General features: G+C 35.9%; 102 protein-coding genes, 1 tRNA gene and 1 pseudogene (1 of these 104 running past the window's edge). 39 read left to right on the top strand and 65 right to left on the bottom strand.

Annotated elements, in window-relative coordinates; genetic code table 11:
- Positions 1–924, bottom strand: partial view of a BMP family lipoprotein gene (locus tag FYJ80_RS00515; RefSeq protein WP_154424171.1) — the 5' portion only. The gene continues 171 nt to the left of window position 1, outside the view; the window shows 924 of its 1095 coding nt (coding positions 1–924); it begins with the start codon at positions 922–924; the stop codon falls past the left edge of the window.
- A 257-nt stretch (positions 925–1181) separates the two neighbouring features.
- Between FYJ80_RS00515 and FYJ80_RS00510 the strand changes: the two genes are divergently transcribed.
- On the top strand, positions 1182–3038 hold the full coding sequence (locus FYJ80_RS00510) for an AAA family ATPase (protein ID WP_154424170.1): 1857 nt from the start codon (positions 1182–1184) through the stop codon (positions 3036–3038).
- A gap of 67 nt (positions 3039–3105) precedes the next feature.
- Here the strand turns inward: FYJ80_RS00510 and FYJ80_RS00505 are convergent, their stop codons facing one another.
- Entirely contained in the window at positions 3106–3684 is a 579-nt protein-coding gene (locus FYJ80_RS00505; protein WP_154424169.1) for a PduL/EutD family phosphate acyltransferase, read from the bottom strand.
- A gap of 134 nt (positions 3685–3818) precedes the next feature.
- Here FYJ80_RS00505 and FYJ80_RS00500 point away from each other — a divergent pair, with 134 nt between their 5' ends.
- Together FYJ80_RS00500 and FYJ80_RS00495 are read left to right on the top strand one after the other, a co-directional pair.
- On the top strand, positions 3819–4265 hold the full coding sequence (locus FYJ80_RS00500; RefSeq protein WP_154424168.1) for a MarR family winged helix-turn-helix transcriptional regulator: 447 nt from the start codon (positions 3819–3821) through the stop codon (positions 4263–4265).
- Positions 4250–5578, top strand: a complete 1329-nt coding sequence (locus FYJ80_RS00495; RefSeq protein WP_154424167.1) for an MATE family efflux transporter — start codon at positions 4250–4252, stop codon at positions 5576–5578. The genes FYJ80_RS00500 and FYJ80_RS00495 overlap by 16 nt, the downstream gene beginning before the upstream one ends.
- On the opposite strand, the gene rsmA is transcribed toward FYJ80_RS00495, so the two are convergent.
- The 4 genes from rsmA to FYJ80_RS00475 all read right to left on the bottom strand — a co-directional run bounded on the left by rsmA (position 5550) and on the right by FYJ80_RS00475 (position 12153).
- Complete coding sequence (gene rsmA / locus FYJ80_RS00490; RefSeq protein WP_154424166.1) at positions 5550–6404, bottom strand: 16S rRNA (adenine(1518)-N(6)/adenine(1519)-N(6))-dimethyltransferase RsmA; 855 nt, start codon at positions 6402–6404, stop codon at positions 5550–5552. The genes FYJ80_RS00495 and rsmA overlap by 29 nt on opposite strands.
- Before the next feature lie 16 nt (positions 6405–6420).
- On the bottom strand, positions 6421–7716 hold the full coding sequence (locus tag FYJ80_RS00485; RefSeq protein ID WP_154424165.1) for a ComEC/Rec2 family competence protein: 1296 nt from the start codon (positions 7714–7716) through the stop codon (positions 6421–6423).
- A 68-nt stretch (positions 7717–7784) separates the two neighbouring features.
- Positions 7785–10736: an Ig-like domain-containing protein gene (locus tag FYJ80_RS00480; protein ID WP_154424164.1), complete on the bottom strand. Its 2952-nt coding sequence runs from the start codon at positions 10734–10736 to the stop codon at positions 7785–7787.
- Positions 10737–10881: 145 nt separating this feature from the next.
- Positions 10882–12153, bottom strand: coding sequence for a malic enzyme-like NAD(P)-binding protein (locus FYJ80_RS00475; RefSeq protein ID WP_154424163.1), 1272 nt, complete (start codon positions 12151–12153; stop codon positions 10882–10884).
- 152 nt (positions 12154–12305) lie between these two features.
- Between FYJ80_RS00475 and FYJ80_RS00470 the strand changes: the two genes are divergently transcribed.
- The 6 genes from FYJ80_RS00470 (at position 12306) to FYJ80_RS00445 (ending at position 17274) form a co-directional block, all read left to right on the top strand.
- A complete protein-coding gene (locus tag FYJ80_RS00470; protein WP_154424162.1) occupies positions 12306–13421 on the top strand; it encodes a cation diffusion facilitator family transporter in 1116 nt (371 codons plus the stop codon).
- 91 nt (positions 13422–13512) lie between these two features.
- Positions 13513–13845, top strand: a complete 333-nt coding sequence (locus FYJ80_RS00465; RefSeq protein WP_154424161.1) for a winged helix-turn-helix domain-containing protein — start codon at positions 13513–13515, stop codon at positions 13843–13845.
- Positions 13832–14812, top strand: a complete 981-nt coding sequence (locus tag FYJ80_RS00460; RefSeq protein ID WP_154424160.1) for a FecCD family ABC transporter permease — start codon at positions 13832–13834, stop codon at positions 14810–14812. Before FYJ80_RS00465 ends, FYJ80_RS00460 begins: the two co-directional genes overlap by 14 nt.
- Positions 14809–15573: an ABC transporter ATP-binding protein gene (locus FYJ80_RS00455; protein WP_154424159.1), complete on the top strand. Its 765-nt coding sequence runs from the start codon at positions 14809–14811 to the stop codon at positions 15571–15573. The genes FYJ80_RS00460 and FYJ80_RS00455 overlap by 4 nt, the downstream gene beginning before the upstream one ends.
- Complete coding sequence (locus FYJ80_RS00450) at positions 15570–16214, top strand: class I SAM-dependent methyltransferase (protein ID WP_154424158.1); 645 nt, start codon at positions 15570–15572, stop codon at positions 16212–16214. The genes FYJ80_RS00455 and FYJ80_RS00450 overlap by 4 nt, the downstream gene beginning before the upstream one ends.
- Before the next feature lie 4 nt (positions 16215–16218).
- Positions 16219–17274: an ABC transporter substrate-binding protein gene (locus FYJ80_RS00445; RefSeq protein ID WP_154424157.1), complete on the top strand. Its 1056-nt coding sequence runs from the start codon at positions 16219–16221 to the stop codon at positions 17272–17274.
- Between the two features lie 58 nt (positions 17275–17332).
- Here the strand turns inward: FYJ80_RS00445 and ygeW are convergent, their stop codons facing one another.
- The 7 genes from ygeW to yedE all read right to left on the bottom strand — a co-directional run bounded on the left by ygeW (position 17333) and on the right by yedE (position 22821).
- Positions 17333–18535, bottom strand: a complete 1203-nt coding sequence (ygeW, locus tag FYJ80_RS00440) for a knotted carbamoyltransferase YgeW (RefSeq protein WP_154424156.1) — start codon at positions 18533–18535, stop codon at positions 17333–17335.
- A 105-nt stretch (positions 18536–18640) separates the two neighbouring features.
- Entirely contained in the window at positions 18641–19900 is a 1260-nt protein-coding gene (locus FYJ80_RS00435; protein ID WP_154424155.1) for a type II toxin-antitoxin system HipA family toxin, read from the bottom strand.
- 1 nt (position 19901) lies between these two features.
- Positions 19902–20243: a helix-turn-helix domain-containing protein gene (locus tag FYJ80_RS00430; protein WP_206360883.1), complete on the bottom strand. Its 342-nt coding sequence runs from the start codon at positions 20241–20243 to the stop codon at positions 19902–19904.
- Positions 20244–20325: 82 nt separating this feature from the next.
- Positions 20326–21339: a selenide, water dikinase SelD gene (gene selD, locus FYJ80_RS00425; RefSeq protein WP_154424154.1), complete on the bottom strand. Its 1014-nt coding sequence runs from the start codon at positions 21337–21339 to the stop codon at positions 20326–20328.
- Positions 21339–21548, bottom strand: coding sequence for a DUF3343 domain-containing protein (locus FYJ80_RS00420; RefSeq protein WP_154424153.1), 210 nt, complete (start codon positions 21546–21548; stop codon positions 21339–21341). Before FYJ80_RS00420 ends, selD begins: the two co-directional genes overlap by 1 nt.
- Entirely contained in the window at positions 21545–21748 is a 204-nt protein-coding gene (locus FYJ80_RS00415) for a sulfurtransferase TusA family protein (RefSeq protein WP_154424152.1), read from the bottom strand. The genes FYJ80_RS00420 and FYJ80_RS00415 overlap by 4 nt, the downstream gene beginning before the upstream one ends.
- On the bottom strand, positions 21745–22821 hold the full coding sequence (gene yedE, locus FYJ80_RS00410) for a YedE family putative selenium transporter (RefSeq protein ID WP_154424151.1): 1077 nt from the start codon (positions 22819–22821) through the stop codon (positions 21745–21747). The genes FYJ80_RS00415 and yedE overlap by 4 nt, the downstream gene beginning before the upstream one ends.
- Positions 22822–22891: 70 nt before the next feature.
- On the opposite strand from yedE, the gene FYJ80_RS00405 reads away from it, so the two are divergent.
- Together FYJ80_RS00405 and FYJ80_RS00400 are read left to right on the top strand one after the other, a co-directional pair.
- Positions 22892–24031, top strand: a complete 1140-nt coding sequence (locus FYJ80_RS00405) for an aminotransferase class V-fold PLP-dependent enzyme (RefSeq protein ID WP_154424150.1) — start codon at positions 22892–22894, stop codon at positions 24029–24031.
- Positions 24012–24917 carry an XdhC family protein gene (locus tag FYJ80_RS00400; protein ID WP_154424149.1) on the top strand — a complete coding sequence of 302 codons (906 nt, stop codon included), beginning with the start codon at positions 24012–24014 and terminating at the stop codon, positions 24915–24917. Before FYJ80_RS00405 ends, FYJ80_RS00400 begins: the two co-directional genes overlap by 20 nt.
- A gap of 80 nt (positions 24918–24997) precedes the next feature.
- Here the strand turns inward: FYJ80_RS00400 and FYJ80_RS00395 are convergent, their stop codons facing one another.
- The 9 genes from FYJ80_RS00395 to FYJ80_RS00355 all read right to left on the bottom strand — a co-directional run bounded on the left by FYJ80_RS00395 (position 24998) and on the right by FYJ80_RS00355 (position 36469).
- Positions 24998–27724: an autotransporter outer membrane beta-barrel domain-containing protein gene (locus FYJ80_RS00395; RefSeq protein WP_154424148.1), complete on the bottom strand. Its 2727-nt coding sequence runs from the start codon at positions 27722–27724 to the stop codon at positions 24998–25000.
- A 240-nt stretch (positions 27725–27964) separates the two neighbouring features.
- Positions 27965–28720, bottom strand: coding sequence for a hypothetical protein (locus tag FYJ80_RS00390; protein ID WP_154424147.1), 756 nt, complete (start codon positions 28718–28720; stop codon positions 27965–27967).
- The gene (locus tag FYJ80_RS00385; RefSeq protein WP_235899555.1) at positions 28710–30428 is read right to left on the bottom strand and encodes a phospho-sugar mutase; all 1719 of its coding nucleotides are present in this window, start codon (positions 30426–30428) and stop codon (positions 28710–28712) included. Before FYJ80_RS00385 ends, FYJ80_RS00390 begins: the two co-directional genes overlap by 11 nt.
- Complete coding sequence (locus FYJ80_RS00380; RefSeq protein WP_154424146.1) at positions 30415–31080, bottom strand: HAD family hydrolase; 666 nt, start codon at positions 31078–31080, stop codon at positions 30415–30417. The genes FYJ80_RS00385 and FYJ80_RS00380 overlap by 14 nt, the downstream gene beginning before the upstream one ends.
- Positions 31081–31146: 66 nt before the next feature.
- Positions 31147–31953, bottom strand: a complete 807-nt coding sequence (locus FYJ80_RS00375) for a sugar phosphate isomerase/epimerase family protein (RefSeq protein ID WP_154424145.1) — start codon at positions 31951–31953, stop codon at positions 31147–31149.
- Complete coding sequence (locus tag FYJ80_RS00370) at positions 31953–33341, bottom strand: lactate racemase domain-containing protein (RefSeq protein WP_154424144.1); 1389 nt, start codon at positions 33339–33341, stop codon at positions 31953–31955. Before FYJ80_RS00370 ends, FYJ80_RS00375 begins: the two co-directional genes overlap by 1 nt.
- 12 nt (positions 33342–33353) lie before the next feature.
- Positions 33354–34637: an iron-containing alcohol dehydrogenase gene (locus FYJ80_RS00365; protein WP_154424143.1), complete on the bottom strand. Its 1284-nt coding sequence runs from the start codon at positions 34635–34637 to the stop codon at positions 33354–33356.
- Between the two features lie 12 nt (positions 34638–34649).
- Positions 34650–35582, bottom strand: coding sequence for a transketolase family protein (locus FYJ80_RS00360; RefSeq protein ID WP_154424142.1), 933 nt, complete (start codon positions 35580–35582; stop codon positions 34650–34652).
- Positions 35579–36469, bottom strand: a complete 891-nt coding sequence (locus FYJ80_RS00355; RefSeq protein ID WP_154424141.1) for a transketolase — start codon at positions 36467–36469, stop codon at positions 35579–35581. Before FYJ80_RS00355 ends, FYJ80_RS00360 begins: the two co-directional genes overlap by 4 nt.
- A 179-nt stretch (positions 36470–36648) precedes the next feature.
- Here FYJ80_RS00355 and FYJ80_RS00350 point away from each other — a divergent pair, with 179 nt between their 5' ends.
- Positions 36649–37266, top strand: a complete 618-nt coding sequence (locus FYJ80_RS00350) for a GntR family transcriptional regulator (protein ID WP_154424140.1) — start codon at positions 36649–36651, stop codon at positions 37264–37266.
- Here the strand turns inward: FYJ80_RS00350 and FYJ80_RS00345 are convergent.
- From FYJ80_RS00345 to FYJ80_RS00315, 7 genes are all read right to left on the bottom strand, one after another.
- Positions 37260–38165, bottom strand: a complete 906-nt coding sequence (locus FYJ80_RS00345) for a sugar phosphate isomerase/epimerase family protein (protein ID WP_154424139.1) — start codon at positions 38163–38165, stop codon at positions 37260–37262. The genes FYJ80_RS00350 and FYJ80_RS00345 overlap by 7 nt on opposite strands.
- A complete protein-coding gene (locus tag FYJ80_RS00340; RefSeq protein WP_206360882.1) occupies positions 38162–38815 on the bottom strand; it encodes an aspartate/glutamate racemase family protein in 654 nt (217 codons plus the stop codon). The genes FYJ80_RS00345 and FYJ80_RS00340 overlap by 4 nt, the downstream gene beginning before the upstream one ends.
- A 51-nt stretch (positions 38816–38866) precedes the next feature.
- The gene (locus FYJ80_RS00335) at positions 38867–39847 is read right to left on the bottom strand and encodes a Bug family tripartite tricarboxylate transporter substrate binding protein (protein WP_154424137.1); all 981 of its coding nucleotides are present in this window, start codon (positions 39845–39847) and stop codon (positions 38867–38869) included.
- 18 nt (positions 39848–39865) lie between these two features.
- Positions 39866–41389, bottom strand: a complete 1524-nt coding sequence (locus FYJ80_RS00330) for a tripartite tricarboxylate transporter permease (RefSeq protein WP_154424136.1) — start codon at positions 41387–41389, stop codon at positions 39866–39868.
- A 9-nt stretch (positions 41390–41398) separates the two neighbouring features.
- On the bottom strand, positions 41399–41878 hold the full coding sequence (locus tag FYJ80_RS00325) for a tripartite tricarboxylate transporter TctB family protein (protein ID WP_154424135.1): 480 nt from the start codon (positions 41876–41878) through the stop codon (positions 41399–41401).
- A gap of 8 nt (positions 41879–41886) precedes the next feature.
- Positions 41887–42888 carry a PdxA family dehydrogenase gene (locus tag FYJ80_RS00320; protein WP_154424134.1) on the bottom strand — a complete coding sequence of 334 codons (1002 nt, stop codon included), beginning with the start codon at positions 42886–42888 and terminating at the stop codon, positions 41887–41889.
- Between the two features lie 207 nt (positions 42889–43095).
- Entirely contained in the window at positions 43096–44973 is a 1878-nt protein-coding gene (locus tag FYJ80_RS00315; protein ID WP_154424133.1) for a sigma 54-interacting transcriptional regulator, read from the bottom strand.
- Positions 44974–45037: 64 nt separating this feature from the next.
- On the opposite strand from FYJ80_RS00315, the gene FYJ80_RS00310 reads away from it, so the two are divergent.
- On the top strand, positions 45038–45538 hold the full coding sequence (locus FYJ80_RS00310; RefSeq protein ID WP_154424132.1) for a hypothetical protein: 501 nt from the start codon (positions 45038–45040) through the stop codon (positions 45536–45538).
- A gap of 36 nt (positions 45539–45574) precedes the next feature.
- On the opposite strand, the gene FYJ80_RS00305 is transcribed toward FYJ80_RS00310, so the two are convergent.
- The gene (locus FYJ80_RS00305) at positions 45575–46705 is read right to left on the bottom strand and encodes a glycerate kinase family protein (RefSeq protein WP_154424131.1); all 1131 of its coding nucleotides are present in this window, start codon (positions 46703–46705) and stop codon (positions 45575–45577) included.
- Positions 46706–46860: 155 nt separating this feature from the next.
- On the opposite strand from FYJ80_RS00305, the gene FYJ80_RS00300 reads away from it, so the two are divergent.
- The gene (locus tag FYJ80_RS00300; protein ID WP_154424130.1) at positions 46861–48078 is read left to right on the top strand and encodes a class I SAM-dependent rRNA methyltransferase; all 1218 of its coding nucleotides are present in this window, start codon (positions 46861–46863) and stop codon (positions 48076–48078) included.
- On the opposite strand, the gene FYJ80_RS00295 is transcribed toward FYJ80_RS00300, so the two are convergent.
- Positions 48075–49031: a magnesium transporter CorA family protein gene (locus FYJ80_RS00295; RefSeq protein ID WP_235899554.1), complete on the bottom strand. Its 957-nt coding sequence runs from the start codon at positions 49029–49031 to the stop codon at positions 48075–48077. The two genes, FYJ80_RS00300 and FYJ80_RS00295, sit on opposite strands and share 4 nt — an antisense overlap.
- Before the next feature lie 292 nt (positions 49032–49323).
- Here FYJ80_RS00295 and FYJ80_RS00290 point away from each other — a divergent pair, with 292 nt between their 5' ends.
- Positions 49324–50457 carry an RNA-guided endonuclease InsQ/TnpB family protein gene (locus FYJ80_RS00290; protein WP_206360881.1) on the top strand — a complete coding sequence of 378 codons (1134 nt, stop codon included), beginning with the start codon at positions 49324–49326 and terminating at the stop codon, positions 50455–50457.
- 145 nt (positions 50458–50602) lie between these two features.
- On the opposite strand, the gene FYJ80_RS00285 is transcribed toward FYJ80_RS00290, so the two are convergent.
- The 5 genes from FYJ80_RS00285 to FYJ80_RS00265 all read right to left on the bottom strand — a co-directional run bounded on the left by FYJ80_RS00285 (position 50603) and on the right by FYJ80_RS00265 (position 56596).
- Positions 50603–51637, bottom strand: a complete 1035-nt coding sequence (locus tag FYJ80_RS00285) for a dihydroorotase (protein ID WP_154424127.1) — start codon at positions 51635–51637, stop codon at positions 50603–50605.
- Positions 51634–53358: a dihydroorotate dehydrogenase gene (locus FYJ80_RS00280; protein ID WP_235899553.1), complete on the bottom strand. Its 1725-nt coding sequence runs from the start codon at positions 53356–53358 to the stop codon at positions 51634–51636. The genes FYJ80_RS00285 and FYJ80_RS00280 overlap by 4 nt, the downstream gene beginning before the upstream one ends.
- On the bottom strand, positions 53355–54233 hold the full coding sequence (gene pyrF / locus FYJ80_RS00275) for an orotidine-5'-phosphate decarboxylase (protein ID WP_154424125.1): 879 nt from the start codon (positions 54231–54233) through the stop codon (positions 53355–53357). The genes FYJ80_RS00280 and pyrF overlap by 4 nt, the downstream gene beginning before the upstream one ends.
- Before the next feature lie 3 nt (positions 54234–54236).
- Positions 54237–54935 (bottom strand): orotate phosphoribosyltransferase, encoded by a 699-nt coding sequence (locus FYJ80_RS00270; RefSeq protein WP_154424124.1) that lies wholly within the window; start codon positions 54933–54935, stop codon positions 54237–54239.
- A gap of 65 nt (positions 54936–55000) precedes the next feature.
- On the bottom strand, positions 55001–56596 hold the full coding sequence (locus FYJ80_RS00265; RefSeq protein WP_154424123.1) for a bifunctional aspartate carbamoyltransferase catalytic subunit/aspartate carbamoyltransferase regulatory subunit: 1596 nt from the start codon (positions 56594–56596) through the stop codon (positions 55001–55003).
- Between the two features lie 295 nt (positions 56597–56891).
- Between FYJ80_RS00265 and fucO the strand changes: the two genes are divergently transcribed.
- Positions 56892–58037 carry a lactaldehyde reductase gene (gene fucO / locus FYJ80_RS00260; RefSeq protein ID WP_154424122.1) on the top strand — a complete coding sequence of 382 codons (1146 nt, stop codon included), beginning with the start codon at positions 56892–56894 and terminating at the stop codon, positions 58035–58037.
- 52 nt (positions 58038–58089) lie between these two features.
- Positions 58090–58563, top strand: a complete 474-nt coding sequence (gene ybaK, locus FYJ80_RS00255; RefSeq protein WP_154424121.1) for a Cys-tRNA(Pro) deacylase — start codon at positions 58090–58092, stop codon at positions 58561–58563.
- On the opposite strand, the gene FYJ80_RS11850 is transcribed toward ybaK, so the two are convergent.
- The 6 genes and pseudogenes from FYJ80_RS11850 to prs form a co-directional block, all read right to left on the bottom strand.
- Positions 58556–58942, bottom strand: coding sequence for a RidA family protein (locus tag FYJ80_RS11850; RefSeq protein WP_235899561.1), 387 nt, complete (start codon positions 58940–58942; stop codon positions 58556–58558). The two genes, ybaK and FYJ80_RS11850, sit on opposite strands and share 8 nt — an antisense overlap.
- A gap of 99 nt (positions 58943–59041) precedes the next feature.
- A pseudogene (locus tag FYJ80_RS11845) lies at positions 59042–59593 on the bottom strand (HAD family hydrolase); the annotation flags it as partial.
- On the bottom strand, positions 59590–60351 hold the full coding sequence (locus FYJ80_RS00245; RefSeq protein ID WP_154424119.1) for an inositol monophosphatase family protein: 762 nt from the start codon (positions 60349–60351) through the stop codon (positions 59590–59592). The pseudogene FYJ80_RS11845 and the gene FYJ80_RS00245, both read right to left, overlap by 4 nt.
- Positions 60348–63656: a hypothetical protein gene (locus tag FYJ80_RS00240; protein WP_154424118.1), complete on the bottom strand. Its 3309-nt coding sequence runs from the start codon at positions 63654–63656 to the stop codon at positions 60348–60350. Before FYJ80_RS00240 ends, FYJ80_RS00245 begins: the two co-directional genes overlap by 4 nt.
- A 10-nt stretch (positions 63657–63666) precedes the next feature.
- Positions 63667–64872, bottom strand: coding sequence for a pyridoxal phosphate-dependent aminotransferase (locus FYJ80_RS00235; protein ID WP_154424117.1), 1206 nt, complete (start codon positions 64870–64872; stop codon positions 63667–63669).
- 31 nt (positions 64873–64903) lie between these two features.
- A complete protein-coding gene (gene prs, locus FYJ80_RS00230; RefSeq protein ID WP_154424116.1) occupies positions 64904–66190 on the bottom strand; it encodes a ribose-phosphate diphosphokinase in 1287 nt (428 codons plus the stop codon).
- Positions 66191–66364: 174 nt separating this feature from the next.
- Here prs and FYJ80_RS00225 point away from each other — a divergent pair, with 174 nt between their 5' ends.
- Complete coding sequence (locus FYJ80_RS00225; protein ID WP_154424115.1) at positions 66365–68080, top strand: Na/Pi cotransporter family protein; 1716 nt, start codon at positions 66365–66367, stop codon at positions 68078–68080.
- On the opposite strand, the gene argH is transcribed toward FYJ80_RS00225, so the two are convergent.
- Positions 68070–69443 (bottom strand): argininosuccinate lyase, encoded by a 1374-nt coding sequence (gene argH, locus FYJ80_RS00220; protein ID WP_154424114.1) that lies wholly within the window; start codon positions 69441–69443, stop codon positions 68070–68072. The genes FYJ80_RS00225 and argH overlap by 11 nt on opposite strands.
- Before the next feature lie 44 nt (positions 69444–69487).
- On the opposite strand from argH, the gene FYJ80_RS00215 reads away from it, so the two are divergent.
- Positions 69488–70456 (top strand): hypothetical protein, encoded by a 969-nt coding sequence (locus FYJ80_RS00215; protein WP_154424113.1) that lies wholly within the window; start codon positions 69488–69490, stop codon positions 70454–70456.
- A gap of 39 nt (positions 70457–70495) precedes the next feature.
- On the opposite strand, the gene FYJ80_RS00210 is transcribed toward FYJ80_RS00215, so the two are convergent.
- Positions 70496–70933: a single-stranded DNA-binding protein gene (locus tag FYJ80_RS00210; protein ID WP_154424112.1), complete on the bottom strand. Its 438-nt coding sequence runs from the start codon at positions 70931–70933 to the stop codon at positions 70496–70498.
- 99 nt (positions 70934–71032) lie between these two features.
- On the opposite strand from FYJ80_RS00210, the gene pyrH reads away from it, so the two are divergent.
- Complete coding sequence (gene pyrH / locus FYJ80_RS00205) at positions 71033–71716, top strand: UMP kinase (protein ID WP_154424111.1); 684 nt, start codon at positions 71033–71035, stop codon at positions 71714–71716.
- Here the strand turns inward: pyrH and FYJ80_RS00200 are convergent.
- Positions 71706–72641 carry a radical SAM protein gene (locus tag FYJ80_RS00200; protein WP_154424110.1) on the bottom strand — a complete coding sequence of 312 codons (936 nt, stop codon included), beginning with the start codon at positions 72639–72641 and terminating at the stop codon, positions 71706–71708. The two genes, pyrH and FYJ80_RS00200, sit on opposite strands and share 11 nt — an antisense overlap.
- A gap of 43 nt (positions 72642–72684) precedes the next feature.
- Here FYJ80_RS00200 and FYJ80_RS00195 point away from each other — a divergent pair, with 43 nt between their 5' ends.
- Entirely contained in the window at positions 72685–73809 is a 1125-nt protein-coding gene (locus FYJ80_RS00195) for a patatin-like phospholipase family protein (protein WP_154424109.1), read from the top strand.
- Here FYJ80_RS00195 and FYJ80_RS00190 read toward each other — a convergent pair.
- The gene (locus FYJ80_RS00190) at positions 73777–74343 is read right to left on the bottom strand and encodes a 5'-methylthioadenosine/S-adenosylhomocysteine nucleosidase family protein (protein WP_154424108.1); all 567 of its coding nucleotides are present in this window, start codon (positions 74341–74343) and stop codon (positions 73777–73779) included. The two genes, FYJ80_RS00195 and FYJ80_RS00190, sit on opposite strands and share 33 nt — an antisense overlap.
- Positions 74344–75147: a bifunctional hydroxymethylpyrimidine kinase/phosphomethylpyrimidine kinase gene (locus FYJ80_RS00185; protein WP_154424107.1), complete on the bottom strand. Its 804-nt coding sequence runs from the start codon at positions 75145–75147 to the stop codon at positions 74344–74346.
- Positions 75148–75199: 52 nt separating this feature from the next.
- Here FYJ80_RS00185 and FYJ80_RS00180 point away from each other — a divergent pair, with 52 nt between their 5' ends.
- Both FYJ80_RS00180 and FYJ80_RS00175 read left to right on the top strand, forming a co-directional pair.
- Positions 75200–76930 carry a phosphoglucomutase gene (locus FYJ80_RS00180; RefSeq protein ID WP_154424106.1) on the top strand — a complete coding sequence of 577 codons (1731 nt, stop codon included), beginning with the start codon at positions 75200–75202 and terminating at the stop codon, positions 76928–76930.
- A gap of 227 nt (positions 76931–77157) precedes the next feature.
- On the top strand, positions 77158–77895 hold the full coding sequence (locus FYJ80_RS00175) for a hypothetical protein (RefSeq protein ID WP_154424105.1): 738 nt from the start codon (positions 77158–77160) through the stop codon (positions 77893–77895).
- A 59-nt stretch (positions 77896–77954) separates the two neighbouring features.
- Here FYJ80_RS00175 and FYJ80_RS00170 read toward each other — a convergent pair whose 3' ends face one another.
- From FYJ80_RS00170 to FYJ80_RS00160, 3 genes are read right to left on the bottom strand one after another with little or no spacing between them, the layout of a single operon-like run.
- The gene (locus FYJ80_RS00170; protein WP_154424104.1) at positions 77955–79250 is read right to left on the bottom strand and encodes a hexokinase family protein; all 1296 of its coding nucleotides are present in this window, start codon (positions 79248–79250) and stop codon (positions 77955–77957) included.
- 16 nt (positions 79251–79266) lie between these two features.
- Positions 79267–79893: a hypothetical protein gene (locus tag FYJ80_RS00165; RefSeq protein WP_154424103.1), complete on the bottom strand. Its 627-nt coding sequence runs from the start codon at positions 79891–79893 to the stop codon at positions 79267–79269.
- A gap of 23 nt (positions 79894–79916) precedes the next feature.
- Positions 79917–81206 (bottom strand): MFS transporter, encoded by a 1290-nt coding sequence (locus FYJ80_RS00160; protein WP_154424102.1) that lies wholly within the window; start codon positions 81204–81206, stop codon positions 79917–79919.
- Positions 81207–81357: 151 nt separating this feature from the next.
- Between FYJ80_RS00160 and sbcB the strand changes: the two genes are divergently transcribed.
- The 4 genes from sbcB to FYJ80_RS00140 are packed head-to-tail and all read left to right on the top strand — an operon-like array spanning position 81358 to position 86691.
- Entirely contained in the window at positions 81358–82755 is a 1398-nt protein-coding gene (gene sbcB, locus FYJ80_RS00155) for an exodeoxyribonuclease I (protein ID WP_154424101.1), read from the top strand.
- A gap of 39 nt (positions 82756–82794) precedes the next feature.
- Positions 82795–83859 (top strand): peptide chain release factor 1, encoded by a 1065-nt coding sequence (prfA, locus tag FYJ80_RS00150; RefSeq protein ID WP_154424100.1) that lies wholly within the window; start codon positions 82795–82797, stop codon positions 83857–83859.
- Positions 83856–84698 (top strand): peptide chain release factor N(5)-glutamine methyltransferase, encoded by an 843-nt coding sequence (gene prmC / locus FYJ80_RS00145; RefSeq protein ID WP_154424099.1) that lies wholly within the window; start codon positions 83856–83858, stop codon positions 84696–84698. Before prfA ends, prmC begins: the two co-directional genes overlap by 4 nt.
- Positions 84691–86691 carry a RelA/SpoT family protein gene (locus tag FYJ80_RS00140; RefSeq protein WP_154424098.1) on the top strand — a complete coding sequence of 667 codons (2001 nt, stop codon included), beginning with the start codon at positions 84691–84693 and terminating at the stop codon, positions 86689–86691. Before prmC ends, FYJ80_RS00140 begins: the two co-directional genes overlap by 8 nt.
- On the opposite strand, the gene FYJ80_RS00135 is transcribed toward FYJ80_RS00140, so the two are convergent.
- Positions 86688–88319, bottom strand: coding sequence for a putative manganese-dependent inorganic diphosphatase (locus FYJ80_RS00135; protein WP_154424097.1), 1632 nt, complete (start codon positions 88317–88319; stop codon positions 86688–86690). The genes FYJ80_RS00140 and FYJ80_RS00135 overlap by 4 nt on opposite strands.
- A gap of 62 nt (positions 88320–88381) precedes the next feature.
- Between FYJ80_RS00135 and rpiB the strand changes: the two genes are divergently transcribed.
- From rpiB to FYJ80_RS00120, 3 genes are all read left to right on the top strand, one after another.
- Positions 88382–88825, top strand: a complete 444-nt coding sequence (gene rpiB / locus FYJ80_RS00130) for a ribose 5-phosphate isomerase B (protein WP_154424096.1) — start codon at positions 88382–88384, stop codon at positions 88823–88825.
- Positions 88826–88969: 144 nt separating this feature from the next.
- Positions 88970–89842, top strand: a complete 873-nt coding sequence (locus FYJ80_RS00125; RefSeq protein WP_154424095.1) for a hypothetical protein — start codon at positions 88970–88972, stop codon at positions 89840–89842.
- A gap of 253 nt (positions 89843–90095) precedes the next feature.
- Positions 90096–90428 carry a hypothetical protein gene (locus FYJ80_RS00120; RefSeq protein WP_154424094.1) on the top strand — a complete coding sequence of 111 codons (333 nt, stop codon included), beginning with the start codon at positions 90096–90098 and terminating at the stop codon, positions 90426–90428.
- Positions 90429–90517: 89 nt separating this feature from the next.
- On the opposite strand, the gene FYJ80_RS00115 is transcribed toward FYJ80_RS00120, so the two are convergent.
- From FYJ80_RS00115 to FYJ80_RS00075, 9 genes are all read right to left on the bottom strand, one after another.
- Complete coding sequence (locus FYJ80_RS00115) at positions 90518–91045, bottom strand: hypothetical protein (RefSeq protein ID WP_154424093.1); 528 nt, start codon at positions 91043–91045, stop codon at positions 90518–90520.
- Positions 91045–91551, bottom strand: a complete 507-nt coding sequence (locus FYJ80_RS00110) for a hypothetical protein (RefSeq protein WP_154424092.1) — start codon at positions 91549–91551, stop codon at positions 91045–91047. The genes FYJ80_RS00115 and FYJ80_RS00110 overlap by 1 nt, the downstream gene beginning before the upstream one ends.
- Positions 91552–91553: 2 nt before the next feature.
- Positions 91554–92834: a phospholipase D-like domain-containing protein gene (locus FYJ80_RS00105; protein ID WP_154424091.1), complete on the bottom strand. Its 1281-nt coding sequence runs from the start codon at positions 92832–92834 to the stop codon at positions 91554–91556.
- A complete protein-coding gene (gene cdd, locus FYJ80_RS00100; protein WP_206360879.1) occupies positions 92834–93985 on the bottom strand; it encodes a cytidine deaminase in 1152 nt (383 codons plus the stop codon). Before cdd ends, FYJ80_RS00105 begins: the two co-directional genes overlap by 1 nt.
- A 69-nt stretch (positions 93986–94054) precedes the next feature.
- The gene (locus tag FYJ80_RS00095) at positions 94055–95413 is read right to left on the bottom strand and encodes an amidohydrolase family protein (RefSeq protein ID WP_154424089.1); all 1359 of its coding nucleotides are present in this window, start codon (positions 95411–95413) and stop codon (positions 94055–94057) included.
- Between the two features lie 81 nt (positions 95414–95494).
- Positions 95495–97261: a hypothetical protein gene (locus FYJ80_RS00090; protein ID WP_154424088.1), complete on the bottom strand. Its 1767-nt coding sequence runs from the start codon at positions 97259–97261 to the stop codon at positions 95495–95497.
- Entirely contained in the window at positions 97258–97665 is a 408-nt protein-coding gene (locus FYJ80_RS00085) for a GNAT family N-acetyltransferase (RefSeq protein WP_154424087.1), read from the bottom strand. Before FYJ80_RS00085 ends, FYJ80_RS00090 begins: the two co-directional genes overlap by 4 nt.
- Positions 97662–98405: a peroxide stress protein YaaA gene (yaaA, locus tag FYJ80_RS00080; protein WP_154424086.1), complete on the bottom strand. Its 744-nt coding sequence runs from the start codon at positions 98403–98405 to the stop codon at positions 97662–97664. The genes FYJ80_RS00085 and yaaA overlap by 4 nt, the downstream gene beginning before the upstream one ends.
- Positions 98402–98857, bottom strand: a complete 456-nt coding sequence (locus FYJ80_RS00075) for a peroxiredoxin (protein WP_154424085.1) — start codon at positions 98855–98857, stop codon at positions 98402–98404. The genes yaaA and FYJ80_RS00075 overlap by 4 nt, the downstream gene beginning before the upstream one ends.
- 313 nt (positions 98858–99170) lie before the next feature.
- On the opposite strand from FYJ80_RS00075, the gene FYJ80_RS00070 reads away from it, so the two are divergent.
- The 5 genes from FYJ80_RS00070 (at position 99171) to FYJ80_RS00050 (ending at position 105455) form a co-directional block, all read left to right on the top strand.
- Positions 99171–100919 carry an IS1634 family transposase gene (locus FYJ80_RS00070; protein WP_154424084.1) on the top strand — a complete coding sequence of 583 codons (1749 nt, stop codon included), beginning with the start codon at positions 99171–99173 and terminating at the stop codon, positions 100917–100919.
- A gap of 76 nt (positions 100920–100995) precedes the next feature.
- Positions 100996–101547 carry a DUF3320 domain-containing protein gene (locus FYJ80_RS00065; protein WP_154424083.1) on the top strand — a complete coding sequence of 184 codons (552 nt, stop codon included), beginning with the start codon at positions 100996–100998 and terminating at the stop codon, positions 101545–101547.
- An 87-nt stretch (positions 101548–101634) separates the two neighbouring features.
- Complete coding sequence (locus tag FYJ80_RS00060; RefSeq protein WP_276997465.1) at positions 101635–103098, top strand: pyridoxal-phosphate dependent enzyme; 1464 nt, start codon at positions 101635–101637, stop codon at positions 103096–103098.
- A 52-nt stretch (positions 103099–103150) separates the two neighbouring features.
- Positions 103151–104371 carry a threonine synthase gene (locus FYJ80_RS00055; protein ID WP_154424082.1) on the top strand — a complete coding sequence of 407 codons (1221 nt, stop codon included), beginning with the start codon at positions 103151–103153 and terminating at the stop codon, positions 104369–104371.
- 46 nt (positions 104372–104417) lie between these two features.
- A complete protein-coding gene (locus tag FYJ80_RS00050) occupies positions 104418–105455 on the top strand; it encodes a hypothetical protein (protein WP_154424081.1) in 1038 nt (345 codons plus the stop codon).
- A gap of 43 nt (positions 105456–105498) precedes the next feature.
- Here FYJ80_RS00050 and FYJ80_RS00045 read toward each other — a convergent pair whose 3' ends face one another.
- The 4 genes from FYJ80_RS00045 to FYJ80_RS00030 form a co-directional block, all read right to left on the bottom strand.
- Positions 105499–107391 (bottom strand): ABC transporter ATP-binding protein, encoded by a 1893-nt coding sequence (locus FYJ80_RS00045; protein ID WP_154424080.1) that lies wholly within the window; start codon positions 107389–107391, stop codon positions 105499–105501.
- Entirely contained in the window at positions 107384–109111 is a 1728-nt protein-coding gene (locus tag FYJ80_RS00040; RefSeq protein ID WP_328596648.1) for an ABC transporter ATP-binding protein, read from the bottom strand. The genes FYJ80_RS00045 and FYJ80_RS00040 overlap by 8 nt, the downstream gene beginning before the upstream one ends.
- A gap of 94 nt (positions 109112–109205) precedes the next feature.
- Complete coding sequence (gene nusG, locus FYJ80_RS00035) at positions 109206–109691, bottom strand: transcription termination/antitermination protein NusG (RefSeq protein ID WP_154424079.1); 486 nt, start codon at positions 109689–109691, stop codon at positions 109206–109208.
- A 64-nt stretch (positions 109692–109755) separates the two neighbouring features.
- Positions 109756–109829, bottom strand: a tRNA-Arg gene (locus FYJ80_RS00030).
- Positions 109830–109943: 114 nt separating this feature from the next.
- On the opposite strand from FYJ80_RS00030, the gene FYJ80_RS00025 reads away from it, so the two are divergent.
- Positions 109944–110696, top strand: a complete 753-nt coding sequence (locus FYJ80_RS00025) for a 6-phosphogluconolactonase (protein WP_154424078.1) — start codon at positions 109944–109946, stop codon at positions 110694–110696.
- Positions 110697–110761: 65 nt separating this feature from the next.
- Here FYJ80_RS00025 and FYJ80_RS00020 read toward each other — a convergent pair whose 3' ends face one another.
- Positions 110762–111958, bottom strand: coding sequence for a tyrosine-type recombinase/integrase (locus FYJ80_RS00020; protein WP_154424077.1), 1197 nt, complete (start codon positions 111956–111958; stop codon positions 110762–110764).
- Positions 111959–111991: 33 nt separating this feature from the next.
- Between FYJ80_RS00020 and FYJ80_RS00015 the strand changes: the two genes are divergently transcribed.
- From FYJ80_RS00015 to FYJ80_RS00005, 3 genes are all read left to right on the top strand, one after another.
- Complete coding sequence (locus FYJ80_RS00015; protein ID WP_154424076.1) at positions 111992–113539, top strand: hypothetical protein; 1548 nt, start codon at positions 111992–111994, stop codon at positions 113537–113539.
- Between the two features lie 234 nt (positions 113540–113773).
- Positions 113774–114820 carry an RNA-guided endonuclease InsQ/TnpB family protein gene (locus tag FYJ80_RS00010; RefSeq protein ID WP_206360878.1) on the top strand — a complete coding sequence of 349 codons (1047 nt, stop codon included), beginning with the start codon at positions 113774–113776 and terminating at the stop codon, positions 114818–114820.
- Positions 114821–114940: 120 nt separating this feature from the next.
- On the top strand, positions 114941–115343 hold a 403-nt coding region (locus tag FYJ80_RS00005; RefSeq protein ID WP_206360877.1), incomplete at its 3' end, for a hypothetical protein.

Genomic DNA, 115343 nt, shown 5'->3' with positions numbered 1-115343 from the left:
ATTTGCAAGGTTCTGAGTTACAACACCACCCTTCCATGTACCATCCTTAGTCTTTGTAAGAGCATCAAATGTTGAGTTCTCAACCTTCTTAATCATTGATGTTAATACAGCTGATTCACCATTAGTACCATATAAGCCATCCTCATACTGATCTGAGTCTACGCCGATAGCCCATACATTCTTACCAGCCATTCTATATTCCTTAGCCTGAGCAATTGTACCACCACCTGTACCACCAGCTGCTGAGAAGATGCAGTATACACCACTATCGTACCAGTTCTTAGCCATAGCCTTAGCAAGCTCTGGCTTACCCCAGTCGTTAGCATAGTAGTCTACGAACTCTGCATTAGGATAAATTGATTTAATACCCTCGAAGTAACCAATTTCGAACTTTGTGATTGTAGCACCTGGAACACCACCGATAAAGCCAAACTTAGGATTTTCAATTCCATCCTTCTTAGCCTGCATTGCAGCTGCAACACCTACTAAGTAAGAGCCCTGCTCCTCTTCATAGATGTACTGGATAAGATTTTCTCTATCTGTTAAGTAATCTACGTCAACGATGATGAAGTTCTGATCAGGATACATAGCTGCAACTTCATTTAATGCATCGCCCCATGTAAAGCCTGTAGTGATGATTAAATCCCAATCACCCTCAGCTGCATTTTTGAGGTTTGGAATATATTCATCTGTACTCTGAGCTGTGATGTTTTCATAGAGAGTACCTCTACCAGCACCTTCATCGCCATAGAAAGCTAAAATACCGCGCCAAGCAGCTGCATTGAAGGATTTATCATCAATACCTGTTTGGTCTGTTAAAAGAACTGCTTTGATCTGATCTGATGAAGCATCTTCCTTTGCACCACTAGCAAAAAGGGAGAAAGCACATAGAGCAATAAGAGCAAAAACTAAAATTTTCTTCATAAAATTTACCTAGCCTATGCTAGAACCTCCTACAATATTACAGAAATTTTTCTGCATTATCAGAATAACACTTTATGGATAAAACTCAATATAAAATGGACAAAAGAATAAAGATAAAATTTTTCTTTTTTAATCTTCTCCTTCCTTTTTATCCTCTCAATTAACTACATATTCTTCGAACGAAAAATATCTGTTTTGTATTTTTCGTTTTAATGTTATATTTTTCGTATATATCTTTCATAATAAAGGTGATTATTTTGAAAACTTGTAAAGAGAAGGCTATAGAGTGGAATATTTCTACACGCGCAGTTAACGTAATGTGCCAAAGTGGAAAAATTGAAGGTGTTAAAAAAGAAAAGGGTGTTTGGATGATCCCAAATAATGCTGAAAAGCCTATAGATGGCAGAACAATTAATGGTAAACAAAGCATCACTAAATTAAAGCCACTACCAATTGGTATTTCAGATTATATCAGAGCTCAGGAAGAATATTACTATGTTGATAAAACACTATTAATTAAGGATTTTCTAGATAAAAAGCCATTAGTTTCTCTGTTTACTCGTCCAAGAAGGTTTGGAAAAACATTAAACATGGATATGCTCAGAGTATTTTTTGAGATATCTGATGAAGATACATCAAAATATTTTATTAATAAACAAATTTGGAAATGCGGAAAAGAGTATCAAGCTCATCAAGGAAAATACCCTGTCATCTTTTTAACATTTAAGGATGTTAAATTTGATAGCTGGACCGCAACTCTAGATAAAATAAAAGGATTACTGCAGGAAGAATATGCAAGACATATTGAGGTTTTAGATAGCAATAAAATATCACAATATGAAAAAGACTACTTTTTAAAAATACTTAATGGTAATGCTAATGAGGTTGATATAAGCTCAGCACTTGAGAGGCTTTCAAAAATACTCGCTATCCACTATAAAAAGAATCCAATTATTATAATTGATGAATATGATACACCTATTCAAGAAGGCTATATAAAAGAGTTTTATGATGAAATAATCAGCTTTATGAGAAATTTCTTTTCAGGAGCCTTTAAGGATAATAAATATCTTTCATATGGTTTTTTAACTGGAATTTTGCGTATCTCTCAAGAAAGCATATTTAGTGGTATGAACAATATTTCAGTGCACTCACTATTTGATGAAGAATATGAAAGCTATTTTGGCTTTACGGAAGATGAAGTAAAAAATATGCTTTCATACTATGGAAAACTAGATAAAGAAACTGAATTAAAGAATTGGTATGATGGATATTTATTTGGTAAAAAAGAAATTTATAATCCATGGTCTGTTATTAATTACATTTCTCGCGATTGTATTCCTCAAGCATATTGGGCAAATAGTGGAAGCAATGAAATTTTACATGAGGTAATGCAAACCTTAAATGATGATAGTGTTCAACGTTTAAATGCACTACTTCAAGGTGAAAAGGTAGTTGCTAGGATTGATCAGAATGTAATATATCGCTCAATCAAAGAAAACTCTCAATATATTTATAGCTTGTTGATAGTTGCTGGGTATTTAAAGCCTGTAACTAAATATATTCAAGAAGATGGAAATTATCTATGTGAAGTAAAGATTCCTAATAAAGAAATTGAAGCTGTATATAGAAGTGAAGTCTTATCAAGCTTAGTCACAAGTGGAGTAATCAAGAGAACTACTATGGATACTATAGTAGAAAGCCTATTTTCTAATAGCTATGAGAGGTTACAGCTTGCTTTATCAGAGTACTTAAATAATTCAATTAGCTTTTTTGACAAAAGCTCTGAGAGCTTTTATCATGGCTTGATGTTAGGACTTCTTGCATTGATGGATAATCAATATATTATTAAGTCTAATAGAGAAGCAGGAGATGGAAGATATGATATCTCGTTATTGCCAAGACAAATAAAATATCCAGCTATAATTATTGAGCTAAAATATCAAAAGAATATTACAGAAGATAAGCTTAATGCTCTTGCACACCAAGCATTATCTCAAATTAATTTATTAAGATATGATTCAGAGTTTAAACAATATGGTTTTGAAAAAGTTTTAAAGTATGCAATTGCTTTTTCAGGTAAAAAAGTAAATGTAGTATCAGAAATATCTTAAAGTCATTTGATAAAAAATCGCTACTATTTTTCTTTAGTAGCGATTTATCTGTCTTAATAAGATTTTATTATTTTACAATAGTACCCATCTGGTTTCTTGCACATGCTGCAGCATTTGATTCATCTGTATCAACGTGCATAGCAAGAGCATAGCTATTTGAAACACGAATAACTGTATCACCAAAGATAGTCTTTCTGCCATTACCATTTTCGATAAGAACATTAACGATCTCACCATTAGTAACACCAAAGTCAGCTGCATCCTTTTCTGTCATGTGGATGTGGCGCTTAGCTACGATAACACCTTCCTTAAGCTCAACCTCACCCTTAGGTCCAATAAGCTTACAAGCACCAGAACCTGCTACATCACCACTCTCTCTAATTGGTGCATCGATACCAATTGAACGAGCATCTGTTGCAGAAAGCTCTACCTGATTAAGTTTTCTACATGGTCCAAGAATAGAAACATTAGCGAGCTCCTTCTTTGGTCCTACAACTGTAATTCTTTCATTAGAAGCGAACTGACCAGGCTGAGAAAGTTCCTTCTTAACTGTGAGCTGATAACCTTCGCCGAAGAGTAATTCAAGTGTCTCCTGTGTTACATGAACGTGCCTTGCACTTGTTTCAACGATAAACTGATTTGCCATGATAATCCTCCAATTAATTAAACACATATTATTATCGTGCAATTTGCTCTTATTCGCAATAGTACACCACTTACCTTATTTTGAATTTTTCTGAAGACCTTGACATTAAGTCCGATATCGTACTTAATTGTAGTATGCGATATTCACATCCTAAATTAAGACGAATAAACCATCTAATATCTGAGCTAGACCATATATATCATGAAGCAGCTCTAAGCTTTAAGCTTACAGATAGTGAGTTTTCTATCCTTTATACACTATGTGTCGAGGGTGATGGCTGTGCTTTAAACCAATTAGTTCAATATGCAGCTCTTCCTAAGCAAACAGTTAATTCAGCCTTAAGAAAGCTTGAAGAAGGAAAAATAATTACTCTTACCTTAAATGGGAAAAGGAAGAAAAATGTAAACCTAACAAAGCTCGGCCAGGAGCTTTGCTTAAAAACTGTAATTAAAGTAATTGAGCTTGAAAATAGTATATTCCTTCTTTGGGGAGAGGAAAAAAGCGATAGATACATCGAAGAGACTAGAGAGTATAACAACCTAATGCAGGAGGGATTAAATAATATATGCAAATCAAATTAAATGACCACTTTTCCTTTAAGCGATTACTAAGATTTACATTTCCTTCTATATTAATGATGCTCTTTACCTCTATATACTTAGTTATAGATGGTTATTTTGTATCGAACTTTATCGGTAAAACTGCTCTTGCTGCAGTAAATATGATATATCCAGTTATCATGATAATTGGATCCCTTGGCTTTATGCTTGGAACTGGTGGAAGTGCTCTAGTTGCAAAAACTATGGGTGAAGGTGATGACGATAGAGCAAAGCAGCTTTTCACAATGCTCTATATCGCATCTATTATAATTGGAGGAGTATTAACAATTCCAAGCTTCATCTTCCTCGATAAAATTGCATACTTTTTAGGTGCTCGAGGAGAGCTTTTAGAAAGCAGTATCACATATGGAAGAATATTACTTTCAACAGTTGTTCTATTTGTAGTTCAAATGGAATCACAAGTTTTTTTCGTAACTGCTGAAAAGCCAAAGCTTGGCTTAGTAATGACAGTACTTAGCTGTGGAACAAATATTATCTTAGACGGATTATTTTGTGCTGTTTTCCACTTTGGAGTTCCAGGTGCTGCAGCTGCAACAGCTATAAGCCAAGCTATTGGAGGAATTATTCCACTTACCTACTTTACATTTAATAGAAGTAGTAGACTCCATTTTACTAAAACAAAATATGATAAAAGTGCACTCCTAAAAAGCTGCTCTAATGGCTTTTCAGAGCTTTTATCAAATACATCTGCTGCAATAATTAGTATGCTTTTTAATGCACAGCTTTTAAGATATGTAGGTGAAAATGGAGTTGCTGCTTATAGCGTATTAATGTATGTAAGTATGGTCTTCGTTGCTATATTCATAGGCTTCTCAGGTGGAATAAGCCCAGTAGTATCATATAACTACGGTGCTGAAAATAATAAAGAATTAAAAAGCATAACTAGAAAGCTAATCTTTTTGATTATAATCTCATCTGCTTTAATGCTAGCCTTCAGCTTATTAATGGCAGCTCCTCTCTCAAAGCTATTTGTCGGCTATGATAAAGAGCTATATGAGATGACAGTAAGAGGATTTTATATATACTCATTCTCCTTTATATTTGCGGGAATTAGTATTTTCTCATCCTCCTTCTTTACAGCTTTAAATAATGGCTTTGTATCTGCATTTATCTCTTTTATGAGAACCTTTGTATTACAATTTATATTTGTAATAGTACTCCCACCATTCTTAGGTGTTGATGGAATCTGGTTATCAATAGTAATTGCAGAGCTTGTCTCCTTCTTTATCTCGATATTCTTCCTGCTTACAAAGAAGAAAGCTTATCACTATTAACTGCTTTAGCAATTTCAACTATTTTCTCAATTGAAAGTGTTTCTGCTCTTTCATTACCAGCAAGATTTGATGAAGCAATAACTCTATCGATATCCTTAAGGTTTAAAGCCTTAAGGTTATTTTTTATAGTTTTTCTTCTTTGAGAGAAAAGTGCTCTATTAACCTCTAAAAAGGTCTCTCTTAAGTCATTTGGAACTAAGCTTTCTTTTCTTTTTTCCATTACAACTACAGCACTTTCAACCTGTGGCTCAGGGTAGAAGCACCCCTTTCTAATTACAAAGGAGAGTGTTGGCTTGTAATCAATTTGACAAAGCACAGAAAAAGATGAGTAATCATCAGAGTTTTCCTTTGCACAAATTCTCTCAACAACCTCTCTTTGAAGTGTATAAACCATTCTTTCTGGTAAAATACTATTTTCTATTAAGCGTGCTATTATTATTGAGCCAACATTATATGGAAGGTTTCCATAGATAATATCAGGAATTTCACTTTGATTTGCTATAGTCTTTAAAGCATCACCCTCGATTAATGTAAAATTAGCTTCATCGCTAAAAGCTCTTTCCTTTAATAATCTGCAAAAGCCCTTATCAATCTCGAAAGCCTTAACCTTTATTCCACTATTTAAGACTAATGAAGTAATAGCACCCATACCTGGACCTATTTCCCAGGCACTTAGGTTTTCTTTATAAGCTATTTTCTCTCTTATAGATTCTCTTGCATTGTGGTCAATTAAAAAGTTTTGACCAAACTTCTTACTCATTGCAAGACCTTCACTTTCAAGGACACTTATTACTTCTTTTACGCTATCATAGTTTAAATTCCACATAGCTAAAAAGAATACTCTACTTACAAAGCCTTTTCAATCGTGCAATTAATATGATAGCTAAAGTTGATATTACTAAGGTGTAATATGCATTTAAGTTCTCCTGAAGCTTAAAATAGCTCCCCTTCTCTAAAATAAATACAAGTATTGTGTATACCTTATCTAGCATATAATTAAGCTTACTTGAAAAAATACTTAATATACAAAGAAGCATATAAATATAGACGACTATACCTGCAATAAAGGATGTGAGTATCGAGCTAAGCTGGTAGGAGCCAAAGAAATTAAATGATATCGGGATAGTAAATAATAGTGCTCCTATCGTTACGAGAAAGGGTGTTATAAAAAGCTTGGGAATTACAATAAACTCATCTATTGCATTTAATAGTAGCTCTGGAACTGTCATTATTCCACAAAGAGACACATAGGAAAGTAGTGTTGAAAGCGTCATTATACTGTCCTTAAAAAATAGTGCTTGGATAGTAAAGCAAATAACTAAGTAATCAATTGGTTTTTCAAGCTTGAAAATAGTAAATACTAAGCTAAGTATATATGCTCTAATTAGTGATGGCTTTGGACCGATCATTAGAATATAGAGAGTTAATATTGATAATGAAATTAGCTTTGCATATCGATTTGTAAATATAGGCTTTAAAATAAAAACTAAAATTGCAGAAAATAATGATAGATGCATTCCCGATAGCGCTAAAATATGGCTATTTCCACTATTTCTTGCTAAAAGAGAAATTTCACTATCAACATTTGGTGTAATTCCAAGAATTAGCATCATACTTAAATCATTATTAATTTTTGATGAAATAAAGCTAATAAAACGGCTTCTAGTGCGGTTTAGGCTACTTCTATTTACAAGCTTATAATCCTTAGCTTGAAAGCCTTTATCTGTTAGTTTACCACTAAAGGTAACGATATCACCATAGTATAAGGGAGAACCTGTATATGTAACATTTATTCTTCCTTTAGCAGTTGCAACATCACCATTACTTAAATTACATTCATATAGCTTTATAACACATCTCTTTTGGCCCCAAGAGTCTATTCGACTATCTTCTCTTACTACGCCTGTTATAGCTCTTACTTTATCAAGTGGAAAAGAATATGATGTAAACTCCTCTAGCTGCAGAGTTCCAACTCTAAATAGCAATAAGAGGGTTATTAAACATATAAAAACTAAAGCTATAATTCTCTTTCTATACCTTACTAAATAAACAAAGCTTAAAAGCAGGATAAATATCCAAGCTTTATTAAAGCATAGTGATGAGTAAATAATTAGTGAAAGTAATAATCCTTCTATCATATTAATAATACAAAAAAAGGATAAAAAAATTGCAGGACCGAGAAAAATCCTGCAACTTAGTGGCTATTTTATATTAATCTTTGACAAGACAGCCTACATACCTTGTTTCTTGATTGATCTAAAATATATAAATCGATTGTAGGGTATGTTCCATTACCTTTTAACGTAAATTCAGTCTCTGCAGCATCATATGGAGAAAATTTAAGACGACTTAAATCAGTTACACCATATTCATGTTCACCTAAATTTCCATTAAAGCACCAGTCTAAATATATTCCTAATTTATTAAATGTAGAATTTGAGTCCTTTGTAGTTACATTACTACCATTTAAGCCAAGGTTAAGTATATGATCACTATAACTTCTAAACCTTATAGATTTACCATTTATAGTATCATTACCCTCCTTCATAGTATATTTTCTAATCTCAATTCTCTTTGAAGCAATAGCATCAGATTCATCTGTCTTTAAGAAGACTGTAGCATTACCACCTAAAGAATCAATTATTGGAGTAATTGTACCATTTAAGAGCTCTACCTTTGATATAAGGTTATTGTAATCATTTTCTGATGCATACCACTCAACTCTATCCTTAATCTTGTCCCAGTTTTGATTTTCTACAGAGTAGATAGTACCATCAGCTGTTATAACCTTTACATAGTTTTTAAGATCAACAGAGGTATAAGCAGAATTTAAAATCTCAAGTCCTCCACTACTTAATGGTGCAACTAGATATTCTGTAGGTAATTGCTTTGCTTCATCAAACCTTATTTCACTAATTGGAATAAATGTTTTTAAGCTAATTGTTGCACTCTCTCCTGTTGCTACAATGGTTGCTGTAATATCAACTGAACCATCTCTATGAGCTGTTACTATACCATTATCTACAGATGCAATATTAGAATCAGAGGAGGTCCATCTAATTTCAATATTATTAACTAAATTATCTGTAGTATAGCTTAGCTGTACAGGCTCATTATAAACCACAGTGTCACCTCTACCACTAGGTAGTGAGATGTAGATTTTACCTGGATCATTTTCAATATACCTAAAGTATGTAGTTGCACTGTAGGTATAGCCATCCTTAACAACTGTAAGCATAAGAGTATTAGATGTTTCGATAGAGGATATATCAAGATAAGCGTTATCTGGTGTTATCGTAATACTCTTAATTGCATCATAATTTCCACTAGCTATTATTTGACCATTTAAGTACCAAGCATATTCTGTAATAGAGCTATCAGGATTTTCAATGTTTAGAGTTAAAGAATCCTTTTCTGTCATATATGGAGAATTAGCTGTTGCACTGTCTAATGAAGCTTTAAGACTTACATCTGTAAATTCGTTAGGAAGCTCGATTGTAATAGCAGGACATGCAAGTGCAATAGCTGATGGAGCAGATACAGCTGAATCTAAATCTCTATCATCACAAATAGCTTGAACAGTATAGTAGTAAGTAACACCAGAGAAGTTTGTATCCTCATCGATATATATATTTGACGTTAACTCAATAATCTTTGGAGCATTATCTGCTGAATTATTAGTTTTCGTTAAAATATACTTAGTGGCACCAGCAATTTCATTCCATTCAATTAAGAAGCCTTCATCAACTATTGAGGTTTTTACAATAGGTGCTGCAAGCTTTACAACAATTTGACTACTTGTAATTGTAATATTTGGGTTTTCATCACTTGTTGCAGTAACTCTATACTTACCTGCATTATTAAATACTACAGTTTTATTTCCACTTACATATGAGCCATCAGAAACAGAAAGTGTATATGAGCTATTTGAAGCATTAGATGGTAATACTGCTGCTTCAATATCAACATAGCTACCCATTGTAAAACTACTAGGAATATTAGTTTTAAAATTAATTCCTGTAACAAGGATCTTTGTTTTAATACCACTTAAGCCTTCAAGAACTGTAGAGTATCCTGTTTCACATTCATTGTAAAAATATACAGAATATGTTTCAGAGGTTGATAAGCCTTTGAAAACAACGCTTCCAGTTACATCATCTTGAGTATAATCAAACTTATGCTTATCTTCAATTTGAACACCATTTTGATTCATCAAGTAGACATAAAGTGTACCACTATAGTTACCATTTGAAAGCTTAGGATATTTCCAAGAAATATTAATCTTTGATGAGGCTTCAGCACCCTCTCCATATGTAACTTTAATAGTTGATGGATTTACATTCTTTACATAGAAGTTAACTCTATCCTCTGTGATAATAAAATTATCCTCTTCATTTAAATCGGGAGTTGAGGTTAAGTTAGGTATTATCTGAATTACAGTTGTAAAGGTTTCTGCAATACATTGAATATCATTTTCATCTGTATTTGTATAAATTCTAAAGGAAATTACTTTACCCTTTGTTGCAGGAACTCCAGTTTGAATGTAAGTAAAACCATTTGAATTTATTTGATCAGCACTTAGCCAGGTTATTTCTGCATTATTAAGAGTGCATTTATTCTCTACATCATATGCAACAAAACCAATATTCCCAGCTTTTAGAGCTTTAGTAAATGGATTTTCATTACTAAATAAGCCCCATGAAATATCTACCTTGAAGGAGCCTGTACCCTCTGTTAAGTAATCAAGCTTAACATGTACACTATTATCTGAGTTAGCTTGAACATTTAACACAGACTCTCCATGAGCAACTTTAATGTTTTTCTCATCAAAAGCATCAACACTAACTGTATATAATCCAATTTTAACACTATCAAACTCTACAGGCAGTGATGATTCAGCAAAAGTAACATTCTTTGAAATTGTCTTTGCATTCTCTTCTACATTTTCTGTTAAAGATATTGAAAAGGAATTAAAGTTTGGACGAGTAGGAGTAATTGTTCTTGAACCGATATTATCAATTACAATTTTTACATTTGAAGTTGTCTTTGTGCTTACTATAGCTTCTAGCTCAGTTTGCTGACATGATGTAATTAATAAAAGTAAAGAAATTAACACGATAACACAATTTTTAATACATAATATTCTAGACTTTGTCATACAAAAGAGGAAATATTACTCTTTTATTAAAAATCGTCAATCTAATATCTTTTATTTTATATAATAAATATGAATATAAATACGATAAAAAAAGAAGGGAAATAACCCCCTTCTTTTCTAAAGCATTAGCCTATAAAGAATTCTCTTAGCCTAAGCGTTTCTCAAGACTCTTTTTATATTCATCAAAGTCATCTATTGTGATTCTTGCAACCTTATCCTTAATTGCCGCTTCAGCAACAGCTGTTGCTACTACTGGTACTACTCTTGGGTCAAATGGCTTTGGAACTATATAATCTCTACCAAATGCAAAATGCTCTCCACCATAAGCTTTAAATACAGATTCAGGAACATCCTCTCTTGCAAGAGCCGCAAGTGCAAAGGCTGCACTTCTCTTCATATTCTCTGTTATCCTAGTTGCTCTTACATCTAGAGCCCCTCTGAAGATTGCTGGGAAGCCTAAGACATTATTTATTTGGTTTGGATAATCACTTCTTCCAGTTGCTATAATTACATCATCACGTGTTGCCTTTGCATCATCATATGTAATTTCAGGATCTGGATTAGCCATAGCAAATACTATTGGGTCATTTGCCATTGCTAATAGCATTTCTTTCTTTAATACGCCCTTAGCAGATAGCCCCATAAACATATCTGCACCCTTAATTGCATCACTAAGAGTCTCTATTCCACTATCATTGATAAAAGGCTTCCATACATCTCTAACTCCGCCTGGATAATTAGATCTTATTACACCTTCCTTATCACATAGGATTAGGTTTTCCTTCTTAATACCGACACTTAAGAACATCTTAGCACATGAAAGTCCTGCAGCACCTGCTCCATTTACTACTACCTTCATATTACTAAGCTCTTTATTAACTACCTTAGCTGCATTTATTAATCCAGCACTTGCAATTATTGCTGTTCCATGCTGGTCATCATGGAATACTGGGATATCACATCTCTTTATTAGCTCTTCCTCAATATAAAAGCATTCAGGTCCCTTAATATCCTCAAGATTTATTCCGCCAAAGGTTGGAGAAATAGCTCTTACTACCTCTATAAACTTATTAGGGTCCTTCTCATCTACCTCGATATCAAAGACATCTATATCTGCAAATCTCTTAAATAGTACTCCCTTACCCTCCATTACAGGCTTACTAGCTAATGCTCCTCTATCCCCAAGGCCAAGTATTGCTGTTCCATTTGAGATTACAGCTACTAAATTTCCCTTTGAGGTATAGCGATATGCATCATCACTATTTTCTTCGATCTTTAATACAGGCTTAGCTACCCCTGGTGTATATGCATATGATAAATCCTCTGCACTCATGCATGGCTTTGTTGGTACTACACTTAGCTTTCCATGTGGAGCTCTCTCATGATACTCTAGCGCTTTCTTTGTTAATTCGTCCATTGTGGTATCTCCTAACCAAATTTGAGTATATATCAAACAATATCTTTTGACAAAGGTTAGTCTCGTCTTAACTTAGTTAGAATTAACTACTTATGTAAAAATAAATTATTGTTACTTGACGCGCTATAGCTTGTGGAATAATATTTCGGTTTATGAAAACAGATGCAACAAGACAAAAGGTTATTAACACTGTCGGTATTACCGGCATCCTAGCAAATTTAATATTTTCAGTATTAAAATTTGTAGCGGGAACAATAACTAAGAGTGTTGCTATTACAAATGATGCAATCAACAACCTCTCAGATTCAATGTCCTCAATTATAACATTACTTGGTTATAGAATGGGAAAGATGAAGCCTACTAGAAAGCATCCTCTTGGATATGGTAGGACAGAGTATTTATCAGCAATGATAATATCTGTAATTATTTTAGTAGCTGGATATAACTGCTTATTAAGCTCAATCGATAGATTAAAAAATCCAGCTGAAGTAACAGTTGCTCCAATAGCACTAATTATCCTTTTTATCTCTGTTCTTACAAAGATTGGCTTATCAATACTAAATACTAAAGCAGGTAAGAAGGTTGATAGTGAAGCCTTAAAGGCCTCAGGTAAGGATGCTCTCTCTGATGTATTAGTTACTTCACTAACTATTATTTCATTAATAGCAGGAAAGTTTACCTCCTTCCCTATTGATGGTGTAATGGGTATTGTAGTTTCAATATTTATTTTCTATGCAGGCTTATCATCCTTTTTTGAGACTAACTCTGCTTTAATGGGTGAGCGCCCAGATAAAGAAACAGTTGAGAAGATCAGAGCTATTATCAAAAAGCACCCTCCACTAAAGGGTGGCTATGATATCATGCTACACTCCTATGGCCCTGAAAGATGTATGGGAACATGTAATGTTGAGGTTCCAACTAGAGCTCATGCTGAAAACATCTTCGATGCTATGACAGATACAGCTAAAGAAATTGAGGATGAGCTAGGGATCTATTTCACATTTGGTCTCTTTGCTGTAAATGACTATAGAGAGGATGTAAGAGAGCTTAAGAGTGAAATTTTAACTTACCTTAAGGAAAAGACTCCTCATGTACTATCCTTACATGCATTTCATGTCCATTGGGATTCTAATCTAGTTCACTTCGATGTAGTTGTAGATTTTAAGGTATCAAACTACGGATTATATAAGAAGGAAATACTTTCTGCTTTAAATCAGAAGTGGCCTGATTACACCTTTGAATTCACAATAGATCCTGAATACGATTAACTATTAGTGCTTTTCCATTATTTTTTTATTTACATATTGATTTACATCATGTTACAATTCGAATAGTTTATAAAAAACAATCGAGTGTAATATGCGTTTATCAGTAAAGCTTACTATAGAAAATGAAAAAGCATTCTTTGGGCCTGGTACCTATACATTATTAAAATATGTAGAGGAAAAGGGATCTTTATTAACTGCAGCTGAATCTATGGGCTTATCATATTCAAAGGCCCGTAAGATGATAAAAAACTATAAAGAGCAAACAGGTCATGATGCAATTATCAGCCAAGCGGGTGGTATTGGCGGTGGAAGTGCGAGAATTACTGAGCACGCTAAAATATTCATGAATAAATACGATATTTTATTAGATAGAACTCAAGAGCTAATTCAAAAGAACTTTAAGGAGCTATATGAAGAAGTATAATATAGCTATTTTTGCCTTAATATTTATATTTGCTCTAATAATTTCTTTTGCTATTGGAAGATATAGTATTTCTCCTATTTCTTTGCTTAAGGCTCTATTTGGTTTTACTATTACAGCACAGGAAAAAACTATAATTTTTAATCTACGCCTACCAAGAATTATAATAGCAACCTTCTTGGGAGCTGGTATTTCGCTATCAGGTCTTGTCTACCAAGGAATCTTTCAAAACCCAATGGTTTCACCTGATTTATTAGGTTCAACTAGTGGAGCAGGATTTGGTGCCGCACTTGCAATCTTATTAGGACTTAGCTATTTAGAAATTACATTAGTAAGCTTTCTATTTGGCATTTTAGCAGTTTCATTCGTCCTTTTAATATCCTCTAGAGTAAGAGGTAATCCTACTCTTACTCTAGTTTTATCTGGAATGATGGTTTCATCTGTCTTTTCTGCACTAATAAGCTTTATTAAGCTAATTGCAGACCCAGAGGAAGCCTTACCACAAATAACATATTTCTTAATGGGCTCTCTTAGCTCAGTAAGGAAGGAGGACATCCTTCCTGTAGTTATTTTAATAGTAATAGCAATAGTTCCTATTGTTATATTACGATGGTCACTTAATATAATGACTCAAGGAGAGGAGGAAGCTAAGGCACTAGGTGTAAATACTAAAGCTGTTAGATTAGCTTCAATTATCTCAGCAACTATAGTTACAGCTACAGCAACCTCTCTATGTGGAATGATTAGCTATGTAGGCCTTGTTATCCCTCACCTAGTCAGGATGATTACAGGGTGTGACTACAGAAAAACAGTACCAGCATCAATACTATTAGGCTCTTCATTCCTTCTTCTTGTTGATACTATCTCAAGATCAATTGCAACAGTTGAGCTTCCAATTGGTATTCTTACATCCTTAATAGGAGCTCCATTCTTCTTATACCTCATCGTAAGGGAGGCTAAGAAGCTATGACATTAACTATTAAGGACCTATCCTTTAGCTACAAGGATAATAATGTTTTAAATAATATTTCATTTAATGCAAACGATGGAGAGATCATCGCATTACTTGGAAAGAATGGTAGTGGAAAAACTACCCTATTAAAGAATATATTAGGCTTATTAACACCAAGTAGTGGGACTATTCTTGTTGATGATAAGGATTTATCTAAGCTATCAGTAAGAGACAGAAGTAAATTATTATCATATATTCCACAAAGCCCATCAAATATTTGGTCATACTCTGTTAAAAGCTATGTATTAATGGGAATAACTCCATCACTATCTACACTCTCATCACCTAAAGAAAAGGATGATGCAAAGGCAATTGATGCACTTGAACGCTTTGGAATCTCTGCCTTAGCAGATAGAGATATCACTACTCTATCTGGTGGTGAAAGACAGCTTGCAACAGCAGCTCGTGCTTTACTTCAAAATAGTAGGATACAGCTCTTTGATGAGCCAACCTCTAATCTTGATTTAAAGAATGCTGATATATTAATTCGCCATATAAAAGCGTTAAGTAAAGAGGGATATATCTCACTTATTACTATGCATGATATTACTGAAGCGCTAAATATTGCTTCCCGCATTTTAATCTTAGATAGAGGAAAAGTATTCTTTAATGATAGTGTTGATAAGCTTAGCTCTGAGATACTTTCAGAGTATTACCAAACTAAGATGAATATCGAAAGATATAAAAACCAATACATCGTGCTAAAGGAAGGTGTATGATGTGGTGGAGTGATGATAAAATAAGGCTTTATGAAATTGCAGCTTCAGCGTCATGCTTTCATGATGAGTTAGCTTCTTTAATTTCTCAGCATCTAAATAAAGATGAAACTATTTACGAGCTTGGGTGTGGACTTGGATACATTACATCACGTCTTAATGATAAAGGCTATAATATTACAGGTCTCGATTCAGATAATAAGGCAATTAGCTTTGCAAAAAATAAATTCCCTTTAGCAAGCTATATCTTAGGTGATGCATTTAACCTTGATATAAGTGTAGATGTAATAATTTGTGTATTTTTTGGTCGTCTTAGGGAGGAAGATAATTTAAATAAATTATTTTCTCTTTGTAAAAAAAGAATAATTTATATCCAAAATGAGCACGCAGGCTCTTTAGAGACAGAGTTTGAGAGATCAAAGGAAACAGCAGAATTTTTGAAGCAAAGAGGAGTTACCTTCTCTTACACTACACACCGTCTCTCCTTTGACCAGCCATTAAAGGATGAAGAGGAGCTATCTACCTTTTTAAGTGAAAACTATAAGACTAGAGATATAAATATAAAAATTGAAAAAGCAAGTAATGGTTTTATTGCAAGAAACAATAAGGCATTTGGGTTATTTGAAATTATAAAAGGAGAATAATTAGATGAAAAAACTGCTAACTATCTTACTTATTTTACTTACTACATTTTCCGTCCTATTTGCTCAAGGACAAATGGAGAAAGCAGATGAAATAAAATATGTATCCTTTATAGATGATCTTGGACGTGAGGTTACACTTCCAAGTGTAGTTACTAGAGTTGCTCCATCAGGAAGTATGGCTAGTGCCTTCTTAGTAAGCTTTGACCAGAATTTATTTGTTGGTGTTACAACTAAGCCATCTGAAATAGAAAAGGAGTTCTTTGGTGAGAAATTTGCATCCCTACCTATTTTAGGAACCTTCTATGGAAAGAAAGCTAACTTAAATAAGGAAGCCTTAATTGTAGCTAATCCTCAAGTAGTTATTGATATTGGAGAGATTAAGGGTAACGTTGAAGATATGATCAAGGATCTTGATAAGCTTCAAGCTGATATCGGAATTCCAGTAATATTTATTGAGTCATATCTACAGGATATTGGATCTACTTATGTAAGACTTGGGGAGGCTTTAGGCTATCAAGAGAGAGGAAACAAACTAGCTGAGTTTGCTGAAGCTGCAGTAAGCTATGCAAATAGTGTTGCTAAAAATGCAGAACAAAGTGGTAAGAAGAACTTCTACTATGGAATAGGTTATGATGGCTTAAACGCAATTCCAATTGGAAACTTCCATGGTGAAGTATTAGAAACTATTGGTGGAAACAACGTTGTTGATACAACTATTTCTAGCGGAAACAACCAAATTAACTTAGAGGAGCTATATAAGCTTCCTGTCGATAACATCTTTGTACTCGAAGAAAGTGCTTATAATGCAGTAGTAAATAATAAAGAGTGGTCATATTTACCAGCTGTTAAGAGTGGTAATGTATATAAGGTTCCATATGTACTTTTCCCACTTATTGATGGCCCTCCAGCTGTTAATAGAATTATTGGTATTTATTACACAGTATCAAAGCTCTATCCAGAGTTTGCAAGTGAGAACTACATCGAAAAAGCTAAAGAATTCTATTCACTATTCTATAAACACGAATTAACAGAAAGTGAAATTAAGGAGCTTTCAAGATAATTTAAATGGGACTGCTAAAGTAATTTAACAGTCCCATAAAACTTTTAAGGAGTATTGTTTATTTTATTCTAGGCTTAGCATCATCTAATAGCTGAGTTAGCTTTCCACTTGGATCCTTAAACTTAGCGAGGAAAATCATAGCTGCGATAATATATGGCTTATAGCTAGCTTCCTTATAGAGAGGTACGAGATAGCGATCAAATACACTCTGATCAACCTCACCTTCCTTACATGAAAGACCTGAGATATCAGCTGGTAAGCAGTGCATGTATAGAGCCTTACCATCTTTAGTTGTCTTCATAAGCTCTTCAGTACATGTCCAGTTCTTAAACTTAGCATTATTTTCAAGACATCTCTTTTCAAGGTCCTTAAGCTCATCAAACTTACCTTCGCCAACGAGCTTTGTTCTCTCTTCCATTACTGCATATGGAGCCCATGACTTTGGATATACGATATCTGCATCCTTGAATGCTTCTTCCATTGTATTAGCAATCTTAAAGGAACCACCAGACTTAGCAGCATTTTCCTTTGCAACTTCAATTACATCACCCATGATGTCATAGCCTTCTGGGTGAGCAAGTACAACATCCATACCGAATCTTGAGAAGAGACCGATAATACCCTGTGGAACAGAGAGTGGCTTACCGTATGAAGGAGAATAAGCCCAAGTCATTGCAATCTTCTTACCCTTGAGGTTTTCAACACCACCAAAGTAGTTAATTACATGGAGCATATCAGCCATTGACTGTGTTGGGTGGTCGATATCACACTGAAGGTTAACAAGTGTAGGTCTCTGCTCGAGAACTCCATCGTTATAGCCTTCCTGAACTGCTTCAGAAACAGTCTTCATATATGTATGGCCCTTACCGATATACATATCATCTCTGATACCAATTACATCAGCCATGAAGGAAACCATGTTAGCTGTCTCACGAACTGTCTCACCGTGTGCAATCTGAGAAACCTTTTCATCGAGGTCCTGTACTTCAAGACCTAAGAGGTTACAAGCTGAAGCAAAGGAGAAACGTGTTCTTGTTGAGTTATCACGGAAAACAGAAATACCAAGGCCAGAATCAAATACCTTAGTAGAGATGTTATTCTCTCTCATAGCACGTAGAATTTCTGCAACTTCAAAAACAGCATTAATTTCATCATCTGTTTCTTTCCAAGTATGGAAAAAATCATTGAGATACATATTCTCAGTCTTTAGACCCTTAAGAGTCTCGATCATACTTAAGATCTCAGCCTTAGTCTTTTTCATAAGATAAAAATCTCCTAATATTTGAAAAATTCTTTTATACATATACTTTATCATGGGAAATTACCCATTGCAAGTATAATTGTTGCAGTTTGTTGCATATTCTATTCAATTCTTTTTTGAGCAAAGATAGAATGCAGGACTCATATCATCAATCTCTCTATTTGATAATCCATAAGACTTTGCAATATTCTTATAATTACTATTAATAATATTTGAAACCTCATCACAATACTCTGTAGCTTCAGCCTTAGTAACTGAAAATTTATTTGAAACCTCTATCGCTAATTCAAAACTTATATTTGGATTATATTCATCGACATTTAATGACAACTCATCACCATAAGGAATAGGATTAACATCATATAGTGGAGAAAGAGACCAGCCTTGCCTATTATATATAAATCCATGGTTTCTCAAATGATCATCTGTATTTGAGACAGCCATATTAAAAACTATCCTTCTCCATAGCTCTCTTAAATCTCTTTTTGGATTTATTCCATTTTCTTTAATGAAATCTACAATATCTAAATAGCTTATTCCATCGCTAGAGCTTTGGCCATCTGTTTTTCCAAGTAGCGTCATAGCAGAAGCAAAATGAATTCTCTTATTTTTATCTCTATCAAATCTTCTAACAAGGTATGTACTACCAAATTTTGAAAACCTTTCAAGCTTTGCCTCTACTACATTTAGCATACACATCTTTGCTAAATCATGGACAACCATTTCCCACGCACCTACATCATAGGAATCATTTCTTGAAGGAAACTTTGCAATCCAAAGATTGTTTGATGTATCAGAAACATTAGCCTTAGGTCTTGCACCACCAAGAGAAGAGCCTGGTTTAATTAACTGGTCAAACCAACTATCATCATTTTCTATATCATCACTCTCAAAAGCTTTTACACTTGCTTCTAGCTTTCTTAAACTAGTCCAGGGTGGTATAGTATTATCAATATCACTAGAAATAAAAGGACCATCAAGGTGTGTTTTAAACCTTAACCCACCCATTCTTGTTTCATCATATACACCTAAAAGAAAATCACTTTCAAAGAGCTTTGATGGTTTTTTCCCGACTTTGTCTGCTAATATTCTCTCTTTTTTCTTTAATAATGCTCTTCCCCATATATTTGGAGAAGAATCAGCAAACAAACCGAATATCCTTTTTCCATAAGCATATTGTCTGCCACTACGATATGATAAATCAGGATCCAGCTTTACTTTTGGCATAATTGTATCAAGATAATTTTCATCAAATTCAAAGGATACGAGCTCATTACCTCTAACAATATCAATATACATATATCCTATTAATATAGGATTTATATTTGAGAAGCTATCAAATACAAAAATCTTTTTTTCAGCCATATTATCTTCTAGGAGCTCTTTTTTTACATATAATTCCTTTATCCATTTGATAATTTTTCAACTCTTCATCCTTAGCGACTAAAAGCAAGTCCTTATCAAGTCCATTAATTGCATGCAATACTGCTGCATAATTACCCATAGCAACAGCAGGATTCCCTGCTTCTACCTTCCAAAGAGTAGACCTACTTATTCCTGCCCTATCAGCAACAAGCTGAGCAGAAATCAATCTTCTTAGTCTTGCATTCTTTATTTGAAGTCCTAATTCCTTCAATATTTTTTCAGTACTAATTGCACAATTATACTCAGCTTTCTTCATATACCACCATATAATGTTTGTTATCATAAACATTATATATATTAATGTTAAAGATAGCAAACATTATTAGGAAAAATAATGGAACCAAATAAATGGTTCCAAATGTAATTTAAATTATTTCAACACCACTTCCGTCTGCAACATAACCAATAATACGTGCAGGCTCTCCAAAAAGCTTTATAAACCTTTCAGCATCCTCTTTAGACATACTTAATAGTAAGCCACCACTAGTTTCAGGAGAGAAGCAAAGATCCTGTAGCTCTAAAGGAATAGTATTACTAAAGTCTACTTTATCAGCTAAATACTCTCTATTATTGTATAAGCCTTCAGGAAGAAGTCCAAAGCGAGCATACTCTAAAGCACTAGGAATAATATTAAGCTTACTTGTGTCAATCACTATCTTAACACCAGATGCTGATGCCATCTCATTAGAGTGTCCAGCTAATGAAAAGCCAGTTACATCTGTAGCTGCATGGATATCTAACTCCTTTGCACACTCATATGCTCTCTTATTAAGAGTAGTCATACTATTAACTGCAATATTAAAAGCCTCGTCATCACACATATCAGCCTTCTTAGCTGTATTTATGATTCCAACTCCTAATGCTTTAGTTAATACTAGCACATCCCCTACTCTTGCACCCTTATTTCTCCAAACCTTACCCTTTTCTGCAAAGCCTGTAACACATAAGCCATATTTTGGAGTTGGGTCACTAATAGTGTGGCCTCCACCAATTACACAGCCAGCCTCCCTAACCTTATCAATACCACCCTTTAATATCTCTGATAGCACAGATAGCTCTAAGCATGCTGGGAAGCATACTAAGTTCATGCAAACAGCAGGCTTACCACCCATAGCATAGATATCAGATATAGCATTAGCGGCTGCAATTTGACCAAATGTATATGGGTCATCAACCATTGGAGGAAAGAAATCTACAGTTTCAAGTAGGACTCTTCCATCATCAAGGTCATATATTAAAGCATCCTCTGCACCCTCATATCCATTTAGCAGCTTATCACACTTTAAAACAGGTAAAGTCTCTATTACACTAAATAATTCTTTTGGTGAAAGCTTAGCAGCACACCCACTAGTCTTCACCATAGATGTTAATTTAACCATTAATAAACCTTTTTATAGTTATTCCCATCCTCAATGTATATTGCTTCATAATTAAATGTTGGATTAATTTCATCAAGAAAAATTTCCATTGCAGTGCCACATGAGGATGAGAGAGCACGAGGAACGCTTATTAAGCGTCCCTCCTTATTAACTCTTCTAGCCTGTAAAGCCTCATAATGAGAGAAGAATGTAATAATGTATTTATTCATTTTTTAAATATTATTGACCAATCACTACCATCTTCCTTGACAGTAACGTTAAAGCCAAGAGCATTTCCTAGTCTTGATACATTCTCTTTTGCGGCAACGTTATCAACTAAGATAGTTAATTCCTTTTCCTTTCCAATAGCTCTCTTAGTCTGTACAATTGGTTCAGGACAGCTTAAGCCTCTGCAATCTACTGTTTTCATCTAGCTTCCTCCTTCTTTACCTGGTAAATCTTAATAAGTGCAATACTAACTAAGAAAATAAGACCGAAGATTACAGCAACTCTACCATTAGTCTTAACACCCTCATTTGCAACACCTGCAAGTGAGAAGTTGTGGCTAATTGCAGCACCAACTAATAAGCCAAGTACGGAAATAGCACTATCTGAGTTACCTTCACCAGCAAGAATAAGCTGTCTTAATGGACATCCACCAAGCATTACAGAGCCAAGTCCACAAAGAGCCATACCTAAGAAGTTAAATAGATGGTCAGAGTGAGCAACAGGCTGGTTAGCAAATCCAAGATTAAAATTACCTGTAGCAATATTTAAAATAAGCATTACTACAAAGATTGAAACGAATCCAAATAATAAGGTTGTATCCTTAACAAGGATTGTATCTCTTATTCCACCTACCATACAAAGTCTTGTTTTCTGTGCTAAAGCACCAACAATAAGACCTGCAAGAAGAGAAATAATAATTGGAGCATGCATTGAGCCTGGTCCCTTCTCAGAGAATGCAAATAATGCAGGGATAGCTAAAAACAATACGAAAAGAACGATGTTTGCAAATGGTAATGCAACTCCTTCTACACTACTTTGCTTTTGATATCTACCAAGTGAAAAACCCTTTGTTAAGAAGAATGCACCTACTGCAACACCTGCTGTAAATCCAAGTAAACCAACTAGAGCATTTAAGTCACCCGCAGAAAGTCTGATAATCATTCTGAATGGACAGCCTAAGAATGCTAGTGCTCCAATCATAACAAATGCAGCAATGATAAATCTTAAAACAGGAGAAGAACCACCTCTAGGCTTAAACTCCTTAGTAACAACAGCTATTAGGAAGGATCCTAATATTAGACCGATAATCTCAGGTCTAATGTACTGTACTACAGCTGCATTATGTAGCTTTAAGCCACCAGCGATATCACGTACAAAGCATGCAATACAAAAACCCATGTTCTTTGGGTTACCGAACAATGGTAGCATAAAGGCAATAACACCTATTATGATACCTCCAATTAGTAAGTTTCTTTTGTCTTTTAGTAGTTTCATATTAATAGACTACCATTATATTTTTTACTCTTCAATGGAAAAGTGATGCATTTTGTTGTATTCTACCCTTATGAATAGAATCTACCTCGATAATAGCTCAACATCATACCCTAAACCAGAAGTAGTAATAAAGGCTATGAATAACTACTTTTATAACAATGGTTCTAACCTTCAAAGAGGTGAAAGTAACTATAACTTTGATGCTGAGGATATTATCTTTAATCTTAGAGAAGAGCTTTCAGAGCTTGTAAATTATAATGATCCAAGCTGTGTTATCTTTACTCAAAATGTAACTTCAGCATTAAATACTGTAATTAATGGGTTATTTAAAAGTGGTGATGAAGTATTAATCTCTCAGCTAGAACACAATGCTGTTATGAGGCCTCTTGTAGAAAGAGGAATAAAATATATTCCGCTTTCCTCAGATGAGTTTGGTCATATTATTCCAGAATTAATAAAGGAAAAGCTCTCTGATAAAACAAAGGCTTGTATTATCCAGGTTGCAAATAATGTAAATGGATGTATCCAAGATATTAATAGTATCGGTAAAGTATTAAAGACTTTTAATATTCCTTTAATTCTTGATAGCGCTCAAGCTCTTGGTCATATCGATTTAGATATGATAAAGGATAACATCGATATTTTATGCTTTACAGGCCATAAAGGCTTAATGGGCCCACAGGGTACAGGTGGTTTTATTGCTAAAAAAGAAATAATATCAAAGATAAAGCCATTAATATTTGGAGGAACTGGTTCCTTTAGTGATCTATTAACACAGCCAGAAAACCTTCCTGACAAATTTGAAAGTGGAACACAAAATATTATAGGTCTTATAGGCTTAGAAGCAGCAATAAAGTATTTAAAGCAAAATAAAGCTGAAATTAGAGATAAAGAAAGAGAAATAAAGAAATATTTTCTTTCTTTAATTAAAGATATTAAATACTTTGATATTTATTCTTACTCAGAGGAAATTCCTATAGTATCAATTGGTTCAAAGTACTTTGATGTTGCTATGCTTGCAAACTATTTAGTTCGCAAAAATATTCAAACACGAGTAGGCCTTCATTGTAATGTAATGACTCATAAATATATGTCTACCTACCCTGAAGGTACTATTAGATTTTCATTTTCACACTTTAATACTACTGATGAATTAGATATTACAGCTAATGTGATAAAGGAGTTCTTAAATGGAAAAGATTTACTATGAAAAGCTTTTAGAGGAATTAAAGAATGGCTCAATAAAGCGCTATACCTCCCTTGAAGGTGATACTTTAGGAGAAGAAAGCTTAAATATAAATAACTTTAAAGGTAGAGTTTTAGAGGAAAACTTAACACCACCAGTTCATTTAGTACTATTTGGAGCTGGTCACGTTGGTAAAGCATTATTCCATCTTGCACGCCTACAAGATATTGATATTACTGTAATTGATTCAAGAGATGAGATATTAAAGCAGGAGGACTTTCCTAATGCAGAGCTAATTAAGGTTGACTATAGTAATATGGATGCTCTTAAGTTAAATGTTTATAACCCATATTTCTGTATCTTTACTCATGGTCACTTTGGTGATAAAGCATGCTTAGAGTGGTGCTTAAAGCAAAAAACTGAGTATGTTGGTATGATTGGAAGTAAAGGTAAAGTAAAAAATACCTTTGAAAAGCTACTTAAAGAAGGTTATACAGAAGAGCAATTAGCAAAGGTACATGCTCCTATTGGAATTACTATAGGAGGAGATACTCCTCAAGAAATTGCAGTTTCAATTATGGCAGAGATAATTCAAACCTATAGCTCTAAGCCTAATAGAAGTGTTATGGATATAGAGCTTTTAAAGGTGTTATCAAAGAAGGAAGGAGTCCTTTGTAGGATTATCTCAAAGAAAGGATCTGCACCAAGACAAATTGGAACTAGCATGTTCGTAACTAAAGAAAAGGTCTATGCAACTGTAGGTGGTGGTGCATTAGAAAAAAGAGTTATCGAAGAAGCTCTAAATCTAAAAGAAAATGTAATGCTTAAGGAATATATTCTAAACCCACAAGGTGACTTAAACATGATATGTGGTGGTGATGAAGAGATATTATTCCAAAGAATTAACTAAGATGATAATCTCCCTTGGCTCACATAGAAACCAAGGGAGAAAGATTTTATCCTAAATGCTGAGGGGCAGCATTACAGAAACTAGTTATTTTTAGACACAGTCCAAGTAACATCATCAGTTTTGTTTACTTTATAACCATCTTTAACATAAACAGAAGGATCTTTCATAAATGTTCCACCAGTAATTGATACTCTATTCTTCTTGTCAACATCAGGGCTATATGGTACAACACCACCAACAACATTTGCATTAATAATTGTTAGGTATCCTCTACCTACTTCTATATCGCCAGTTATTGTTCCGGTAGTATCGATAGTTACACGACTTCTATTATAAACACTCCAGTTTCCATCTGCATCAAAAACAATCTTTCCTTCTTCTCCAATAATATTTGTATTTCCTGAAATAGTTACTGGATCATTATTGAAACTCATAACATATGAAGCACCACCATACTGATTGGTTCCATCAATTGTCATGTTCTCCAAAGTCAAATTAGAATAGTTTTGAATTATACGTTGAATGTTTCTTCCATCAGTCGCAGGAGTTTTATTTTCTTCAGAAATAGTAATAGTACCATTCTTAAAGGTAATTGTAGAACCCTTTAGTAACTGGAAACCATTTGTTTCAGTATTAGTAGACCCTGCGCCAGGTTTATTTAATGTATAAGTATGACCGCCGAAGTCGACTATTACATTCTTTCCTGAGGATATTGAGCTTCCATTGGCTAATACATCAGAAGCAAGCTTTATTATTGCACCATCAGTAGAATAATTCATTGCAGATGCAATATCAGTAAAAGAACCACCTGATACTTCAATACGTTTATTAGTGTCTCCAGTTTTTTGAACAAACGTAATACAATTTACGTAAGAATCTGTCTTAAAACTTCCTCCGCTAATAGTTATCTTTGATTCATCAGTCATTGCAGGATAATTAGCTTCACTATCAAAAACAATTGTGGAGCAAGGAACTACAACTCGTGAGTCTCCAACTTTTCCTGTTACGCTACCTGTACAATTAAAAGTACCTCCTGTTACATTTACATTACCTGCACGTGCTACAATACCTGCACCACCTGTAATGTTAAAAGTACCACCAGAAACATTAATATTATCCTTCCAAGGTGCATATATACCACAAGCTACATAACCAGTAGAAGTGATTCCACCATTAAATGTACCACCAGAAATATTAATTGTATTAGAATCACCAGTCCTTTTTTTACCATTTCCAGAGATAACAGCATTGTCAATTGCAGTAAATGTACCACCATTTATATTAATGGTTGCACCTGTCGCATATCCTGTTATTACAGCACCTTCTTGACCTATATAGTTTCCGGACTCAATTGTTGTTTTAGAAGCATTTCCTACACATATTGCTACATTGGTTTTAGATACAACTGTACCATTTTTGATTTCCAAAGTACCATTATTTAGTATTGCAGTCCCATTTACAGTTAATGTATGACCATTGAGATCAAGTATTAAATTCTTACCATTTGGAATATTTATTGTTTCATTTTGAGAAATATCTTTTAAGAGTACTATATTAGATTTATCTTCAGAAACATCATTTATAGCATCTTTTAATTTTGCATATACTTTATTTTGTTTAGTATTATATGCTTCAACTTCGTCAGCTAGAACATAATACTCAGAGAAGTGAGTTGTTTTAAATACAAGTTTTCCTGTTCCAATATCATAGACTACATCAGTAGGTTGTCCACCATCTGTACCATTATACTTAACAGATACATTATTAAGGTTCTTAGCAATGTAAGTTTCAATTACAACTTCTTTACCATTAAAACTTGTTACTTCTTGATTATTTACTTTAAGAGAAATATCAATACCAGCAACAGGAACAGATGTACCTGAACTTGTTACTGAGAATTCACTTCCTGCAGATTTAACACTTAAATTAAGTACTGCATTAGAAGAATCGTCATTAAAAGATCCAGCAGGGAATGTTACTGTTGTGTTAGTTCCTGGTGTACTTGTAGTAGCAGGAGCAACAGATGTTTCAACTTTTACTTCTGCTTCTTTCTTAACTTCGATAACTTGTACATCTGAAGTTGGAGCACTACTTCCACCATTAGTTATTTCACCTTTTTCTATATTTCCACTAATTGTAGTTTCTCTACCACTTACAACAGTTACAACTAAAGATTTTGATGATATAGTAGAATTATTATTTCTATATTCGAATGTTATTGTGTGAGCACCTGGAGCACATTCAATTCTCATGTTTGCGCCGTTGAGATTTAATATTTCAGTTTTATTATTATTATTTTGATTATCAACTATAGATGCATAATTAGGATTCTTATACTCATCATTAGCATAAATTAGAACATTATTTAAAACAATATAACCATTATCACCTGTATTTTGCTTAACTGGTACAGGAACTGTTACATTTGGTTCATAGAAATTCCATTTGATTGTTACCTTACTGGTAGTACCGGCATAAACCTTTTTACCATCTTTAAATCCCCTAAGGCTTATAGTCCAATCACCTTGAGATAAAGTTACAATTCCATCCTTTGGAAGTATTGAATCACTTGTTGCACCATAATTAAATTTTGTTTCACTTTCTTTTGTTGCAGAATAGTGCCAAGTGATACTGTCATCATCTAAATTAATTGTTTCAATATCAGTAGTTAGGCTTCTGCCCCCCCCAGATGGGGTTAATCTGACTTTAACGCGTACATCACTAGCATCATCAGAACCCATGCTACATGATGTAAATAGTGATGCTATTAAAAGCATTACTAATAACGAAATGGATAATTTCTTCATTTTTATCCCCCTATTTTATTTTATTTCATAAAAAAGCTAAAAGCTTCTCTATGTAATATTATAAAACACCACTGAGAAATAATATTTACAGGGAGAAAAAGAACTATAAAATCTCACCACCTATAAATAAGATTTCTACGTCTTTAATATAACTCACAAAGGACAAGATGTAAATTTTTTTAAGAATAAAAAATGATAATTACTTTCTTTTATATACTTATAATTATATAAAATAAGTAATTAAAATCCAGCTTTAAACAGAAACGCAAGTAGATATAAATCTAAAGACTCATTGGTTGCTGAACGAACAAGTCTTGCAGAAAGCTTTTCATCTCTTTTCTTACAATCCTTAACCTGTTTTAAATAATAATCTAGAGCCTTATTTGTTTTATGAAGATAGCTTTTCATAATTTGGATAAAAGCTTCAGGAAGAGTAAATGATACATCCTCTAATTGTGTTAGCTCATCTGTTTTTGATAAAATATCACTTATCTCTAAAATAGAATATTTAGATGAAATTTCATAAATATATTCTTCAATTGAGTTTAAATAATCTTCTTGTATTAATTCTGCATTAGCTAATTCCTTTCTAATGTCATACATAAGCTTACTCTCTCTTGCAAGACGAATATCTCTTTTAGACATTCCAAGGAAGGTTAATACTGAAAGTAATAAAGCAGCTATTAGTTCATCGAGCATCGGTATTGGATCTCTAACAACTAAAGATAAAAAGAAATAAACAAGTAAAAATACTAATGCACTAATTAATAAACGCGGGATATAGTGCTTATCCTGTAAAAAATGAGACACAGTAATCTCACTCTTTGATATCAAATAGCTATCAAGGTTATCACGTGTCTCATCATCAAGCATATTAGCACTGTGGATCCTGAAGGATTTTATATCTTCAGGATTCACATTTCTATACTCTAAATTAGATAGAGTTAAATCATAGTGTTTTAGCTTAAGGATATAAGCTTCAACATCAAAGAGCACTCTTAAACTCCTCTAAGATCTTATCACGGTTAGCTTCAAGCTCGCTTCTACCACCCTTACCCTCAAGTAAGAAGATGTAGTACTTGATCTTTGGCTCTGTACCAGAAGGTCTTACAACAAGCTTTTCACCACTTGTGAAGCGGATGATAATAACATCAGCCTTAGGGAAGCCTGTGTTCTCACCAAGAAGATCTTCAACCTTTTCAATAGTTCTATTAACAAAGGTATCACCAGCTTTAAGCTTTCTCATATCAGCCATGATCTGCTTCATCTGCTCTTTACCAGCAGCACCCTCATAATCTCTTGAGAATACGAGCTCTGTATAGTAGCCATAGTGAGCATAGATGCTATCAAGTCTCTGCTGGAGAGTAATACCTTTAGATGCATAGTGACACATCATCTCAACAGCTGCAACTGCTGATGATACAGCATCCTTATCATGTACATCATTAACAGTTAAGAAGCCATATGACTCTTCACAGCCAAAGAGGAAGAAGTTGTCCTTGTTAACACCCTTATCAATCTTATCCATCTGCTCAGCGATATATTTAAAGCCTGTAAGAACGTCCTTACAATCACCACCATTAGATTTAGCAATCTTCTCAACAAGGTCTGTTGTAACTAAGCTCTTAACGATTAATGGCTTCTTGCTGCCAATACCCATCTCATTTGAGGTTGTGATTAAATAATCAGCAAGGAGAGTTGCAATTTGGTTACCAGTTAATAATAGATAATCTGTCTTCTCTGGAGTTGTAGGAATTGCAAGGCCCATTCTATCAGCATCAGGGTCTGTACCAAGAACGATATCTGCCTTAACCTCTTTAGCAAGCTCAATTACCTTACTCATTGCTTCATGTGACTCTGGGTTAGGAAGCTTAACAGTTGGGAATGCACCATTTGGCTCCTCCTGCTCCTTAACTACACAGCATCTAATACCAAGTTTAGAGAGCATGTGTCTTACAGGTACATTTCCAGATCCATGTAATGGAGTATATGCAACTGTAATTGGAGAGCCCTTAACAAGCTCAGGGCGTCTAAGTGATGAAATAACCATATCATAGTAAGCTTCATCAACAGATGCAGGAACACTTTCAAGGTAGCCGCTCTTTCTAGCTTCCTCTTCACTGATATCCTTAATTCTATCTGCTGTTACTGCATTAGCAAGCTTAGCAATTTCAATATCATGTGGAGGTGTAACCTGACCACCATCTGACCAATAAACCTTATAACCATTGTACTTTGCTGGGTTATGGCTAGCAGTAATAACGATACCAGCTGTAGCCTTCATATTTCTTACAGCAAATGAAAGCATTGGAACTGGATGGAGTGTATCATAAAGATATGTCTTTACCTTGTTAGCGCTTAATACTAAAGCAGCAGCCTTTGCAAACTCTGGGCTATAGTGTCTTGAATCATAAGCGATTACTACAGTTGAATCAGGTCCAACAGATAAGCAATACTCTGCTAAGCCTTGAGTAACCTTTCTTACCATAAAGGTATTGATACGGTTTGTACCACCACCAATAACACCACGCATACCTGCAGTACCAAAAGCAAGTGCTGTGTAGAATCTGTCGTAGAGAGATTCATAATCCTCATTTTTCAAAGCGTCAGCAACCTCTGCTCTAAAGACCTCATTCTTTTCGCTATCAAGGTAGACCTTTGCTTTCTCGACGACTTCCTTTTTCATTTCGTCAGTTAATACCATTCTTTAGCTCCTCCACTGTGTTTACTATTTTTATGTTTTTACCTTCAAACTTCTCAAGAACGCTTCTTGGTCTAAAGCCCCAAGAAACTAAAATACCCTTAACAGGCTGGCTGTTAATTACAGTTTCCCCATCTACTTCACTATCACCAACATAAAAAATATTTTCTAATGGGACGTCTACTAAGGAAGAAAAGCTCTCAACACCCGCCCTATTTGGCTTTAGAGGTATTTTATCACAAAACCCCTGTACAAATGCAAAATTTATATCGCTAAATAGCTTTTTTACTATTTCCTTTACTAAAATATCACTTTTATTAGATAAAATACCTAGCGCATAACCTTTTTGCGACATTGTTTTTAATAATTCCGTTATACCATTATATGGCTTTGAATAATCACAAGGATGAATATAATAATATGAGATTAATTCGTGGTATAGTATATCTAGCTCATCATCAGGATATCTTGCTGATGAATATGCTAAAGCACCCTTTAGAGCATTTTTTAGGCCTCTACCAACAACACTCATACACTCATCTCTAGTAATTTCTCTATTATATGTAAGGTTCATACAGTGGTTAATTGCACATCTTATATCCTCCACTGTATCGACTAATGTTCCATCAAGATCAAAAAGAATTGCTTTTTTCATGCCACCATTTTAGATAAAAAAAGCTATACCGAGCAAGCGATATAGCCATATTATGATAAAACCTTATTAAATATATCTACCTCTTAAGAAGGTAACAGCTCTTCTTGCAGCCTCCTCTGGCTCTGGATATGGAAGACACTCAACTGTAGTCCAGCCATTATATCCAATCTTACCAAGGGCTGAGAAAATATCATCAAAATCTAAGTGACCATCACCTGGTGCATGACGGTTACTATCTGCAAGGTGAACATACTCAACATATTCTCTATTTCTAATTAGAGCCTCCCCTATATGAGCATCCTCAATATTCATATGGAATACATCTGGCATCATAGTAAAGTTTGGCTTATTAACCTTCTTAACTAATTCAACACACTCATCTGTATTGTTGATGTAGTCAATCTCATAGCGATTTACTGGCTCAAGTATTAGCTTTACACCACGTCCTGCAGCATAATCTGAAAGCTTACTAGCCATATCGATAAAGAGATTTTCACAAAGAGCTTTATCGCGTCCCTTAATAAAGCCTCTTACTCTTCCAATATTAACTAACTGTCCGAAGTCGGAAGCTAAATCAATAAAGCCACAGAAGTCCTTATATAAAAGCTCTCTATTTTCTTTGTTCTCATCTGTGAACATTAAGCCTCTAGCAGCAAACACCTGTCCTGATGAAATTGCGCTAACACTCATTGAGTTTTCTTTTAAGATTCTTCCAAGCTCCTGACTTGTAATTTCATGTGGATCCTTAAGAGCAAGCTCTACACCATCATATCCAAATTCATGAGCCTTCTTTATTGATTTCTCTAAGCCTCTCATTACAACAAATGCAGAAGCAAGAGCATTATCACTAGCTATAGCAACACCTAATTTCATTATTTATCCCCTTTTACAACTGGTATCTCATATGGACCTTCTGCAAGGTAACATATGCTCATTTCCTCCAAGCGTTTTCCACTTCTCTTTTCGATATCTCTTAATGCATTCCAAATAGCCTTATCAAAGACATCAACTGAATCATCATCAAGCTTATCACCATCAAGTAGTCTAATATCGATACCAGGAAGTAGGCAGAACTCCTTAGACTTAATTTGTGGAGCATAGAAATAGAAGTTCTTCTCATCTGTCTGCTTAAAGACCTTAGCCCACTGCTGTACCTGCCACTGCTCTGGGAGGAATGTCCAATCAGGAGACTTAATCATTCTTAAAAAGCCATCTGGTCCTACTAGGTGTAGTAGCGCAAGAGTAGTTTTATAGTTAGGACTACCAATTACATCCTTTTGGTCTGTTGCATCACTAATAGCAATTAAGTATCCATCCTTCTTTAATGCACCAATTGAAGCAACACCACACTTTGCACATTGATAGTGGTTGATACCAACAAAGCCACCATGAGTAATTACGATATCAGCCTTTTCAGGGATTTCAGTTTCTACACTCTCTCTAATCTTATCTACAGCCTTAAGGTGTGCACTTTCAAGCTCGCCAGCAAAGATACCTGTGATCTTAAAGTCATGGTCGAGTGTAACATTTACAATAAAGTCAGCACCTGCAAGCTTAGCAACTGCAAGTGATTCCTCATGTACAGGGTTACCCTTAATTACTAAATCTCTACTCATTGAATCGGCCATTAGCTCTGGGCCATGGAAAATATAAGTGGATTCCTTTCCAATTAAGCCTGGGCAAATTGATTTTCTACCACCAGAAGCACCTGCCATAAAGTGTGATTCAACTAAACCAGTTAAAATCTTTAAATCTGAGGACATATAGAGAGAGTCTATAAAAGCGTCCGTCCCTCTTTGAGTTTTACCAACAAATGTTAAGCTATCCTTATCATCTGCATCGTGGTTAACTATCCTAATTCCACGCTCAAAGACTCTCTCATCGATCATAGCTCTGAGCTCATTATCACCCATAGCTCTATGCATACCGGTTGCTACCAAGATAGTAATATCACTATCCTGGTAACCTGCCTTAGTAAGAGTATCGATAATAGGAATCAGTATCCCATCCTTTCCTTTATATGGAACTGGTCTTGTATTATCAGAGACAACAATACAAGCCTTTGCACCACTTTTTTTGCTCTTCTTCTCTGTTGCAATCTCAATTAAGCTCTTTGAATTGATTGGTGCTAGCAAAGCCTTATTTAATTCCTCTTCAACATTTTCAACTCGCCTTGGAGTTGCCATATGAGCAATGAAAGTATTATCAGGAAGATTAATATTATTAAATCTCGTAGATAGTGGATTAGGGACACTGATCATTTTTATTACCTCTTATTTTTCCTTAATAATTGAAAGATCACCAGTAGCTGCAGCATTTAATACTGGAGCCATATACTCATCTACATCATCTGCTGTCATACTAACAGGCATATTCTGTAGCTTCATCTTTAAATCTGGATCCTTTGCAGCATTAAGTGCTCTTGTGATATGTACCTCACTCTTGAAGCCCTTAAGATCTGAAAGCTTTGTTGGTGCTCCGATTGACTTTCCAAACTCAATCATTGCTGATGCAACTGCTATTGCTAATTCTCTGCCTTCAAGAGAATCGATATCTGCATTTGAGTATCCATGATCTTTAAAGATCTTTCCTACTACCTTAAGCTGCTTCTGAATTGCCTTACTATAGAATACTGCATAGTATGGGTTCATAATTCCACATGCTGTTCCGTGTGCTACGATATCAACTAATGAGAATGATGTTAAGTGTGCACCACTTGTACCACCAATCATGATTGCATATCCACCAAGGTCTGTTGCAAGACCAATTGCTTCTCTTGCCTTAATATCCTTTGGATCCTTAATTAAATCCTTTGCATATGTTGTTACAAGACCAATTGCACACTCTGCTAGCTCCTTAGCAAGATCATATACCTCTGGCTTTGCACCACAGAATACTTCAAATGTATGAGCAATTGCATCTAATGCGCCATCAATTGTTACACTAAGTGGCATTGAGCATGTTACCTTATAATCAAATACTGATACTTCAGGAACAATTGCAGGGTCTACGATAAGCTTCTTCTGACCTACAACTGGATCTGTGATATTTGAGTACTTTGTGAGGTGTGCTCCAGAGGATGCACTTGTCTCTACTGCTACTACTGGTACGAGCTTCTTTCCTGTCTTTGCAAGGTACTCTGTTACCTTTCCTGTTCCAAAGTATGCATCGATTTCTGGTGTGATATCGCCACCAAGGACAGCAAGCATTGATGCTGCCTTACATGCATCGATTGTTGAACCACCACCAATTGCTACAATACAATCTGGCTTATACTGAAGTACATATGTTGTTAAGCGGTATACATCCTCTCTAGGTGCATTTGGCTTTGCATCATTTGCAATCTTTCCACCTGCAAGTGCTACTCCATTCTTTTCAAGTGCTGCTACTACTTCATCTGCTACACTCTTCATATATGTAGTATTTGATACTACTAATGCGTTCTTTCCATAGCGAGCTGCTACTTCGCCTACCTTATCTAAGCAGCCTACACCTACGATGTAGCTGTCCTTTTTCCAATTTCTTAATAATTCATAACTTCTCTGAATGTAATCCATTTTAGTAATTCCTTATTTGTTTAATAATTTCTTTACAACGTTAGCAATTGACTTGCTATCAAGACCATATTTTGCAAGAAGATCAAGATATGGACCTGTTTCACCAAACTTATCCTCAATTGCAATAGGTGCAACCTTTGCCTTTAAGCCTCTCTTTAAGCCATCCTCTGCAATTGCTGAATAGAAGCCACCAGCTAAGAGATGCTCCTCTACAGTAACTAAAGCACCAGTCTTTTCAGCTGACTCAAAGATAGATGTGCTATCTAATGGCTTAACAAATGGAACTGAGAAGATTTCAGCATCGATTCCTTCAGCCTCAAGAAGCTTACCAGCCTCTACAGCTGCAGAAGCTGTGATACCATTTGCTGCGATAGTAACATCCTTACCACTTCTAATCTTAACTGCTCTAGCCTTGAAGAACTCATCTCTATCTGTATCGATATCAGGCATAGCGTTTCTATTTAATCTGATATATACAGGATTCTTTCTTGTTAATGCATACTCAAGAGCAAGCTCTGCTTGGCGTGCATCAGATGGAACAATAACCTCCATGTTAGGAAGAGATCTTAAGATTGCGATATCCTCAATTGCCTGGTGTGATGCCCCATCAAAGCTATCTGAAAGACCACCATATGCACCTGCAATAATAACTGGAAGATTATTGTAGCAGATATCATTTCTGATCTGGTCAGTACTCTTTAATGATAAGAAGATTGCAAATGCGTTGATAACTGGGTGGAAGCCACAGGTAGCAAGACCAGCTGCCATACCAGCTAAGTTACCTTCCTGTACACCAACGTTATAGAATCTTTCTGGGAATTCCTTCTTAAAGAAGGCACTCTTTGTTGATGAAGATACATCCGCATCGAGCACTACGAGCTCTGGATGTGTCTTACCCATTTCTGCTAAATGACGACCAAATGCTTCTCTCATTGCAACGCTCATAGTCTTTCCTCCTTAGCCTTTGTATCTGCTTCAAGCTCTTTGATACCAATCTCAAAGTGTTCATCATCAATTACAGCACCATGCCATGTATTCTTACCCTCACTGAAGGAAACATTCTTACCCTTGATTGTGTCGTAGATAATTGCCTTTGGCCAATTATCATCGCTATCGATCCAATCATAGGATGCAAGGATATCAGCGCTGTTATTACCATCATATTTGTTTGGACATACGTTCCAGCCAAAAGCTCTAAGCTTTTCATCGAGTGGAGAGAGTGGAAGAATTTCATTCTCTGTACCATCGAGCTGTACCTTGTTGTAGTCAACCATTAATACTAATCTTGGTGTCTTATATTTTGATGCAACCATTAATGCTTCCCAGCTTGAGCCCTCATTTAAGCAGCCCTCACCTGTTAATACATAGGTTGTATATTTCTTACCTGAAAGTCTTGCAGCCTCAGCCATACCAAGACCAACTGAAATTCCATGACCAAGTGCACCAGTAGACATATCAACTCCTGGAATTTTGTTCATAGCAGGGTGTCCCTGTAGGTATGAACCAAGTTTTCTGAAGGAGTGTACATCCTCAACTGGGAAAAATCCTCTGTGAGCAAGGACAGTATAGAGGTTTACACTAGCATGTCCCTTTGATAGAACAAATCTATCTCTATCCTCCCAACCTGGATTCTTTGGGTCAATGTTAAGTCTGTTAAAATACAAGCTAGTTACTAACTCAGCAGCACTACTTGCACCTCCCCAGTGTCCTGTTCCTCTTTCATGCAGAACTGTAAACATCATCTCTCTAAAGTAAGCTGAAAGTACATCAAGCTCTGCTGCATTAAACTTCCTATTTGTATCTGATAGGAGTCTGTTGATAATTTCGCTCATTCTCATCTCCTTAAATTGTATTTTGTATACAATATACATACCATGATATTTTCTATCTGTCAAATAAAATAACGTTTTAGTCCAACATTTTTTTATCAATACAGCCTATATATTGAATACAAAATGCAAAATTGACGTCTCACAACTATTCTGTTAAGCTATTGCTGTGAGGTGTATTTATGAAAATCGTTTCAAGGTCTCTATCTGACCAGGTTTACGAACTTGTTAAAAGCGAGATACTAAAGGGAAATATTAAAGCTGGTAGCAAAATCAGTGAGGATGCGTTAGCTCTTCAATTTGGTGTTAGCAGAACTCCTATCAGGGAAGCTATTAGAAGGCTTTCTGAGTATGGCCTTGTTACCCTATCCCCAAGATCTCATGCTGCTGTTGTCAAAATTAGTGACAAGGTAGCACTAGATATTGCATCACTCAGAATCGATTTAGAGTTCTTTGCTATCGATAATCTTCAAAAGGAACTCTTTGAGAAGAATTATCTTGAGCTCAGTCAGCTCGCCTTCGACTGTCAATTGCAGCTTGCCAATGGAGAAAGAGATAAAGCCTTTGAGCTTGATAGTGCATTCCACTCTCTCTTAATTCAATGTGCTGATAACCAAGCACTAACTGAGGTTTATACCCGTTTAGATGCTAAGATACAGCTTCTTAGAATTGAACAAAATCTCGAGCCACAAGCATTACTTTCATATCTTCAGCAGCACACTAACATATTAATGCTACTTAAAAGTGATGATAAGTTCTCTGCTAAAAAGCTTATCAGGGAGCATATAATGCATCAGTGAACTAGCTGCCAAGCCCTTCTTAAGGTTCTCTTTGCATTCGCTATTACAATTCTTTCATCTTCACCAGGGATTGGTCTAACCTCAAATCCTAGATAGTTTTTGCCATTCTCATGAAGATATCCAAAATCCTTTAGATGCTGTAGGAAGCATGCTAGCTCCTCTACATCGTTTTCACCCTTTTCGTAACCAAATCTTGGATTCATATCACCATATGCAATATCGTTTTTATCTCTAATAGAGGTATTACCAACATGCGCATGCTTGATATAATCCTTAATAGGTGTCAGATTTTCTTCTATACTCTCTCCTATCATTGGGATATGTGATAAATCACACATGAACCCAAAGTTATCTATATCCTTTACCTTTTCCAAGAATGCAGTAACTCTGTCAATTGGACCAAGTAAAGCGCACTTATCAATATCATGATCAAATATCTCAAGTGTCACAGTAATACCAAATTTCTTTGCATACTCACATAGCTCGCGAGTACTCTTAGCTAATGAGAGTATATGCTCATCTATTTTAGCCTTATCATATGTTCTTGACAAGAATTGAAATTCCTTAGCACCAATTGAATAGGCTTCATCGATTCCCCTCTTTAGCTCCTCAACAGCCTTTACTCTTTCACCTTCATCTAAAGAGTTAATATTTAGCTTATTCTTAAAGAGTCTTGAGTGGCCACAGTAGGTAAAATCCATATGAGATGCTTTAATTAATGCTACTACCTCACCAATTAATCCTTCGTAAGGATTTTGTGAAATTTCAACACAATCAAAGTAATCATCATAAAGAATAGTTTTTAATGTTGAGATAAACTCCTCTTTACTTTTAATAAATGGAAAAGCCTGGGAGTGAACTATTGATAATAAGCAGTAGGAATGGATATCGTCTTTCATTTATTTTCTCCAAATAGCATTTTAACAGCCTTATTAATACAGCTTTCAGGACTTGTTAATACCTTTTTACCGGTAGTCTCATAAACTAGGTGCTTTGCACTTGCCATGCTTGCTTGAGCTAATACAATTACATCTACATCTGTAAACTCACGAACTTTTGCAGCAATTAATGCATCATGACCAGAGACATCTCCACTCTTTAAGCGGTCCATAGCTTCCTCAATTAAGAGAGTTTCAATTACAGCACTCTCTCTTTCACTCTTAATTTTATCAACTGTTGGTCCAACAGTTGTAGGAGCGGTAGCTACTACTAAAATCTTTCCATTACTCAAAGCTGCCTGACGACACATCTCATCATCGATAGAGAGAATTGGAGTTGTAAACTCATTTAGCATTTGCTTAACAAATGGAGTTAAGGATGAACAGGTAACAATGATTAAGTCAGGATATTCCAATGTAGCAGATTGTAAATCGAGCCTCAGCTTTTTCATATTGTTCTCAGGAAAGTAGCCACACTTCTTAGCATTAGTTACTAGATATTCATCTACTAAGCTATCTACCTCGATTTCCTCTGGACATGCCCTCTTAAGATCATCTGAAAATGTTGAATAAACGCTCTTGACTGTATGTAGCAATGTTACCTTTTTCATATTCATCTCCATTTAATCAGGGAGATCGCTCTCCCTGATATTAATGCTTAATTATTTACCAAGACTCTTGAGATAGTCAGCCTGGTACTGTGTCATATATTCCTTAGCTGCCTTGTAATCCTTGAACTCTGAAACAAGACCATTCTTAGCAATGTAGTTTTCCTGCCATACCTGAGATTCAGAAACCTGGCGGAGACATTCTGACCAGAATGCTGCAGCTTCTTCGCTCATTGCCTTAGGACCTACAACACCACGCCATACTGGAACTTCAACGTTATTATAACCGAATTCAGAGAGAGTTGGAGCATCCTTAAGGCTAGGAGCTGTGAATCTTGATTCACTTAATGCGAGAACTGCCTTCATCTTACCAGCTTCAACATACTGTGCAGCAGCTGCTGGCTTACTCATACAAAGATCAACGTGACCACCGAGGAGTGATGTGATAGCACCACTTGTTGAGTCGTTTGTGATGTATGAAAGCTGAGCCTCTGAAACACCAAGCTCTGCGATAAGCTTATTATATGTCTCAATATCATCACCCTTAGATCCAGCGATAACTACCTTCTTACCAGCCTTAATAGCATCTAATACTTCCTGCCATGTCTTATACTTTGCGTTTTCACCGATGAAGAGAAGCTGCTTATCAACTGCCATAACTGCGAGAGGTGTGAAGTTCTCAATTCTGTTATCTGTATTCTTAACCATTGGCATAAGGTCACCAGAGTTAAATGTGAGGAGAGTGTAGTCAGCCTTATTCTTACCTGTCATAGCAACCTGAAGTCTACCTACTTCACCACCACCATCTGTAACGTAGCTAATAACAACGTTTGCATCTGTAATACCCTGTGTCTTGAGTGCATCTTTAATCTGCTGAGTAAAGATATCAGAACCACCACCTGGCTTAGATGTACATGTCCATTCAACATCCTTAGTAGGTGTGAAACCACTAGCTGCGCCGCCTTCCTGTGTACCATTAGCAAAGAGTGCTAATGAGAGCATCATTACTAATGCTACTGCCAAAAATTTTTTCATTTTATACCTCCTAGCAAATTATTTTGCTTTTTTAACCTTTAATACACCACACTTTGTTAAGATTGCTCTTACAATTGGTGTTGCTGCAATTGCAATAAATACTACTGTTAATACAATTGAAATTGCGCTATTGAAGAATACTCCAGAAACACTACCACCAGAGATTACAAATGCTTTTCTCATGTTGTCTTCCAAAAGTGGAGCGAGTACGAATGCAAGAAGCATTGGAGCAGTTGAGAAGCCACTCTTCTCTAAGACATAGCCACAAATACCACTGATAAGCATGATGATTACACCATACATTGAGTAAGTATCTGAATAACCACCAACTAAGCATACAACCATGATAATTGGGATAATTACCTTAACTGGTACTGACAAGATCTTAATAAGTACTGGGATAATTCCAAGTGCAATAATAAGAGTTAGTAGGTTAGCTAAGAATAGTGATGCGATAAGTCCCCATGCAAACTCTGGTTCATTAGTAAACAAGAGTGGTCCTGGGTTTAAGCCCCACATCATAAGTCCGCCAAGGAGAACTGCGCCTGTACCTGAGCCTGGGATACCAAGAGCAAGAAGAGGAGCAAAGGAACCAGCTGCTGCTGCGTTATTTGCTGCTTCACAAGCTGCGATACCCTCTACTGCGCCAGAGCCAAGTGGATCCTCATTCTTGAATGCTCTCTGCATTGCATAGCCAAGGAATGCACCTGTTGTAGCACCTGCACCTGGGAGTACACCAACGAAGGTACCCATGATACCAGATCTAATAGCTGGAGGAAGGAGACGCTTGAAGTCATGTGGAGTTAGTAAGGAGCCTCTAATTGTGAGCTTTTCTGTAATTTCACTCTTAGTAGTATCCTCTTTTTCATCCATAAGTCTCATTACCTGAGCAAAGCCAACTGTACCAATTACGAATGGGATGAACTTTACACCACCAAGTAGGTAGATATTGCCAAAGTTAAATCTTGGGGAACCTGTCTGAAGGTCCATACCGATTGAAGCAATTAAGATACCAACTAATGAGAGTACAACACCATTTGTAGGGTTAGAGCCAACAAGCCAACCAATACTTGTCATTGCAACAAGAAGTAGTACAGCCATTTCTGCAGGACCAAAGTGAAGACCTACATCAGCAAGAGCTGGCCCCATGAAGGTGAGGATAATCATACCGATTGTACCACCTACGAAGGATGCCATGTTAGCTGTGAAGAGTGCCTGTCCAGGTCTCTTTCTCTTAGTAGCCATTGGGTAACCATCAAGAGCTGTCATTACAGCTGGAGAGTCACCAGGGATATTGAGAAGAATAGCACTGAAGGAGCCACCATACATATTTGAATAGTAGAGTGCACCAAGCATGATGATAGCTGTTGTAGGGTTGAACTTATATGTTAAAGGGAGCAAGAGCGCAACACCTGCAAGAGAACCAATACCTGGCATAGCACCAACTACTAATCCTAAAACCGCACCTAAGAGACATGCGCCAATGTTTTGAAGGGACAATACTACTGTAAAGCCGTGAAATAGCATCTGAAAGTTTTCCATATTCCCTCCTTAACCAATGATCATGTCTAATATGAATCCCATTGGGAAATCAATTCCAAGCCAGATATTGAAACATCCAACAACGATGAATAGTACAATTGCAAGTGCAATTAGAACTATCTTCCATGATTGCTTTTCATAGACCTTGAGCCAGATTACGATGAATGCTGCAACTGTAAGTACAAGGCCAAATACCATAGATGATAAGATCATCAAAATTAATGCGATTGGTACTAGCCAGTTTTCAAGTCTAAACTCAACCATCTTATTCTTGTCTCTAAGTCCATTTACAAAAGCAAGAACTGAGAGAGCCATTAAGCCGACTGCTATGATTACAGGGAAGAAGCCCTTAGTAGGCTTTTGACCTACGCTATCCCAGAATCCATATTCAAAAGCTCCAATTGAGAAGAATATTGCTCCGATAATAAAGGTTATTACCGGAATAATTATCTTAGTTGGAACCTTAATAACTTTATTCTTAAGATCCATTTTTTACCTTACTTTGCGAGGTGGTTAGCCATTCTAGCTGCCATCTTTACAGCGTTTTCAAATGCGCTGGTCTTAACAATACCCTTACCTGCGATATCATATGCTGTTCCATGTGCACATGTTACGATTGGAGCAGGAAGTCCTCCGGCAATTGTAATACCCTGTTCAAAGCCCTTAAGCTTTAATGCGATCTGACCCTGGTCATGGTACATTGTTACAACACCATCAAATTCACCTCTAAATGCCTTGATGAATGTAATATCTGATGGATATGGACCTGAAGCATCGATACCCTGCTTTATAGCCTCTTCGATAGCTGGCTTAATTACATCGATTTCCTCTCTACCACAGAGACCGTTTTCACCACAGTGTGGGTTTAAAGCTGCAATAGCAAGTCTTGGGCGCTCGATACCACTATTCTTTAAGGAAACGTTAGCAAGTGTAATAGCTCTCATAATTGAGTTAACACTAAGAGCAGCACTTACATCCTTTATTGGGATGTGAGAGGTTGTTCTAGTTGTCCAAAGCTCACCACAAACGTTAATCTCACCAAATGGAGCTGTATGATTAAACTCATGAGCTAAGAGGTGGTGCTCTGATTCAAACTTACATCCAGCTTCCTTCATACCAGCCTTGTTAAGAGGTCCAAAGCAGAAGCCTTCAATCTTCTTTGCCTTATAAAGCTCTACAGCATATGTAAGCATATCAAGATTTGCCTTACCACAAGCAACTGTTAACTCTCCAATAGGAGCTTCTTCACATGAAAGATTATTTCTGTTAACGATGTTACACTTTCCATCCCAAATAGCTTCTGTAGGGTCGTTGATAGTTCTAATTTCTACATTTGCTCCAACAGCATTTAAAGCACGATTAAAGATTCTGATATCGCCAATGAATACAGGATGACAATATTCTTCAAAGAAGTTAGCTGCTGCCAATTTTGCAATTATTTCTGGACCTACACCAGCGCCATCGCCTAATAGGATACCAAGTATTGGTTTTCTTTCCATTTATATCTCCTTTTTTCTGTTATGCCTTTATATATGCAATAGGTGTGCCAACTTTTTAAAAAATTTTAAATTATTAGTTTTTTTTCTTGTATTTTCTTTTAGGAATGTAAATTATAAGTAAAAAATATTTTTTGATTAAAATAAATATATTGTATTCAATACGTTTCAATTATATTTCAATGTTTCATTTAAGTTTCATCTATTGTTTCATATTGTTTCAAATTTCTTAAATTTACGCCACAAAGTAGTTCTTGAAATACCAGAAATATTAATAAACTCAGTGAGAGAAACACCCAGCTCTAAATATTTTTTATAGAGCTCCTCATCACTTAATTTTTTATAGCTAACCTTTGCTTCACTAAGCTTTGTAACATATGCACCCTCACCCTCAAGTACATCTGTTTCAAAGATAGTACTTCCAGTAATATTAGCACTACCATTTAAAATTACTATTCTCTCAGAGATATTTCTGAGCTCTCTAATATTACCAGGAAAGCTATATTCATCTAGCTGCTTAAAGGCACTTTCCTCTATCTTAGGTACAACCAGCTTCATCTTAGTTGCATACCTGTTTACATAGTGTGTAAATAATAACCGAATATCGGCTCCTCGCTCTCTTAGAGGAGGAATATGAAGTGTTAAAAGATTAATTCGGTAGTATAAATCTCTTCTAAATAGCCCCTTTTCAATTAGCTCAGGGATATTTTGGTTAGTAGCACTCATAATTCGTACATCTACAGGAATTACCTCGTCTCCACCTACTCTTCTAACCTGCTTTTCCTGTAATACTCTTAGTAGCTTTGCTTGAAGCTGTATTGGGAGCTCTCCAATTTCATCTAAAAATAGAGTTCCCTCATGAGCTAGCTCTACAAGGCCCTTCTTTCCACCCTTTCTTGCACCTGTAAATGCACCCTCTGAATATCCAAAGAGCTCACTTTCCAATAGCTGCTCTGAAATTGCAGCACAGTTAATAGCAACAAAGGGACCAGTAGAACGAGAGGATGCATTGTGCATAGACTGCACAAAAAGCTCCTTACCTGTTCCAGTTTCACCAGTTAAAAGTATATTTCCATCGACAGATGCATATCTAATTGCCTTTGCAATAATTTGTCTCATTGGTAAGCTTTGTGCGATGATATCTGAAAAGTGGTATCTTGCAGTTAACCCCTTATTAGCAAGCTCTGTTCTTACAAATTTCTCTGTTTTTTCAATTTGATCAATCTTGCTAATAGTAATTAAAAAGCCACTACCCTCTCCATCAATTTCAAATGGAACAATTCGCACATATACCATCTCATTACTAATACATTGAACAACCTCAAAGGAGGATGTTATATGCTCAAATACATCACCAAAGGTAATGATATCATTAAGATTTTTTCCTGTGATATCAAAGCCAAAGAATTGATTAGCTAAAATATTTGCTCTAATTATTGTCCTAAAGGTATTAATTGCAAATACAACATTATCTGTGACATCTAATATAGTTTGAAGTAAGCTTACACGAGTACGCTCTCTATTTAATATTGAGGCAGCATTTAATGCTTCTGCAATTGATTTCCTTATTGCTTCCTTACCAGTTAATATCGATTCAGCTTTAATATTTAATCTTTTACATAGACGATTAAGTGTAAAGCCCCCTAAGAATACCTCACACCCTTCGCTCTCAAGCTCTCTAACTACACCCTCTAAATCCTTTTCATCTCTTACCTGTCTTAAGAGTACATCCATATTAGTAAGCTCTTTTATTGCGTCTATTGGACATATTGAGATATCAGAGAGGACTAGACCTACCTTAACATTATTATAGTTTCTTTTGATTTTTACTAAAGCTTCGAGGACATCTGCACTGCTCATTGCGATATCAACTCGAGTAACCTCTGGATATAGTTGTGATACAGCCTTTCCTGTCATACCTCGTACAACAACGATATCATATGACTTAACCATAGTAAGCTTTGACTCTTCGGTTCCATATGCATATGTTGTAGTAAAGCGTACACCATTAATTGAAATTCTATTTATTTCATTGTTAAAAGCTTCATATAGCTCTTCAGCTGGTACGATCACAAGTATTTCAATCATTAGTTAATTCTAAGATACCATTTTTACTTTTGCAATCGATTCTATAGTAGTATACAATACGCTTATGACAATTACTTCAATACTTACTTATATCCTAGCACTATTTCTTATCGCCTTTACTTTATTTAATTTGTACGCAACTATGACTGCTAAAAAGCGTAAACAAATTAGCTCAGCTTCATTTAAAGTACTTTGTAATGAAATTGAAAAGGAGCTTATAAAACTTCAAAAGGAAAAAGGGTTAAACTTTTCTTATGTTAAGAGAATGGCTAACGACCAAAATAATGTAATAATCTTTGTTAAGGATTTAGATAAAAAATTTGCAGCAATTGCGATGAAGGATGATATTAAGCTCTTTTCATTTTCTGATATAAAGGATGTAAAAACTCAATATGAAAAGAGTAATAAAAAAATATTAAGTGCTAAGGTTGATGTAACTATTAATGATGAAACCTGGACCTACACCTTTGCGTCTAAGCCTTTTAATCCAAAGGGTATTATTGGTAAGGTCCTTTATGAGACAACAGAGGAATTTGCTCAGGAATTAAAGGCTATAAAAGGTTGAGCCTTCAAGATTTCTCCTGAAGGCCCAAATAATTATTTAAAGAGCTGCTGTATAAGCTAATAGATTTTCCATTGTTAATGCTAAATCGTTTTTAGCTCTAGGTCTTGCTTCCTTATATGGGACTGCTACTCTATTAATTGAGAAGATACCAGTTACGCCTTCCTTATATGCGCCACCAACATCATTTCCGATATCACCAACGATAGCAACAACCTTAACGTTCTTAGCCTTTGCCTTTCTAGCAACACCAATTACAACCTTACCTCTTAAGCTTTGGCCATCGATTCTACCCTCTCCAGTAAATACGAAATCTGTATTATCTAGTAGGTCATCAAAATGGACTGTCTCAAGTACTGTTTCAATACCCATCTGAAGCTCAGATTTAAAGAATGCAACCATACCACCGCCCATACCACCAGCGGCACCTGAGCCTGGGATCTGTTGAACATCAACACCACAATCTCTGATCATTACCTCAGATAGCTTTCTCATCTTCTCATCGAGGTCCTTGATCATAGCCTCATCTGCACCCTTCTGAGGTCCATAAATTGCTGGAGCACCCTCAGGTCCATAGAATGGGTTATCGATATCACACATAGTAACTATCTTAATTTTCTTAAGCTCTTCACACATTGTTGAAGTATCAATTTTGGCAACCTGGTCAAGAGTTCCACCTACTGGGATAAACTCCTTACCCTCACTATTTAAAAACTTTACTCCACAAGCAGCTGCTAAGCCACAGGCTGCATCGTTAGTAGCACTACCACCAAGCCCTACAATTATCTTTTCAACACCCTTAGATGCAGCATCCATAATCAACTGGCCAACACCATAGGTTGTTGTCTTTGAAGGATCCTTTCTATCTCCTACCATTGGAAGAGCAGCGGCTGCAGCCATCTCAACAATAGCTACATTACCTGGTAATACTCCATAGTAGCCATCTACTGTTTCACCACTATAAGGTCCACAAACCTTCTTATATATCTTCTCACCACCTAATGCTTCAAGGAATGCATCTACACTGCCCTCTCCACCATCAGCTACAGGAATTGAGATTATCTCACACTGTGGATAAAACTTTAGAATTTCTTTTTTCATTATTGAGCAAATCTCAGCTGAAGACATTGTGCCTTTAAATGAATCGGGAATTAGTATTGCTTTTTTCATATTTTTCTCCTTTTGCATATTATATATTGTTTATTTCTTTTCTATGAAAAAATAATTACTTTATTTATTGTATACAATATACGATTATTCATTCTCAATCAATAAAAATAGTAGTGTTGAAGAAAAAGTTGTGTTGAATTATTATTTTTTCTACTATGTATACAGTCACATTAAAGCCAAATAAAGAAAAACAATTAATAAAACACCATCCTTGGGTTTTCTCAGGTGCAATTGATAAAATTGAACCAAAATTTACTTCTGGTGCATTAGCAAGAGTATTAGCAAATGATAATAGCTTTATTGCATATGGCTACTACGATGAAAAGAGCCATATTATCCTTCATCTATTAAGCTGGGATGAAAAAGTAATTCCAGATGATAGCTTCTTAGTTAATGCAATTAAAGCTGCGATATTAAGAAGAAAGGACCACTTTAATAAAAGCTTAGATAATGCATTTCGCTTAATCCATGGTGAAGCTGACTTTATCCCAGGTCTTGCCTGTGATGTATACTCATCTCACATTAAGCTAATAATCTCATCACGCTACGCATATAATAATTTAGATTTAATTAAGAATACTCTTTTTAGCTTATTAAAGCCTGAAACAATTACAGCCATCATGGATAAGGAATATGCAAAAGCAGAGTCTCTTCCTCAAAAGATATTATACTTTGATAAAAATGGCTCTACCGATTTAGCTTCCTCAACTATAAGGTTCTATGAATCTGGAATTTTATATGAGATGGAAAATAGTAATAGCCAGAAATCTGGCTTCTACTGTGACCAAAGAGATAATAGAAATATTGTTGAAGCCTATTGTCAGGATAAGGTAGTACTCGATGCTTGCTCCTACACTGGAGCCTTTACACTACATGCTCTTCGTGGTGGTGCAATTAGCGTTGATGCACTTGATGCATCAGAGAGTGCATTAAGGCATTTACTATATCAAATACACATTAATGAGGATGAAGGTAATATACCAAATAGCTCAAGAGAGAAAGTAACAATTAAAAGCTGTGATGTATTTGAGGAAATGAGAAAAATTGAAGCAGATAAATATGATTTAATGATTCTCGATCCACCAAAGCTTGCTGCAACTAAGGGAAAGCTTGAAAATGCACTAAGAGCCTATAAGGATTTAAATAGAGTCGCTATGATGAAGATTAAAAATGGTGGCTTAATTGCTTCATTTTCCTGCTCTGGCTCAGTTACAAGAGAGCTACTTAGACAAACTATTTGCTATGCAGCTGCAGATGCAGGGTGCGAGATTCAAATAATTAGAGCTCTAAGTGCAGGCGATGACCACCCTATTAGAATATCATTTCCAGAAAGTGAGTATCTAAAGGGCTTTATCTATAGAGTAATTCGTTAATTTTTATCTTTTTTCTTTTTGCGTTTCTTTAGTTGGTGCTTACTAACATCCCAGTTATTAACAATTAAGGAACCGCAAATAGAAACAAATATACAAATAATTAGTAAGAAAACCCACGCAAAGAATTTATCCTGATGAGGAAGTCTTACGTTCATTCCAAAGAAGCCTGTAATAAAGGTTGGGAACATTAAGGCAAGTGAAATAATAGTGAGCCTCTTCATTATGATGTTCATATTATTTCCTAAAATCGAGCTAAATGCCTCCATAGTACCTGTTAAGATACTTGAATAGATATTAGCCATGGCTATAGCCTGCTTATTATCTGTTATTACATCGTTTAGAAAGTCAACTTCCTCTTCACTATTTAATTTAAATATAGGTGTCTTTGAGAGCTTCTCAAGTAAGCTTTCATTTGTTGTTAAGCTTGTTGTTAAATAAACTAAAGACTTTTGTATATCGAGTAATCTTATGATCTCATCATTAGTGACAACATCATGAAGTCTCTCCTCTACAATATCCTTCTGTCTATTTATATATTTAAGCATTCTAATAAAGACTAAAGCAGAGCGGCCTAAGATTGAAAGGACAAAGCCCTCCTTTGTTGCAACTGGATACTGTCTGAATCTTCTCTTTGAAAAGTCCTCAAGAACTACACTATCACCTTGGCAAATTGTAATGACCTTATCCTTATAAAGAATAATACCAAGTGGGATAGCATTTTGAATTAATGGAGAATCCTGGTCCTCATCATCTAGTGGGATACGAACAATTATAGAGGTATAATCATCCCCTCTTTCAATTCTTGACTGTTCATCCTGGTCCAAAATATCTGCTAATAAATCTGATGAAATTGAGTATTCCTCTGTTAATACAGATAAATCCTCTCTATTAACATCTCTAACATCTACCCATGTATAATTGCGCTTATCGTCGTTAGCTCTAATAGTAATCATGTCCTGCACTCCATTTTCCATCTACAAAATGCAAGACTAAAAAATCATGACAAGTGAAGATGGATTATTCTTTCAAGATAAAAATAACTAGGCAAAGGGTTTCCATCGTCTTTAGTTGACATAATCCATAATCTCCTTATCAAAAATACTACTACACTATAAAGCAATAAATAATTAATGGGAAGAATAAAAATAAATATTTACAAATTAACCGCCGAGAAAGCCCACGTGCCTTGGCCGAGAGATGAAAGGCGATAATGCGTAATGCCATAAAATGTGCTATAATGATGTCATGCGGACACTGACAGTAAAACTGTACAATAGCGATGACTTCGGATACCTTAGTGATATGATAAATATCGCCGGTATCATATACAACACGGCACTGACAATCATACAGGACCACTATACCGAAACTGGGAAGCTTTTGGATAAATATGAACTTCAGAAACAGCTCCGTGGTCTTCGCAACGTGGATGAAAACCGCCACTGGCGATATGTGGGAAGCCAGGCAGTACAGGAGATAACCGACAGGATATACAGGGCGTACCGGCTGTTTTTCACTAACAGGGAGAAGGGAGTCAAATGTTCGCCACCGCGTCGTCGCAAGGTCAAAAAGTACAAAAGCGTCACCTACAAACAGTCGGGATACAGATTCCTTACTGGCGGACGTATCAGCATAAACGGACACATCTACAGATACTGGGACTCCTATGATGGACTTTTGGAACGGATCAAAATCAAGACCGTAACGATAAAGCGCAACATACTCGGAGAGTTCTTCGTCTACGTCACCACCGACAGCCCCGTCACCATGCGTGAAACCAGGGACGGGCGCGGTGAGGTCGGCATGGACTTCGGACTCAAGATGTTCCTTTCGCTGTCGGACGGCAGTGTGATCAGATCCCCGGAGTTTTTCAGACAGGGAGTAAACGAAGTCCGAAAAGCGAACCGTGCCCTGAGCCGTAAGGTGATGGGGAGCAACGGATACGAGCGTGCACTGAAGGCACTGTACCGCAGGCACCAGGACATCGCAAACAGGAGAAGGGACTGGTTCTGGAAGCTAAGCCACGAACTCTGTTCAAGGTACGGCGTCATAGCCATAGAAGACCTTAATATCAAGGGTATGGCGAGGCTCTGGGGACGCAAGGTCCACGACTATGCGTTTTCGGAGTTTGTGGAAATCCTGGAGTGGTGTGCCCGAAAGTACGAGACCAGGGTAATCAGGATTGGACGGTACTACCCGTCGTCCCAAACCTGCTCCGTCTGCGGGCATGTGTGGCCGAGCACCAAAGACCTCAGTGTCCGTGAGTGGACCTGCCCGAAATGCGGGGTGTATCACGACAGGGACGTGAATGCCGCGGTGAATATACTCGCTGAGGCAAAGCGTATCATGAATCGAATGGAACAGGCGAAGGACGCCTAAACCATAAGGCGAGGCCGGACGGGTCTCGCGGGTCAGAGACGGTGTAAGACATCCTTCGGGACGCAGCCGTCGTTACCATGGCCAGATTCCCATGGGCTTGCCCGTGGGAGTACGTCAAAGAGTATTCTTATTAGCTTAGAAGAGACTAAAATGTAGAAAAGGGATCAAATGGATATTCCTTCTCAATTCTTTTCTTTCTTCTAATCTCATCTGTAGGAATTAAGATATCTTCACTCTCTAAATTAAATTCCTTTAATACATTTAAGCCATAAAGCTCTTTTAGTCTTTCCTCGCTAACGCCTTTTTCCTTTAGCTTATTTAATAAAATTAGCATACCACCAAAGCCAGGAAGACCAGATGCACCATTTTCCTTATTTTCTAAGGTATGTGGAGCGTGGTCACTTTCGATACTATCTATTGTACCATTTAAAATACTTTCAAAGATAAAGGCTCTATCCTCTTCACATCTTAGTGGAGGATTAACCTTTAAAAGAGGATTTAATTTTGCATCATTAATAGTTAGTAACGCATGGTGAGGAGTTGCTCCCATAAATACCTTTAGTCCCTCTTTTTTAGCTTTAACTACCTCTAATACTCCACCCTTAGTTGAAATATGAGCAATATGGAGCTTTCCCTTAAAGCCAGTTTCTTTAACTATTTTAATTATATCCTTAATCGATTCTATCTCTGATTCATTTGGACGAGCTAGAGAGTGAGTTTCACTATGTCCCTTAATGTAAAGCTCGCTTTTCATTAAGCTTTCCTTTTCTGCATGGACAGTTAAAACTCCATCATAGCCCGCTTGAGTTAAAGCTCTAACAACCTTTTCCTGGTCGCTATATGAAACTATTCCCATATTACCAGTTGATTGACCTAAAAACATCTTTAAGCCAACAACTAATGGAAAGAGCATAAAATAGGTATTAACAGCTTCCTTTATTTGCTCTTCATCATTAGTTAAGCCCATATAAAGGTGGTAAGCGACCTTATGCTTTTTTACACTTTCACTTGCGAGAGCTAAGCGTTCTAGCACAACCTCCTTACTAGTTAATGGAGGATTGCAATTTGGCATATCAAATACTCTTTGAAAGCCAGCTAATTTGGCAACTCTTAAGCCATGCTCAATAGTTTCCTTTTCTTTTTGGTTAAAGTCTCGCAAATGAACGTGTGCATCAATCATCCAAGTAGCTCCTTAGCATTTTCAAGTAGATATGTATATGTAAAGAATGTACCATATTGGCAAGCTAAACGATCACCACAAACACATTCACCGCACATACCAATACCACACATAGTACTTCTCTCCATAGAAAGATAAATATAGTCCTTACTTACACCTAGCTCTAAGAGTTTTTTAGCAGCTATAGACATAAATTTCTCAGGTCCTACGATATATACTGCAGTATCAGAGACACTTCTTAAGTGCTCGCTAATGTGGTCTAATACTCTACCTGGTTTTCCTTCATCTGCAATAACAGTGTAGGTGCCAAAGTTCTTAAAGAAATCCTCAAAGAGCGCCTTTCCATCAACACCAATTGGCTCTAATGTAGTTCCAACTAATACATCTACCTTTGAATCATCTGCTTTAATCATATCGCAGAGTAATGGAAGAACAGCAACACCAGAGCCACCACCAATTAAGAGAACATTCTTCTTTTTCTCATGGCTTAGAGGCTTGCCATATAGCCCTCTAGTGTAAACCTCATCACCCTCCTTAAGATTAAAGAGAGCATCTGTAAATTCACCTCTTCTTCTAATTAAGAAGGTTAATGGAGAATTATGAGCTACACTAAATGGCTTTTCGCCCTTTCCTGGAATAAATAGGAATGCAAACTCTCCAGATTGACAATTAAGCTTTCCACTAAGAGTGAGGATAAGCATATCCTTAGTATGCTCAACAACAGAGATAACCTTATGCTTAGTATACTCCATTCTATTATCCTGTCTAATATATTTAGAAGCCTTGTTAGCTATCTCATTACCACTAAGTAATGAAATGCTTTCATCCTTTAGAGTATCTAAATATGCTTTCCAATCCTGCTGATTAACAGTTCCAAATACAGAGCCAAGTCCAACTGCATCGGCACCGGCTGTAACCATTGCAGCAACATCATAGGCATCACACATTCCACCCATTCCTATGATAATAGGCTCGTCTCCAATAGCATCTCTAATTTGCTTAACAGCCTCAAGAGCTCTCTGCTTAACCCATTTACCGCTCTTACCGCCCTTTCCACCAAGCTTGTTATTTAGAATTGGAAGGCCACTTTCCTTATGGATATGAACCTCAGGGCCTACAGTATTAATTGCAACGATACCATCTGCACCTTCAGCTATAACAGCTTTAGCTATTGCTCCAATGTCTTCAACATTTGGAGTAAGCTTAATTAGGAGTGCTGATTTTTGCTCAGGATATGCTTTTCTTATCTCTCTTACATATTCAGCTGCAATATTTAGGTCACATCCAATAGATGCGCCAAAGCCCTTTGCTGCATGAGGACATGAAAAGTTTAATTCAATTGAATCAGCAATATTATCAAAGGCCTTTATAAGAGTAATAAAATCTTCAACATTTGAAGCACTTACTGAAACATTTAAAAGTGCTCTTAATCCTTCATTTCTTAGTTTTTCAAGTGGTGGTAAGCTCTTTTCAAGACCTGGGTTTCTTAGTCCTACAGAGTTACCAAAAGACCCTGGAGCCATCTCACAAATTACAGGCTCTCTATTTCCTGGATTAGGATTAACCTGGAAGCTTTTAGTTGTGATAATATCTATAGCTTCCTGCTTTTTATCAAAATATCTAACTAGCTCTGGCTTTGTTGAAGCAACACCACTTACAGTAGAAAGATGCACACCATTATTTAGGTGTGCACCCTTAATAGATTTAATTCTATCAATCATAGAGAGCATTTCTCCACGAGAGACTTAATATTCTTTAAACAAATATCTAAATAATCCTCAGGAACTGGAGCCTTCTTCCAAGGATGAGTTAATGCACTTGAAGAGTTGATACGTGCAAGCTTAATATCATATCCCTCACCTCTTAATGCAGCCATAACCTCCTCTGCTGAGCCTCCCTGAGAACCAACTCCAGGAATAAGCATTGGGATATCCTTATTAGCGTAATACTTTGCAATATCCTTAAGCTCCTGAATATTTGTAGCACCAACTACAGCTCCAAGTCCTAGATGGTCCTTTGCAAGTGAAGCAATTAAATGAGCAACAGCAGTGTATAGTGGATATATTTCCTTCTCATCGATTGGATCAAGGATATGTAGGTTCTGTAATACAGCACCACCTGGGTTACTAGTTCTATTTAAGATATATACACCCTTATCCTCATATGCAAATGGTAAGATAGAGTCTGTTCCCATGTATGGTGAAATAGTAGTTGCATTAGCACCCCACTTATCAAAGGCTTCAATTGCATAATTTAAGCTTGAGCGTGCGATATCACCTCTCTTGCTATCAAGGATAACAGGAATACCAGGGAAGAAGCCATCTAGCATATCAAGTACATCACAAAGTGCCTGGGAGCCAGAGAAATCATCCTCTCTAGGATTATCTAGTGCACTGTAATATCCAATATTTGGCTTAAATGCTGCAGGAGATACTCCTTCAAGCTTCATCCTATGAAATAGCTCATCGAAGAAGGTATTAATCTTTTCTCTTGGGCTACCTTCTCCTGGAAGCGCATCAATTTGAGGGTCTAAGCCCATACATACAATATTATTTACAGCCTCTGCACTTTGTCTTAGTAATTCAATGTAGCTCATATATTACCTCTCTACCTTCTCAAAGCCATGATTAGCACCCCATGCAAATGGGTCCTCTCTCCACTCATGGAGAGTCTTAGCATCCTCATCATTAATATATCCAACCTCAACAGCTGTCTGGATCATTACTGGGTATGAAAGAATTGTAAATGGTTCGCACTTTGGCTCTACAGCCTCAAATGCCTTTGTTGCGGCATCTAAACCATATGTGAAGATAGCTAAACAATATGGTACTAAGCCATTTGCGTTAATAATTGCATTAACAGCCTGTAGTGATGACTTACCGGTACTAATTAAATCCTCAATTAATACAACCTTTTTTCCCTCATAGGAGCCATTCTTTCCAAGACCCTCAATTTGATTCTGAAGTCCATGGTCCTTACTTGAAGAACGAATGTATGAAAGTGGCTTATGGAGTCTATCAGCTAGGGTTGTTGCATGTGGAATTCCAGCAGTAGAAGTTCCTGCAATATTTTCAGGATCGAAATCAAGCGCTGCTAGCATATCTGAAAAAGCATCACAAATTAATGCTCTATAAGATGATTTTGCTAAGAATTGTCTATTATCGTTATAAATTGGCATTCTATATCCACTTGCCCAAGTAAATGGATCATTTGGACTTAGTCTAATTGCACCAAGCTCAAATGCACCCTTTGCAAGCTGTGGACCGTAGTATCTAGTAATTTCTTCTATTGTTTTCATAATCACTCCTACACTAATAAACTATTTTGATAATTTTAAACGAGAAAATGCTTCCTCACAAGAGTTTATCTTCTGCTCTTCCAAATCTCTTTAAATGAGTGTGTTTTTCCACAATATGCACATTCAAAAAGACCCTCAGGATTACGATAGAACATTGCAGGAACACCTTCTCCATTTATTGGGTGACTTATACATGCTTCATTGTTACATGATAAATCTTCAAAGTTATAGATTCTTGGTGGCATATGAGTTCTATATTTTGCTTCAACATGACCATCCTTAATAATATTTAAGGTACAATGCGGAGCTACTGATGCTAATCTCTTTAAATCCTTTCTTGTAAGCTCGTAATGTCCTGGGCGGAAGATAATTCCCTTATAGTTTCCATCAGAGCCACAGCTGATCCACTCACCACCCTTACTTTCATCTAAGTTAAGGACAGTACTAATTAATCTCATGTGGTTTCTAATCTCACTTGGAGAATCACCCTTACAGATGTGGTCAATTACAATTCCGTTTTCAATTGGATGTACACCCTCAGAGTATGTTTTATCTGTCTTTTTCTCCTTATTTACAGGAACACTTACAATATACTCCTCATCCTCAATTGGATTTGCTTTAACAACGCTTGGCTTGAAATCACTACCGATTTTTCCTGCGATTAAGGAAAGAAGAACCATTCTACAATACATACCATTGATAGCCTGACGCTCCCAGCCGTTGAGTGGAGTATTATCTAGGAAGGTAGGAATTGTTGGGTGCTCCTTATGACGTGGGAGTGGATGGTAGAACTTAGTGTTCTCAGGAAGCTTATCCATAAACTCCTTTCTAAATGTAATGCTCTTTCTTAAGTAATCCTGCTTTTGAAGGATTCTCTCACCCATTCTCTCAAGCTGTGGTCTTGTGAAGTACCACATCTTTGCAACATCATCTTGGTTTAAATACTCCTCGATTGATGCAAATTCTCTTACCTCAAAGCCATTATTCTTCATCTTTTCAAGGTAATTCTCTGGCATAGCAAGCTCAACTGGAGCAATTAAATCAACCTTTACCTTATTAAAGAGCTTTAAACCATCTGCTTTAGAGTGTACTGTTCTACCATGATATAAATCACCAACTAATGCAACGTGGATTGAGTCAAAGCTCATCTCATTATCCTCTAGGAATGTAAACTCATCTAGAAGCTCTTGAGTTGGATGCTCATGCTTTCCATCTCCTGCGTTAATAAAAGCTGGCTTAATTGGTAAGCTATTTCTCTTAGTGTAAAGTGCTGATTCATCATCGAGCCACTTACAAAGGCCTTCAACCTTACTTCTTACGATGAAGATAGTATTTGAGTATCCACTAAGCATATTAAAGGTATCAGCATAGCTTTCACCCTTATTTATTGAGGAAGAAGAGCAAAGGAGCTCTGATACCTTTGCATGGTGAAACTTAGCTGCATTTCTAAAGGATTCCTTTGTTCTAGTGCTATCCTCTAAGAATACTTCGTATATACCGAAATCAGGATCATTAATTCTAAATTTATCCTGCGTTACTTCATCACCTGAAATAATTGCATTCTTTAGCTCATTTACTTTCTGAAAGAAATATCTTCTCTCTTCGATTGAGAAGTCTTCAATTACAGTTAGAGAACGACCTTTGAAAACATTACTATCCATCTTTTCCTCCAAAAAAAAAGTCCCACAAAAAGGGGACCATTAAACAAAATCAATAATATAAGAGAGAATAAAAGAGCTATGAGTTGAAATATTTTTATTTGTTAACAAAAAACTCAAACCTATCATATTGCTCTCCTAAGTGGTGAAGATTAACAGATATTTATTCTATCTTCAAGTATTTTATTATTTCTACAATTATTATTGATGAAAAAAATATTATATCTCTAAAAAAATCGATATCTTTTTATCTTTTTATGCATTATCTTAAAAGAATAAAGAATACAAGGAGATAAAAATGGCTAACAGATTCATGTTAAATGAGACTAGCTACCATGGCTATGGTGCTATTAAAGAGATTGCAAATGAAGCAAAGGCAAGAGCATTTAAGAAGGCTTTCGTATGCTCAGATCCTGATTTAATCAAATTTAATGTAACAAAGAAGGTAACAGATATTCTTGATAATGAAGGTCTTGCTTATGATATTTATTCAGATATCAAGCCAAATCCAACAATTGAGAATGTTAAGCATGGCGTAGAATCCTTCAAGGCATCAAAGGCAGATTATATTATTGCTATTGGTGGTGGTTCCTCAATGGATACAGCTAAAGCTATTGGTATCATTATTACTAACCCTGAATTTGAGGATGTTAGATCACTAGAGGGTGTTGCCCCTACTAAAAAGCCTTGTGTACCAATAATTGCTGTTCCAACAACAGCAGGTACAGCTGCTGAGGTTACAATTAACTATGTAATCACAGATGTTGAGAAGAAGAGAAAGTTTGTTTGTGTTGATCCACATGATATGCCAATTGTTGCAGTTGTAGATCCAGATATGATGAGCTCAATGCCTAAGGGCCTTACAGCTTCAACAGGTATGGATGCTCTTACTCACGCTATTGAGGGCTACACAACTAGAGGTGCTTGGGAAATGTCTGATATGTTCCATCTCAAAGCAATCGAGATCATCTCAAAGTCCTTAAGAGGTGCTGTAAATAATGAGAAGGAAGGCCGTGAGGGTATGGCTCTTGGTCAATACATTGCAGGTATGGGATTTTCTAATGTTGGTCTTGGTATCGCACACTCAATGGCTCATACACTTGGTGCTGTATATGACACTCCACATGGAGTTGCTTGTGCAATGATGCTCCCTATCGTTATGGATTTCAACAAAGAAACTACTGGCGAAAAGTATCGTGAAATTGCAAGAGTAATGGGTGTTAAGGGTGTTGATTCTATGACGCAGGATGAATACAGAGCTGCTGCTATCCAGGCTGTTAGACAGCTTAGTGCAGATGTAGGAATTCCTGCTAAGCTTGCTGCAATTAAGGAAGAGGATCTTGAATTCCTTGCACAGAGTGCTGCTGCAGATGCTTGTGCTCCAGGTAACCCTAAGGAAGCATCTATTGACGACTTTAAAGCAATGTTCAGACAGTTGATGTAAAGTTTTCTCATACTTATAATAGTAGGGTCAGTGAAAAGCTGACCCTATTTTTATGAAAGAAATAAAAACTAATGCAATGAGATTACTCGAGCAAAAGAAAATTAGCTTTGAAGTAGTTGAATATGAATTTGATGAAGAGCATCTTGATGCTGTACATGCATCAATGTCTGCAGGCTTGAACCCTGAAATGGTTTATAAAACTATTGTTATGAAGGGTTCATCTAATAATCTTTATGTCTTTGTTACTCCAGCAGAGTTTACTATATCCTTAAAGAAGGCACGTTCATTAACAGGCGAAAAGGAAATAGAGCTATTAAAGCTTGATCAGCTCTTAAAGTACACTGGATATATTAGAGGAGGCTGCTCCCCTCTTGGTATGATTAAGCAATATCCAACGTTCATTGAGAGCTTAGCAGAGCTTGAGGATTATATCTATGTTAGTGCGGGAAAGAGAGGACTACAAATAAAAATAACGCCTGCTGACCTACAAATGGCAACAGGCGCTGTGTTTGCTGATTTTACTTAACAGCAATTACTTCAATTTCTACTTTTACATCCTTAGGAAGCTTTGCAACCTGTACAGCAGATCTTGCAGGTAAAACTGTACTATTTTCAAAGGCCTTTGCATAAACTTCATTAACTGGTACGAAGTCAGCCATATCCTTTAAGAATACTGTTGCTTTAACAACGCGAGTAATATCTGTGCCAGCTTCAGCTAAAACTGCTTTAATATTCTTAAAGCACTGCTCTGCCTGCTCTGCTGCACTACCCTCTAAAATTGCTCCAGTTTCAGGGATTATTGGAATTTGTCCTGAACAGAAAATCATATCACCTACTGCAACTGCCTGGCTGTATGGACCAATAGCTGCAGGTGCCTTATCGGTATTAATTTTTTTAATTTCCATAATGCTATTCTCCTTTATCACATGCTTTATTATATCATCACAATTTCTAGCCGCAAAGCCTGATGTGACGTCACTATCCTTTTCAAAGCCAAAGCCCCAAGTTACACCACAAAAGCTAACACCAACTTCCCTTGCTCCATTTAAATCATTTAAGGTATCACCAACCATTAAAACATCTTCTTTATCTACACCTAAACGATTAATAGCATTTTGAATTGAATCGGCTTTAGTTATTTTACCTTGACTATCAGTTCCAAATATTACATCAAAGAGCTCAAACAACCCCTTTTCCTTAATAATATCAACTGCTAGTGTTTCATATTTAAGAGTGCATACACCTGTCTTTATACCATGGTTTCGTAAGAACTTTAGTAAATCAACTATCCCAGGATAGGGATAACACATATGCATACCAGTTTTTCTATACTCTTCTCTATATACCTCAACACAGCGATCAAGATACTCTTCAGCAGTATTATATGTAATTCTAAAGCACTCTCTTAGAGGAGGTCCGACAAACTTTCTTAGTTGCTTTTCGTCATGGCACTCTTCAAAGCCAAGAGCTCTCATAGTAAAGTTAGCTGTATGGAAAATTCCACTTGATGAATCAAAAAGGGTTCCATCTAAATCAAAGAGGACGGCTTTTATCATTTAGTTAACTCCAAAAGCTTATCAAAAAATTGTGGGCAGGAGGAAATAACGTCATACATCTCCTCTTCACGAGGCTGTAGCTTTACCCTTCCACCAGCCTCCTCTAGGATTAATGCTCCTGCAGCAAAATCATAGAGGTGTAAGCATAATTCATAGTAAATGCTACATCTACCACTTGCTACATAGCATAAGGAAACAGCAGCTGAGCCTATTGATCTTTCATCAGAAACAGCCTTTAAAACCTTAAGGTATCTTTCCATGTAATATTCAAGCTCATTATAGTGTCTATGAGGTGGAACTAATAGGGCTAGAGATCTTTTCATTTCAGATTCTTTACTAGTCTCAATTTTTTCTCCATTTAAATATGAACCACAGCCCTTCATAGCTGAGAATAATTCATCATATTCTGGAACATATACACATCCCATTACTATTTCATCATTATGCTTTAATGCGATAGAAATAGAATAGAGAGGGAATGTATTCATATAATTTACAGTTCCATCGATTGGATCGATTACCCAAGTAAAGCTAGAGTCACTTTTTTCTTTTCCACTTTCTTCACAGTAAAAGCCATCATCTGGATATTCCTTCTTAATAGCTGAAACAATTAAGGCTTCACATTTTTTATCAGCTTCTGTTACATAATCATTTGAACTCTTAGCTGTAATATTTACTCTCTCTGCCTTATGTTCAAGAAGAAATGCTCCAGCATTTTTTATTAGTTTTTTTGTAAATTCGTATCTCTGTTTAATCATTTATCTTTTAATTTATTCCCAATTACTCTTACTATCTTCCAGTCATACGCTGAGAAGCTCTTTTGTGAAATATCCTCTCCAGTAGCACTCTTAAGATTCATATCCTCATCAAAGGTTAGAATTAAGCTAGTCCAAGAGTCAGCATCCTGAGAAACCATAACACCACCAACGTTATTTCTAAGCTCATTCTTCCTTAATTGGTCGATGCGCTTCTCCATTGCAACTATTACAGAAAGGCTGAAATCAAAGATTGTAAACATCTTATCCTTCTTATCTAGCTGCTGAGCTTTGAAGCACTTTGTAACAACCTCAACAAAGGAATTTAATACATTTTCATCAACATCGTTAATAAACTCTTCAAAAGCACGACAGCGATTATTTCCTAAAGACTTGATGATATCATCAATTAAAGGTGGGAATTCATCTTCAATTTGAAGTTCAACAGGAGCTTCTTCCTCAATAGGAGCTTCTTCCTCAATAGGAGATTCTTCCTCTACTTGAGATTCTTCCTCTACTTGAGTTTCTTCCTCAGCAGGAGTTTCTTCCTCAGCAGGAGTTTCTTCCTCCACAGAAGTTTCTTCCTCCACAGGAGTTTCTTCCTCCACAGGAGTTTCTTCCTCCACAGGAGTTTCTTCCTCCACAGGAGTTTCTTCCTCCACAGGAGTTTCTTCCTCCACAGGAGTTTCTTCCTCAACTGGAGTTTCTTCTTCAACAGAAGTTTCTTCTACTGGAGTTTCCTCTTCAACAGGAGATTCTTCTTCAACAGGAGATTCTTCTTCAACAGGAAGTTCTTCTTCAACAGGAAGTTCTTCTTCAACAGGAAGTTCTTCTTCAACAGGAAGTTCTTCTTCAACAGGAAGTTCTTCTTCAACAGGAGTTTCTTCCTCAGCAGGAGTTTCTTCTTCTGGAACCATCTCTTCAATAGGAAGCTCTTCTGCTAAATCATCTTCCTCTTCAGATAGTGTTTCATCCTCTGAAGCACTATCCTCTAAGTGTAGAGGCTCTATATCCTCTTCGACCTCTGATAAAGATTCCTCTTCAGATTTTTCTCTTACTTCAGAGCTATCATCAGCTTCAAAAGGATATTCAGCTTCTTCAACAGGAAGCTCCTCTGCTAAATCATCTTCCTCTTCAGCTAATGTTTCTTCCTCTGATACACCATCCTCTATGTGTAGAGGCTCTATATCATCTTCAACCTCTGCTAGAGTTTCCTCTTCAGTGTTTCCACTTTCTTCTGAGCTTTCATCGATATCAGCTTCATCAATAGGAAGCTCTTCTTCTAAATCATCTTCCTCTTCATTTAATGTTTCTTCCTCTGATACACCATCCTCAAGGTGAAGTAATTCAGTATCATCCTCAACCTCTGCTAAGGATTCCTCCTCTGCATGGTCTGGATGAGGTGTATAAATTGCATTAAAGTTTGGTTGAGTTGGATTTAGAGGATCAAATAGAGTTGGCTGCTCATCATAATCATCATCGTCTAAGAATGAGGTAACAGGGTCTTCATCGACAAACTCTTCATCCTTTTCTTCCTCAGCTTCAGTTAGATAATCATCCTCATCAATATCAGAAAGCTCATCATTTTCTAAGCTAGGTAGCTCATCCTCTTGAGTTGTTTGATCAAACTCATCTGTTTCAAGAGCATCAAGCTCTTCAATAACTCTTTCATTTTTAAATGTTTCAGGAAGAGCATAACGCTCCTTAAGGTTCTCTAGCTCCTCAGCAGTAGGAATCTTATATCCATAGTCATTATTACTTGGCTCTGAATTATTTAATCTATTTTCGATTTCAATCGCCTTTTCATCATCATCTCTACTATCATACTCATATTCAATCTCAGATGATAAAGGCTCTATTTCTTCATTATGGCTTTCCTCTGTAAGATAGTCATCATCGTCGATTACATCTTCAAAGGCTTCCATCTCACCCTTTTCAATTTTAAAAGGTCCAAGTAGTGCTCTAAAGAACTCCTTAGTAAGATTCTCGTTATTTACGATGTGAACGTATTCAGAAAGAGATATTGAGAAGGTATTATCAGCAAGCTTTTCAAGCTTTTGATCATTATTTGGGAATACGATTAGCCTTGTGTGACCTAGCTGTGGCTTTCTACTCTTTTCTTCTTCAATTTGTAATAGTGTTGATTCAAAATGAGCTGGCTCATTAAACCAGTTTTTCCAATTTAAGGTTGGAAGCAATGAAATATCAAATCTATTACCACGCCATTGATAAACATCAACACTATCAGTTTCATAAAATAGCTTTAAAATATAGTTGGAAAATAGCTTTTGAAGCTTATCATTAGATATAATTCCAGCCTCTTTAAAAGAGACAGGAAGAGAAGAAAAGAGTGTTCTTCCAGTAAATAGATAGAAGCGGTCAGCAAAACGTAAGAATGGTTTTATTGTTGCACTCATAAAGCCATCTTTAATGAAGTCACCCTCATAGGAGCCAACAGTAGCAGAGAGCTGCTTTAAGGCATGAGTACTTAATAGTGTTACTCTTTCAACCTCAAAGAGATCAAAATCATCTCTCTTTCTTCTAAGCTCTTCTAGCTTATATGAGTATCCACCCTCACGAATTACTCTGCTCATTAGCTCCTTTTCACTCTTTGATGGATCTTCACTTTTTAGCTTTGCAATCTTTAAATCTATCTCAGCATGGAGTATAGAGCTTTCACTTGATAACTCAGAAATACCATTTTTTCCATTATCACAAATTTTAGATAGCTCATTAGCAAAGAAATTAGCATCGACTCCTAAAATAGCTTTAACATTACTCTCATCATCGACAAATATAGAGTGTGCTAATTCCTTAACTTGCTCCTCTATTTCATCTGGTAGTGTTGGATAACAATATTGATTTAGTAAGGTATCACGATAGATTGTGTAGTGGCTTGGAGATATTACGCCCTCTTTAACTTGGATTACAGCGTAGTTTTCAATATACCAAGTAAGACGTTTGAAGGCATCCTTTGAAAGGGCTTTAATTCTATTCCAATCCTTTTCTTTAATATCACGATTAGCAGAAAAGCCCTTTTCACTGTAGAACTTTTTACTTTGAACAATTGATTGAAGCAATAATGGTAGGAAGGAGGCTTCCATCATGGAGGCCTTATCATTCTTAGAAAGATGTATTCTCCTCTCTTCCCAAGCGGACATCTTTAATATCTCAAGAGGATAATACATTGCTATGATCCTTGCGATACTGACTACATCGTTCTCGAAATACTGCGAAGCCTCTTGTACATTCCTCTTAGCTTTATCAAGTCTCATGTTGTCAGCTAAGTCATCGTTTGCAAAGATCATAATTAATTCCTTACCTCAATCCCATTACTTGTTTTCTATATGCCTTAAGACCTTCCGCAAGACACTTTCCTGCAAGTCTTAGCTCATCCTCATTTAATACATATGCGATTCTTGCTTGGGTTTTACCTAAGCTTTTTGTTACGTAGAAATCCTCAGCAGGAGCAAACATTACTGTATTTCCCTGATAGCTAAAGTCCCTTAGCATGAAGATTGCAAAGCGCTCAGCATCATCAACAGGGAAATCAACGATAAAGTAGAATGCACCCTTTGGTCTTGATAGCTTGCACCCTGGAATCTCTTGGATTGCACTAACTAGAGTATTTCTTCTTCTCTCATACTCTTTAACAACGTCATCGATGTACTCCTGTGGAGCAGTTAATGCTGCAGTTGCAGCAACCTGCTCAACAGCAGGAGGACAGAGACGTGCTTGAGCAAGCTTCATAGCACTATCAAGGACCTCTTTATTGTAGCAAACGATAGCACCAATACGAGAGCCACACATACTAAATCTCTTAGAGAATGAATCGATACAAATAATTCTATCCTTATATTCAGGGAAGGTTAAAACACTTGTAAAGGACTCTCCATCGTAGCAGAACTCTCTATATACCTCATCTACAATTAAGAAGATATCATGTCTCTTACATAGTTCTAGAAGTTGCAAAAGCTCAGTTTTTGTATATACATGCCCAGTTGGGTTATTTGGAGAACAAAGTAAAATTGCCATTGTCTTCTTTGAGATCTTAGCTTCAAAGTCCTCAATTGAAGGAAGTACAAAGGCATCATCGACCTGGCTGGTTACAGGAACTAGGTTTACCATTGCAATGTTTGCAAAGGTGGAAACGTTAGTATAGAAAGGCTCAGGAATAATAACTTCATCATAAGGGTCACAAAGAGTCATGAAAGCAAATTGAATAGCCTCACTACCACCAGTTGTAATCATGATATTATCTGGAGTTACTGAAACGCCATACTTTTCATAATATTTACAAAGGGACTCTCTAAGAGCAAGCTCACCCTCTGAAACGCCATATGCAATTACATCCTCACTATATGTGTTAATTGCATTAATAGCTTCCTTAGGTGTCTTGATATCAGGCTGTCCGATATTAAGATGAATTACATGTATTCCTCTTCTTTCAGCATCTCTTGAGTAAGGCACAAGCCTTCTAATTGGAGAACACTGGAAGGAAGAGATTCTCTTTGACATTTGCATAGTACTATTCCTCCTTCAAAAAATTAATCAATCAGTCAGGGAGCTTGGCCGCCTGATCATCATCACTAAGTCCGATACCCGCTTGTGATTGATCGATTAGCTTTTGAATGAACTTTCTATTATCAAGTAGAGGAGAAATTGATCTACCATGGTGTAATCTAGAGATAACACGAGCAAAAAGCTCTGTTACATCTGCTTGAACAAACCATTCCTTTTCAAGTAAATCCTTACCCTGATAAACAGCATTAGTACCAATAATTCTATAGAAAACTCCTTCCTTATATGCTGCATCGAAGTTTTCAACTGCATTACCATTAAAAAATGGGAGTGATACCATACAGATAATCTTTTTAGCACCAAGCTTCATAAGCTCTCTCATAGCGATTATCATTGTACCACCTGTTGCAATCATATCATCTGCCATTAAGACAGTTTTACCTCTTACATCACCAAGTAGGTTAATACTCTTAATATTACTATTCTTAGCATCCTTACTTACAATTGAGTAGTCTCTTTCCTTATATAGCATAGCAAGAGGTCTGTGTAAGCCCTGAGCATAGAACTTATTTCTTGATACAGCACCTGTATCAGGAGAAACTACTACTAAGTCAGGATCTGCTAAATCAATAACCTTTCTAAGAGCAATGAGTGTCTGATAAGAGCCATGGAGGTTCTCAAGGTGACAGGTTCTAAATGCATTTTCAATTTCTCTAGAGTGGATATCAAGAGTAATAATTCTTTCAACTCCTAGCTGTTCACAGAAACGAGCAAATAAGGAAGCTGTTAAAGCCTCACGGCCTGCCTTCTTATGTTGTCTTGCATATGGATATGTAGGTAATACTAGAGTAATTGAAGCTGCTCCTGCGAGTCTTACAGCATCAACTGTAGTAAACAAGAACATTAAATGGTCATTAACACTTAAAGGCTGAGGGTTCTCAAGGCCTGCAACCTTAATAGGTGCACAGTTAGAAATATCATATATAATATAGACGTTAAGACCTCTTACAGGGTCGATAAGCTCTGCCTTTTCCTCACCATTAGCAAAACGAGTGTATTTAACGTTTATTGTAAAATCAGGGCAATAAAAGGAAGAAGGTAGCTTTCCTGTTGGGATTTTCTTGCTATCAAGATCATCCAACAATGTAACTCTCTTTAACAGCTCCTCTTCACTCATCTCGTGACGTTTGCTGAGGGCCTTTGAAACCTTCTCATAACGATCTATATAAAGCCTTCTTAAATGCTTTACAACCTTCCCTGCAAAATATTCTGTGCCAGGGCCTGCGATAACTCCAAGTTTGTGTGGCTTAATGATACTCATGCCATATACTTTATAAAAGAAGGTATAAAAGTTCAATTATGAAATATGATTATTAACACTTTATGATGGATAAATCCAAACAAATGTCGTGAAAAAATTTTACACAAATTTCACAAAAGCCCTTAAGCGATATCCTTTACCCACCTACAAACCATTTGGTAGCTTTTAAAATGTATGAAACTCATTGCATCGCTTTTTGAAATTGTAGGTTCTATCGGTCTCTTCCTTTATGGAATGAAGCTTTTATCAGATGGACTACAGAAATGTGCGGGCGCGAAGATGAAATCAATACTTCATCTTATGACCGCTAACCGATTCCTATCGGTTTTTACAGGAATTATTGTTACATTAATAATTCAATCATCTTCGGCAACAACTGTAATGGTTGTATCCTTTGTAAACGCCTCTCTGATGAGCTTAACTCAAGCTATTGGAGTAATATTAGGTGCTAACATTGGTACCACAATAACAGGCTGGATTGTAGCAATACTTGGCTTCAAGATGGATATTACAGTATTAGCATTAGTTGCTATTGCAGTATCTCTTCCATTAATGTTCTCATCTAATTCACGCTTTAAAGAGGTTTCAGAGATATTTTTAGGCTTTGGTATTTTATTTATCGGACTTGAATTTTTACAAACCTCAATGCCAGATATCTCAGAAAACCAAACAATGATTAAGCTACTATCTGCATTAGAGGATCAATCTGTTACTTCAATGCTGATTTGTGTATTAGCAGGTACTATTATTACAATAGTAGTACAATCCTCCTCAGCTACAATGGCTATTACAATTACACTCGCTTATCAGGGATGGATTGGACTATATACAGCATGTGCTCTCTGTCTTGGACAAAACATCGGTACAACAGTAACTGCATACCTTGCTTCAGTAGGAGCCTCTACAAATGCAAAGAGAGCAGCGCTTGCGCATATCTTCTTTAACGTCATTGGCTCAATTATTGCAATGATTTTATTTAAACCAATGATTTTCATTGTAAACTCAATTACTCCAGGAGATATCTACTCAATGCAGGGGGAAGCGCTAAGAGAAACTCTTCCAGCATTCTTAGCTATGTTCCACACCCTCTTTAACAGTGCAAACACACTTTTATTCTTCCCATTTATCAACCAATATTCAAATTTCATTACAAAGCTTGTTAAGGATAAAAAGGTTTATAGTGAGGATGATTACCACTTCTCATATATCTCAGGTCCTTACATGGAGGCTCCAGAGCTTTACCTATTAGCTGTAAATGGTGAAATAACTAAAATGGCTAATCTTGCTAAGGATATGTTTGATGAATACCACAATGCCTTTGCAAGAAATGATATCGATATTGATAAGGTTGTTTCCTCATTAAAGAAGAAAGAGGATTATGCAGACCAAATGCAGGAACAGCTTACTAGTGTATGTGTAAAAATTCAAAGAGATAATATGGCATCCTCAGGATCTGTATCTAATCTTTTCAGAGTTATCGATGAGCTTGAATCTGTAACAGATAGTATCTTTAACTTGATTAAAATTACAGAGCAGAGAATAAAGCAAAAGCTTACCTTTACTCAGGAGGAGGAATTAGAAGTTAGATCCTTAATCGATTTAGTATCTAAGTTCATTGTCTTTATTACATCTCATACAGATACAGGTATGGATAGAGATGATTTAGAGACCTCATTAGCCTTTGAGAGAAGTATCAATACTCAGCATAAGACTCTATCTGGTAGAATTCGTTCTCGTCTCTCTGTTGGAGTTGAGGATGTTCAGGTAGAATTATTAATGCTCGAGATCGAACGAAACCTCGAGCATATTGGTGACTACTTAATTAATATTGCAGAGTGTTACCATGAGGTAAAAAAGCATACCCCACTTCCAAGCCAAATTACCAAGTAATAAGGCTTAGCTCCTTTCTACCAGTTAAAGCCTCATAGGCTTTACTGTATTTTTCAAACTTTTCATTGCAGATGGCTACAAGGTCATCTGCTTCTTTTTTGCTATTCTCAAGTCTTAGATTATTAGCAGCTCCAATGCTAGTTCTGCTCTTTAAAGCTTCATAAGGGTCATCAGCCTTAACATCCTCTAATGAAAGACCTACCTCCTTATAGCTATCTCTAAAGCTCTTTCCTTCCTTTACCATTCTAAAGACCTTATCTGTTGCATAGAGCTCACTTTTACAAGCTTGGACAAGCTTATCCTCATGAACAATTAAGCCGTCAACCATACGTGCCATTATTGCAACTAAGTCAAAGCAAGCACGAATACCTTCGATAACAGGCTCCTTAGTATCTTGGAAATCACGATTATATCCACTAGGAAGGCTTCTAATAGTATCCTTAACTCTTTCAGAGGCAGAGGTAATTAGGCAGCTTCTACTTCTAGCAAGCTCAAGGCCATCAGGATTTTTTTTCTGAGGCATAATAGAGCTTCCTGTAGTAAGCTCCTTAGGAAGTGAGAAATATCCAAATTCAGGGAGTGTAAAAAGAATTAAATCCTGACTTAGCTTACTAATTGTAAGTGCAATATATGAAAGTGCATCTAAAAGGATAGCTTCAAACTTTCCTCTAGAGTTATTTGAATATAAAACATTATTTTGAACCTTCTCAAAGCCCATTAGCTTAGCACTATACTCTCTATCTAGGAAGATAGGAGTTCCGTAGGAAGCAGCAGAGCCAAGTGGAGATTGATCTAAAAGCTCATTAACGTTTAATAGTATTTTTACTTCATCAATTAATTCCTCAGCAAAAGATGCACTCCATAAGCCTACAGATGATGGCATAGCTAATTGCATATGAGTTCTTCCTGGCATTGGAACAAACTCATATCTCTTTGCAAAGGCAAGTAATTCAAGAGCAAAGCTTAGAGTTTCATTTGCGATCTTAATTGAAGCCTCTCGCATATAGAGTCTTAATGCAGTTTGAACCTGGTCATTTCTACTTCTACCTGTGTGGATTCTTTTACCAGTTTCACCAAAGCGCTTTGACAAATACCCTTCGATTGCAGTATGACAATCCTCATCCTCTTCCTTTATCTCAAAGCCTGTTGTGAGCTTTTGCTCGATAATCTCTTTAAGCCCCTCTCTAAGCTCTTCAAGCTCCTTAGCTGTAAGAATACCTATTTTATTTAGCATCATTGCATGTGCATTTGATGCAACAACATCACTAATTAATAGCTCTTGGTCTAAAATATAGTCATTGCGAACTGTAAAGTGCTGCATTAATAAATCCAGCGAATAGTTCTTCTGCCAAAGCTTTGCCATTTATCTCTCCTGTAAAAAAACAATTGAAAAATTGTATTATTAATATGAAGTACTTTATTTATTTTCTTTTAATCCTTTTATCACTTATTGGCTGTCAAAGCCAAGAGCTAGGAGATATTTTCAACATGCTTAGTGCAAATGATAAAACACTACCATGCTTATTATCTCTCAATGTGGAAAGCACCAATAGTGCTAGCGCCCAGTTCGATGAAGATATAGTAGTTGTTAAAGCAACGCTAGATGGTGAAAAGCTTCAATATAAAAAGCTTTCATCATCGAAGCTACAGCTTACCTTCCCAAAGCCTTTATCTGTTAGTGAAGCCAAGGAGCTTTATTTAATAGTTGAGGATTTACATGGAAACTCCTCAAGCTTTATTTTCACAATCTCGGGAAGAAATGATAAGCTCCCAAATATTAAGATTACTGAGTTCTCATCGAAGGGAACACCAACACAGCCAGATAGAATAGAGCTTTTAGCATATACAGAGGGAAATACAGAGGGTATATATTGTGCTAATGGCACAAAGGGTAATGAGACCTTTGGCTTTACACTTCCTTCAATAGATGTTAAGCGTGGTGACTACATAGTAATTTATTGGAGCTCAAAGCCTGAAAAAGATAGCTTTACAAATAATACTGGTAATACTACATATCAAATTGAAGCAAAAAGCAGTGTAAAGCTTGCAACTAATAATGGGTGCTTTGTCTTATACGATACTATTAGTGGAAATGGTGAAATCCTAGATGCTCTTGTTTACTCAGATAATGAAGCTACTACATACTCTGGCTTTGGCAATGCTAAGGTTGAAAAGAGCTATAAGGAGCTTGTGGCTGATTTTGAGTGGATCGATGAGCCTGTATACTCAAAGCACACAACTAGTACTAGAACAATTAATAGATTTAATGGAACAGATGATACAAATAAAAATATTGACTTTTATATCTGTGATACTAAATGCTTAACCTTTGGAAATAGTAATAACGAAAAGATATATACTCCTCCATCTGAGTAAAGCTTTAGGCTGGCTTAAACCAGCCTAAAGGCCTAGTTTTTAAAACTCATAAAGACAAGGCTGCTCGCAAACACTGTCCTCTTTGTCTGCGTCGATAGTAACTTCCTCAAGAACATCCTCTTCGCCTTTAACCTTACTCTTTTTAAGACGGTTAAATTCGATGTGCTCTGCAACAATTACTGTCTTTTCGCACTTTTTGTCATCATTAGTCTTATACTCATTCATTCTAAGACGTCCTACGACTCTAATACTCATACCCTTTTGGATATACTCAAGAGCCTTTTTACCGACCTTGCCCCACGCTTCAACATCGATGTAAAGCGTATCCTGCATTTTCTGACCAGCTAGGTTGTTATAGTACCTATTAGAAGCTAGTCTCATCACAACGAGTTCTGAACTAGTTTTTGCGCTAGTGCAGACTGCTTTTGGTTCAAAGCACACATTTCCTTCAACGAGGATACAATTTAGATGATTCATAGTGTACCTCCTGTTATAAATGCATCTATAAATAATACAAATAAAATTGTTTTTTTTTACACTTCTTATGTGCTACTATACTTTTCAAGGAGATAAACGATGTTATCAGTACTTTCACTCGGAGGATCAATTATTGCTCCTCACCAGCCAGATACAGCATTTTTAAAGGCCTTTAGAGATGCAGTTATTAATTACCTTAATGAAGATAAAGAAAGAAAGCTAATACTTGTTTGTGGAGGTGGTGCACCAGCTAGAGCTTATCAGGGTGCTTTAAGAGAGGTTTTGCCAAATTCAGACTCATATACACAGGATATGCTTGGTATTAAAGCAACACATCTAAATGGTAGCTTAGTCAAAGCAATCTTTTCTGATGTTTGTCTTGATGATTTAGTAACAGACCCAACACAGGATATTCAATTTACAGGTAGAGTACTTGTTGCAGCAGGCTGGAAGCCAGGATTTTCTACAGATACAGATGCAGTATATCTTGCAAAGAAATTTGGAGGAAAGCTAATTATTAACCTTTCAAATATTGCTAAGGTTTATACAGATGACCCTAAAAAGGATCCTAATGCAAAGCCAATCGATGATATTTCTTGGGATGATTTCATCAAAATGGTTGGAACAGAGTGGATCCCTGGTAAAAATACTCCATTTGACCCAATTGCTTCAGGCTTAGCAAGAGAAGCAGGGCTAAAGGTAGTTTGTGCAGACGGAAGAAACATTGAAAATACTATGAATATTCTAAAGGGCTTAGAATATACTGGTACAACTATTGGTTAAGAGCTTTTCTCTTTAATGACAAAAAATATGGGTTGGGATCAGCAAAGGAGACTGGAAAAGGTATATCCTTATTAAAATCTGGAATCCAAAGTATCTCATCCCCTATTTCTTGTACAAAGCCATCCTCTATACCTAATTCATCAAGAGTATCTAGAAGAAAATCATATTCCTCCTCACTTATTTTCTTAAAGCCAGGGTTTTCTAGTGGTGGCACAAATTGAACCATAAGAGATAAAAAGCAGCTATTTTTATAATACTTTGAGTAATATCTTAAAACCTCAATACTCTCCTTTAATGCTTGAGGGAATACTAAGTGTCTTACGATATTTCCATATATCTTATCTAAATCTGTGTATGGATGTGTCTTTGTAATAAAATCCATTACTGGGATAATAGAATCAATATATTTACGTCTTCCACAAAACTTCTCAGCAACATTCTTATCTAACGTTTTCATATCCATTAGATATACATCTATATATGGATCAATTAGCTTTAAAGCCTCTACATTTTCATATCCAGAGGAGTTCCAAACAACAGGAAGTGAAAATCCTTTTTCTTTAGCTATATTTAAAGCATTAATTATAGAAGGTATAAAGTGAGTTCCAGTTACAAGATTTAAGGTTGTTGCACCCTGCTTTTCTAATGAAAGCATAAGCTCTGCTAGCTCTTCATCTGTAATATTAAAGCCCATATTACTTCCATGAGCACCTGAAATTTGATGGTTTTGACAATACTCACAATGTAGTGGGCATCCTGTAAAGAATATCATCCCTGAGCCCTTTTCTCCTGTCAAAGGAGGCTCCTCACCTCTATGGAGACCTGACCATGCTATTCTAACCTTATCACTTTGACCACAAAGGCCTAATTTATATCTCCTATCTACCTGACATAGATTAGGACAAAGCTTACATTTTTTATACATTCTCTACTTGACCCACAGCAAACAATGTTGCATCTTGAATTCTATGGGTATATTCAATAGCATCTTTAAAAAAGAAATACAAGAAGAAGAGCGCTTCATACTCTCCATAGATGGAGGAGGGATGAGAGGGATTATACCTGCAGTTATATTATCTCATCTTTCAAAAATAGTTGATGATAATATCCCATTCTATGCTCATTTTGATTTAGTTGCCGGTACAAGCACAGGTGGAATAATTGCTCTTGGCTTAACAAACCCAAATACAACTATTGAAAATGAAGCTATTGAGCCATATGAGTACTACATAACACAAAAGAAAAATTTCTTTAAAACAGAAAAGATATTTAAGGGCTTAATAATGCCAGCTTCTAATCCAGAAAGGATTGAATCAATATATGTAGATCATGGTAAAGAGATATTTAGCCAACGTACTCGCTTACTTGGTAATGTCTTTTCTGATAAATATGACTCTAATAACTTAGAATTTTTCTTTAGAACTCTTTTTCATGATGAAAAGCTAAAGGATGCATTAGTTCCTACTATGGTTGTTTCATATGATTCAATCTCAGGTAGAGAGTGCTTGCTATCAAGCTACTCAGAGCTGAGTGATACCTATTTAAGAGATGCAGCGAGAGCAACTAGTGCTGCCCCACTCTACTTTTCACCAAAAACGCTATTTAACATTAATAATGAAAGAATGTCTCTCCTTGATGGAGGAGTTATTGCTAATAACCCTGCTGTATTTGCATATTTAGAGGCTAAGAAGCTATATCCAAATGCAAAGCGCTTTCACATTCTATCTATTTCTACTGCGAGAAATATCTATAAATTCGACCCAACAGGAATGTTTGGTGGACTTTCCTCATGGGCTGAACCAATAATGAAAATATATCCAAATGCGCAGATGGTTTTAATTGATGACATATTAAATGGCCTTCCAGATTGTAGCTATGTACGCATATTCGATGAAATCTCTGATGAGAAGATAAAGCTCGATGATACAAGACTAGAAACTATAGAACGCCTTAAGGAAGGTGGTCAAAAGCTAATTGAAAAGCATCAAAACGAGCTAAATGATTTTGCAGCTATGATTTCAAAGAGAACACTATTTGACCAAGTAAAGCTTTCTCAGCGCTTAGCTCTTACTTCTCCTGAGGACCTCACTTAGCGCCCTTTCATGGATTTTTACTGCTAACTCCTTTAATAGCTTTCTATAGTCCTTAATTTTTAAGCTTTCTCCGATAATATCACTAACACCCTTAATAATTATTAAATCCTTTTTTAAGCACCTAGCAGCAAGTGCAACTCCATATGCTTCCATATCATATAGCTCAGATTCCTCTATTCCTGTTGAAGCAAAAGAATCCGAAGACGCAATAGTTAACCCTTCATCTGATATATCAATAGGTCCCATAGTTCCTCTTTTTGAATCTAAAGTTGTATATTGCGGAAGATGGAATTGAGTTAAATCTGCATCTCTATTTATAACTCTTTTTACACCTACTACATCAAAAATATCTGCACAACCTTTTTTTGCACCACAGGTTCCTACATTTAAAATTAAATCAACATCCTCTGTGCAATTTAAAATTGTATGAGCTAAAGCATTTTCCTTTCCAACACCAGAAACTACTCTAACAAATATATCTTCAGTAAATAGTGCATTCTCTGCACTATCTGATGAGACAACTAAAACCTTCATTTAATTACTCCTTAATGCTTTTATAATATCAAGACCTAACCTTCTCTCTCTTTTGCTTTCATATGTGTATTTAATGCATTCTCTTGTAATAGAACCAGCTCTTCTTACACTACTATATAAGGACTCATTATTTAAAAGAAATGATAAAAGTAGTGATGAAAATAAATCTCCAGAGCCAGGATATGATGCATCTACTTTATCAAATGAAATATATTTTATCTCTTCATCATAAATTACATTTGCTAGTTTATCTTTCTCTATATTAACAGATGTAATTACTATCTTTGCTTTTGTGAGAGAGCTTAGGATAGTAACTATTTTCTCAATATCCTCTTTAGTATAGCTTTCTTTAAGCTCATAATCTGTAAGTAAGCATGCTTCAGTTATATTTGGTGTTATTAAATCACCATAAGGTATTAAAGACTTAATTATTTTAATATTTTCTTTATCAAAGCCTTGATAGAGCTTTAAATCATCACCAAGAACTGGGTCAACAACAATTAGAGAATCAAAGCTTTCAAAGACCTTCTTAACTAAGCAATATTGCTCATAATTAGCTATATAGCTACTTAATATTCCATCAAAGCTAAAGCCAAGCTCTAAAAACCTATTTAAGACCTTCTCACATTCATTGCCTAAATCCTTAATAAAGAAATCATCAAAACCATCACTTTGAGTTGCAAGTAATGATAGAGGTAATATTGCTGTATCAATATTATTACTTTCAAGTATTGGAAGAGAGATATTAATACTTGCCTTTGTAAAGCAAGAGAGATCTTGTAAAACTAAAGCGCTTCTTTTCATGTAAAAATAATATTAGTTTCACTTTGAATATGCAATCTGATATAATGATGCTATGCAACATAAATCAATTTCCCAAATACATACTACATGTGATCAAGTAAAAGAAAGACTTGATCACTATATTTTATCGGCATCAGGCTTAAGAGCTGTATTTGCTTCCTCTGGTAATGAGGAGGATAGCATTAGGACAATTTGTGATGAAGATAAGGTCATAGTTGTTACTATCGCTAGAGCCTTTAACGAGTTTATAAAGGAAAAGAATAAAAGAGTTATCGTAGGTCAAGATGCAAGACCTACAGGCTATGCTCTATCCTTATTAACTATTAAAGCACTAATTTCTCTTGGACAGGATGTAAGATATCTCTATATTACAGCTGCTCCTGAAATTATGGCTCAATCACATAATTATGATTACTTCTATTATATTTCTGCATCCCATAACCCTATTGGTCACAATGGCTTTAAGTTTGGAAGAAATGGAGGAGTATTCTCAAAGGTAGAGGCAGAAGAAATCATAGCTATCCTAAAGAGGATGATTAACTCACCTGATGTAATTGATGAAGCTAAAAAGCTAATTAATGATTGTCCTCAGGAGAGAAGAAATGAGTGCTTAGTTAATCTTGAAAAGGAAAAATATTCAGCACTTGAATACTATCGCTCCTTTGTATTAAAAACAGCAGAGCTTTCAAATGACTTTAAAGCCGACATCGGTATTGTAGCCGATTTTAATGGCTCAGCTAGAGCTGCCTCTATCGATAGAACACTGTTTAATGAAATGGGTATTAAATTTGATGCAATTAATGCAACTGTTGGAGATGTTAAGCATGCAATAGTACCTGAAGGTGAGAATTTAATTCCTGTAATGAAATTCCTCGAGGAGAAGCACAAAGAAGATCCTTCCTTTATCTTAGGCTACACACCAGATAATGATGGTGATAGAGGAAACTTTGTTTATATCACAAAGGAAGGTAATGGAAGAATTCTAGAGGCTCAAGAGGTATTTGCATTAGTAGTTACTATTGAGGTAGCGTCCCTTGCTAAGAAGGGTGTAGATAATATCGCTATTGCAGTTAATGGACCAACTAGTGAGCGTATCGACCAAATAGCTAAAGCATTTAATGCTAAAGTCTTTAGAGCTGAGGTTGGCGAAGCAAATGTTGTTAACCTTGGACAGGAATTAGCTGATAAGGGATACACTGTTAAAGTATTAGGAGAAGGTAGTAATGGTGGAAATATTACAAAGCCAGCATGTGTAAGAGATCCACTTAATACAGCATTTACCTTCCTAAAGCTTTTCTCTGATAAGAGCCTATTTGACTATATTCTCGAAAAGCTTGGAAAGCCGATTACAGAGCTCTCAATGGATGCTCTTATAGATGCTCTTCCAGTGTATACAACTACAGGTGCATTCTCAAAGCTTGCTAAAATGGAAGTAAAAAGCAAGGATTGGCAAGGTATAAAAACTAAATATGAAGAGCTATTAAAGCAAACCTTTGACAACGAAATAAAGGGTAAAATACCAGCCTGCTCATTCTATAGAGTATTACAAACAGAGGGCACTATTGAGAGAGAGGGCATTGGACCTGAATTTAGAAGTGCTACAGGTAAGGGTGGTCTTAAGGTTCAATTTGTTGATTTCAAGGGCTCATCTCTTGGCTACATGTGGATGAGACCAAGTGGTACAGAACCAGTATTAAGAGTACTAGTTGATATTAAGGGTAAAAACGAAAAGCTTCATGATGAGATATTGAGTTATCAAAGATCATTAATTGAAAGATGTTAATATTTTAAAACATTTAATTTAATAGTAAAAAACCTCATTCTAGCACATAGGATGAGGTTTTATTTATCATGCCATATCTAAATTTTGGCAGTTTAAATGACAGTTTAAATGAAAAAAAAACATCATAAATACTTATGCATACTTAGATAAATTTGATAGAAAAAAAATAATTCTTTATATATCTAAAAAATACATGTTATAATTATTTCATTCAAAAGGAGAAAGTTATGAAAAAAGCATTATCAATATTCCTATGTATTTTATCACTCTTTATTATTTTTTCTTGTAATAACGATAATAAAGCACCAGAAGTTAAAGAAACTCCAAAACACGAATTAACAGGAAAAACAATTACTATTAGCTTATACTCTACAAGAAATATTGATTTTTCTGGTCCTGGAACTTTAACTATGACATTTGAAAGTGATGAAAAGACTGCAAGTTGGACTTATACTACAGAGACAGCTGCAAAATCAGGGACATTTTCTAATATCAGTGTGGTAAGTGAAAATGGAAATTTAAAGATTACATCAGGAGAGAATTTAAACCTTACACTCTCAAAAGAAGAAACAGGATATAAAACAGTAGGAGAAGGAAAAGTTGCCACTCTAGCTATTCCGGCTGATACTCCAACTAAACTTTTAGAGCAAAACCCAGTTACATCTATTGATCAATTAAAGGGCCATACATTTTTTGGTGCAGGGTCTAATACTGCAGCACAAATTATAATCACTGAAACAGATATTACATTTAAATATTATACTAACTACAATCCTGAAGGCCATTCCTTAGGCACTTTAAAAGCTTTTGCTGAATGTGAAATCAATCAAGCTAAATTAGAAGATAATAATTTGGTTATACCATCATCAATCTATGGCTCAGACGTCACAACATTTGAAATAATCAATTCATCAACACTAAGAATGATATCAGCTGAAAAAATAGTTTTAAATTTAATTAAATAAGATAAATTTTAAAGGCTTGAGAGACAAACTCAAGCCTTTATCTTTAAAGAGTTATTCTATCAAACAGAAAGTCCTGCGATAGCAGCACCAAGAACTGGGCTATCATCGATTCTAACCATCTTGATAAATCTACCATGCTTCTTCTCTAAGAACTCATGGAGATAAATCTCTGTATACTTCTTTAAGAACTCTGTCTTATAGAAGGTAGTTCCATCAGCATTAATGATAACTGGGTATCTAGGGTTCTTACCAGCATCTGTCTTTAATACAGCACTAGAGAGGTTAACAGCTGTAAGCTTTGCAGCACGCTCAATAATAGAACGAATAATGAGCCAAAGCTTAAGAGCATCATCCTCATTACCATCAACACACTTAACAAGGTCATAATCCATATTATGACACTTCTCAAGGTAGAATGACATTGTTGTAGTAGTTAAGCCACCCTCAATACTCTTAAAGCGCTTAGCAAATTCATCTGAGAAGATACCCTCTTCAATAGCTTTATTAATAACGAAGGTTGCAAAGCCACCAAGATAAGCTCCACTAATCATCTTCTCAAAATGGTATCTCTCTGCATTCTTTGTTGTATTAAAATACTCTCTATCAAAATCACCAAGAGCTAAATCATAGTTTCCAGATTCAACGTTGATAATCTGCTTACCACACTTACAGCCATCAATTTTTAAAATCTTACTATTAAGCTCTGTATAAGCTGTATTAGTACCTGTTCCAAGGATGAAGCCTACATAACCAGAAGCAGGGTCACTACAGCCAGCCTTAGTTGCAAGTAATGTTGCTACAGTATCATTTACAACACTAAATTTCTTATTTTCAACGTTGTAGCCTCTCTCCTTTAATTCCTTTAAAAGAGAAGCTGCTACAGGCATACCAACTACCTCAGGAGCCTTAATTTCCTTTGAGAAAATTATAGGAATTCCATCATGATCAGGTGTGATATTTGCTGCATAGCTAAAGCAGAATCCAATTCTATCACTTTTATCAATTAAGCGTTCAACATTATCTGCAAGTATTCCAAAGAACTCCTTTGCACTAACCTCCTGCTTAACACCAGGCATACCAACCTTTCTGAAATCAGAAATAACAGGCTGAAGGTTTTCATCGAAGGTTACAAGACATGTTCTAAAGTTAGTACCACCCGCATCAAGAACGATTACACTCTGACCTGGCTTAATCTCACAATCCTCACTTACGTAGGTTGCAATCATCTCTAAAGAGCCTGGGTTTCTTGTTAATCCCTTGTCCATTTCTGCTAAAAAGTTCTCGGTGAGCTTATCCATATCTACACATTCTGGTGCAAGATTATGACGCATCAAGAATTCATTAACATCATTCATAATATTTGTTTCTCCTTTATTTTAATCCAAGTATTATTGGTTTCATTGTAATTTCAGTTTCATTACATAGCATATGTTTAACACTTAGTTCTACACTACGCTCCCCTGAAACGCCCTTTCCCTCCAATAGGCCCTCAAAGGCTAAGGCTTCACTAATTCCATTACCGCTAACTACCATAGAAACCTCTAAGGTAAAGTTAATTGAAGACCAATCAGAAAGAACTAAAAGATCTATCCAGCTTGAAAGAGCACTCTTTGTTCCAAATACTAAATAAAGAGTCCCATCCAAAATTGCATCGCCCTCAACATAACCAGCGCTATCAATTTGTTGAGCTGCTACTCCTAAGAGCGGAGAGAAGGTACTTCTTGCACTTTGAATTAGCTTTGAGTACCAGCTATCAGCAGCCCCACCTCTTAAGGACGATGAAAACTGTGAAAGATCAGATCTATTAAAGGATAATTTATACTTAAGGCTGTCACTACTAACCTCCTCAAGACTTACCCCTTGAAGCTCTATACGAGGTACCGTTGTATTTGCTGCTACAGCAGAAAAGGTACCATTATATAGTGCATTAAAGCCATAGGTTACGTCCTCTATCTCAATTGCGCATAGGCTAACTAGAACAACAGTTATCAAGACCACGCAGCAAATCAGACGTCGAACCATTATGCCCTCGCGATTTTTTCTTCAAATCTTTCTACTTCCTTAGACGCTTTGCTCTCATCTACCTTTAATAGTAGTGTCCCACCAGCAGCAAAAAGAATAATAAGAGAAAGAAGACCTACTCTATTTGATTTGGTAATTAAAGTAACAATACCTATTAAGAATGGTCCAACTATAGCAGCAAACTTTCCAAGCATATTGAAGAATCCGAAGAATTGAGCACTATTATTCTTTGGAATTAATCTTGTGTAATATGATCTACTTAATGCTTGAATACCACCCTGGAAAAGACCAATTAAGATTGCAAGTAGGTAGAAGTGTATTTCCTTAGTCATGAATACACCTAAGGTTGTAATAATACAATATGCAATAATAGCAACTAGAATTGCATTCCTAGTTCCAATCTTTTTACCAAATAAGTTGTAGAGTAAGGCAGCAGGGAATGCTACAAATTGAGTAATTAATAGAGCTACAATTAATGAAGAGGATGAAAAGCCAAGTGCTGAGCCATAGTCGGTAGCCATTCTAACGATTGTATCAACACCATCGATGTAGCACCAATAGGAAATTAAAAATAGAGTTGTTGTCTTTAAATACTTTAAGCACTTAAGGGTTTGTAATATATCTCTTGCTCCATTTTTGCAGCTTTCACTAATCTTAACTTTCTTTCCACCATTATCTTCCTTAACAAATAAAAGTAGAGGAATTGTAAAAACTAGCCACCAAATACCAACTGTTAGAAAGGAAACCTTAACTGCTTGAACACTATCAGCTAAGCCAAATAAAGCAGGCTTTAGATACATTAGTACGTTTATTAGGAATAATAATCCACCGCCGATATATCCCAAGCTAAAGCCTAAGGCAGAGACAAAGTCTACCTTCTTTTCTGATGCAACACATGGAAGCAGTGAATCATAGAAGGTATTACCACCTGAAAAGCCTATACAAGAGATAACATAAAATACTATTGCTAATACCCAGTCTCCTGCGCGAAGCAGAAATAAACAGGAGGTCATTGCTGCACCTAAAAACGCAAGGAAGATTAAGAACTTCTTTCTATAGCTACCACTATCTGCTATAGCACCTAAAAATGGAGCTAAGGCTGCAACAACTAATGATGCAATGGAATTCGCTATACCTAAGAAAAACGTTGAAACAGATGCATCTTGGCCCATAGACCAATATGCTGAAAAGAAAATAGGGAAAAAAGCTGCCATTACAGTTGTTGCAAAGGCACTATTTGCCCAGTCATACAAAGACCATGAGATTATTTCTTTCTTTGAGTCCTGCATAAACACCTCTGAATCAATATTGTAACACAGTAAATATGCTTTTTGAAAATACAAAACCGGTAAAATATACATTTTTTCCACAAATTAGACGAAAATAAATTAAACACACTTACCATTCTCAATGGTCAATTCATTTGTTAAGATATAAAGTATGAATAAAAGCTCAATATTTTGGTATGACTTAGAGACCTTTGGTACTAATCCTCAGGTTGATAGAATAGCTCAAATGGCGGGAATTAGAACCGACCTTGATTTAAATATTATCTCAGAGGAGATGATAATCTATCAAAAGCCAACTCCAGATTATTTACCATCTATAGATGCATGCCTATTAACAGGAATAACACCACAAATAGCTATGGAAAAAGGTAGCGATGAGGTTGAGTTTTTAAATAAAATCCTAAAGGAATTCATGGTTCCTAATACTACAGTTGCAGGGTTTAATAGCATCAACTTTGATGACGAGTTTATAAGAAATGATCTATATAAAAATCTCTTCGACCCATATAGAAGAGAGTATATTAACGGCTGCTCTAGGTGGGATATTATAAACCTTGTAAGAGCATGTCATGACTTAGCTCCTGAGGGAATTAATTTTAACCACAAAACAGAAAAGGGAAATACATCCTTTAAATTAGTCCACTTAACTGAGGATAATAATATCGAGCAGGTTGGAGCGCACGATGCTATGGTTGATGTTTATGCAACAATAAATGTTGCTAAGCTAATTAAGAAAAAGCAGCCTGGATTATTCGATTATTACTTTAAAAACCACTATAAAAATGAAGAAAAGAAACTTATTGATATAGCTGACCACACACCTTTAATTTTAACTAGTGTTAATTTTACAACTCCACTTGGATCAACTCGCCCTATAGCACCATTATTTATTAAGGATAATACTGTCTATGCCTTTGATCTCACAAAGGATGCAACAGCTCTCCAAGAGGCTAATGAGAACGAAATCTCTACTCTCGATGGTATTGTTCGTTTTGCAATAAATAAGGCTCCATTTATTGCACCATTTAATGTATTAAAAAAGGATAATAGAGCTCAAAGACTTGGTATTTCTATTGAGACTGCAGAAAGAAACCTAGCTATTATTAGAAAGGATAGCTCTATAGCCAAGAAATTTGCACTCTCTAACCAGGAGTTTATCAAAAAGGATAGTGACCCAGATTTACTTCTCTATGATGATACATTTACCTCTAAGCGTGATACATTAAATCTTGCAATAATTCAAAATACTAAGCCATCAGATAAGCTCTTTAAGAATTTAATCTTTGACCAGCCTAAGTATCATGAGCTACTCTTTAGACAGGTTGGAAGGAATTGGCCTCAGTTTTTAACTGATGAGCAAAAAGCACTATGGAAGAATTTCTGCTCATCACGTTTACTACAGCCACTTTCAACTGGAATCGATTACTTTACATATATGAGAAATATTGAAGAAAAGCTTAATAGTAAAAGTGTAACTGGAAAAGAAAAGCTAATACTTTTAGCTCTAAAGCAGTATGGTGAAGCTATATACAGTTATGCATTTACATAAATCACTTCAATTTGTTATATTTTCTCTCTAGGAGTAAAAATGCTTACTAAGCTTAAAGAATATGAAAAACAGCTTTCTGAAATGGATCAAAAGCTTTCAGATAGTGAATTTATGAAGGATATGAAGGCCTATACACAGCTAACTATGGAGCGTTCTCACTTAGCTCCTATCGTTGATACTATGCACCGCATGGTTAAAATCGATAGCGAGATCGAGGATGCTAAGGCTATGCTAAAGGGCGAAACAGATAGTGAGATGATTGAGATGGCTAAGGCCGAGATCTCAGAGCTAGAAAAGGAAAGAGAAAAAGCAGAAAAGGAGTGTAAGATGCTCCTTATTCCACCAGATCCACTCGATGGTAAGAATATTATTATGGAAATTAGAGCTGGTACAGGTGGAGAAGAGGCTGCTTTATTTGCTGCTGACCTTTTTAGAATGTACACTCACTATGCTGAAACAAAGAGATGGAAGCTTGAGGTTATGTCCTCAAATGAAACTGGAATTGGCGGCTTAAAGGAAATTGTAGTCTCTATTTCAGGTAAGGATGTATATGCTTCCTTAAGATATGAAAGTGGTGTTCACAGAGTACAGAGAGTACCTGAAACAGAGTCAGGTGGTAGAATACATACTAGTGCTGTAACTGTAGCTGTTCTTCCTGAAGCAGAGGAAACAGATATCGAAATTAGACAGGAAGACTTAAAGATCGATGTAATGCGTGCTGGTGGCCCAGGTGGACAGTGTGTAAACACAACAGACTCAGCTGTAAGAATTACTCACCTTCCAACAGGTATTGTCGTTATCCAGCAGGATGAAAAGTCTCAGATAAAGAATAAGGCTAAAGCTCTTAGAGTTCTTAGAGCAAGACTTTATGATATGGAAGAGGCAAAGAAGCAAAAAGAAAGAGCTGAAGCTAGAAAGAGCCAGGTTGGTTCAGGTGATAGATCAGAGAGAATTAGAACCTACAACTTCCCTCAGAACCGTCTTACTGACCATAGAATTAACCTCACACTCTATAAGCTCGAGCAGGTCATGAATGGTGACTTAGAAGAGGTTATTGAAGCACTTAAGATTGCATCAGGCGAACAGGCACTAAAGGAAGCATGAGGCTATCAGAGATAAAGAGCAGCTTAGTTGCTATTCTTGAGCAAAATAGCGACGTTGAAAATGCTCCTAGAGAGCTTTCTATCATCATAGAGGATGTTACAGGACTTGATAAGATAAAGCAGATTTTAGAGCCTAATATCGATATAGATGATAACTCGCTATGCATTATCAAAGAAAAAATAAATCTAAGAAAAAACCATACTCCCCTCTCCTACATTATTGGAAAGCGGGAGTTTTATGGTCTTAATTTCTATGTCTCAAGTGACACATTAATTCCTCGTCCAGATACAGAGACTATAGTTGAAGAAGCAATTAATGAAATTAAAGTGCTAAAAAAGCCAAAGGTTCTAGATCTTTGTACAGGAACTGGCGCAATTGGTATTTCAATTAAAGCAAATACTAATTGTGATATCACACTTTCAGATATAAGCAATAAGGCACTTGAGGTTACAAGGAAAAATGCAGAAGCACTTATCAATAATGAGTGTAAAATAGTTCAATCTAATCTATTTGAGAATATCGATGATAAATTTGATATTATTGTTACAAATCCACCATATTTAACAGCTCAATGGTATGATGAGGTTACTGAGGAAGTAAAGCATGAGCCAAAGCTTGCTCTTGTAAGCTCTGGTGACGATGGACTTGATTTAATAAGAGAAATAATAAAGTCAGCACCAAAGCACTTAAAAAATGGTGGTATTTTACTCATAGAATGTGATTATAGACAAACTAAGCTATGTGCAAAACTTCTAGAAACTGCTAATTTTACAAATATTAAAATAATAAAAGACTTAGCCCAGAAAGAGCGTGTAGTAAGGGGTAGCTATTATGCATGATGATTTGTTGAGAGTGTTCACCCAAAAGGCTTATTTATACAGCACAGAGGATCAAAAAAAGATATGTGCTGCCGCATATTATGCAGATAGATTGCATGGAGACCAAAAGAGAAAGAGCGGAGAGCCTTACATAATACACCCTCTTGCAGTAGGCTCTATCCTAATACAGCTAGGTATGGATAGAGATACTATTTGTGCAGGTCTTTTACATGATGTAGTTGAAGACACAGAGTGTACACTTGAGGATTTAGAGAGAGACTTTGGTAAAGAGGTAGCTATCATGGTTGATGGCGTTACTAAAATCTCTAAGCTTAAGAGTGAATCAAAGAGTCTTCAGGAAGCAGAAACAATAAGAAAGATGTTCTTTGCTATGGGAAAGGATATGAGAGTAATAATAATTAAGCTCTCAGATAAGCTCCATAATATGAGAACACTAGGTGCACTTGCGCCTCAAAGACAAAAGGAAATTGCTCAAGACTGTCTCGATATCTTTGCTCCATTAGCAGGAAACCTTGGTATTTCATGGCTAAAAACAGAGCTTGAGGATCTTTCTCTAAAGACACTAAAGCCAGATACATATCAATATATCAATGACTTCCTGCTCTCTAAAAAGAGTGAATATAATGCATATTTGAAGAAGGTACAAAATGACCTTCTAAAGGCATGTGCAAAGGTAGGAATTACTAATGTACAAATTAAGGGAAGAGTAAAGCACGTATACTCTGTATATTTAAAAATTAAGAGAAGAAAGAAGGAAATCGATGAGATTTTCGATATTCTTGGTGTTAGAGTAATTTGTCAAAGCACTACAGAGTGTTACACTATTTTAGGTATTATCCACCAGACTTGGCATCCAATTGAGGGTAGATTTAAAGACTACATTGCAATGCCAAAGACTAATAACTATCAATCTCTTCATACAACTGTTTTAGGTCCTGATAGCAAGCACCTTGAGATTCAAATTAGAACTCAGGAGATGGATAAAACAGCTGAAGAGGGTGTTGCTGCTCACTGGTCATATAAAGCATCCTCAGGTAGTGAAGCTGGTGCTTGGAAGAACTATGATGCTGTAAACTACAATAAGATCATCACAAAGATTAAGAACTGGTCAAAGGAAATTGAGCAGAACGAAGATTACATGGATGAGATTAAGAACGAGCTCTTAAAGGATTCTATTGTAGTATTTACACCACAAGGAAGAGTAATCGAGCTCCCTGTTGGGGCAACAGCTCTAGACTTTGCTTATAAAATTCATACAGAGGTCGGTAATCACTGTACTGGTGCTAAAGCCGATAGCTCAATTATTCCACTCAATAAGCCACTTGAAAATACTCAGGTAGTAGAAATTCTTACTAGCCCTTCTGCTCACCCTCATCACTCCTGGCTTGAATATGCAAAAACTCCTTCTGCAAAGAAGAAGATAATGGCATGTCTTAATAAAAACCAAGCTGAAAACACTCCTCAAATAGTTGAGAAGAAAAAGGATGATGATAAAAAGACTGAAGAGATAAAGCCATTAATTCCTATAATGCAGGGAATTAAGTTTATCCCAACAGATAAAAATACCTCATCTGTAATAATTAGTAATGAAAGTAATGTACTATTTGATTTTGCAAAGTGCTGTAACCCTGTCCATGGTGATAGTATTGTTGCTTACATCACTAGAGGTAGAGGGTATGTAATCCATAGAAAGGATTGTAAGAACCTAAAAAATATGAGTGAGGCTGAAAAGCGTTTAGTTCCAGTTGAATGGGACTCTAATGAGCTTGTTAGACGCTTCAAGGTTACTGCAAAGATGAATGCAGAGCTATTTGGTGAAATCGATGGAGCTGTAAAAAAGCAAAATGGAAGATTAATTTCAGGTGCTCTAGATGTAGCTCCAGAGGGCTTAGTTGGAACCTTTACAATTAGCGCATCTAGTGAGGGAGATTTAAAAAAGATGGTAACCTCAATTAGAGCATTACCATCTATTATAAGAATTCAAGGCTTCTAAGACTCTAGTACTCTTATTACTTCAGGAAGAAGCTGCTTCTTCCTGGAGAGAACTCCTGGGAGTGAGAAGATTTGGCTTTTAATCTCTTCATACTCAAATCGATAGTTATTCTTATAGTTCGTACATAGTAATATACTTGTTGATGTGAGGACATTAGTTACTAAAAGCATAGCCCAATCAAGGCTATCACCTTCCTTTTTCTTTTCAAGCTCAGCTAAATAATTATCACTAACCTCATCAATATCATCGAGCGTTGTTACTTCAATTTGTCCAATACCAAATTTAACACCTCTCTCTGTATATACCTTAAAGTCAGAGGATATAGCACTCTTTGCATCTACTGAAGATAGTGAAGAGCCCCTACTAAATAGCTCCTTACCAAATGCTTCGAAATCAACAGAAGCAATAGCACATAGAGTCTTAACAGCATTTCTATCTAATGATGTAGTTGTAGGACTCTTTAGCATAACTGTATCAGAAGCGATACCTGCAAGAAGTACCTTTGCTGTTAGAGGATCTATTTCTTGATCATACCTATTATATTGCTCAAATACGATAGTACAGGTTGAGCCAACTGGCATAGCAGTAATTGAAATAGGATTTGTTGTCTTAACTGCATCTAGCCTATGGTGATCAATAATTTCAACGATTTCAGCATCCTCAATTCCCTTTACTGATTGCGATGCTTCATTATGGTCTACTAATATAAGCTTAGTTCTAGGTCTTTCCAAGAAGCATCTTCTAGTAATAAAGCCCATAAAGCTACCATTTTCTTTATCAAATACAGGAAGACCACGCTTATTGCTATCTGCTAAGATACCCTTAGCGCTATCAAAAAGCATATCCTGAGTTATAGTTATTTCCTTTGAAGGAATTAAAAGAGTTTCAACCTTTACAGATAATCTGAGAAGTCTGATAGTTTCTGCTGTATCCTCATGTGATGCATATACAAAACCATTAAAGCCAGAGAAATCTATTTCATCTAAGCTATCCTCTTCAACACCTGTTAAGATAAGTCCTGGAATTTGCTCCTTAATAGCCTCTGCAATATGGTCATTTCTACACCCTACAACTAGTAAAGGCTTTTCCTTACAATCCTTAAGTCTCTTCTTAAAGACAGAAAATCTCATAGCGCCAACCATAATAGGAGCTACAAAATCATCAACACTACCCCTCTTAATCATAAATCCCTTAACAACTCTTCTAATGTTGTTAATATCTAAGCTATATACAGGTCGTGAATCATAGTTCTCTCTTAAAAAGTACTTATTAATATCATCGACAGAAAGAAGGCCCTTATATATTCCATCCTTCATAATAGGTACAACCGATGGATTAGTTTGGTTATACATATTTACGAGCTCATATATTGGGTCCTCAGGCTCTAAAATCAATGTTGGCCTTTTACAAACATCCTTAACCTTAGAAAAGGTATCCTTCAATATATCTAAGCTCTTAATACCTAAACGCTCAAAGAGAGAACGGGAAATACTATTCATAGCACCTAGTGCTACTGGGATATATTGGTTATCTGGATCAATTTTATTTTTTAGCACGCTATAGGAATATGCTGCGGCTATAGAATCCATATCTGGATTTTTATGTCCAGTAATGTATATCTTTGACATCTTCACCTCATGATGCCTAAATGATACAATGAACTAAGTTTATACACAAGGAGTAGAAAATAATGGCTAAAGTAGTAGTTGCTAATGACCATGGAGCAGTAGAGCTTGCAGCAAAGATGGTTAATCATCTAAAAGAAAGAGGATATGAGGTAGTTTATTTAGGCACAGATAAAAATGAAAGTGTTGATTACCCAGATAAAGCTAAGGAAGCTTGCTGTGAATACTTAAAGGGTGGTTATGAATTTGGTATTGTACTATGTGGTACAGGTATTGGAATTTCAATTTCTGCAAACAAAATTAAAGGAATTAGATGCTCTCTACTTACAGATTGCTACTCTGCAGAGATGACAAAAAGACACAATAACCCAAACTTTATTGCATTTGGTGGTAGAGTTGAATATAAGGATGATCCAATTAAGATGCTAGACAGCTTTATCGATGCTAAATTTGAGGGTGGTAGACACCAAATTAGAATCGATAAAATGATGGCTCTTGAAAATTTATAAAAAATTTTTAATTTGTTTTACTATATATATAATTATAAATCATAGAATCTCCGGATTTTATGATTTTTCTTCATTTTTATTACGATTTTTTCACTCTCTTTTTTGAATTATTAGTATAAAGACTTTTTTAAAAAAGGAGTAAATATGAGTAAAACAAAAGATCGTGCTGGAAAAAGGTTTTTCTCTAATCCAGAACACTTTTCTGAGCTTGTAAACATCTCAAGATTAAGTGATAAGATTAAAACAGATCCTAATTGTTTATCCTCTCAAGACCCAGTTGTAAACAAGGTACTAGGGAAGCATAAATCATTAGAGGTTTTAATCGATAAGCTTTACGCTGCAGCTTTTAAAGATGAAAAGGTAAGCACCTACTGTTTACTTGGTCTTGAAAACCAATCAAGCTTTGATAAGCATATGGTATTAAGAGTAGGACTTGCATCTCTTTTATTGTATGATTGGCAGCTATCATCAATAAAGGATGAAGAGAAGCTTAAGCTAAACTATATCATTGTCTTAAATATGAGTGATGATATTTGGAAGGGACCTTATTCCTTAAGAGAGTTTATCTCAGAGGAAGATTTAGAGTACTTTGGCTTTTTGCAAACTAATGTTGAGTTAATAGTAGTAGACCCACATACATTAGATAGCTCTGTTATAAATAGCTTACAAACAGACTTGAAGTATGTCCTCAATACTATTAAATTTAAATCAGATGAGGAAAAGCTTTTAAAGTATTTCAATAGTGATGAATACTTTAAGAATCTTAATGAAGTAACTTACGAGTTACTTGAAGCACTTGTTGATGATAAAATACCTAATGATGGAGGAAATAATATGTGTAGAGCTATAGAACAAATGAAAAAGCATACTTTAGAGGAAGGTATTTCTCTGGGAACAGAAAAAACTCTTTATGAACTTACTCGTGATGGAATAATTACAAAAGAAACTGGTGCTAATAAGCTTAATATTACTATTGAAAAGTTTGAAAAGGATATGAAATCTTACTTTGCTAAGTAATAGATTAAAAAGGGGCTGTTAAAAAAAGAAGCCTTCTTTAACAAATATTTATAAGGAGATAGTCACCACGGCTATCTCCCCTTTCTTAAAGAACATAGAATTTTACAATAACAGAATACTAGTTTATATAGTCATTAAAAAAATAAGAGAAAACTATAGAACAAAAAGACTAATATTTTTATACACTTAAATACTGAAAGACTTTATACGGGAATAAGTTAAGTATTTATAAATTCTTATTTAAGGTCCAAACTTGGATAATAGTGAAGAATATTTTAAGAATCTTAATGAAGTAACTTACGAGTTAATTGAAGCACTTGTTAATGATAAAATACCAAATGATGGAGGAAATAATATGTGTAGAGCTATAGAACAAATGAAAAAGCATAGTTATGATGAAGGCTTTTCTCAGGGATTTTCTCAGGGATTTTCTCAGGGATTTTCTCAGGGATTATCTCAGGGAACAGAAAAAACTCTTTATGAGCTTACTCGGGATGGAAAAATTACAAAGGAAACTGGTGCTAATATGCTTAATATTACTGTTGAAAAGTTTGAAATGGATATGAAATCTTACTTTGCTAAGTAATAGATTAAAAAGGGGCTTTTAAAAGAAGAAGCCTTCTATAGTAAATATTTATAAGGAGATAGTCATTACGGCTATCTCCCTTTTAATAATTATTTGTAATCTCTCCAGCTACCTCTAACATAGAAATCAAGCTTAATAAATGAGAAAGTAAACTTAAACTTATTTTCAAACCAATCATAGGCACACCCTATTTCAAAGGCTCTTTCTCTTCTTCCATGTATAGGTGTTCCAATTGTAATAGGTGTAATATTTAAAAATACACCGCTAGGAAGGAAGCTTCCCTTAGCTTGAGAAATAATTAAACCACCACCAATGAGAGTATTAATACTGCTTCCAGCAACCTCTGTTGCAGTAGATCTTTGACCCATTAATGCAAAATCAAGTCCAATTTGAAGCTCATTATTACTAAAAGGCTCAGGAGTTACCTCACTTACACCAGTTAGTATTAGCTCTAAACGATCTGTTAATCCAATAGTTGAGCTATAAGCTAGGCTTAAGGAATTTGCTTTCTTAAAATCTGTATAGTGGCCAAAGCCTAATGAAACATCAAAGTAATCTCCAGCAAAGAGAGAAAGATTAATTAAAATTAAAAATATTAAAGCAATTGTCTTTTTCATTATCTTCCTCCAAATAAAATGCTCATAGAGAATAGCTCAACGCCCCACCCTGCATATTTAAACTCTTTATCAAAATAAATCATAGGTGATAAGAAATCATAAACATATTGAGTATCATAGAGATGAATTAAATCTAAATTAACAGTGTAGTAATGGTTCAAATCTCTATCAAACATAACTCCTACACCTAAGCCAGGTGCATATGCCATTGAGTTAATAAACATAAATGAAAAGATATGCTTAGAAAAAACTACAGGATAAGCACTCAGCTTTATATCAATATTATTTAATCCAAATGTTAAGCTATTATTAAAGCCAAAGCCTGCATCAACAGTTAATAGAGCTCTTCTTGATGATGTGAAATCACAAAGACCCTTTAAGTTAACACTTGCACTCTTTAAAGCACCAGCATTTCCAGATGTGCTTACTCCATAGCCAAGTGAAAATGCATTAAGAGAAGAGAGTAAGCATATAGATATAACTAATAATAAAACTAACTTTTTCATCATCAACCTCCATAGTATGAGAAGAGATAGTTAAATAGGTTGCCCTTCTCCTTCTTAAGTATTAAAGCATCCTCAAGAGTTAATAATTTCATATCCTTACTAATATCATTAACCTGCGAAAGCGCTTGAGTTGCGAAATCGATGCTGTCAATAACTAATGCAATTTCAAATGAAGATTTCATAGAACGATAGTTAAAGTTTGCAGAGCCTATAACTGTATATTGGTTATCAACAACTGCTAATTTTTGATGAAGTAATGCGTTATTATACTCTCTACCAGAGAACTCAAACCAAACCTCAAAGCCTGCTTCTACTAATCTATGGTAATCATAGTAGAGAGCCTTTTGTACATATTCTCTACTATCGATTGGAAGATACATCTTTACCTTTACACCACGCTCAACAGCAGCCTTTAAGCTTTCAAACATATTATTATCAAGAAGAGCCATATAAGGAAGCATTACTATCTCTTCCTCAGCGCTGTTAATTAATGAAGCAAACATCGTTGACATTGAAGCCTCTGTTCCAGGACCCTGGTTAAATAGATAGCCATCTAATACAAGCTTATCCTCTTCATCGCTATAGCTCTTTAAACTAGCTCTATCAAGCTTATCAACTGCAGTAATTTGGTTCCATATTGTTACAAATTCATCTGTTAATGCAGATGATAGATTTGCTGACTCAAAGACATACATACTATCCTTTTGAAGGTCAATTACATCATCACTACCAAGAGAGATATAATTCATATTCATGCCACCAAGGACAGCAATCTTTCCATCAACTACTACTAGCTTTCTGTGGTCTCTAATTATTAAATTTTGTGGAGCAATTATTCTTAATATACTCATTGGAGCATATTCAATTAGATGAACACCACTCTCCTTTAAGAAATAGAGAGGATACATATATTTCTTACTCTCTGTCATATCAAGAGAAGAAACTGCATCAAGAATCATATAGACATCAATACCACTCTCAGCTTTTTTAGCTAATGTATTGTAAAAATCCTCTAAGCCCTCACAAGCACTACCTAGGAATGTAGAAATCAAAATATAATCCTCAGCATTTTCAATTAGCTCTGTATACTTTAATAAAAACTCCTTTGCATCAAAGTAGCTCTCAGGATAAGGCAAAGCCATCTTAGTAGCGCCTCCAAGTGTTAGCTTTTCATCTATACTTAAGGATGAGTCTGTATAAGGCTCACTAACAAATGGTTTAGTAGAGCTTACACAGGAGGTGATAAGTAAAACAATTAATAAAATAATAGAAATCTTTTTCATCAGTTCCTCAATGTTGGAAAAATAAATGGATTAGGTAGAAGCTCCTTAAATAGATAGGTTTTTCTAAAACCATCAACACTAGCTAATACGACCTTAGTATCTGGACGAGAAAACTCTGCTAATACCTGTAAGCAAACTGCACAAGGAGGTGCTGGAGGATCATCATCTGAATAAACAACCAAGATATCTATGCCAAGGCTTCCTTCCTCTGCTATAGCATGTATAACAGCATTTCTTTCTGCACAAATTGTTGCTCCATATGATGAGTTTTCAACATTACACCCTCTATAAATTCTATTTGTCGCAGCGCTTAATAGAGCAGCTCCAACCTTAAATTTTGAGTATGGTGCATATGCATTATCTCTTGCCATTGAGGCTTCTTTAATCATCCTTTCAATGATTTCTTCATCGCTAGCCCTTCTTTTAAATGGAGTAATAAAGCTTGTTCCATATAAAATACCATCACTATTTGATTTACTATAATTCTCAAAGATAGCTTCAAACTCAGTAGGATTTGTAAACTCTGTAATAGCTGATAAATCTGTAACAATCACATCTGCGCCTGCAGCTGCTAGTGAGGTAGCACTCTCTGTACCTGTTACTGCAAGAACTCTCATATTAGCATTCTTACCAGCCTTAACGCCAAATAAGCTATCTTCAACAACAATACACTCCTTAGGATCTAAGCCCAAATTGATTGCTGCATTAAGATAGATATCACCAAAAGGCTTATTCCTCTTTACGCTCTCACCAGAAAAGACCATATCAAAGTCACTTTCCTCTAGCCCTATTGCTGCAATATTTACAAATACCTTCCATCGTGGAGCCGATGAGCACACAGCAGTAATAATTCCTGCTTTTCTTGCTCTTTTTACAATATCAATTCCTGGTAGTGCTGCATGAGTTTTACTAAGATACTCTTCATAGTGCTCCTTAAAGAACTGTGAAGCATCCTCATAATTTAATGAGTACCCCTTAGCCTTACTTGGGCCTTCAAAGAATTTTCTCTCTCCACCTCCTAAATGAGGTAAGAAATCATCATGAGTAATATTTACACCCTTACTCTTAAAGTATTCTTCACCAACCCTTATTGATACCTCTTCGCTATCGACTAAAACGCCATCCATATCAAATAAAATAGCTTTTATCATTATTAACCCTCTTTCTAAGCAAAAAGCTATGCCTAAGCATAGCTTTTGTACCATTTAAATATAGTCAAGTCAACGTGTTGCTTTAACAAAACGACCATCACCATCGATACCGAGGTACATGTTGTCACCCATAATCAAGCGACCTCTTAAATATGTCATTACAGCCTTACCCTGAACATTAATTCCTTCATAAGGAGTATATAGGCTTGCAGAGTGTGTTGTCTCTCTTGAAAGAGTCCATAGGTAATCTGGATTAAAGATTACGATATCGGCATCACTACCCTCTCGTAATACACCCTTTTGAGGATATAGACCAAAGTACTTAGCAGGACCAGTTGAGAGTAAGTTAACTAGCTCATTCACTGTTAGTCTTTCACCCTGTGCAACAAGAGAATAAATTAAAGGAAGAATTTCCTCTGTTCCCGGGATTCCAGGATAAATAGTTCTTGTGTCAGAGCTTCTTAGCTTCTGCTCATATGTAAAGGCACAGTGGTCAGATGCTACTACCTGAATTTCTCCATTACAAAGAGCTTCCTGCAATGCTTCATTATCCTCCTTAGTTCTTAAAGGAGGTGTCATAACATATAGTGATGCAAATTCACCCTCAAGCTTACTTCTATCTAAGAAAAGATAGTGTGGAGTTGTTTCAACAATAATCTTTAAGCCTCTATCTCTTAAGGATCTTACAACCTCAAGACCTTCCTTAGAGGAGAGATGAACAATATAAAGTCCAACATTTGCCTCTAAAGCAATTGAACCAACATACTCAATAGCACGAGCTTCAGCAATAGAAGGTCTTAAATCTGGATGGCTACTTGGACTAAAATCACCCTTCCAGCTATTTGAGATCTCTTCAATAGTTTTATCATCCTCACAGTGGATACTAATCATTAAGCCAAGCTCACCACACATTGAGAAGATAGACTTAAGCTCATCTCTATTTTCAACTAAATATCCTACATTTTTATATGTAGTAAATAGCTTAATAGTGCCAACCCCTAGCTTCTTAAGCTCCTCTAGCTCCTCCTTTAACGATTCACGATAGCCATATACACCCTGGTGTAGAGAAAAGTCTATACTCATCTCCTTACTCATAGCACTTATTCTATCTCTTGAGCATTGAGCAAGGTTCTTTTTATCATCATCAGCAAAATCAATAACGGTAGTAACACCACCAAAGGCAGCTAATCTACTACCCTCTCTAAAGGAATCAGCAGTAACAGTACCACGTGAAATTAAGTGGTAATGAGTGTGTGCGTCTATTAAGCCTGGGAGGACTAGCATCCCATCAGCATGAACTATTTTAGCTCCTTCCTCATTAATATGAGGAGCAATCTTTATAATCTTTGAGCCACTAATCAAGATATCGGCTCTTCTTTTCCATTCTGTATCTATTAAAAGACCATTTTGAATCAAAATATTACTCATAGTTATATATTACTACATCAAAAACTACCTTACAAAATTATTTTTTTATTTCAAGTAGCACTTGCTGTTACATAATAGAGACTACAAGCAAATGTATATATCAAGAAGCTTATCGCTATGAAGCAATTGATAGCTTCTAGCAATATTATATATATCACTATCTATACTTTTTGAGATAGAAATAGATGTATAACCAGAATTTGATAGCTTATCAAAAATATCATAAAGCTCTATAGGAGAGTAATAATGATCATTTTTTAATAGATAAATTCCTTCATCAGGAAAGAATGTCTTTTTACCCTTTAAAAGTCCAGATTCTCTATATTCCAAATATAATGCTGATTCTTTATAAATAATCATTATATCAGCCTTAATATCCTCCTGCTTAACAGCTATCTCTAAAACTGTTGATTTAATTGGGTGTACTAAAGCGATATTAATATATCTTCTTGATATTATCGCATGCTCATGGCCTCTAATAATAATTGCCTCTTTTACATTTGGAATATCATTAAAAATTCTCACATACTCAGTAATTGATACAACATGTAAAACAGCACTATTTTCACTCTCGAAATCAGCTTCATTTAAAAAGCATGGAAAAAGCGATAGCTCATCGTTTTGAATGATATAGTACTGAGCCTTTTCATTTAATTCACTATTAGGAATAGCTGGGATATAGACACTTAAATTAGAGCTAAGAAGTACAGATATACTATTAATAAGAATTGGAAGAAAGGATGAGTCCTTAGCATGTTTACTATTACTAATAGTTTTAAAGAAGTGTTCAACTGCTTTTTCTTCACTTAGCGGTTTAATAATAGGATTATCAACATCTAGTAAGCTATAGATCGCTTTTGTTTTACTAAATGGGAAGGGAGAGTTTTTAGCACTATCGGTTGCAAGCTCCTTAATCTCTACAGCCTTTAAGGAGTTATTTGTTTCAACTATAGCCTTTGCTTCCTTTCTTATATATGGATTTAAGGTCATAAAGGAGTATCCCTTTTCATACCCCTCAAAGGAAGCTTTAGCAAAGATATACTCATTCTTTTTTCTTTTTCTAGCTATATCATTAAACAAAATAAAAGAATTAGTTTCTTTTGTAATTTCTTTAATTGTAGATAATAATCCATCTATAGGAAGATTAATCGACTTATAGTAAAATGGTGAATCAAAGCAATATTTACCATGATAAAGAGTTGAAGCAGTAAAAGAAAAGTCATATTCAGCTCTATATAGCTTTATACTACTCTCTAAGAAGAATTCAAATGGAAAGGCCTTTTCTATATTCTCAAGCTGGAAAACCTGAAGCTTTATTTCAATATACTTTTCCTTAAAGCCATCATTCTTATATAGCTTTAGAGTCTTCTCACCTTCATTAAAAATTATCTTCTCAAGTAGCTCATTATTCTTTTTTAAAGTGATAGTAAATGAGCTAATTCTTTCCTTTTTGGGGCAGCTATCAAGTGCAACTAGAGTAGGCCTATTAAGGAGTACTCTAAGTGCATCAGATGCAACTAAAGTATCCTTAGAAAGATTAAAGGAATCAGAGAATGTAATAATTGTACCATCACTATAATATAGTGAAAGAACCCACATACCTTTATCATCAGAGGAAATAGCTGAGCCTTTATGGTTAAAGTCTTTAAAGAATGTAAATAGCTTAATTAAGTTTTCATTACTAATTTTAAAGCAATCATGCTTTTTAAGTGAAAACTCCTCAGAGTAGCTTTCAATTACTACATCGCCTGATAAATCAACCTTAACCCTTTCACAAATCTTTCCATAGAAGGCTTCTATGTTGTAAGCAAATAGAGAATCTAATTCTAATGAGATAATAGTACTCACTTTATATCTAAGTTCCTTATTAGAGCACCGGTTCCATCACACATCTCTTTAAACCCATTCTTTTCATAAAATGGAAGCTTACCTTTATCTTCGAGCATTACTTCTATATAGAGATAGTCCTTATACTTTTCTTTTATGATATTAAGCATATTAGTTGCAATCCTTTGTCCCTGATAGGAAGGGCGTACTAATACATAGTTAATGTAAGCCATCATAGCCTTATCATCTAAAACTCTAGCTAAGCCTACTAATAAGTCTCCATCCCAAGCTGTAATTACAGTTGAAGAGTTTAATAGAGCCTTCATCAGCCTATCTGGGTACTTACCTGATAGCCAATTAACAGATAAAAACAAATCCTCAACCTGAGACTTAGTAAATATCTTTTCTTCAGTATATGTAATCATTTTCTTCTCTCAAAAACTATCTTATTATCATTTGATAAATCATCTCTATAGCAAAAGCCGAGTATATTAAACTCTTTAATTTCATTAATGTCTCTTGCTCTATTTTTCGCCATAAAGCGGACCATCTCACCACGAGCCATCTTAGCAAAGGTTGCCTTAGTTACGAGCTTACCCTTACTTTCCTCTACAAAAATAATATCAACTACTCTATCGCTCTTTGCATATGGCAAAATAGCATCAGAGTACTCCTTTGATGCAAGGTTAACTATTATCCCATCCTCAGGCTTTATATAGCTATATATTTTATCGCCCCAATACTCATATAGATTTTTATTATCATCTATACCAAGCTGAGCCTGCATCTCGAGTCTATATGGCATAACACCATTTGAAGGCTTTAGTGCACCATATAGAGCAGATAGAATTATTAAGTTCTCCTCCACATAGTCAAACATATCCTTTTCAAACACATTTGGAGCCATGTGAGTAAATGCAATTCCATCATATGCTAGAATTGCTGGTGTTAATTGGCTATCAAAGCTATGGACTCTTAGCATTTCAATACTTTTTCTTACAATGTCATCACTCGCAGCCCATAGCTTCTTTAGCTCATCATAGGATAGTCCTCTTAGCTCTTCTACTATTCTTTTTGATTTCTCGATGAAGAAAGGCACAGTCGGAGTAATCCATCCATCAGTGTCTACCTTCATCTTCTTTGCAGGAGAGAGAATAATCTTCAAGAAAGCTTCTCCAGCATCTTTGTAGCATCCTCAGCTGCCTTTACTTTATCATTTGCCAAAATAATAGTACCCTCTTCGTCGATTAAATAGGTTGTTCTTACAACACCCATTGAAACCTTACCGTAGTTCTTCTTTTCCTTCCAAACATCGTAAGCTTCAATAATCTTTCTATCTGGGTCAGAGAGAATTGTGAAGCTTAAGTTATAGTTACCCTCAAACTTTTTATGAGATGCAACACTATCCTTACTTACACCAACAACCTCAACACCCTTTTCTAAGAAATGAGGTCTATTTTCTGAGTATGAGCAAGCCTGCTTCGTACAGCCTGGAGTATTATCCTTAGGATAAAAATAAAGAATTAGCTTCTTTCCTCTATAATCTGATAGTCTATGAAGCTCTCCATTTTGATCAACAGCTTCAAAATCTGGTGCTTTAGTTCCAACTTCTAACATCTTTTAAGTCTCCTTAAACTATATATTATAATTTTAACACCTACTTATTCTATTAGAAATATAAAAAGAGCTTTATAATTATTATATGGAAAAGAGAGAATATATCATAACTGAGCTTGAGAAAACCCGTATTTCAAAGTTTAACACTAGAATAATTTAAACCACTAAGAAATTATTTATTTACATATTTTTAATAACCTCTTTTGTTCTAAGGAATAAATTAGGTTATTTTTGTTTATTTGTTTATTTACAAAATTATTTTAATATGTTATTATTTCTAGTGTTAAAGGTGCTATTGATTTAGGGAGCTTTTATGCGTTATTTTCTTAAGAAAACTAATATCAAAAAAGGAGAGTATTTACAGATTTATATCAGTGAATACAAGAGAGATATTGGCTCAAGAAATAGATGTTTTAAATCCATTGGTTATATATCTGAAATTAAAGATAAAGGTATAAAAGATCCTGTTGCTTATTATCAAGCACAAGTAAAAAAGATGAATGAAGAGCTTGAGGAAAAGGAAAGTAGTGAAAAAGCAAAAAAGATAGGAAACCAATCACCTAAAAGATATGCAGGATACATTGTACTTAAAGGGATAGCTAATTCATTAACCTTTTTTGAAAAAGCTGTTAGAGCATTGAGTAATGAAAGACAATTCCAATATGATGTATATAACCTAATGATGGCATTAGTATATGCGAGGGCAACATTTCCAGCCTCAAAGAAGAAGACGCATGAACATATCATTCCTTTACTTTTTGAAAAAGTAGATGAATCATCATATAGCCAAATTTTATCATGCTGCGAGTATATAGGTTCTGAATACGATAAGTTTATTAGCTACCTTACTACCTCTATTAAGAAAACATATGGAATAAATAGTAGTGAAACATATTTTGACTGCACTAACTTTTATTTTGAAATTGATAAAGAAGATGAATTTAAAAAGAAAGGACCAAGTAAAGAAAACCGAAATGATCCTATTGTTGGAATGGGCTTATTATTAGATAAAAATCAAATACCTATTGGCATGAAACTATATCCTGGCAATGAATCTGAAAAGCCAAAGATAAGAGAAGTAATTTCAAGCTTAAAGAAAGAAAACAATATTACAGGCAGAACCATACAAGTTGCAGATAAAGGTTTAAACTGTGCAAGAAATATTTATGAAGCAATAAATAAAGGCGATGGCTATATTTTTTCTAAGTCCTTAAAGAAAATGTCTGATAGGGATATAGAATGGTTTAAAGGGTTAGATATAAGCAATTGGGATATTGTTTATGAAAAAGATAGCAATGGTAAGAATATAGAAAAGTATCGTTATTACACATTCACTGAAGGTTTTAATTATTCTTTTAAAAATGATTTAGGTTTAAATGTTACCTTTACAGCTAATGAAAAAAGAATTATTACTTACAATCCTAAGTTAAGGATGAAGAAGATTCTTGAGATTAACAAAATGGTTGATAAAGCAAGGAATCTTTGTCTTTACCAAGCTAAGAAAGATGAATTTGGTGAATCTTCTAAATTTGTTAATTTCGTTACAGATTCAGGTAAGAAAGCAAGAGTTGAAATTGATGAAGAGGCTATTGCTGAAGCAAGAATGTTTGCTGGATATAATATGCTTGTTACATCAGAAACACAACTTTCTGATAGAACTGTTTATAATATCTACCACAACCTTTGGAGAATTGAACAAACCTTTAAGATGATGAAGTCTTACCTAGATGCAAGACCTGTTTTTGTATCATCATTAAATACAATTAAAGGGCACTTCTTGATTTGCTATATTGGTGTTGTTTTAGAACGTTTACTTGAATTCAATGTTCTTGGTAGTAGTTTTAGTTTTGAAAAAATTATGGATTTTATTCATGATTTTTCATTAGTTAGAATGGACTCAAAAAATTATATAAATCTACTTACTTCCAATGATGAAGTTGGTGAATTTCTAGAAAAACATTTATCTCCAGAAATCACTAATTACATCATTACTCCTGCTAATATTTCTAATTTCTTAAAGCTGAAATTGAATAAGAGACTTGATGGATTTGAGAGTGTTTAACACTAGATTTTCCTAGAAACTTTAAAAGTCAGGACTTATTCTATTAGAAATATAAAAAGAGCTTTATAATTATTATATGGAAAAGAGAGAATATATCATAACTGAGCTTGAGAAAATTAACTTAACTCCTGAACAAATACTATCACATACCTTTGATGATGAAATTAAAAATCGCTTAGCTAAGGTAGTTGAGGTAGAGTACCCTATTGCTATAAATCTACTCTTTAAAAGAGTTTTAAATAGCTTAGGGCTTGAAAAGCTCGGTTCAAGGCTCGATGAATATTTTAATAATATTGTCAAAGAAACTAATCTTTTTTCCAAATTAGAAATTGATAAAATAGTTTATTATCCAAATGAAAATGCTAAATGTAACTACTTTAGACCAAGTGTTGAGGGAGCAAGGTACTCCTATCAAATACCAATAATTGAAGGTGTTAATTGCATTATATATATTTTAGAGAGAAGCAATAAGAGCTTTTATAAAACAGAGCTATTAAACCAATTTGCTAAAGAGTTTAACTATGAAAGGAAGGGTAGCCAGGTTGTACAGCTATTTGAAAACTCAAGAGTAATGGCAAAATCAATAAATGCCATTAAAGAAAGTGGAAACCACAAAATATTGCTTTAAATTTTATTTAAAACTCAATTTTTTCTTTACAAATTATATTTTTCCGTTGTATCCTTCAGATATAATTTATTCTATGGAGGAATTAAAGTGTTAATCAACCTTGAAAAACATCCGGATATTATCAAGAAAAATGTTGCTCGTTGTAAGGAAAAGGGCATTACATTACCAACCTTTGATGAGATGATGCATCCTGAAAAGATTAGTGACGATATTAAAGCTAAACTCAAAGAGAGAGGACTTTGGGATGTAGATCCTGTTAACCTCTATAGGATTACATGGCATAATGAGCCAGTTGAAAAGGGTGGAGAGTTTAAAGATGTAAACTTCATCGAAATTCCTCGTGAGATCACAGGTACTAAGGCTCGTGTATTAGCATTAGTTGGTAAGTGGTTCCCTTGTGGAGTACATAAGGTTGGTGCAACATATTCATGTCTTGCTCCAGCACTTGTAACAGGTAACTTCGATGCAGCAGAACAGCAAGCTGTATGGCCAAGCACAGGTAACTACTGCCGTGGTGGTGCTTATAACTCAGCTCTTCTTGGATGTAAGAGTATCGCAATCCTTCCAGAGAATATGTCTCAGGAAAGATTTAACTGGTTAAAGACAGTTGCAGGCGAAATCATTGCAACTCCAGGATGTGAATCAAACGTTAAAGAAATCTTCGATAAGTGTCATGAGCTCGATGAGGAAAGAGGAAAGCACATCGTTATATTCAATCAGTTTGAGCAATTTGAAAACTACCTCTGGCACTATGAAGTAACTGGTAGTGCTATTCTTGAGGTACTATCAAAGCTTGGTGTAAAGCCTGAAAATGTTAGAGGCTATGCTTCTTCAACAGGAAGTGGCGGAACACTCGCAGCTGGTGACCACCTTAAGGATGTATATCCAAACATCAAGATTGGTGCAGGTGAAGCTCTTCAGTGCCCTACTCTTCTTAGAAATGGATTTGGCGGTCACAGAATTGAAGGTATCGGCGATAAGCACGTTCCTTGGATTCATAATGTTAAGAATACAGATATGGTTCTCTCAATTGATGACCAGGATTGTATGGATATCTTCCGTCTCTTTAACGAGCCAGAGGGTAAAGAATATCTTAAGAGCATCGGCGTTAAGCAGAGTGATATCGATAATCTTGCACTATTCGGTATTTCAGGTATCGGTAACATGCTTTCAGCTATTAAGATGGCTAAGTACTATGAAATGGAAGAGGATGATGTTGTATTCACAATCCTTACAGACTCTTCAGTTATGTACACAAGCCGCTTAGCAGAGCTTACAGAGCAGCAGGGTCCTTTCTCCTTGATGGAGGCAGCAAGAGTACACTCAGGTGCACTATTACACCAGGGTATCGACAATGCTCTTGAGCTTGGCTACTACGATAGATTAAGAATTCATAACCTTAAGTACTATACTTGGGTTGAGCAGCAGGGTAAGACATATGAGGAATTAAATAGACAGTGGTATGATAGAAACTACTGGAAGGATATTCCAAAGCTTGTTCCACAAATTGATGCTCTAATTAAAGAGTTCAACGAAGAAGTTAAAAAATAAAAATTAAGATGGATGCCGGAAGAAATTTCGGCATTCTTTTTCGGGAGTTATTATGAAATTCAAATATGTTTGTCTAGATTGCGGTAACGAATTCACTTCTGATGATATTGTTTATCTCTGTCCAAAATGTGGAGGAAGTGAGAAGGAAGGTGAATTTAGAAAGGGTGTTCTATCTGTAATCTACGATGAAGAAGAGCTAAAGAAGCTAAAGGAAAAAGAGCATGTAACAATGTATGACTTTTTCCCATATGAAATCGAGAATAAGGAAGCATATCCTGTTGGAAATACTCCTATTGTAAAGCCTATTAAGCTTTCAAATAGATATGGCTTAAAAAATTTAACTCTAAAGCTCGATAGCCAGCTTCCATCTGGATCCTTTAAGGATAGAGCAAGTCAGCTAATCGTTGCGCAAGCACAGCACCATAAGGTAAATAAAATTGCTTTAGCATCTACTGGTAACGCTGGAGCCGCAATGAGCTGCGCTGGAGCAGCCTATGGCCTTGATGTCGTACTATTTGTACCTGCAACTGCACCTATTAATAAGCTAATGCAGAGTGTTCTATACGGAGCTCATGTTGTACCTGTCAAGGGAACATATGATGATGCATTTAAGCTTTCTATCGAGTACACAAAGCTCTTTGGGGGTATAAATAGAAATACAGCATATAACCCTATGACTATTGAGGGTAAGAAGAGTATTTCAATTGAGCTCTTTGAGAACCTAGGAAGAAGAGCACCAGATGTAGTTTATGTCCCAACAGGTGATGGGTGTATCTTTGGTGGTGTTTGGAAGGGCTTCTATGATTTACTCTCTGCTGGCTTAATTGATAAAATGCCACACCTAGTTTGTGCTCAGGCTGAGAAGTCTAATGCGATTTCACAGGCCTTTAGAACAGGTAAGATGGTCGATACTAACGCAACAACTAGAGCAGATAGCATAAGCGTTAATAGCCCTGCTAATGGTAGAATGGCTGTATATGGCATCAAGCACTCTGATGGCTGGTCAGTTGAAGTAAGTGAGGAAGAAATTCTTTCAGCTCAGCTTGAATTAACTAAGGATGCAGGAGTATTCGTTGAGCCAGCTGCAGCATGTGCCTTTGCTGCCTTTAAAAAGGATAGTGAGAATGTTAAAGCAAAGCTTGGAGAGGATGCTGTAGTAACAGTACTTCTAACAGGAACAGGCTTTAAGGACATGGCTGTCTTTGATAATAGAGTAAGCTTACCAAAGGCTATTGAAAATAGTGTTGAAGAGGTAAAGAAACTTAATTTCTGATGTAACCTATAATAAAGCAAGCTGTTTATTATTGTGAGAATACGAAATGAAACAGTTTGCTTTATCTATTTTTATTATATTTTTATTTATTTCTTGTGCTACTACAAATCAAGAGATACCCCCAATAGAAAATGGGATCGACTATGATTTATCTAGCACTGTAGTTAAGCTATCACCTGAAATCCTAGTTAAGGATAATAGTGAAGAAAAAATCCTCGATATTATTTCTATCTCAAGCTACGAGATAAAAACCTCAATTGATTTTACATTTAATAATAACGAGCTATATGAGGTACAAATTGGAACACAGGAATTTGTCGCAGCCGTAGAGGATACAAAGCTATTACTTGATGCATCCTATTACTTAAAGAATGATAAAGGTAAGCTAACAATTACCTCTAATAAGCCATTTAGTAGAATTACAATTTTCGATAAGGTCCATATCATTCTTTTATCTCACGATAAGGAAAAATATATTAACTATATTTTCTCAACTCTAGATGAGTGTGATGATAGAGCTCTATTTAATAGCGATGAGGAATATCTTCAGTTCTTTGAGCACGATGGTGGTATCTTAGGTGATAATGTTCTATTCACAGTTTCATATCCAGAGGATAATAATAAATTAAATCTAATATTTGAGCTTGCAAGAAAGCATAGTATTAAAACAATTATTAATTTCTCAGGTAGTGTTGTTGAGAGTGGTGAATTTAAGGTTTGTAATGTTACTAATGCTCACGATTTAATGATTGAAATACTTAATAATAAAGGTCCTTACTTAATTTTCTCAAAGCCAGATAGCAATACATCGTTAGTTGTTGCACTCTTAGAGTCTCTGATGGGTGCAAGGCTTGTAAATATTGAGGATTGCTATATGAGATACTTTGAAAGTAGATATTCCTTAACTAAGGATGATTACAGATACAATATTATAAAGGAAGCTTTTACAAGCAATCTTAAGATGATTACGGGTGCGAGCGAGCTTGTGGATAAATCTCTTCTTCACTTTTCAGTCAACTACTTAAAAAATAGTTTGTCCCTTACAACGAACGATATCTCAGGCTTACGACTTGCATTAAGATAAAAACCTTTGAATACCTCAGGCAAAACCTGAGGTATTCTTTTACTTAGCTAAGCTCAAAGGCTCCAGTATAAAGGTGGTAATATACACCCTTCTCTGCGAGGAGTGAATCGTGAGTACCACGCTCTATAATCGAACCATGATCAAGAACCATAATACAATTACTATTTCTTACAGTTGATAAGCGATGTGCAATAACAAATACTGTACGACCCTCCATCAAGCGATCCATACCCTCCTGAACTAAGCTCTCAGTGTGAGTATCGATACTAGAGGTTGCTTCATCCATAACTAATACAGGAGGATCTGCAACAGCAGCTCTTGCAATAGCTATTAATTGTCTCTGTCCCTGTGATAGCCCTTCACCATCATTATTTAGCATAGTATCATACCCATCCTTCATCATCATGATAAAGTCATGAGCATTTGCAAGCTTTGCAGCCTTGATAATCTCTTCATCTGTTGCATCAAGCTTACCAAATCTGATGTTATCTCTAATAGTTCCAGTAAATAGATGAGTATCCTGTAAAATAACACCTAAAGAGCGTCTTAAATCGCTCTTTTTGATTTTATTAATGTTAATACCATCAAATCTAATCTTTCCATCCTGGATATCATAGAACCTATTTAATAGATTTGTGATAGTAGTCTTACCTGCTCCAGTTGCACCTACAAATGCTATCTTCTCACCTGGATGAGCATATAGCGATACATCCTTTAATACAGTCTTTCCTTCGACATATGCAAAGTCAACCTCACTCATTACAATATCCCCCTTAAGAGGTGTATATGTAATGCCAGAGCCATCTGTATGAGGGTGCTTCCAAGCCCAAAGGCCGGTACGCTCCTTACACTCAGTTAATACACCATCAACATTCTTTGCATTAACAAGAGTTACATAACCATTATCCTTCTCATCCTCTTCATCAAGAAGCTCAAATATTCTTTCTGCACCTGCTAAAGCCTGTAGGAAGAAGTTTACCTGCTGAGCAACCTGGCCAAGTGGATTAGTAAAGGATTTTGAAAGCTGTAAAAAGGCAGCTAGAGAACCAACTGAGTATGCTCCACCTGTAATAATAGATAATAGAGAGCCCGCAAATACTAAGATAACATATTGTAAGTTTCCAATATTATTAATAATTGGTCCCATAATAAAGGAATATGTATTTGCTTTAGTCATAGTGCTACATAGCTCTTCATTTATTTTGTCAAATTCCTTCTTACTTTGATCCTCATAGTTGAAGACCTTAACAACCTTACTTCCGCTCATCATCTCTTCGATATAGCCATTTACTTTAGCTAGGTTCTTCTGCTGGAAAGCAAAGTTCTTACTACTCTTTGAACCAATAGTCTTTGTTATCTTCATCATAACAATAACTGTTAATACAATTAAAATAGTTAGAACCCAGCTATTTAGTAAAAGCGCTATAAATACAAATATGATTGTGAGTCCTGAAGATAGTACACTTACAATTGATTGTGAGATCATCTGCTGAAGTGTATCTGCATCATTAGTAAACCTAGACATTATCTGGCCATGCTGATGTGTATCAAAATAGGAAATAGGAAGTCTTTCAAGCTTTGAAAACATCTTATTTCTAATTCTTAGCAGTGCATCCTGAGCAATAGTTACCATTATCCTACCCTGAATGTAAGAAGCAACAACACCAACTACCATTATTACAGCCCAGCCAGCCATAGCCCTTAAAAGTGGTGAAAAGTCAAAGGTACCACTTTTAATAATAGGTGTGATAAAGTCATCTATTAAGGTCTTTAATAGTGTTGAGATATATACAGTTGATAGTGCAGAGATAATTATAGAAATAATTACAAAGGTAAGCTTAAGCTTATTTCCTCCAAATACCTCTTTAAATAATCTCTTAAAGGTCTTCTTTGGGTCCTTTGCCTTTTGAGGTGGTAATTTCTTAATCTTAGCCATTGTCCTTACCTCCTAATTGAACCTTAACAAGATCCTGATAGGTCTTATTCCTAGAAAGTAGCTCATCATGAGTTCCAACATCATCGATATAGCCATTTTCAAGGATGACTATTTTATCTGCATCCATAACAGAGTTAACTCGCTGTGCAATAATAATCTTAGTACAGTTTTTTACATCTCTTCTTAAAGCACTTCTAATAGCGAAGTCTGTCGCTGTATCAACAGCACTTGTTGAGTCATCGAATATTAATACCTTAGGCTTTTTTACAAGTGCTCTAGCGATACAAAGTCTCTGCTTTTGTCCACCAGAGAAGTTATTACCACCCTGCTCTACTACAGTGTCTAATCCATCCTTTGAGGTAAATACAAAGTCTGCATTAGCACTCTTAAGAGCCCAAGTTAGCTCTTCGTCGCTTGCACTTTCATTTCCCCAAAGTAAATTTGATCTAACTGTTCCTGAAAATAGTGTGTTTTTCTGAAGTACTACAGAAACACCATCACGAAGTGCCTTAATATCATAGTCTCTAACATCGTGTCCACCGACCTTAACAGAGCCAGAAGTAACATCATAGAGTCTAGCTATTAATGAAATTAAAGAGGATTTTCCAGATCCAGTTGATCCTAAGATACCAACCATCTCACCAGATTTAATCTCAAGATTAATATCATGTAGAACTAGCGGTGTATCCTTTCCAGAGTATGAAAAATTAGTGTGCTCAAAGACAACTGAGCCATCCTCTACACTCTTTAAGCCATTTTCATTTAACTCCATCTCTGGCTTAGCCTCTAGCACCTCGATGATTCTCTCTGCAGATGCCTTACTCATTGAAAGCTGAACTAAAATCATTGCGATCATAATGAGGGAAGAAAGTATTTGCATTGTATATGTAAATACACTCATTAGCTCACCAGTTCCCATATCACCAACACTAATTAATCTTGCACCTAGGTAGCATATTGCTAAGATACATGCGTATGATACACTCTGAACAACAGGATTAATTAAGACAAGCATCTTCTGAGCCTTAACGAAATCATCATGAATAGCAGAAGAGGAGGCATCAAACTTCTCCTTCTCTAGCTCCTCTCTTACATATGCTTTAACAGTTCTAATACCTGTGAGGTTCTCTTCAACTACTCTATTTAATTTATCATAGTGCTTAAAGATTCTATTAAAGATAGGGAATACCTTCTTAATAAATAGAGCACAAAAGATAATTAAAACAGGAATAGCTACAGCAAATACAGCAACTAAAGTACCTCCATTATGTACTACCATAATAATTGCAAAGATAAACATAATAGGAGCTCTAAAGCATATCCTTATTATCATCTGGAAGGCCTGCTGAACATTCTGAACATCTGTTGTTAGCCTAGTTATTAATGATGAGGTTGAAAAGGAATCTATATTCTTAAAGGAAAAATCCTGGATGTGGTGAAATAAATCATGTCTAAGATTTTTTGCAAAGCCACAGGATGCCTTTGAGCCACTTTTTGCGCCCATTATTCCAAATGCCATTGAAAGAATTGCAGCAACTACAATTAATATCGATAGCTTAACGATATAAGAAATATCACTATTATAAACACCATTATCTATGATTAGAGCCATTAGGGTTGGAATTAATACTTCCATCGCAACCTCTCCGATCATATATAAAGGAGTTAATAAAGCAGTAGTCTTATATTCACGAATACTTTTTGAAAGCTTTTTTATCACAAAGCTCCTCCCAAAAAATAAAGAAACACACCAATACCAAAAAATACAGGTGTATAGTATAACCGTCAATTAACTTATGTGTTTTTCTTGTAGATTAGCTCTCTACATCATCCTTAATAATTTCAATAGGAAGATTTACTCTTTTTACATCATCTAGGAAAGGTATCTCAACTGTAACCTTTGTATCCTTATAAATATTAATAATTTTTCCCTTTAAATCCTTTAGTGGTCCGGAAATAACTGTAATCTTTCTTCCAGTCTCTAGGTTTCTTTCAACCTTTATCTTTGAAGATGTTATATGTCCCTTTTGGGATGCTATCCACTCAGCAAAGGCTTTATCACTTCCCTTTAAATAAAAGGATCTATCCCCATAGCGTACAAGCCCATAGCTTGAACGACTTTCCTTATGAAAAAAATCAGCAATTGGAAGTAAATCACACTCAGTTTCAATTAACAAATAACCAGGTAATAGAGGCTGGTTAACAAGCCTCTTAACCTTCTTTTTATATTCCATTACGGCTCTATCTGGTGAATAGACATTGACATATGCTTCCTTGTCAAGCTTAGTCCTTATGACCATCTTCACCATCTTAATATTGGCTTGCTCAGTACCAACCATGCAGCCAAGGAAATAATAATACATATGACCCCGACGAGATTCGAACTCATGACCCCTTCCTTAGGAGGGAAGTGCTCTATCCAGCTGAGCTACGGGACCGCGCTAAGACTTATTTATACCATAAAAACATAAAACTGTGAAGGAGTTAGGGTTTTCACTTCCTTGATAATAAATCCTATTCATATTAAATTATAGCAATTAAGAGGTTTTGCTATGAAGGTAACAATTTGTGATAATAGAAAGCAATTAGGGTATCAAGCAGCTCAAGAAGGAGCTTATTTTATTAATCAAGCTATAAGCGAAAGGGGTGAAGCAAATGTAGTATTTGTTACAGGTAAAAGCCAAGTAATGACCCTTTTTCACTTAACACAGCAAAATGTTGATTGGACTAAGGTTAATATTTATCACCTAGATGAGTTTATTGGCATCGAACAATCATCTATGGCTTCCTCATATAGCTTCTTAAATGAATACTTACTTTCAAAGATAGGTAAAGTAAAGTCCTACCACCCTATCGACTCCTGTAAGGATAATGTTAGCAAAACAATTGAGGCTTTAAATAAAGAGCTTAATGCACATCCTTTAGATGTTGCATTTATATGTATTGGTGAAAATGGTCACTTAGCATTTAATGACCCACCAGCTGATTTCGATACAACAGATCCATATATTCTTGTTAACCTTGAAAGAAGAAGTAGAAAGCAACAGGTTAGTGAAGGATGGTTTAAAAACCTTGATGATGTTCCTGAGGAGGCTATAACAATGAGTGTCTCTCAGATATTATCATCAAAGCATATAATTGTATCATGTCCTGACCAAAGAAAGGCTAAGGCTGTTGCAGCATGTCTCTTTGAGGATATTTCACCGCTTTCACCATCATCAGCACTTAGATATGCAGCTTCATGCTCTCTATATCTCGATAGACTCTCATCATGCTTAGTTTTTGGAGACAGAAGAACAAATTAGGCTCTGCACTTTTTTCTGCACTCATGAAAAATTTGGTGAAATAATATTCAAAATATTGTGAATAATCATTCACTATCAAATAGAGCTTCAACAACTCCTGCTACACGCTCTAAGCGTAAGTCACTTATGTGAGTATAGCGGGAGTTAACTTTTTCACTCCTATGTCCAAGCACTAACATCCTATCCTCCTGGCTTATATTCTCTTGACATGTATATGTTGAAAAGTAGTGCCTTAAGGAGTGAAAGGTTAATCGACGAGTTTTTCTAACTTCCTCACTTAATCCAATATTTTTTAATATTTCATAAAACGATAAACGAAGTGTCAATGAAGAAACATAGGAGCCATCAAAGGTAATAATTACATCATTAATACTAGAGCCTATTAATTCTTCACCAAAGCTTGAAGGAATTAATACCTCTCTATCATATTTACCCTTAGTAGCTTTAATACCACTATATGGAGCTAAAGAGTGTGTAATTAAAACCTTATCATATACCTTACTATTTTCTCCTATATAATAGTTCCTTATTATATTAGAACTCTTTAAAGCTCTAATTTCTCCACTTCTCATCCCAGTAGTAATTGCAAGCTTAACAGCATTCTTAATAGGCTTTGGACTATTTTCTACTTCCTTGATAATCCTCTTAATTTCATCATCTGTAAAAACACCCCTACTCTTTTCCTTTCTTGGTATTTTCATTAAACCATCACAGGGATTATTAACAATATACCGAAGCCTTACAGCCTCCTTTAATGGAACAGAAAAGGATAGGATTATCATCTGAATAGTTCCATTAGCAAGCCCTGCAGAGAATGCTTCAGTAACTATTTTATCTAGATGTCTAGTAGTAATAGCTGAAAGCTTTATACTTTGTGGTATAAATGGTAGAACATGCTTTTTTAAATTACAAAGCATGTTCATAGCATATTCTCTTCCAATAGAATTTGGAGATACTAAATTTCTAAGCTTAATGTAATCACTATTATCAAAATCCCAAAAGGATAAGCAATATGATGAGAAACACTCCTCAGCTCCACTACTAAAAATTAATCCAGCCTCTAAAGCCTTGTGAGCAATAATTACTGCATCATCTCTACTTGTTGTTGTCTCATTATCTCCAAGTCCCAGCTTTTCCTTAAGTACATCAATACTCTTAGCATTCCCCTGCTTACCAGTTTCAGGATCAATATAACAAACATAATAGTATTTCCCATATTTCTTCTGTCTCTGATATAAATAAAACTTTCTTCGTTTAGCCATATATTCCTCCAGCTCTTATTTCAAAGAGGAATTATGAAAAAGACAATTGCTATTCTATTAGTAGCAGTTCTAGCAGTTAGTTCCGTATTCGCAGGCTTCTCAGGCAAAGCTACAGTAGGTCTCGGATACAACTGGGAGACTAAGAAATATGGTTTCTCAAACGGAACAGGTTTTGACGTAAATGTAGACCTCTCAACAGCAGAAGCTGGCAATGTTGCAGAGGGTGATATCTATGCAGGTATCAAGGCAACAATGGGTGTTAAGGTTGCTAACCAGGCTAAACTAGATAAAGGTTCAGCTTTTTGGAACAGCAAAGATGATGCAGTAAAAAACTATGGTTTAGGTTTATTCCTTGATGTAGCTGAAGCATATGTAGCAGGAGCAAACTGGAAGGTAGCAATCACAGGTACACAGGGTGCAACAAGCTATGCTAAGTCATTTACAACACATAAGGAAGCAGTAAAAGATGTATTTGGTAACAAAACTACAGATACTAAAGATGTTGCAGATGATGTAACAGGTGATCTTTTCGCTTTCAATAAGGCTCCAGGTGTAACAATAGAAGTTGCTGGTTACAAGGCTTCTGTTGGTTTCGAAGGATCTGAAAACGAAGCTAGAACAGCTGAAATAGATTTATATGAAGTAAAAGAAGAAAAATTGACAGGAAAGACAACAAAACAAGAAGTTGAATTAGGAAAATTCTTTAACTACAATGTATTTGTAGAGACTCCTTCTTATGATGTTAATGGTTTAACACTTCAGGCTGCAGTAGGTGCTTCAAGAAAGGTTGATAATTATAATGCGAAATATCATGAAGGTGAAAGAAATTGGAAGTATACTGGAAATGATGAAGATGGATATGGTATAGATATTAAAAACTCAGTTCCAAAGTATTATCAGTTCGCATTAAATACATCAGCAAAAGTAGGATATGCAACAGATGCTCTTTCAGTAGCAGTAGCAGCTGACTTTGATGCAATCCAGTATGGTGAAAAGGAAACTCTAATTGTAAAGGATAATTTATATTCTTACTTCGATGCATCTGCAAAAGTAGCATTTGCTCCAGTAACAGTTGATGCTTACTATGGCCTAAATGGTTATTTAGCTAAAGCTAACGAAAATGGTTCAACAAAGGAAAAACTTTTAGCTCACACTTTAAGTGCTCAGGTTGCAACAGATCTTTCAACATTTGAACTTCCTGTAAAACTTACTGTATACGGAAAAGACATGCTCAATGCAAAGGATTACGGTGCTAAAGCAGAAATAGCAATCGATGCTATTAAGCTTGGTGCTAATGGTGGTTATAAATTCGAATCTAAGAATTACTACCTTGGTGCTAGTGTAGAATATGCTCATGATCTATTTACTGCAAAAGCAGAAGTTGGATTCAACTCTTATAAGGGTGTAAAAGATGCAGCACAGTTAACACTTAAAGCTTCTGTTGAATCTGATGCAATCATCCCAGGTGCAACACTCAAGCTTGCTTATGGTGCAGGTGATAAAGATCAGAACCTTCTCAAGGATCAGGCAATCGATCAGCAGTTTGGTAAGGTTGACGCTACATGTACAATCAAGTTCTAATCTAGCTATTGGATTACGATTTAGTCCCTCAGATTATTTCTGGGGGATTTTTCTATAATAATAGAAAAACATCCCCCATTTAAGTATGAGGGATGTTTTTATCTAATAATTTTTAATTAGAAAGCAACCTTACAAGAAGCAGTTACAAATTAACCGCCGAGAAAGCTCACGCGCCTTGGCCGTGAGATGAAAGGCGGTAATGCGTAATGCCATAAAATGTGCTATAATGATGTCATGCGGACACTGACAGTAAAACTGTATGGCAGCGATGACTTCGGATACCTTAATGATATGATAAATATAGCCGGGATCATATACAACACGGCACTGACAATCATACAGGACCACTATACCGAAACAGGGAAGCTTTTGGATAAATACGAACTCCAGAAACAGCTCCGTGGTCTTCGCAACGTGGATGAAAACCATCACTGGCGTTATGTGGGAAGTCAGGCGGTACAGGAGATAACCGACAGGATATACAGGGCGTACCGGCTGTTTTTCACTAACAGGGAGAAGGGAGTCAAATGTTCGCCACCGCGTCGTCGCAAGGTCAAAAAGTACAAAAGCGTCACCTACAAACAGGCGGGATACAGATTCCTTACTGGCGGACGTATCAGCATAAACGGACACATCTACAGATACTGGGACTCCTATGATGGACTCCTGGAACGGATCAAAATCAAGACCGTAACGGTAAAGCGCAACATACTCGGAGAGTTTTTCGTCTACGTCACCACCGATAGCCCCGTCACCATGCGTGAAACCAGGGACGGGCGCGGTGAGGTCGGCATGGACTTCGGACTCAAGATGTTCCTTTCGCTGTCGGACGGCAGTGTGATTAGATCCCCGGAGTTTTTCAGACAAGGCGTGGCAGGCATCCGCAAGGCTAACCGAGCCCTGAGCCGTAAGGTGATGGGGAGCAATGGATACGAGAGTGCACTGAAGGCACTGTACCGCAGGCACCAGGACATCGCGAACAGACGCAGGGACTGGTTCTGGAAGCTAAGCCACGAACTCTGTTCAAGGTACGGCGTCATAGCCATAGAAGACCTTAATATCAAAGGTATGGCGAGGCTCTGGGGACGCAAGGTCCACGACTATGCGTTTTCGGAGTTTGTGGAAATCCTGGAGTGGTGTGCCCGAAAGTACGGGACCAGGGTCATCAGGATTGGACGGTACTACCCGTCATCCCAAACCTGCTCCGTCTGCGGACATGTGTGGCCGAGCACCAAAGACCTCAGTGTCCGTGTGTTTATAGTAGGATTTATTTCAGCATAGTTACCAATAGGAATTCAGCATAATTTCCAATAGAGAAAGGGACAGTTGCAACAAGCTTGTCCCACGAAAGAAACTCTTAGCAACGTACATCAAAAAAAGCTAAGGAGTTTCAAAGGAAAGATGCTGAAAATGTCCCAAGTAACAAGTATAAGGGAACAATGGAGCGAAGGAAAGACGATTAGCGAGATAGCAAGGGCTGTCTCTGTTGACAGGAACACGGTCTACAAGTACACGCAGATGACCGACTTCAGCAAGGCAGTGGCCCTGTATGTGCCACGTGGATGCATGCTGGACAAGCATAGGGATGAGATCATCACCATGCTGAAGGAGGAGCGCAAATGGTTCCACAAACAGCGCTACACGGCAAAGAGGATCCTGGAGATCCTGAAAGAGAGACATGCAGGGATACAAGGTCAAGTTCATCACTCTCTCCCAGCTTGCCACAAGGCTGCTGGAGGCGAAGGAGACGGGGCGGATAGAGAAGGCTCTTGGAGACTTCAGGGCCCTGGACCTTCTCATCATT

It is taken from the genome of Bullifex porci (genome assembly GCF_009695635.1).
GTDB classification, from domain to species: domain Bacteria; phylum Spirochaetota; class Spirochaetia; order Sphaerochaetales; family Sphaerochaetaceae; genus Bullifex; species Bullifex porci.
The sequence above is the reverse complement of the archived record's forward strand: the minus strand, read 5'-3'. Positions and strand labels throughout refer to the sequence as shown.

Excerpts from the sequence above, each read along its gene's own strand:
- FYJ80_RS00370 (WP_154424144.1), bottom strand. The coding sequence starts at position 33,341 with ATGATCAGTGTCCCTAATCCACTATCTACGAGATTTAATAATATTAAT.
- FYJ80_RS00450 (WP_154424158.1), top strand. The coding sequence starts at position 15,570 with ATGATGTGGTGGAGTGATGATAAAATAAGGCTTTATGAAATTGCAGCT.
- FYJ80_RS00460 (WP_154424160.1), top strand. The coding sequence starts at position 13,832 with ATGAAGAAGTATAATATAGCTATTTTTGCCTTAATATTTATATTTGCT.
- FYJ80_RS00380 (WP_154424146.1), bottom strand. The coding sequence starts at position 31,080 with ATGAAAAAAGCAATTCTTTTTGATCTTGATGGAACATTAGTCGATACA.
- FYJ80_RS00025 (WP_154424078.1), top strand. The coding sequence starts at position 109,944 with ATGAAGGTAACAATTTGTGATAATAGAAAGCAATTAGGGTATCAAGCA.
- FYJ80_RS00290 (WP_206360881.1), top strand. The coding sequence starts at position 49,324 with ATGCGGACACTGACAGTAAAACTGTACAATAGCGATGACTTCGGATAC.
- FYJ80_RS00385 (WP_235899555.1), bottom strand. The coding sequence starts at position 30,428 with ATGGTATTAACTGACGAAATGAAAAAGGAAGTCGTCGAGAAAGCAAAG.
- FYJ80_RS00345 (WP_154424139.1), bottom strand. The coding sequence starts at position 38,165 with ATGAAAGACGATATCCATTCCTACTGCTTATTATCAATAGTTCACTCC.
- FYJ80_RS00445 (WP_154424157.1), top strand. The coding sequence starts at position 16,219 with ATGAAAAAACTGCTAACTATCTTACTTATTTTACTTACTACATTTTCC.
- FYJ80_RS00105 (WP_154424091.1), bottom strand. The coding sequence starts at position 92,834 with ATGAAAAAGATTTCTATTATTTTATTAATTGTTTTACTTATCACCTCC.
- FYJ80_RS00050 (WP_154424081.1), top strand. The coding sequence starts at position 104,418 with ATGAAACAGTTTGCTTTATCTATTTTTATTATATTTTTATTTATTTCT.
- FYJ80_RS00285 (WP_154424127.1), bottom strand. The coding sequence starts at position 51,637 with ATGATTGATGCACACGTTCATTTGCGAGACTTTAACCAAAAAGAAAAG.
- FYJ80_RS00295 (WP_235899554.1), bottom strand. The coding sequence starts at position 49,031 with ATGATTACTATTAGAGCTAACGACGATAAGCGCAATTATACATGGGTA.
- FYJ80_RS00315 (WP_154424133.1), bottom strand. The coding sequence starts at position 44,973 with ATGATTGAAATACTTGTGATCGTACCAGCTGAAGAGCTATATGAAGCT.
- cdd (WP_206360879.1), bottom strand. The coding sequence starts at position 93,985 with ATGATAAAAGCTATTTTATTTGATATGGATGGCGTTTTAGTCGATAGC.
- FYJ80_RS11850 (WP_235899561.1), bottom strand. The coding sequence starts at position 58,942 with ATGGAAATTAAAAAAATTAATACCGATAAGGCACCTGCAGCTATTGGT.
- FYJ80_RS00470 (WP_154424162.1), top strand. The coding sequence starts at position 12,306 with ATGAAAACAGATGCAACAAGACAAAAGGTTATTAACACTGTCGGTATT.
- FYJ80_RS00375 (WP_154424145.1), bottom strand. The coding sequence starts at position 31,953 with ATGAAATTAGGTGTTGCTATAGCTAGTGATAATGCTCTTGCTTCTGCA.
- FYJ80_RS00395 (WP_154424148.1), bottom strand. The coding sequence starts at position 27,724 with ATGAAGAAATTATCCATTTCGTTATTAGTAATGCTTTTAATAGCATCA.
- FYJ80_RS00350 (WP_154424140.1), top strand. The coding sequence starts at position 36,649 with ATGAAAATCGTTTCAAGGTCTCTATCTGACCAGGTTTACGAACTTGTT.
- FYJ80_RS00055 (WP_154424082.1), top strand. The coding sequence starts at position 103,151 with ATGAAATTCAAATATGTTTGTCTAGATTGCGGTAACGAATTCACTTCT.
- FYJ80_RS00360 (WP_154424142.1), bottom strand. The coding sequence starts at position 35,582 with ATGAGCGTTGCAATGAGAGAAGCATTTGGTCGTCATTTAGCAGAAATG.
- FYJ80_RS00095 (WP_154424089.1), bottom strand. The coding sequence starts at position 95,413 with ATGAGTAATATTTTGATTCAAAATGGTCTTTTAATAGATACAGAATGG.
- FYJ80_RS00195 (WP_154424109.1), top strand. The coding sequence starts at position 72,685 with ATGGGTATATTCAATAGCATCTTTAAAAAAGAAATACAAGAAGAAGAG.
- FYJ80_RS00270 (WP_154424124.1), bottom strand. The coding sequence starts at position 54,935 with ATGAAAACAATAGAAGAAATTACTAGATACTACGGTCCACAGCTTGCA.
- rsmA (WP_154424166.1), bottom strand. The coding sequence starts at position 6,404 with ATGTGGAATTTAAACTATGATAGCGTAAAAGAAGTAATAAGTGTCCTT.
- prmC (WP_154424099.1), top strand. The coding sequence starts at position 83,856 with ATGAGGCTATCAGAGATAAAGAGCAGCTTAGTTGCTATTCTTGAGCAA.
- FYJ80_RS00200 (WP_154424110.1), bottom strand. The coding sequence starts at position 72,641 with ATGTATAAAAAATGTAAGCTTTGTCCTAATCTATGTCAGGTAGATAGG.
- FYJ80_RS00500 (WP_154424168.1), top strand. The coding sequence starts at position 3,819 with ATGCGATATTCACATCCTAAATTAAGACGAATAAACCATCTAATATCT.
- prfA (WP_154424100.1), top strand. The coding sequence starts at position 82,795 with ATGCTTACTAAGCTTAAAGAATATGAAAAACAGCTTTCTGAAATGGAT.
- FYJ80_RS00325 (WP_154424135.1), bottom strand. The coding sequence starts at position 41,878 with ATGGATCTTAAGAATAAAGTTATTAAGGTTCCAACTAAGATAATTATT.
- FYJ80_RS00140 (WP_154424098.1), top strand. The coding sequence starts at position 84,691 with ATGCATGATGATTTGTTGAGAGTGTTCACCCAAAAGGCTTATTTATAC.
- FYJ80_RS00070 (WP_154424084.1), top strand. The coding sequence starts at position 99,171 with ATGCGTTATTTTCTTAAGAAAACTAATATCAAAAAAGGAGAGTATTTA.
- FYJ80_RS00365 (WP_154424143.1), bottom strand. The coding sequence starts at position 34,637 with ATGGATTACATTCAGAGAAGTTATGAATTATTAAGAAATTGGAAAAAG.
- FYJ80_RS00180 (WP_154424106.1), top strand. The coding sequence starts at position 75,200 with ATGCAACATAAATCAATTTCCCAAATACATACTACATGTGATCAAGTA.
- ybaK (WP_154424121.1), top strand. The coding sequence starts at position 58,090 with ATGAAAGAAATAAAAACTAATGCAATGAGATTACTCGAGCAAAAGAAA.
- fucO (WP_154424122.1), top strand. The coding sequence starts at position 56,892 with ATGGCTAACAGATTCATGTTAAATGAGACTAGCTACCATGGCTATGGT.
- FYJ80_RS00125 (WP_154424095.1), top strand. The coding sequence starts at position 88,970 with ATGAGTAAAACAAAAGATCGTGCTGGAAAAAGGTTTTTCTCTAATCCA.
- pyrH (WP_154424111.1), top strand. The coding sequence starts at position 71,033 with ATGTTATCAGTACTTTCACTCGGAGGATCAATTATTGCTCCTCACCAG.
- FYJ80_RS00355 (WP_154424141.1), bottom strand. The coding sequence starts at position 36,469 with ATGAGCGAAATTATCAACAGACTCCTATCAGATACAAATAGGAAGTTT.
- FYJ80_RS00310 (WP_154424132.1), top strand. The coding sequence starts at position 45,038 with ATGACAATTACTTCAATACTTACTTATATCCTAGCACTATTTCTTATC.
- FYJ80_RS00240 (WP_154424118.1), bottom strand. The coding sequence starts at position 63,656 with ATGATCTTTGCAAACGATGACTTAGCTGACAACATGAGACTTGATAAA.
- FYJ80_RS00485 (WP_154424165.1), bottom strand. The coding sequence starts at position 7,716 with ATGATAGAAGGATTATTACTTTCACTAATTATTTACTCATCACTATGC.
- FYJ80_RS00175 (WP_154424105.1), top strand. The coding sequence starts at position 77,158 with ATGAAAAAAGCATTATCAATATTCCTATGTATTTTATCACTCTTTATT.
- FYJ80_RS00115 (WP_154424093.1), bottom strand. The coding sequence starts at position 91,045 with ATGAAAAAGACAATTGCTTTAATATTTTTAATTTTAATTAATCTTTCT.
- FYJ80_RS00330 (WP_154424136.1), bottom strand. The coding sequence starts at position 41,389 with ATGGAAAACTTTCAGATGCTATTTCACGGCTTTACAGTAGTATTGTCC.
- argH (WP_154424114.1), bottom strand. The coding sequence starts at position 69,443 with ATGGCAAAGCTTTGGCAGAAGAACTATTCGCTGGATTTATTAATGCAG.
- FYJ80_RS00085 (WP_154424087.1), bottom strand. The coding sequence starts at position 97,665 with ATGATTACATATACTGAAGAAAAGATATTTACTAAGTCTCAGGTTGAG.
- FYJ80_RS00300 (WP_154424130.1), top strand. The coding sequence starts at position 46,861 with ATGTATACAGTCACATTAAAGCCAAATAAAGAAAAACAATTAATAAAA.
- FYJ80_RS00190 (WP_154424108.1), bottom strand. The coding sequence starts at position 74,343 with ATGAAGGTTTTAGTTGTCTCATCAGATAGTGCAGAGAATGCACTATTT.
- FYJ80_RS00015 (WP_154424076.1), top strand. The coding sequence starts at position 111,992 with ATGAAAAAGACAATTGCTATTCTATTAGTAGCAGTTCTAGCAGTTAGT.
- FYJ80_RS00065 (WP_154424083.1), top strand. The coding sequence starts at position 100,996 with ATGGAAAAGAGAGAATATATCATAACTGAGCTTGAGAAAATTAACTTA.
- FYJ80_RS00430 (WP_206360883.1), bottom strand. The coding sequence starts at position 20,243 with ATGATAACAAACATTATATGGTGGTATATGAAGAAAGCTGAGTATAAT.
- FYJ80_RS00480 (WP_154424164.1), bottom strand. The coding sequence starts at position 10,736 with ATGACAAAGTCTAGAATATTATGTATTAAAAATTGTGTTATCGTGTTA.
- FYJ80_RS00110 (WP_154424092.1), bottom strand. The coding sequence starts at position 91,551 with ATGAAAAAGTTAGTTTTATTATTAGTTATATCTATATGCTTACTCTCT.
- FYJ80_RS00405 (WP_154424150.1), top strand. The coding sequence starts at position 22,892 with ATGAATAGAATCTACCTCGATAATAGCTCAACATCATACCCTAAACCA.
- sbcB (WP_154424101.1), top strand. The coding sequence starts at position 81,358 with ATGAATAAAAGCTCAATATTTTGGTATGACTTAGAGACCTTTGGTACT.
- FYJ80_RS00435 (WP_154424155.1), bottom strand. The coding sequence starts at position 19,900 with ATGGCTGAAAAAAAGATTTTTGTATTTGATAGCTTCTCAAATATAAAT.
- FYJ80_RS00495 (WP_154424167.1), top strand. The coding sequence starts at position 4,250 with ATGCAAATCAAATTAAATGACCACTTTTCCTTTAAGCGATTACTAAGA.
- FYJ80_RS00340 (WP_206360882.1), bottom strand. The coding sequence starts at position 38,815 with ATGAAAAAGGTAACATTGCTACATACAGTCAAGAGCGTTTATTCAACA.
- pyrF (WP_154424125.1), bottom strand. The coding sequence starts at position 54,233 with ATGAGCTACATTGAATTACTAAGACAAAGTGCAGAGGCTGTAAATAAT.
- FYJ80_RS00225 (WP_154424115.1), top strand. The coding sequence starts at position 66,365 with ATGAAACTCATTGCATCGCTTTTTGAAATTGTAGGTTCTATCGGTCTC.
- FYJ80_RS00135 (WP_154424097.1), bottom strand. The coding sequence starts at position 88,319 with ATGTCAAAGATATACATTACTGGACATAAAAATCCAGATATGGATTCT.
- prs (WP_154424116.1), bottom strand. The coding sequence starts at position 66,190 with ATGAGTATCATTAAGCCACACAAACTTGGAGTTATCGCAGGCCCTGGC.
- FYJ80_RS00335 (WP_154424137.1), bottom strand. The coding sequence starts at position 39,847 with ATGAAAAAATTTTTGGCAGTAGCATTAGTAATGATGCTCTCATTAGCA.
- rpiB (WP_154424096.1), top strand. The coding sequence starts at position 88,382 with ATGGCTAAAGTAGTAGTTGCTAATGACCATGGAGCAGTAGAGCTTGCA.
- FYJ80_RS00505 (WP_154424169.1), bottom strand. The coding sequence starts at position 3,684 with ATGGCAAATCAGTTTATCGTTGAAACAAGTGCAAGGCACGTTCATGTA.
- FYJ80_RS00045 (WP_154424080.1), bottom strand. The coding sequence starts at position 107,391 with ATGGCTAAGATTAAGAAATTACCACCTCAAAAGGCAAAGGACCCAAAG.
- selD (WP_154424154.1), bottom strand. The coding sequence starts at position 21,339 with ATGGTTAAATTAACATCTATGGTGAAGACTAGTGGGTGTGCTGCTAAG.
- FYJ80_RS00455 (WP_154424159.1), top strand. The coding sequence starts at position 14,809 with ATGACATTAACTATTAAGGACCTATCCTTTAGCTACAAGGATAATAAT.
- FYJ80_RS00170 (WP_154424104.1), bottom strand. The coding sequence starts at position 79,250 with ATGAATGATGTTAATGAATTCTTGATGCGTCATAATCTTGCACCAGAA.
- FYJ80_RS00265 (WP_154424123.1), bottom strand. The coding sequence starts at position 56,596 with ATGGATAGTAATGTTTTCAAAGGTCGTTCTCTAACTGTAATTGAAGAC.
- yedE (WP_154424151.1), bottom strand. The coding sequence starts at position 22,821 with ATGAAACTACTAAAAGACAAAAGAAACTTACTAATTGGAGGTATCATA.
- FYJ80_RS00215 (WP_154424113.1), top strand. The coding sequence starts at position 69,488 with ATGAAGTACTTTATTTATTTTCTTTTAATCCTTTTATCACTTATTGGC.
- FYJ80_RS00235 (WP_154424117.1), bottom strand. The coding sequence starts at position 64,872 with ATGCAAATGTCAAAGAGAATCTCTTCCTTCCAGTGTTCTCCAATTAGA.
- FYJ80_RS00280 (WP_235899553.1), bottom strand. The coding sequence starts at position 53,358 with ATGATTGATAGAATTAAATCTATTAAGGGTGCACACCTAAATAATGGT.
- FYJ80_RS00020 (WP_154424077.1), bottom strand. The coding sequence starts at position 111,958 with ATGGCTAAACGAAGAAAGTTTTATTTATATCAGAGACAGAAGAAATAT.
- nusG (WP_154424079.1), bottom strand. The coding sequence starts at position 109,691 with ATGGTCATAAGGACTAAGCTTGACAAGGAAGCATATGTCAATGTCTAT.
- FYJ80_RS00305 (WP_154424131.1), bottom strand. The coding sequence starts at position 46,705 with ATGAAAAAAGCAATACTAATTCCCGATTCATTTAAAGGCACAATGTCT.
- FYJ80_RS00010 (WP_206360878.1), top strand. The coding sequence starts at position 113,774 with ATGCGGACACTGACAGTAAAACTGTATGGCAGCGATGACTTCGGATAC.
- FYJ80_RS00160 (WP_154424102.1), bottom strand. The coding sequence starts at position 81,206 with ATGCAGGACTCAAAGAAAGAAATAATCTCATGGTCTTTGTATGACTGG.
- FYJ80_RS00210 (WP_154424112.1), bottom strand. The coding sequence starts at position 70,933 with ATGAATCATCTAAATTGTATCCTCGTTGAAGGAAATGTGTGCTTTGAA.
- FYJ80_RS00420 (WP_154424153.1), bottom strand. The coding sequence starts at position 21,548 with ATGAATAAATACATTATTACATTCTTCTCTCATTATGAGGCTTTACAG.
- FYJ80_RS00075 (WP_154424085.1), bottom strand. The coding sequence starts at position 98,857 with ATGTTAGAAGTTGGAACTAAAGCACCAGATTTTGAAGCTGTTGATCAA.
- FYJ80_RS00245 (WP_154424119.1), bottom strand. The coding sequence starts at position 60,351 with ATGATTAAACAGAGATACGAATTTACAAAAAAACTAATAAAAAATGCT.
- ygeW (WP_154424156.1), bottom strand. The coding sequence starts at position 18,535 with ATGAAAAAGACTAAGGCTGAGATCTTAAGTATGATCGAGACTCTTAAG.
- FYJ80_RS00465 (WP_154424161.1), top strand. The coding sequence starts at position 13,513 with ATGCGTTTATCAGTAAAGCTTACTATAGAAAATGAAAAAGCATTCTTT.
- FYJ80_RS00320 (WP_154424134.1), bottom strand. The coding sequence starts at position 42,888 with ATGGAAAGAAAACCAATACTTGGTATCCTATTAGGCGATGGCGCTGGT.
- FYJ80_RS00185 (WP_154424107.1), bottom strand. The coding sequence starts at position 75,147 with ATGAAAAGAAGCGCTTTAGTTTTACAAGATCTCTCTTGCTTTACAAAG.
- FYJ80_RS00415 (WP_154424152.1), bottom strand. The coding sequence starts at position 21,748 with ATGAAAACAGTAGATTGCAGAGGCTTAAGCTGTCCTGAACCAATTGTA.
- FYJ80_RS00475 (WP_154424163.1), bottom strand. The coding sequence starts at position 12,153 with ATGGACGAATTAACAAAGAAAGCGCTAGAGTATCATGAGAGAGCTCCA.
- FYJ80_RS00400 (WP_154424149.1), top strand. The coding sequence starts at position 24,012 with ATGGAAAAGATTTACTATGAAAAGCTTTTAGAGGAATTAAAGAATGGC.